Origin of the sequence: Micromonospora noduli (genome assembly GCF_003264475.1) — a bacterium.
Taxonomy (GTDB): domain Bacteria; phylum Actinomycetota; class Actinomycetes; order Mycobacteriales; family Micromonosporaceae; genus Micromonospora; species Micromonospora noduli.
Genome location: NZ_PYAC01000009.1, coordinates 114,698 through 230,040, shown reverse-complemented (window position 1 = coordinate 230,040; position 115,343 = coordinate 114,698). Strand labels below are relative to the sequence as shown.

Here is a 115,343-nt window from a genome sequence, read left to right as displayed (position 1 = left end):
GCGTCACCGGAGCGGGCGTAGCGCACGTCCGGTTGGATCCCGGAGAACAGGGTCGCGCAGGCGGCGGCGTAGTAGCGCCCGTCCGGGCCGGGGTGCCCGGCCGGCGGGCGCAGGCTGAGGAACGAGTCGGCCTCCGGGTCGGTCGCCGGGTCCAGTTCGAGGCGGAGCAGCACCGGGGCGGTGGCGCCGTGCTGCTCCGGGTTGCCGTACGCCACCGCGATGTCGTGGCCGGTGACCGTGGCCAGTACCGGCAGCTGCACGAACGCCGGCACCTCCTCGCCGGTGAGCCCGTCGGTCCAGTCCCGCAGCAGTCGGCGGGCCGCCCCGGTCATCACCGCACCCCAGGCACGGGTGAGGTGGTCGGGCACCCCCTGGGTCTGCAACTCCAGCAGACCGAAGCGGCGCAGCCCCTTGGTGGTGAACCACAGGCCCTCGGTGTCCGAGGAGTACGGCACCAGCACCCAGTCGACAAGGCGGATGCGGCCCTGCTCGTCGGGGAGGGAGCGCAGCGCGGTCGCCGGGTCGAGGAACTGGAGGCCGAAGACGTCCACCACGTCGCTGTCGACGGATTCCGCCACGGCGGCAGCGACCGCCCGGGCGGCCCACTCGTGCGCGGGTGGCCAACCGGGCCGGTACTCGGCCTGTACGACCACCAGGTGCGTCGCCGCCGCCAGCCGGTCCAGCTGCTCCTTTGTGGCACCGAACGCGGTGAGCAGGTCCGGTGGCAGCTCGGGGAACTCGGCGATCGGCCGGGTGTCGACGCTCATCAGCGGGCTGTCGAGCATCTGCCGGGCCAGCCCGTGCACCGGCTCGGCCAGCCGCCCGGTCAGGGCCGCCACCGCGGTCTTCGCGCTGACCTTCGGTAGCCCCGCCATCGGCACCAGGTAGGTCGCGCTGAGCGACTCCGGCACCGGAACGGGCAGGAAGTCGTCCGTGATGAGCATTGTGGGATCCCCCGGTGGCCGCGCCGGTGTTGTCGAGCCGAACGCTACCCGGCCCGCCGGGCCCGGTTCAGCCGGACAGCACCAGACCCAGGTAGACCAGCGTGGTGACCACCTCGACGGTCGCGCCCAGGACGTCGCCGGTGATCCCGCCGAGGCGGCGTACCACGTGGTTGAGCAGCGGTAGCGCGACGGCGATCGCGGCGACGACGGTCAGCGGCCCCTGCCACGGACGGCCCGGCACCGCGGGCACCGCCAGCAGCATGACGGCGACCGCGCCGGCGGCAACTGCCACCGGGCCGACCGTGCCGGCGACCAGCGCGCCCAGCCCGTCGGGCCGGGCCGCCGGCACTCCCCGCCGGCAGGCCACCGTGACGCCGAGCCGCCCGGCCGCGGTCGCCGCGACCACCGCCGCGAGGCACGCCGGCCAGGACCGACCGGCGAGGTCGGCGAGCGCAGCCGCCTGCACCAGGAGTACGACCACCAGGGCGACCACCCCGAACGGACCGACGTCCGGCTTCTTCATGATCTCCAGGGCGGCCGCGCCCCGCCGGTACGAGCCGAGCGCGTCCACGGTGTCGGCCAGCCCGTCCAGGTGCAGCCCCCGGGTGAGCAGCGCGGCGACGCCGACTGTCACACCGGCCGCCACCAGCGGTGGGGCGAGCGTCCCGGTCAGCAGCAGCACACCGGCCAGTAGGGCGCCGAGCAGTGCGCCGACCACCGGGGCGAGGGCCATCGCCGTGCCGGCGACCGGGCGGTCGATGCGCCCGGCCCGCACCGGCAGCGTGGTGAAGGTGGTGACCGCCAGCCGGGCCCCCGCGAGCAGGCGTGGCTCAGCCGGCACGCCAGCCCGTCGCCGGCTGCTCGTCCGCCCCGGTGCTGGCCGGGCCCGGCCCGGCCGGCTCCGGCTCAACGAAGTCGGGCCCGGTCGAGTCGGGCTCGGTGAGATCCGGGTCGGCGTAGCTCGGGTCGGTGGACTCCGGCTCGTCGACGGCCGGGTCGGTGTCGTCCGTGCCGGCCAGCGACGGGTGCACCGGCAGCGTGGCGGACAGCGCCAGCACCGAGCGCAGCAGCGGCAGCGCGACAAGCGCGTTCGCGCCCTCGCCGAGATCCATCCGCAGGTCGAGCAGCGGAGTGAGGCCCAGCACGTCGGCGGCGAGCCGCACGGCAGGGTGCCCGCCGTGGTCGGCCAGCAGGCACCAGTGCCGGGCCTGCCCGGCCAGGTCGCGGCTCACCATGCCGGCGGCCAACCCGACCGGCCCGTCGAGCAGCACCGGCACCCGGCGGGCGGTGGCGCCGAGCAGCACGCCGGTGGCCACCGCCACGTCGCCGCCGCCCAGCTCGGCCAGGATGTCCTTGGCGCCGCGCGACGAGCGTCGGGTGCGGTGCAGGGCGTCACGCACCGCCGCGCAGCGGATCATCCACGCCGCGTCGTCGATCTCGCCGGAGTCGGTGATCACCCGGCCCAGCACGGCGGGCGGCTCCGCGCCCGCGGTCGCCGCGAGCACCGCAGCGGCCGCCGCCTCGGTGCCGGCGCCGCACGCGCCGAGCACCAGCAGTTGTACGCCGGCGTCGGCGGCCTGCTCGGCCAACCGCCAGCCGTAGCGCAGCGCGGACTCCACCTGCTCCGGCGCGAGGGCCGGCTGGTCCTCGATCGGCGCGGAGGCCGGGGTGTCCACCACCTGGAGACTCGCGCCGCTCTCGGCGGCCAGCCGTGCCAACGCGCCCTGGCCGGCGCGGGCCTGTGCGGCGCGGCGCGCCGACTCACCGGCGACGGTGCCGGCCGCCGCCCCGCCGGCGTGGTCGCCGTGCAGCAGCAGCACCCGCACCGAGCCCCAGGCGGCGGGGGTCGAGGTGCCCTGGGTGGCGGCGGCGAAGCCCACCACCCGGTCCAGCACGCCCAGCCCGGCGCCCGGTACGTCCAGCGTGGCCAGCCGGTCGACCGCCTGCGGGCCGGCGTACTCGTCGGGCATCGGCAGCTCCATGCCGGGCTGGATGACCAGCCCGGTGGACACCATCGGCAGCGCCATGGTCGGCGCGGCCCACGGGTTGCCCGGCTCCGCCCTCGGGGCGGCCGGCGGCGTGGGGGTCAGCACGTCGGGCAGCTGCACCTCGGGGGTCGGCTCGGTGTCGGCGAGGCTCGCCACGACCGGTGCGGTGGCGGCAGCCGTCGGCGCGGTCACGGTGACGGGAGCGGACGGTTCGGTCGCGGTGACGGGAGCGGACGGTTCGGTCGCGGTGGCGACCGACTTGAGCCAGACCGGCTGACCGGCGACGACCAGTACGACCGCGTCGCAGGCGTCGGCGACCGCGCGGTTGGCCGCGCCCAACGCGTCGGTGAACGCCCGGCCCAGCGGGGTGGTCGGCACCAGCGACAGCCCCACCTCGGGGCTCACCAGCACCACTCGGGCGGCACACCCGCGGATCGCCTCGGCCAGCTCGGCGATGGTCGCCACGTCGTCGGCGGGCTGGTGGTCCGGGTCGAGCAGCACCGTCACCCAGCCGCCCAGGTCGTCGACGAGCAGCATCTCGTTGGGCTCGGCGGACTCGAGCACGTCGGCCAGCCGGCGCGGGTCCTCGGTGGTCTCCTCGGTGGTCCAGCTGCCCGGTCGTCGGGCGCGGTGTGCCGCCAGCCGGGTCGCCCACTCGGTGTCCTCCGGGTCGCCCTCGGGCGCGGTGGCGACGTAGCGGACCACCGGCGCGTCGGTGACCAGGGACTCGGCGAACTCGGACTTGCCGGACCGGATACCGCCGAGCACCAGGACCGTGTTCCACCCGTCTACGGACATGCCCGTACCTTAAGGCCGCCCAGGGTCGCGGTGCCTGCCGGCCCGTCGTTCAGTCGCAGTGCTCGAATCCGCTGCCGTAACTGACCCCGCCGGTGGAGCCGCCCCACTTGACGCATGTCCCGGCGGCGCTGGCCCGCACCGGCCCGGCGTAGTAGTCGAAGGACCCGCTGTCGGTGCTGCGCGCCCGCCCCTGCACCTCCAGGTACGCCGAGGCCGCCGACTTCGTGCCGACCGCGGTGTCCTTGAGGGTCACCACGCAGTTGGTGCCGGTGCCCCCGTGGTACAGCAGGAAGACCCGGCCCTTGCGCTGCCCGTCCCCGCCGGTCAGCGTCGCCGAGTCGATCACCTGGTAGCCGCTGCCGCACGCCTGTGCCGCCGTGTACGGGTTGGGTCGGCTCGACGGGGTGCGGCTGGGCGTCGGTCGGCTGCTGGCCGTACCGGTCGGCGTGCCGCCCGGTGCCCCGGTGCGGGCGGGGTCGCTGCTGGTCGTCGCGTAGGCGGGGGACCCGGTCGGTTCGGCCGTCGCGGTGCGGCTGGCGCCCGGCGTCGCGCTGGGCCGGGGTCCGGTGGTGGTCGCGTCTCCGGGCGGCAGCGGAGCGTCGGCGACCGCCGCCGACTCGCCGGCCAGCGCGGGTGGCTGGTCCGCCGTACCCGGGTTGGCTCCCGGTCGCAGCGCGACCACGGCCACCACGGCCACCGCGACGAGGCCGACCGCACCGGCCCCGACCAGCAGTGCACGGCGTCGGCTCGACGGTGCGCTTCCGAGCGCGTCCTCCCGGGTCGGCTTCGGTTCGGTCGTCGGTTCGGTCGCGGCGCTCGCCGGTGGGCGCGGCGCGGCGGGCCCTGCCGACACCGGCGTGGCGGACGGCGGCGCCGCAGCCGGGCTGGCTGGCGGCGTGGGGGGACCTGCGGGGGCCGCGAGGCCCGGGGTGGGAGCGGCCAGCGCCCACGGTGGGCGGGCCGAGACCGGAATGCTCGCCAGGGTCGCGTCGCGGGCATCGGCGGCGGCAGCGGCCAACTCGGCCGCGCTGCCAAACCGGTCCTCCGGACGCTTGGCCAGCGCGCGGGTCACCACGGCGGCAACCGCCGGTGGGGTGTTCGCCGGTAGCGCCGCCGGGTCCTCCTGGGCGTGCCGCAGCGCCACCGCGAGGGGGTTGTCACCGTGGAAGGGCGGCTGCCCGGCAAGGCAGAAGTACGCCACCGCGCCGAGCGCGTAGATGTCGGTGGCGGCCGAGACCGGCTGCCCGGTGGCCTGCTCGGGAGACATGTACGAGGCGGTGCCGAGCACCATGTTCGCGGCCGTGAGCCCGGCCATGTTGCGGGACCGGGCGATGCCGAAGTCGACGAGCACCACAGTGCCGTCGCCCTTGACCAGCAGGTTGCCCGGCTTGACGTCGCGGTGCACGATGCCGGCGAGGTGGGCGGTGTGCAGCGCGTCGGCCGCCTGGGCCAGCACCGACATGGTGGTGGCCGGATCCAGCCGCCCCACCGCGCGCACCCGGGCGGACAACGGCTCGCCCTCGACGTACTCCATCACCAGGTAGTCGACCTGGCTGCCGTCGTCGAGCGCGGCCTGCCCCACGTCGTGCACCGGCACCACGCCGGGATGCCGCAGCGCGGCCAGCATCCGCGCCTCGGCCCGGAAGCGAGCGGTGAACTCCGGATCGGCGACCAGCGACGGCAGCAGCACCTTCACGGCGACCTCGCGTTCCAGCAGCACGTCCGTGCCGCGCCAGACCGCGCCCATCCCACCCGTCGCCACCCGCTCGCCCAGCCGGTACCGGTCGCCGAGCAGCACTCCCCGTGTCAGCACCGAGCCACCGTACCGGCCGGCGTCGATCGGATTGATCCACCCCGCGGGTCCCCGCCGGGGCGAGCGAGCGGCCGTTGCGCGCCGGGCCGACTACGCTGGCGAGGGTTCGTCCCACGGGGACTTCAGCGGCGAGGGGAGACGCGGCATGGCGTGGAGCTGGCGGTACGAGGGCACGGACGGCCAGACGGTCGAGGGACCGGCGGAGTCGTTCGGCAGCCAGGCCGACGCCGAATCCTGGATCGGTCAGGCCTGGCGGGAGCTCGCGGCGTCCGGCGTCACCTCGGTCGCGCTCGTGGAGGACGACCGGGTGGAGTACCGGATGAGCCTGTTGCCCACGGCCGAGTGATGGCCTACGACCGCCCGGGCGGTGACGGGCTGGTCCTCGGCGTCCCCAAGGCGGCGTTCCGGCCCAGCCCGGTCTTCCTCGGCCTGGTCGCGCTCTTCGCGGTCAGCGGGGTGCTGACCTGGAACGGGTACGGCAGCGTCCGGTTCAACGTGTTCCTCTTCGTGGTGTCCGGCTGGCTGGTGTCGCTCTGCCTGCACGAGTACGCCCACGCGGTGGTGGCCTACCGGGCCGGCGACCGGGACATCGCCCATCGCGGTTACCTGACGCTCAACCCGTTGAAGTACACCCACCCGTTGCTGTCGATCGTGCTGCCGGTGGTGGTGGTGCTGCTCGGCGGCATCGGCCTGCCGGGTGGCGCGGTCTGGGTGGACCGGCACGCCATCCCGGGTCGCCTGCGGCACACCCTGGTCAGCCTCGCCGGCCCGGCGACCAACGTGCTGTTCACGCTGGTGTTGGTGGCGGCGGTGCGGCTCGGCACCCAGTCGGATGGTCCGGTGGAGTTCTGGGCCGGGGTGGCGCTGCTCGCCTTCCTCCAGCTCACCGCCAGTGTGCTGAACCTGCTGCCGGTGCCCGGCCTGGACGGCGGCAACATGATCCAGCCGTGGCTCAACCCGCAGTGGCGCAAGATGTACGACCTGTTCGCGCCGTACGGCTTCATCCTGCTCTTCGCGCTGCTGTGGAACCCGCGCATCGGCGGTTGGTTCTTCGACGCGGTCTTCGCGGTCGGTGACCTGCTCGGTCTGCCGTCGGGGCTCTACGCCGCCGGCCTGGAGCTGATCCGCTTCTGGCGGTGACCGGTGACCGGGCAGAGTTGACCTGACCTGACCCGGCCCGGTCGGCGCGAGGGTTTCGCGCCGACCGGGCCGGAACGGCGTCAGGGACGCTGCGCGGGGGACTCGGTCTTCGCCGCGTCCCGCTCGGTGATCGGCTCGATGATGTCGTCGATCGCCTTGAGCAGTTCGGCGTCGAGCTTCACCCCGGCCGCCTTCACGTTGTCGTGCACCTGCTCGGGGCGGGACGCGCCGATGATCGCCGACGAGACGTTCGGGTTCTGCAACACCCACGCCACGGCGAGCTGGGCCATGGTGAGCCCGGCCTGCTCGGCGAGGGGCTTGAGCTGCTGGACCCGGGTGAGCACGTCGTCGTTCATGAACCGGGAGATGAAGCCCGCGCCCGACTTCTCGTCGGTGGCCCGGGAACCGGCCGGCGGCGGCTGGCCCGGCAGGTACTTGCCGGAGAGCACACCCTGGGCCATCGGCGACCAGACGATCTGCCCGATGCCCAGCTCCTCGCTGGCCGGTACGACCTCGGTCTCGATGACCCGCCAGAGCATCGAATACTGAGGTTGGTTGGAGACCAGCGGGATGTGCAGCTCCCGGGCGAGCGGATGCGCGGCGCGCAGCTGCTCGGCGGTCCACTCGGAGACCCCGATGTAGTGCGCCTTGCCGGAGTGGACGACATCGGCGAACGCCTCCATCGTCTCTTCCAGCGGCGTGCTGTAGTCGTAGCGGTGGGCCTGGTAGAGGTCCACGTAGTCGGTACGCAGCCGGCGCAGCGAGCCGTTGATCGACTCCATGATGTGCTTGCGGGACAGGCCACGGTCGTTGCGGCCGGGCCCGGTCGGCCAGTAGACCTTGGTGAAGATCTCCAGGCCCTCGCGGCGCTCGTTCTGCAGCGCCCGGCCGAGCACGTCCTCAGCGCGCGTGCCGGCGTACACGTCGGCGGTGTCGAAGGTCGTGATCCCCGCATCGAGGGCGGCCCGGACGCAGGCGAACGCGGCGTCCTCCTCGACCTGCGAACCGTGGGTGATCCAGTTGCCGTACGAGATCTCGCTGACCATCAGGCCGGAACGGCCCAGGTGTCGGAATTCCATGTACCGACCCTAGCTCCAGTGGATCAACACTGACGACCGGTGACTCAGAGCACCGGATTGGCGTCGGTGAGTAGCCGGTCGATCTCCTCCAGCACCTCGGCGCGATCGCGGTGCACCGGATCGATGAGCGGCACGCCCCGCCGGTCCAGCGCGCCCCACCGCCCGTTGTCGCTCTCGATCAGGAACGCCACCGGGTGGATGACCAACATCGGGTGCGCCGGCGGGACCAGCACCGTGCCGGTGCGGTCCACCACGCCCCTTCGACCCGCCATGTCGACCACGGCGAGCCCTTCGTCGGTGAAACCGTCGATCTGCTGGCCGTCGGCCAACTCGGTGACGAAGCCGTGGTAGCGGGTGGGCACGATGACCCGACCGGTCCGGTCGACCGCCCCCCACCCCTCGCGCCGCACCGCGGCCAGCCCGCGCCGGAACGGTCGTACCTCGGCGAAGTTGGGCGGGACCTGCACCGCCCCGGTCGCGTCGATCGCCGTCCAACCACCCTCGCCGACCACCCAGGCCAGGCCGTCGCTGAACGGCTGCGCGGCCCGGAAGGACGGCGGGATCACCGTCGTACCGAGCAGGTTGATCAGCGACCAGCGGTCGGTGTCCGGCCGGCGGACCCAGGCCAGCCCGTCGTGGAAGGGCTGCGCCTCGGCGTACCGGGCGGGCACGACCATGTCGCCGTCCTGGCTGGTGTAACCCCACAGCTGCCCGTCGCGGTCTGGCAACGGGGGTCGGTCCCGGTCGAGCACCTCGTCCCGACTCCGGGGGTACGCCCCGAAGCCACCCGCCTCGGCCCGGACGGTGACCGCGTCGAGGGCCACCCGGACCCGGTCCAGCAGTTCGGCGTCGCCCGCGCCGCGCAGGTCGAGCGCCTTCTCGAAGTGCTCGCAGGCCTCCATGAGCCGCCCCTGGTCGTAACACGACCGCCCGGCGTGCTCGTGCAATGCGGCCCGCAACCGGTCGGGCAACTCGACCGAGTTGGCCTGGGCGAAGAGCTGGTCGGCCTCGGCGAAGTCGCCGCGCCAGCGCAGCACGTGGGCCAGCCGGGCCTGGGCCAGCGCGGTCCGGCGCAGCTCGCCGGTGGCCTCGGCGTAGGTGAGGGCGAGCCGACCGTCGGCCAGCGCGTCGTCCAGGTCGCCGAGAATCCGCGAGGCCACAGCCCGCAGGCTGAGCAGCCGGGCCCGGGCACGGTTGTCGACCGCCGAACCCAACTTCTCGGTCAGCCGCCGCCGGATGGCCCGCAGGTCGTCCGGCTCCGTCAGTTCCTCGCGCAGGGTGACCGGGTCCAACCGCCACCGGTACGCGGCCAGCACCTGCTCCGGGTCGCCCGGGTCGGCCAGCGACGGGCGGGTCACCACCGGCGGTGTGTGGTCGGGTGGCGCGGACACCGGCTCGTTCTCCCCGTCCGAGCCGATCCTCGGGCCGGGTACGGCCGAGGCGGGCGGCCCGGACGCCGGCACCACCGACGCTGGCGGCCCGGAGACGGGCGCCGTGGCGGGCGGTGGTGTCGAGGCCGGTGGCGCGGTCATGGGCGTGGCCGCCGGCGGCGCGGAGACGGGCGCTGTTGTGGGCGCTGGCGGCGCGGAGACGGGCGCTACGGAGTGCGGCTGTGTCGGTGCGGGCGGCGCCGAGACGGGCGCTACGGAGTACGGCCGCGCTGAGGCGGGTGGCGCGGACACCGGCGCTGCGGTCGGCGCTGGCGGCGCGGAGACGGGCGCGGTGGAGAGGGGCGGCGCGGAGACGGGCGCGGTGGTCGGCGCTGGCGGCGCGGAGATGGGCGCTGTCGCGGACGCTGGTGGCGCGGAGACGGGGGCTGCGGGCGGGGCCGACACCGGCGGTGCCGAGACGGGCGCCCTCGTGTCGTCCGCAGCCGTGACGTGCAGCGCCGCGTCGCCCCGCCACTCGTCGCCCCGCGAGCCATCCGTCGGGCTCGCGCTCGGATCGTCGATCGCGTCCGTCGACTCGTCCGGTGGCGCGAGTTCGTCCGTCGGGTCGTGCCCGACCGGATCGCTGTCCTCGCTGGGCGAAGCGGCGAAGGGCTGCTGGTCGGCCTCGCCCTCGGCTTCGAGGTCGGCTTCGGTCCGCTGGTGGGGCATCGCGACAGGTGCGCCGGAGACAGGCTCGTCGCCGTCCACCGGTCCCGTGTCGAAATCGGGCTGCGGGTCTTCGTCCAGGTCCTCCGGCCAGAGCCGAGGGGCACCGGAGACCGGGTGGGCGGGCGGCGCGGAGACCGGGTCGAAGGCGTCGTCTGGCGTCGACCCGCTGGCGTGCTCGTCGGCCACGTCAAGATGGGTGTCGGCCGCCGCCGCCGACGTCTGTGCGTCCGGTGCGACCGGTGTCGTGGTGAGGTCGGCGTCGCCGGACGTCGACTCGTCGTCGACCGGGTCGAACGACCGCTGGTCCGTCGCCGGCTCGGCCTGGTCGGACTCGGCGGGCTGAGCGGGGCTGAACCACGCTTCCGGCCCGCGGGTGCCCGGGACGTCGTCCGGCTCGTGAACGGCCGCCACCGGCTCTTCCGAGGGCGGCGGGGGTACGTAGCGGCGCGGCGTACCGGGAGCGGGCGGGAGCACCGGCGCGACCTCCGCCGCCGGTGGCTGCGAGGCCGCCGGAGCCGGAACCGCCCGGGTCGGGTCGGCCGGGGTCGGGTCGGGGCGGGTCGCCGGTGGCGGCGGTGCCTGCCAGGTGGGTGGCGGGGCAACCGACGGGCGTGCGTCCGCCGTCGGGGCCAGTCGCTCCGGCGCGTACGGACGCTGCGGCACCGCCGGGCGATCGGCGGGGTGCGGCCGCTCCGCCGGGGGCGGGCGGTCCGGGGCGGTCGGTCGGCGGTCGGTCGGTGGGGTGCCGGCCAGCGGGTCGCCGACCCGACGGCGGTCCGGGCCCGGCTCCTCGCCGCGCCGCTGGTCCGCCGGACGGTCCCTGGTGTCCGGGCCGGGGTAACGCGGCGGCGGGGCGGGGTGCGCCCCGGATGCCGGTGGCGGCTCGGCCAGCGGCTGGCGTCCCGATGCTGGCGGGGCATCCGAGCGCTCGTCGGCGGTGGGCGGGTCCACCGGCGCGGGCAGGTACTCCAGTCGCAGACGCGCGGCGGGTGGCCCCGAGATGGGTCGGTCGGAGGCGGGCGAGACCGGAACGGCCGACACCGGCCGGTCCCAGCCGCGGGCGGCGGGGGAGTCGGGTGCTGGCGACACCGGTCGTTCCGGTGAGGCCGGGGCGGCTGATACCGGTCGGTCCCAAGCGGGGGAGACGGGCGCTGGCGACACGGGTCGCTCCGGGGAGACCGGTGGGACCGGCATGGCACGGCCGGAGGCGGGCGGCGCCGTCGCGGCCGGGCGTGCCTGTCGCTCGTCGTACCGTGCCGGAGCGGCCGCCGGGCGCTCGTCAGGCCGGGACGGCGTGGCCGCCGGCCGGTCGGGCCGGGCGGCCGGCCGCGGCGCGATGCCCGGCTCGGCGCCGCGGTACGGGTCTGTGGGGCGGTGCGGGTCGGGGCTGCGGTGCGGGTCCGCGGTGCGGTGCGGGTCGGGACTGCGGTGCGGGTCTGTGGGGCGGTGCGGGTCCGGGCTGCGGTGTGGGTCGCTGCGGTGGCCGGGCTCCCGGGTACGGTCCGAGGTGCGGTCCTGGCGCACCGGACCCGGTGCTGGCCAGGGCAGACTGCCGTCCGACCGTTGGCCTGGCTGTGGCCGGGGCTCGCGGTACGCGTCCTCACGGGGTGCGTCCTCGCGGTAGCCGTTGTCGCGGTACCCGTCCGGGCGGGCCTGCTCGCGGGGTCGCCGGTCCGGGTACGCCTCGGTGCGGGCCGCCGCCTCACGGGGCTGCTGCCGGTGCGGGTCGGTGTCGGGCCGCCGCCGGTCGTCGTCGAGGCGGGGCTGGTCGGGCAGGTCCGCCTCGGAGCGACGCCGTCGTCCACCGTTGGGTGAGGGCGCTGCGCCGACGCCGTCGTCCGCCCGGTAGCGCGAGTCCGGGCGGCGCAGGTCGTCGGCGGCCCGGTCCGGGTACCCGTCGGCGCTGTATCGCGTGCGGCCGTCCACGGGGGCCCATGGGTCGACCCCGTCGGCGATGCGGCCGTCGTGGTCGCGGTTGGGTCGGCCGCCGTACGCGTCGCCGGTGTGCCGTTCGTAACCAGCGGCCGGTCGTTCCGGTGTGCCGCGCCGACGTGGTGTGTCGTCGGGCTCGGGCACCCAGCCGGGTTCGGGCCGGGGCGCGGGGGAGACCGGCGGAGAGCCGTGGTAACCCCGATCCCGCTCGGTGGGCTCCTGCCGGGGACGGCGGCTGTCGTACCGATCGGGGGTGGGCTGGTCCCGGTGCCAGGCGGCTTCCCGCGTGGGCCCCCGCTCGTCGGCGGGGCGTCGGTCGGACCAGGCGGTACGTCGGTCCGACTCGGGCGAGCGACGGTCGTCGCGGCGGGGTGGCTCGGGCAGCGGACGACGGTACGGCTCGTGGTCGTAGTGGCGGGAGTCGGCGCTGTCGGGCCGGCCGTAGGCGGAGGTGTCCGCCGAGCGCTCGTCGCCGCGGAGTCGGCCGTAGGCCGGTGTCTCGCCCGGCTCGTCGTCCACCCAGGAACGGCCGTGCGGTGCCTGTTCCTCCGGTGGTTCGTCTGACCAGGACCGGCCGAGGTAGGTGCCGTCCGGGCGGGTGGGCGCCAGCGGTGGCACCTCGGCGCGACCGGACACCGACGCGCGGCCACGCGGTGGCGGCTGATGCGGCCTGCCGATGTCGCCGGCGTAACGCTGGCCGGGGAACTGGGGGTGCCACTCGGTGGTCGGCTCGACCACCCAGGACGGTTCGTTCGGGTCTGACCACCGGTCGTTGTAGCGGCCGTTCATCCGTCGAGCCCGTCGCCACACCCGGCCGCTGGGCCGATTCTCGCCGGGAGTGAGGTGCCCGCAGCCGCCGTCGGGTGACCGCTGGGCGTCCGGTCGCCGCCTGCCACGCCCCGGTGGCCGGCTCGCGTCCGCTCGCTCACGCGTTGTCACCTCGTTGCAAATTGTCGCGCTGGGGCCGCACGTGCCGGTCAGATCGCTGCTCCGGCAGGCCGTGGCTGCGGATGGAGGGTAACGGCGTGGGCTCGCTCACCGCCACTGTGGTGCCGCCCACCGGCGCAAACGTTATCCCATTGGTTTCGGACATTTGGTCCTATAAGCGAATCTGGCCTCCGACCATACCGCACTTGAAGGCCACCCGGCTGCGGCGGGATCGCCGTCCTCGTTCAGGGGTGCTCCATGATGAGGACGGCGAACGTACCGGGAGCGAGCGCCTCGTAACGGTGCGGGGCGTCGCCGGGGAACGTGGCGTAGTCGCCGGGTTCGAGTTCGACCGGTGCCGCCTCGGGCCCCACCCGCAGCCGGCCGGCAGCGACCACCACGTGCTCGATACTGCGCGGGGTGTGGCCCTGCCCGGCTCGGACCGCGCCCGGTTCCAACCTGATCAGGTAGACGTCCCGGCGCAGGTGCGCCGCACCGGCGCTGAGCAGCGTTCCGCTGAAGTCGGCCTGCTCCGAGCGGACGTGCGGCCCGTCCCCGGCCCGGATGACCCGTACACCGTCGTCGACGGGCTCCACCAGCCGGCTGAACGGCACACCGAGGGCGACGCCCAGCGCCCAGAGCGTCTCCACGCTCGGGTTGCCGGTGCCCGACTCCAGTTGGGAGAGGGTGGACTTGGCCACCCCCGCCCGGCGGGCCAGCTCGGTCAGCGAGATGCCGACCCGTTCCCGCTCCCGGCGCAGGGCGGCGGCGATGGTGGCCAGCGGGGCAGCCGGTTCCGAAGGCATGCCTTCGCTCCATTGGGTCGAACGTTCGGCGTGGCGAACAACGGCAACCCGTTCAGCATGATGAACGCGCGGCAAGATCCGCGCAGTTACGGCGAAACTGCTGCCTCGGAGATGTCTGAGGCAGCAGTTTCGCTGATGTTGCGCGGATCTTGCGGGCGCAGGCGCCAGGGTGCGGGCGTGGGAGCCCGGGGGGTCAGACCTTGTCGCCCAGCTTGACCTGGGGCGCCGGAGCACGCATCCGCCGGAAGGTGATCGACCGCATGACCGCGTAGAGGAAGAGCGAGCCCATCCGCTGGTCGGTCTTCGGGAAGCGCTCCCGGACCAGCTTGCTGATCTTGCGGCAGATCAGCACCGAGTCGACGACCACACCCAGCGCCAGCGCGCCCCAGAGCACGTTGGAGATCAGCCGGACCAGCGGCGGCATGGCCGCGTTCGACCCGACCAGCACGATCAGCGCGCCGCCGAAGAACCAGGTGCCGACGGTACGACGGGAGTCGACCACGTTGCGGGCCAGCAGCCGCTCCGGGCCACGGTCGCGGGGGCCACCCTCGCGGCGGAACTCCGATGCCGCCTCGGCGCGCAGTTGACGGCGACGCTCCCGCTCCTCCTCCTTGGTGAGGGGGCGAGTGGGGCCGGCCGGGCGACGGCCGGCGGTCGGCCGCTTGGGCGTCTCCCGACCCTTGGCCGGGGTGTAACCCCGGGGACGCTCAGCGGTCTCCTCGGGGGTCACCGAGGTGACGGCCTCGTCGACGAGGTCGGTGGACTTGCGGCGAAAGAGCGACGGCACGCGGCAAGGGTAGCCAACGGTCCGCGCCAGGTGCACATCGCGGTACAACGGCCGACGGCTCCAGGTCGCAGCGCGACCTGGAGCCGTCGTAGTCGAACGATGGGGTGACCGAGGTTACGGACGCTCGGCGTGCGCGCCCAGGTCGGCGAGCTTCGCCTCGAAGTCCTCGTAGCCCCGGTTGATCAGGTCCACGCCGTACACCCGGGAGGTGCCCTCGGCCGCGAGCGCCGCGATCAGGTGGCTGAACCCGGCCCGTAGGTCCGGGATGACCAGGTCGGCGGCGTGCAGCTTGCTCGGCCCGGCGATCACCGCGGAGTGCTTGAAGTTACGCCGGCCGAAGCGGCACGGGGTGCCGCCGAGGCAGTCCCGGTAGACCTGGATGTTGGCGCCCATCGAGTTGAGGGCCTCGGTGTAGCCCAGCCGCTGCTCGTAGACCGTCTCGTGGACGATCGACAGACCGCGGGCCTGGGTCAGCGCCACGACCAGCGGCTGCTGCCAGTCGGTCATGAAGCCGGGGTGCACGTCGGTCTCCAACGCCACCGCGTTCAGCTCGCCACCCGGGTGCCAGAAGCGGATGCCGCCCTCCTGACCGGGGTCGCCCAGCTTCGGCGCGCGGGCGTCGGTGACCTCGTACTCGCCGCCGACCGAGCGGAAGATGTTCAGGAAGGTCATCATGTCGGCCTGCTGCGCGCCCAGCACCTCGACGTGACCACGGGTCGCCAGGGCGGCGGCCGCCCAGCTCGCCGCCTCGATCCGGTCCGGGATCGGCCGGTGGGTGTAGCCGTGCAGCTTGGGCACGCCCTGAATCTCGATCACCCGGTCGGTGTGGACCTTGATGATCGCGCCCATCTTCTGCAGGATGCAGATCAGGTCGATGATCTCCGGCTCCACCGCGGCGTTGCGCAGCTCGGTGACGCCCTCGGCCATCACGGCGGTCAGCAGCACCTGCTCGGTGGCGCCGACGCTCGGGTACGGCAGGGCGAACTTGGTGCCGTGCAGCCCGTTCGGCGCGGACAGGTGCAACCCCTCGGGCCGCTTGTCGACAGTGGCACCGAACTCCCGCAGCGCCTGCAGGTGGAAGTCGATCGGGCGCGGGCCGATGTGGCAGCCGCCCAGATCCGGGATGAACGCGTGCCCGAGGCGGTGCAGCAGCGGGCCGCAGAACAGGATCGGGATCCGACTGGAACCGGCGTGCACGTTGATCTGGTCGGTGCTGGCGCTCTCCACGTTCGCCGGGTCGAAGACGAGCTCGCCGTCCTCGGTGCCGTCGGTGACCTTGACGCCGTGCAGGCCGAGCAGACCTCGCACCACCTCGACATCGCGGATCTTGGGCACGTCGAACAGCCGGCTCGGGCTGTCGCCGAGCAACGCGGCGACCATCGCCTTCGATACCAGGTTCTTCGCGCCGCGCACGCGGATCCGCCCTTCGAGCGGAGTACCTCCGTGCACAACCAGGACGTCGTCGGTCAACGCAACCTCCAGCGCGTCGGTGCTGCCGTGTTGATGGTGGGGCGCCTGAACCTTGTCGCTACCCCGGATGCGGCCATGTCGAAACGGCCCGCGTGTGTCGTCGCTTGGGCAGCATAGCCCTCGGTGACGAAAAAGGACTCGGTCACATCGGCGTGTGTGGCATTAATCGGTGATCCGGCACTTTTGCGTACCAAGAGCGCTACGGATCGTGATCAGGACGCCGTCGGCGGCGGAGTGTCCGCGCCGGGCAGCGCGAGCATCTGATCAAGCGCGACCCGGGCGTGGTGCGCGGTGTCGGCGTCCACCGTGATCTGGTTGACGACCCGGCCCGCGACCAGCTCCTCCAGAGCCCAGACCAGGTGCGGCAGATCGATCCGGTTCATCGTCGAGCAGTAGCAGACGGCCTTGTCCAGGAACATGATCTGCTTGTCCGGGTGCGCCAGCGCGAGCCGGCGGACCAGGTTCAGCTCGGTGCCGAGCGCCCACGCCGAGCCGGCCGGAGCCGCCTCGATCGTCTTGATGATGTATTCGGTGGACCCGACGTAGTCGGAGGCCGTGACCACCTCGTGCCGGCACTCCGGGTGGACCAGGACGTTGACCCCGGGCACCCGCTCCCGTACGTCGTTGACGCTCTCCAGGGTGAACCGGCCGTGCACCGAGCAGTGCCCCCGCCACAGGATCATCTTGGCGTCGCGCAGCTGCTCCGGGGTGAGCCCACCACCGGGCTTGTGCGGGTCGTAGAGCACACAGTCGTCCAACGACAGGCCCATCTCCAGCACCGCGGTGTTACGGCCCAGGTGCTGATCCGGCAGGAAGAGCACCTTCGACCCCTGCTCGAAGGCCCAGTCCAGGGCGCGCTTGGCGTTGGACGAGGTGCAGACCACGCCGCCGTTGCGGCCCACGAAACCCTTGATGTCGGCCGAGGAGTTCATGTACGTCACCGGCACGGTGTCGCCGGCGATGCCCAGCTCGGTCAGCGTGTCCCACGCGGCCTCGACCTGGCCCAGCACCGCCATGTCCGCCATCGAGCAACCCGCCGCGAGGTCGGGCAGGATCACCCGCTGGCTGTCGGTGGTGAGGATGTCGGCGCTCTCGGCCATGAAGTGCACGCCGCAGAAGACGATGTACTCCGCGTCCGGGCGGGCCGCGGCCTCCCGGGCCAGCTTGAACGAGTCGCCGGTCACGTCGGCGAACTGGATCACCTCGTCGCGCTGGTAGTGGTGCCCCAGCACGAAGACCTTGCTGCCCAGCTTCGCCTTCGCGGCGGTGGCACGGGCCACCAGATCCGGATCGCTGGGCGCCGGCAGGTCGCCCGGACACTCCACGCCGCGCTCGGTGTCGGGGTCGCTGCCCCGGCCGAGCAGCAGCAGAGCTGTCGCCGTGTTGGAGGGTTCCACCCAGGTCGAAGTCACGTAGCCCATGGTCCCACAGCGCGAGCGCGACGCAGCCTCGCTCGGTGTGGGCTGCCACACTGCTCGGCATGCGCGTGCTGCTCTGCCCGGACAAGTTCGCCGGCACCCTGTCCGCACCGGAGGTGGCCGCCGCCGTCGCCGACGGTTGGCGCACCGTCACCGACGGAGACGAGCTGCTGATCCGGCCCCTCGCCGACGGCGGACCGGGCTTCGTGGAGGTGCTCGCCGAAGCCCTCGGCGGCCGGCGCGTGCCGGTGTCGACGGTCGACCCGCTGGGCCGGCCGGCGGCCGGTGAGATCCTGCTCACCGCCGACGGCTCGACCGCCTACCTGGAGAGCGCGCAGGCGTGCGGCCTGCACCTGCTCTCCGCAGCCGAGCGCGACCCGAAGACCACCAACTCGTACGGGCTGGGTCTGTTGGTGGCCGCCGCGGTGGAGAGCGGTGCCCGCACTGTGGTGATCGGGCTGGGCGGCTCCGGCACCAACGACGCCGGCGCCGGAATGCTCGCCGCGCTGGGCGTGACCCCCCTCGACCAGGGCGGTGCCGCGCTGCCGTACGGCGGGGCGGCGCTCGCCGCGGTGGACGCGCTGGACGGCGCGCCCCGGCTGCGCGGCGTCCGGCTGGTCGCGGCCACCGACGTGGACAACCCCCTGCTCGGCCTGCACGGCGCGAGCAACGTGTTCGGCCCGCAGAAGGGCGCCGACCGCGCCGACGTGCTGCTGCTCGACGCGGCCCTGGAGCGTTTCGCGGCGGTGCTGGAACGGGACCTGGCCGGTTGCCCGGCAGGGCTCGGCGCGCTGCCCGGGGGCGGGGCCGCCGGTGGCATCGGCGCGGCACTGCTCGCCCTGGGCGGCGACTGTGAGTCGGGGATCGGCCTGGTCACCCGGGCCACCCGACTCGACACCGCGCTGGACACCGCCGACCTGGTGATCACGGGTGAGGGGTCGTTCGACCACCAGTCTCTGCGCGGCAAGGTCGTCGCCGGGGTGGCCGGCGCCGCCCGCGACCGGGGAGTGCCCTGCGTGGTGGTGGCCGGGCAGGTGAGCACCGGCCGGCGGGAAGCTGCCTCGGCCGGGGTGACCGACGCGTACAGCCTGGTGGAGCACTTCGGCGGCGAGGAGGGCGGCGGGCTCGACGCGGCGCTGAGCCGGCCCGCGGAGGGGTTGCGCGAACTGGGCGCCCGGCTGGCCCGGCAGTGGAGCCGCTGAGCGTCCCGACCGCCCGTGCCCCCGCCCCGACCGAGGGCCGACCTGCGGCGGGGGTTACGCCACGCGGGTGAGCCCGGCCAAGGCGGCGTACGATCGGCTGAGGACCACAACCGGGAATCACTGGACGACGCGCGACGTTGGCCAGTGCGTCCGGACCCAAACCGCGCAGGGAGACTTCCACGTGACCACGCCAGCGCAGACCGAGTCGACCGAGGCCAAGGCCCCTACTTCCGTCGTCCTCACCGACGTCGCGGCGCAGAAGGTCAAGGCCCTGATCGAGCAGGAGGGCCGCGACGACCTGCGGCTCCGCGTCGCCGTGCAGCCGGGCGGCTGCTCCGGCCTGCGGTACCAGCTCTTCTTCGACGAGCGTTCGCTCGACGGTGACGTCGTGACCGACTTCGGTGGTGTCGAGGTCGTCGTCGACCGGATGAGCGCCCCGTACCTTTCCGGCGCGACGATCGACTTCGCCGACCGGATCGACGCCCAGGGCTTCACCATCGACAACCCCAACGCGGGCAGCTCCTGCGCCTGCGGTGACTCGTTCAACTGAGTCACACCACACACCAGCGACGATGGGGCCGTTCTTCGGGACGGCCCCATCGCCGTACCGGTGGGCGCCCGCAGCGGCCCGGGAGCGGTCCCGGAGGGGGTCGTGGCGGGCTGGTTGCCGTTGTCCGACCGAGCGGTGAGCATCGGGTTGCCGTCCCGGTAGGCTGACCGCGCCCTGCTCCCGACCCCGAGGGTTGACATGAAGATCGCCGTCACCGGCTCGATCGCCACCGATCACCTGATGAGCTTCCCCGGTCGCTTCGCCGACCAGCTCATCGCCGATCAACTGCACAAGGTGTCCCTCTCCTTCCTGGTGGACGACCTGGTGCTCCGCCGCGGCGGCGTGGCGGCGAACATCTCCTTCGGGATGGGTCAGCTCGGGCTGCGCCCGGTGCTGCTCGGCGCGGTCGGCGCCGACTTCGCCGACTACCGCTCCTGGCTGGAGCGCCACGGTGTGGACTGCGGCTCGGTGCACGTCAGCGAGGTGGCACACACCGCTCGCTTCGTCTGCACCACCGACACCGACATGTGCCAGATCGCGTCGTTCTACGCCGGAGCGATGAGCGAGGCCCGCAACATCGAGCTGGCCCCGGTCGCTGACCGGCTCGGCGGTCTGGACCTGGTGCTGGTCGGCGCCAACGACCCCGAGGCGATGCTGCGCCACTCGGCCGAGTGCCGCACCCGCGGGTACGCCTTCGCCGCCGACCCGTCCCAGCAGCTCGCCCGGATGCCCGGCGAGGACGTGGTGGCGCTGATCGAGGGCGCCGAGTACCTGATGACCAACGACTACGAGAAGTCGCTGTTGCAGAGCAAGGCGCAGCTCAGCGACGACCAACTGCTGGACCTGGTCAAGGTGCGGGTCACCACGCTGGGCAAGCACGGCGTGGAGATCGCCGGGCGCGGCATCGACCCGATCCACGTACCGATCGCGCGGGAGATCCGCGCCGTCGACCCGACTGGCGTCGGCGACGGCTTCCGGGCCGGCTTCTTCACCGCGCTCTCCTGGGGCCTCGGCCTGGAACGGGCCGCCCAGGTCGGCTCGCTGCTGGCCACGCTGGTCCTGGAGACCGTCGGCACCCAGGAGTACGACGTCCGTCGTGACCTGTTCGTCAAGCGGCTCGCCGAGTCCTACGGCGACCCCGCAGCGGAAGAGGTCCGCCCCCACCTCCTCCCGGCGTAACTCCCGTCCCACCCCGGCGATCTTGCACTTCTGTCGCCGTATCGCGGCTTCTGTACCGCTTTGTCTACGCAGAAACTGCAAGATCGCGGGGCGAGGGGACAGCGCGGGGGTCAGTGGGTGCGGCGGACGTCGTAGGCGGGGCCGTCCGGGCCGTTGACCGAGCCGAGGAACTCCTGGCCGCGCATCCGGCACCAGGCGGGGATGTCGACCGCCGCCGCCGGGTCGTCGGCCAGCACCCGGACCACAGTGCCGACCGGCACCTCGGGCATCCGTCGCGCCGCCGCGATCACCGGCAGCGGGCAGCGTTGCCCCCGGCAGTCGATCACCTCGTCCGGCATCGTCACAGCCCCACCACCCCGGCGTCGGCGCGCAGACCGGCGACGATCCCCGGCAGCTCGGTCAGGAACCGCTCCACGTCCGCCTCGGTCGTCTCCCGGTGCAGGCTGACCCGCACGTTGCCGTGCGAGAGCACACCCATCGCCTCCAGCACGTGCGACGGACGCAACGTGGACGAGGTGCAGGACGAGCCGGACGACACGGCGAAGCCCCGCCGGTCCAGGGCGTGCAGCAACGCCTCCCCGTCGACGTACAGGCACGAGAAGGTGACCAGGTGGGGGAGCCGGAGCACCGGGTCGCCGACCACCTCCACGTCGGGCACCTCCGCCGCGACCCGCTCCCGGACCCGGTCCACCAGGGCGGCCAACCGGGTCGCCTCGGCCGCCGCGTCGGCCGCCGCCGCCCGAAGGCTCGCCGCCGCCGCCACGACCGCCGGCAGGTTCACCACCCCGGGGTTACGTCCGCTCTCCCGCTCGTCGGCCGGCCAGGGTGACTCCCAGCGAGTGCCCTTCCGGACCGCCAGCACCCCCACGCCGGGTGGCCCACCCCACTTGTGGGCGCTCGCCGTGAGCACCGACCAGCCGGCCGGCAGGGGCACCCGGCCCACCGACTGCGCCGCGTCCACGTACAGCGGCACACCCACGTCGGCGCAGGCCGCCGCCGCCTCGGCGACCGGCTGCACCGTCCCCACCTCGTGACTGGCGGTGATCAACGCGGCCAGCGCCACCCCCGGGGCCCGAACGGCGGTCGACCACGCGGTCAGGTCCAGCCGGCCCAACCGGTCGACCGGCACCGCGGCGGCGGTCCCGCCCGCGCCGACGTGCCGTTCCGCCGCGTGCAGCACCGCCGAGTGCTCGATCGCCGAGTGCACCAGCGTCGACCCGACCCGGCGCCGCCCCGCCAGGCCCCCGAGCACCGCGCCGTGGGCTGCGGTCGTACCACTGGGGGTGAAGGAGACCTCATCGGCGCGGACGCCGAGCGTCAGCGCGGTGGCCTCGCGGGCGGCGTCGAGCAGTTGCCGGGCCCGTCGGGCCTGCGTGTACAGCTTGCCCGGGTCGGCCCAGCCGTCGTCGAGCGCGGCCAGCAGAGCCTGCCGCGCGACCGGATGCATCGGCGCGGCGGTCGCCGCGTCCAGGTAGACCGGGGATGCGCTCACAGACCAAGACGCTATCGCGGCGGTATGCCCAGGATCCCCCCGATGGGGGTCGGACAGTGACCCCACCACGGCCGAGTCCGTCATGGTCGAGTAATCTGCGACCGTCGGTGACGCCTTTGCCGCGGGTGCTGAGGAAAGACGCACCGCGGCGCGCTAGGGAGGCAGGACCAGGTGGTCGCAAGGAGTTCGGAGGTACGGCCGTCGGCCGTACGGCACAGCGCTTCCCCAGGGGTTGGTGGACGCCGGGGGCGTGGTGCTGGTCGCCTGGCCGGGCTCGGTCTCGGTGGCGTGGCGTTGCTGGTTCTGCTCACGGGCTGTGACGTGGGTCAGACGTTCGACGGCTTCGGCTGGCCGCAGGGCGGCATCTCGCCGGAGTCCAAGCGGATGTACGACCTGTGGATCGCCTCCTGCATCGCCGCGCTCGCGGTCGGCGTCTTCGTGTGGGGCCTGATCTTCTGGTGCGTCGTGCGCTACCGCAAGCGTGGCAACGCGTTGCCGGTGCAGACCCGCTACAACATGCCGATGGAGTTCCTCTACACCATCGCGCCGATCCTGATCGTCTCCGTGCTCTTCTACTACACGGCGATCGTGCAGACCGACGTCGACAAGTTGTCGAAGAACCCGGACGTCACGGTCGAGGTCGTCGCGTTCAAGTGGAACTGGCAGTTCAACTACCGGGACGGCCAGGGCACGGAAGCCCGCACCACCGCGTCGACGCTCGGCACCAGTGAGGTCATCCCGGTGCTGGTGCTGCCGACCAACCGGTCCATCCGGTTCGAGGAGACCAGCCGCGACGTCATCCACTCGTTCTGGGTGCCGGAGCTGCTCTTCAAGCGGGACGTCATGCCGGGCAAGATCCGCAACGTGTTCGAGGTCTCAAGCCTGGACGCCGAGGGTGCCTACGTCGGGCGCTGCGCCGAACTGTGCGGCAGCTACCACGCGTTCATGAACTTCGAGCTGCGGGTGGTCTCGCCGGAGAAGTACGACCAGTTCCTCGCGGCCAAGCAGAGCGGCAAGTCGACCCAGGATGCGCTGTCCGCGATCGGTGAGCAGCCGTACGCGACGACCACGCGGCCGTTCGACACCCGCCGGACGCAGGGCAACTTCAACCCGGACGACGTTCCGGCCCGCACGGGAAGCTGAGGCAGCCATATGAAGACCGAGTGGCGTATCTTCCTGATCATCGCCGGGTTCCTCCTCGGCGCCACCATCCTCTACGGCGCCTGGACGAACGGTGAGTCGGGCGGCATCGAGTGGGTCGGCACCGTTGCCCTGCTGCTGTCGTTCCTGCTCTGCTCGATGTGCGGTGGCTTCTTCTGGTTCGTCTCCCGCCGCATCGACCTGCGCCCGGAGGACCGCCCGGACGCCGAGATCGCCGACGGCGCCGGTGAGGTCGGCTTCTTCAGCCCGGGCAGCTACTGGCCGTTCGGTCTGGCGCTGGCCGCCGCGATCGCCGCGCTCGGCCTGGTGTTCTGGCAGTACTGGCTGATCGGTGCCGGCCTGCTGGCCGTCGTCTTCTCCGCCTGTGGGCTCCTGTTCGAGTACTACAGCGGCACCCGGCGTACCGCCGAGCACTGACCCACCCGGTCGCCGTCGCGACCGACCCGGCACGACGAAGGCCCGTTCCCCCAGTGGGGAGCGGGCCTTCGGTCATGTTCCACCCTGTCCGCGGGCGGTCGGGCGGTGCTGTGGTCAGGCGGCGCGACGTCGGGCGGGCTGACGGCGGCGGGCGGCCAGCCGGGTGACCGGGAAGGCGAACGCGCTGACCACCACGGCGGCGCCGCAGTCGGTGCAGATCAGCTCTGGACAGTCGGTGCCGTGGCCGTCGACGCAGGGCGGAGCCTCGAACAGCGCCACGCCCTCGCAGACGTCGCAGTAGAGCTCGCGGTGCGACACGGGCGTCTCCTCTCGGATACCAGGCGGACCGCCCCCGGATGCGACAGTGACGCACCGACGGCAGCAGAGAACTACTCAGCTGTAGTTTCCCAGACGGGTCCGACAAATCTCCGCGCACCATCGCCTGACGGTCGGCATCCGCGCGCGATCCACTCGACACCATTGACGTCGGGGCATCCGGGCTGCCCGGACACCGCGGATTCACGGAACCCGAGTCGATCACCGGCCGAGACGCCGCCGCCCGACGGGTCCGGCGGTGCCGAGGGTCCGACGGCACCAACAGGCCGTGGGACGCCGCCCGCCGACGGGCCGGGTGGTGGTGAGGTCAGGCGGTGGCGGTCTCGATCCAACGGTCCAGGGTCGCGGCGGCCGCGCCGGAGTCGATCGAGTCGGCCGCACGGGCCAGGCCGGCGCGGAGAGCCTCGGTCAGGTCGCCGTCCAGCGGGCCCTGGGTGGCCAGCGCCGCCGCCGCGTTGACCAGCACCGCGTCCCGCACCGGGCCCGTCTCGCCGGCCAGCAGGCGACGGGCCACGCCCGCGTTGTACGCGGCGTCACCGCCGCGCAGGTCGGCGAGGGTGGACCGGGGTACCCCCAGGTCCGTCGCGTCCAGCACAGCCTCGCGTACGGTGCCGCCCTGGGCCGCCCAGATCCGGGTCGGCGCGGCGGTGGTGAACTCGTCCAGCCCGTCCTCGCCGCGCATCACGATCGCCGAGTCGCCACGGGCCGCGAACACGCTGGCCATCACCGGGGCCATCCGCAGGTCGAAGCAGCCGACCGCGCCGGCCCGGGGGCGGGCCGGGTTGGTCAGCGGGCCGAGGAAGTTGAAGAAGGTGGGCACGCCCACCTCGCGGCGGACCGGGCCGGCGTGCCGCATCCCGGGGTGGAAGCGGGCCGCGAAGCAGAACCCGATGCCGGCCTCCTCGACACAGCGGGCAACCTGCTCCGGGCCGAGATCCAGCGGGATGCCGAGGAACTCCAGCAGGTCGGCGGTGCCGCACAGGGAGGAGGCGGCCCGGTTGCCGTGCTTCACGACACGGACGCCCGTGCCGGCGACCACCAGCGCCGTCATAGTGGAGATGTTCACCGTGTGGGCGAGGTCACCGCCGGTGCCGACCACGTCGAGGGCGGTCCGGCGCAGCTCCTCGGGCAGCTCCACCGGGACCGCGCGACCGAGCATCGCCTCCACCAGGCCGGCCAGCTCCGCAGGGGTCTCGCCCTTGGCCCGCAGCGCCACGGCGAAGGCGGCGATCTGCGCCGCGCTCGCCGAGCCGGTCATGATCTCGTCCATCGCCCAGGCGGTGTCGGCGGTGGAGAGTTCGTCACCGCGCAGCAGCGCGTTGAGCAGGTGCGGCCAGGTCCGATCGCCCATGGCGGGCCTCCCGAGCATGCGAAGTGCGGGTGGGCTGGAACCGGCGCCGAGGAGATCCGGCGCCGTGGGGGTGCCGGAGGAGCGTGGGACGTCAGGCGGGTGCGTGCGTCCGCAGCAGCTCGGCCACCGTGCCGCCGGTGGTCACAGGGTCGAGCGGGTGCACCAGCGTCGCGTCGACCTCGGCGTACGCGGCGAGCCATCGGTCGGCGGCGCGGGCGATCACCAGGCAGGTCGGGGGAGCGTCGTCCCGGTCGTCCTTGACCTGCCGGGCGATGCCGATGCCGCCGCCCGGGCTCGCCTCACCGTCGAGCAGCAGCAGGTCGATCTCGTAGTCGTCGACCAGCCGGATGGTCTCGGCATAGGTCGACGCCTCGACGAACTCGATCTGCAGACCGGGAGCTGGCCGGGTGCCAACAGCCATCCGCATCCGATCACGGACCTGCGGGTCGTCGCTGTAGAGCAACACGGTGCAAAGACGATCGGTCATGCCGGAACTCCCACCTCGTAGCTGCCCGCAGATCGTACCGGTCGGCGTGACGTAGCCGACATCCCGCCCGGCGTCGCGCGTCGGCACGTACCGTCCGGGCAGCTCAGGCGGGCGCGGCGTCGGCTGCGCGTTCGCGGGCCTCCTGGCGGTCCAGCTCGCGGTCCACCCGGCGGGCCTCCCGCTCGGACTGCTTGACCCACTGCACCACCAGTACCGCGAGCATGGTCACACTGACGAACTCGCCACCGGCCCACAGGATGCCGCCGGCCACCACCTGGTCCTCCCAGGGGTCGACCCAACCGAGGTTCAGCGACGGGTACCAGTCGCCGCCGAAGAGCGTGCTGCTCTGCATGATGGTGAGGCCGAGCACTGTGTGGAACGGCACGGAGAGCAGCATCAGCAGCGCACGCGCCGGGTACGGCCAGCGGCCGGGCAGCGGGTCGAGGCCGAGCAGCGGCCAGAAGAACACGCAGCCGGTCATGATGAAGTGCGCGTGCACCAGCTCGTGCGCCCAGGCGTGTTCGAGCGTGTAGCGGTACAGATCACTGAAGTACAGCACGAACGGGTTGACCACGAAGATGGCGAACGCCACCAGCGGGAAGCTGTAGACCCGGGCGACGCGGCTGTGCACGATCGCGAGCAGGCGCTTGCGCGGCCCGACCGGCAGGGTCCGCAGGGCCAGGGTCATCGGTGCGCCCAGCGCCAGGAAGATCGGCGCCACCATGGAGAGCACCATGTGCTGGATCATGTGCACGGACAGCAGCGCGGTGTCGTACGCGTGCAGCCCGCTGACCGTGACGAGCGCGATGCCGCCCAGGCCGGGGCCGAGGAAGAACACGGTACGGGCGATCGGCCAGCGGTCGCCGCGCAGGCGTAGCCGGTAGACCCCGTAGAGGTACAGGCCGGCGGCGAGCACCAGGCCGAGGGCCAGCCAGCTGTCCAGCCGGGTCTCGGTCAGCACCGCGCCGACGGTGAACGGCGGCGGGGCCGAGGTGGCGGCGAAGATCGGATCGACGTGCAGCACGCTTTTCAGGCTAGGCCAGGCGAACCGGACCCTGACGCTCGGGCCACGGAAGGCGCAGGTTTGCCACCCCGCTGATCGGCGGCCCCGGTCAGGGGCAATAATGACGGCGTGACTGCGGCCCCAGCCATTGACAAGAGCCGGATCCACTCTCTGACCCGACCGAACATGGTCAGCGTCGGGACGATCGTGTGGCTCTCAAGCGAACTCATGTTCTTCGCGGCGCTGTTCGCGATGTACTTCTCCATCCGCGCGGCTGCGCCGGAGCAGTGGGAGAAGCACACCGAGGCGCTGAACATCCCGTACGCGACCACCTTCACGGTGATCCTGGTGCTGTCCTCGGTGACGTGCCAGCTCGGCGTCTTCGCGGCGGAGAAGGGTGACGTGCACGCGCTGCGGCGCTGGTTCACCGTCACCTTCGTGATGGGCCTGATCTTCGTCCTCGGCCAGCTGAACGAGTACCGGCACCTGGTCGCCGACGGCATCAAGATCAACGAAGACGGGTACGGGTCGGTGTTCTACCTGACCACCGGCTTCCACGGCCTGCACGTGACCGGTGGTCTGATCGCCTTCATCATCTTCATGGTCCGTACGACCATGGGCCGGTTCACTCCGGCGCAGGCGACGTCGGCGATCGTCGTGTCGTACTACTGGCACTTCGTCGACGTCGTGTGGATCGGGCTGTACGCCATGATCTACTGGCTCCAGTGATCTTGCGCGTCACATTCCGCGCTGCTGCTCCGTCCCCTGAGACAGGTCCAACCGGTTAAGGACACCGCTCATGACTTCTGACAACGACCGCCGACGCGGTCTGCTCGCGCGGTTGCGTGAGCGGCCCGCCGCGCGCAGCAGGGGCCGCCGCCGGCTGGGCGCCGCGGTCCGGCTGATCGCCGCGCTGATGCTCGCCGGTGGCGCGTACACCGTCTTCGCCCCGGGCGCCCAGGCGCAGGACAACCCGCAGCTGACCGGCGCCGCCGCCGAGGGCAAGGCGCTGTTCGACGTGAGCTGCGTGACCTGCCACGGCCGCAACGCCCAGGGCGTCGAGGGCCGCGGGCCGAGCCTGATCGGCGTCGGCGCGGCATCTGTCGAGTTCCAGGTCAGCTCCGGGCGGATGCCGCTGGCCCGCCAGGAGGCCCAGGCGCACCGCAAGCCCCCGGTCTTCAACGACGAGCAGACCCGTCAGCTGGCCCAGTACATCCAGGAGCTTGGCGGCGGCCCGGTCGTGCCCGAGGGCGACGACCTCCGCGAGGACGGCAACATCGCCGCCGGCGGTGAGCTGTTCCGGATCAACTGCTCGCAGTGCCACGCCTTCGGTGGCGGCGGCGGTGCGCTCTCCTCGGGCAAGTTCGCCCCGAGCCTGCACCCCGCGACCGACCGCCAGATCTACGCGGCGATGTTGAGCGGCCCGCAGAACATGCCGGTGTTCGGCGACAACCAGCTCCGGCCGGAGCAGAAGGCCGACATCATCGCCTACATCCAGGAGACGCTGAAGCACGACCAGGACCCGGGCGGGTTCAACCTCGGGCGGTACGGCCCGTCCACCGAGGGCCTGGCGATCTTCCTGGTTGGCATCGTGGCGCTCGTCTTCGCTAGCCTGTGGATTGCGGGTAAGTCGTGATCGAGCAGGCCATCCGATTCAGTGCCGTGGTGCCGCTCGGCGCCACCCGTAGCGAGGTGACGGCATGAGCACCCACACCGAGCACCAGGCCTCACAGGGCCCGGAGCCGCTCGACGTGAACGACCCCAAGCTGACCCGTTTCGACATCGTTCGTGAGGGCGCGCGTCGGGACGACATCGAGATCGTGCACTACGAGCCGCAGGTGCTGCCGGGCACCAAGGCGGAGCGTCGGCTGACCCGGGTGGTCGCCGGCTTCTTCCTGATCACCGGCCTGGCCGCGACCGCCTTCCTGGCCATCTACATCTGGTGGCCGTGGCAGTACGAGGCGGGCCGGGGCGGCGACAAGTTCTACACCCCGCTGCTCGGCTTCACCCTCGGCGTGGCGCTGCTCGCCGTCGGCTTCGGCATCCTGACCTGGGGCAAGAAGTTGCTGCCCAAGGAGGTCTCGATCCAGGACCGGCACGAGGGCCAGGTGGACTCCGAAGGCCGCACCATCACCGGCCAGACCATGCTCTACATGGCTGACGAACTGGGTGTGAAGCGTCGCCCCCTGCTCGGCATCTCGCTGCTGGCCGGTCTCGCGCCGGTCGCCGCGGTCGCCGCGGCGCCGCTGGTCGGCGGCCTGATCTCGCAGCCGCACAAGAACAACCAGATGTTCACCACCGGGTTCGCAGCGGCCGAGGGCGGCCAGCGGATCCGTCTGGTCCGCGAGGACGGCCGGCCGATCCGCCCGGCGGACATCAGCAGCGGTGGGCAGCTGACCGTCTTCCCCGGCATCGACCACGGCGTGAGCAACAGGCACGCCGACTCGCCGACGCTGCTGATCCACCTCCGCGACTCCGACGCGCAGGAGTCGCGCCGGGCCAACGAGAAGGTCGGCCACGGTGACTACATGTGGGGCAACTACGCGGCGTTCTCCAAGATCTGCACGCACGCGGGATGCCCGGCCAGCCTGTACGAGCAGCAGACCAACCGGCTGCTCTGCCCGTGCCACCAGTCCCAGTTCCTGATCACCGACAACGCCCGGCCAGTCTTCGGCCCCGCCAGCCGGCGGCTGCCGCAGCTGCCGATCGAGGTGGACTCCGAGGGCTTCTTCGTGGCGAAGTCCGACTACACCGAGACCGTCGGGCCTGATTTCTGGGAGCGGCCATGAAGCGTCGAAAGTTTGACCTTGCGGCGACGCCGGGCAAGGCCGCGGTGGGAGTGGACGACCGCTTCGCGGTGGCCACCCCGCTGCGGAAGCTGCTGAACAAGGTCTTCCCGGACCACTGGTCCTTCCTGCTCGGCGAGATCGCGCTGTTCTCGTTCGTCGTGCTGCTGCTGACCGGTGTGTTCCTCACCTTCTTCTTCGAGCCGGCGATGACCGAGGTGGTCTACGACGGCAGCTACGCGCCGTTGCAGGGCACCCCGATGTCCGCCGCGTACGCCTCCAGCCTGGACATCTCGTTCGACGTCCGCGGCGGTCTGGTGATGCGGCAGATGCACCACTGGGCGGCGCTGCTGTTCATGGCCGCGATCGTCGTGCACATGCTGCGGGTGTTCTTCACCGGCGCCTTCCGCAAGCCGCGCGAGACCAACTGGATCATCGGTTCGCTGCTGTTCTGGGTCGGCTTCCTGGCCGGCTTCACCGGCTACTCGCTGCCGGACGACGGCCTGTCCGGCACCGGCCTGCGGATCGCCTCGGCGATCATGCTGTCCATCCCGGTGATCGGCTCCTGGGTCACCTCGTCGGTCTTCGGCGGCGAGTTCCCCGGCACGATCATCATCAGCCGGTTCTTCATCGCCCACGTGCTGCTCATCCCGGGTCTGCTGGTCGCGCTGATCAGCGTCCACCTGGGCCTGGTCTTCAAGCAGAAGCACACCCAGTGGCCCGGCCCCGGCCGGACCAACAACAACGTGGTCGGCGAGCGGATGTTCCCGCGGTACGCGCTGAAGCAGGGCGGCTTCTTCATGGTCGTCTTCGGCGTCATCGCGCTGATGGGCGGTCTGTTCCAGATCAACCCGATCTGGCTGTTCGGCCCGTACGAGGCGTGGGTGGTCTCGGCCGCCAGCCAGCCCGACTGGTACGTCATGTTCCTCGACGGGTCGACCCGACTCATGCCGGCCTGGGAGATCCCCATCCCGATCGGCGACGGGTACGTCATCCCGCCGCTGTTCTGGCCGACGGTCGTGCTGCCCGGCATCCTGGTGGGCCTGTCGACGATGTACCCGTTCCTGGAAGCCCGGCACCTCAAGGACCGCAAGAGCCACAACCTGCTCGAGCGTCCCCGGGATGCTCCGGCCCGGACCGCCGTCGGCGCCATGGCCGTCTCGTTCTACATCGTGTTGACGCTCTCCGGCGCCAACGACGTGATCGCGGACAAGTTCCAGATCAGCCTGAACGCGATGACCTGGGCGGGCCGCATCGGCCTGCTGGTGGTCCCGCCGCTGGCGTACTACGTCACCTACCGGCTCTGCCTGGGTCTGCAGCAGCATGACCGGGAGGTGCTCGCGCACGGCGTGGAGACCGGCATCATCCGGCGCATGCCGGACGGCCGGTTCGTCGAGGTGCACCAGCCGCTCAGCGCGTCCAACGGGCACGCGGACGGTCACGGCCAGCTCGACTACGTCGGCTGGGTCGTGCCCAAGAAGATGAACCGGCTGGGGGCCCTCGGCCCGGCCATCCGGGGCTTCTTCTACCCGATCGAGAAGCCGGTCGAGGCACCGGTCTCGCCGGGACACCCGCCGGTCGAGGCCCGACCTGAGCGCGAGGAGATCGGCAGCGGCGAAAGCCGCCGCTGACCGCCCAGTCGCACCGTTACGGGGCGCCCGCCGGATTCCGGCGGGCGCTCCGTCGTATCCACACCCCCCGACCCATCCGACCAGGAGTCGGACGGCCCTGACGGGACCGGTCGACCCCGCGCGACGGGCGATCGCAGGAATAACCCCGGTGAGCCGGGTATCCGTGCGGTCCAACGTCTCAAGGGGGGGAAGCATGTTGGGTATCAAACGCCTCGGCCTGTTGGCCGCGCTGGTACTGGTCGGTGTCGCGCCGGCTGCGGCCGCGCAGGCCGCGGCACAGCCGTCAACGCAGGACACCCAGTACCTGCAGGCGGTACACCAGGTCAACCTGTTCGAGATCACCGCTGGTGACCTGGCTCAGCAGAAGGGTCAGGACCAGGGGGTCAAGGACCTGGGCGCGATGCTGAAGACCGACCACACCCAGCTGGACCAGACGGTGCAGCAGACCGCGTCGCAGCTCGGGGTGGAACTGCCGAACGAGCCCAGCGCCGATCAGCAGGCGGTCATCGACAGGCTGAACAACGCCAGCGGTGCGGAGTTCGACCGGCTCTGGGTGACCAGTGAGCTGGCCGGCCACGTCCAGGCCATCCAGGCCACCCAGACGGAGATCTCGCAGGGCTCCGAGCAGTCGGTGGTCCAGTTGGCGCAGACGGCACTGCCGACGCTGCAGACGCACTACGACGAGTTGGTGGCGCTCGCCAACAAGCTGGGCATCCCGGTTCCGCAGACCAGCGCCAGCGGTACGCCCAGCCCGGGCGGCACCGGCACTGAGTCGCCGGCTCCGGGCGGCACTGTCACCGAGTCGCCGGCTCCGGGCGGCACCGGCACCGAGTCGCCGGCTCCGGGCGGCGGCAGCACCGAGGTACCGGCTCCCAGCGAGAGCTGACGTAGCCACAGCAGACGGCCGGTCCACCCTCGCGGTGGGCCGGCCGCCCTGTGCGCGCTACGCGCCGCCGTGCGGCCGGCACGGCCCCAGAAACGGCTAGCGGGTCAGTCGGCGCTGGCCAGACCGATCGCGAACGCCTCCTCCAGGTCGTGCTGGGAGTACGCCCGGAAGGCGATGTGCGACTCGGTGTTGAGCACGCCCGGGACCTTGGAGATGCTGCCCGCGATGACCTGGGCGATCTGGTCGAACTCGCGGACCCGGACGATGGCGATGAGGTCGACGTGCCCGGCCACCGAGTAGACCTCGCTGACACCGGGAAGGTTGGCCAGGTTCTCCGCCACCTCGGGGATCGCATCGGTGGCGCAGTCGATCAGCACGATCGCGGTGATCACGGGGCATTTCTCCGTTCGTCGGCGTCGTCGCCCATGCTAGATGTTCCGGCCCGAGACCGGAGGCGGGAGCCGTCGGGGCTCAGCCCTGGGCGCGGCAGGGCACGGTCAGGTCGCTCCCGGCCCGGATCACGTTCCGCAGCCGCTCGCCGGCCCGTACGGTCGCGCCCGGCCACACCACGGTGCGGGACACGTCGCCGTCCACCCGCGCGCCCGCGCCGACGATCGACTCCACGCAGTGGCCGGTCACCGTCGCGGTCTCCTCGACGAGAACACCGCCGGCCGCGGCGTGCAGGTTGGCCGCCAGGTAGTCGGCCGGGGTGCCGGTGTCGAAGAAGGTGCCCGGGTAGGGCACCACCGCCAGGGCGCCCGCCGCCTCGGCCGGACGCCACACGGCACGAACCAGGTCCGAGAAGACGACCGGCAGGTCCCGGACCAGCCGCCAGGGCAGCAGCGAGAAGCCGGTGAAGCAGTGCCCGGCGAAGGTGCCCGGCGCCGCCGGCTCCGCGGCGGGCTGGCCGAGCAGGCGTACGGTGTGCCCGTCCCAGCCGTCGAGCAGGGCGGCCACGTCCGGGCCGGGGGGAGCAGCCGGGTCGGCGAGGTACGCGTCGGCGTTGCCGACCAGCACCGGCCGCCCGTCGATCCAGTCCCGCAGGTTGGCGACCCCACCCGCGGTGCCCAGTGGGTCGCCCGGCTCCACTGACAGGTGTGCGCGGTCGCCGACGTGCGCCACCACCTGGTCGCCGAGGTAGCAGGCGTTCACCGCGACCCGATCGGGACCGGTCAGGCCCAGGCCGGCCAGCCGCGCCAACGCCCGATCCAGCAGCGGGACGTTGCCCACCGGGCAGAGCGCCTTGGGCACCCGTTCGGTGAGCGGGCGCAGCCGCGTGCCCTCGCCGGCGGCCAGCACCACCGCGCACAGGTTCGCCGGCACACCGGCCGCGACGGTCACGGGGTGTCGTCGGGAACCGGTGGCGGGAACTGCCCGGCCAGCGGCCCGATGTCGTAGTAGGCGAGCAGCCGGGCCGTCGGCCAGGTCAGCTTGGGCAGGTCGTCCAGGGGGTGCCAGGCGGCCTCGAAGACCTCCGCGCCGTCGACGGTCAGCTCGGTGCTGGACGCCGGCACCTCGGCCTCGAAGACCATGTCCACCCAGCCCTTGGCGTGCACGATCGCGTTCGGCACCGCCGGGCGCAGCCGGGACGGTGGGAGCCGGACGCCGGACTCCTCGAACAGCTCACGGGCCGCGCCCACCACCGGGGCCTCGCCCCGGTTGAGCAGGCCGGCGGGGAGTGACCAACCCTTGCCGGGCGGCTGGCGCAGCATGAGCAACCGACCCGCGCCCGTCGCCTCGGTGTCCCGGACCAGGGTCACGGCGCCGACGATGTACTTGGGCACGGCCAGCCGGACCAGGCGCCGACGCACCGGCAGGGGCAGCCGGTAGAAGGCCTGGTAGAAGAGAGCCCGACCGGTGGCGCGGGAGCGGGGGATCATGACTCCAGGCTAGTGGTCACGAATGTTCTTCGGACGCGCTGGGGCCGCCGGGTCACTGTCGATGGTCGACCAGGTCGATGAGCTGGCGGACCACGGTGTCCGGTTCGATCACCCGGTCGAAGACCGCGACCAACAGGGTCTCCAGGTCGGGATAGCCCAACTCCTCGGAGAGGCGGAGCAGCGGCAGGTCACTGGCGAGGCCCCGGTTGTGCTGGCGCAGGGCGAGCCCGATGGTGGCCCGACCGAGGCGCACCTTGTCGCTGATCGTGATGCCCGGCTCGGTGTGCTCGGCGAACCACCGGTTGATCTGCATCTGCGCGTGCGGCGACTTGACGAAGGTCAGCCACTCCCGCCGGGGGCCGCGCGGCGCCACACCGGCCTCGAAGCCGTTGTCGCCGTCGTTCTCGGTGAAGATCTCCACCACGTCGCCCTCGTCCAGCTCCGAACTGAGCGGGGCCAGCCGACCGTTGATGCGTGCGGCGAGGCAGTGGTCGCCCCGGTCGTTGCCCAGCTCGTACGCGAGGTCGACAGGCGTGGCGCCGGCCGGCAGCACTACCTGTCGTCCGTCGGCGAAGACCTGGATCTGCCCCTCGGCCAGGTCGCAGCGCAGCGACTCGTAGAACTGTGCCGGGTCGGCGGCGTCCGGCTCCCAGTCGAGCACCCGGCGCAGCCAGTCCAGCTGTTCGGCACGGGCCGCGGCGGTGCTGCTGCCGGAGCGGGGGAAACGGAAGTCGGCGGCGATGCCGTACTCGGCCGAGCGGTGCATCTCCTCGGTGCGGATCAGCACCTCCACGGTGCGGTCCTGCGGGCCGCAGACGCTGGTGTGCAGCGAACGGTAGAGGTTGTTCTTCGGTGAGGCGATGAAGTCCTTGAAACGGCCGGGCACCGGTCGCCAGGTGCCGTGGATCGCGCCCAGCGCGGCGTAACAGTCGGTGGCCGGGCCGTCGACCACCACCACGATGCGGGGCAGGTCGTACGGGGCGGTGTGGCCGCCGGCGATGGTGTCCTTCCAGATCGAGTAGAGGTGCCGGGGACGGGGGCTCACCTCGGCGTCGACCCGGCTGCGGCGCAACGCCACCCGGGCCCGGGTGACCACCGAGTCGAGGTACGAATCCCAGCCCGGCCGATCGTGCACGTGCCGGGCCAGCCGGGCGTGCTCGTCGGGCTCAAGGTGCAGCAGCACCACGTCGTCCAGCTCGCGTTTGAGGGTCTGGATGCCCAGCCGGTCACAGAGCGGGACCAGCACCTCCTGGGTCTTGCGGGCGATCCGTTCCCGCGACGACGCGGAGCGCACCCCGAGCGTCCGCATGTTGTGCAGCCGGTCGGCCAGCTTGATGATCAGCACCCGGACGTCCTTGGCGGCCGCGACGATCATCTTGCGGACCGTCTCCGCCTCGGCGGCCTTGCCGTAGAACGCCTTGTCGAACTTGGTCACCCCGTCGACCAGGTGGGCCACCTCGCCGCCGAAGTCCTCGGAGAGCGCCTGGAGGGTGTAGCGGGTGTCCTCCACGGTGTCGTGCAACAGCGCCGCGACCAGGGTGGTGGTGTCCATCCCCAGCTCGGCGCAGATCTGCGCCACCGCGAGGGGATGGGTGATGTACGGTTCCCCGCTCTTGCGGAACTGCCCGCGGTGCATGTTCTCCGCGATCGTGTAGGCACGCCGCAGCACCGCGGGGTCGGTGCCGGCGTGGATGCCCCGGTGGGTGCGGACCAGCTGGGTGACCGGGTCCGAGTCGGTGGTCGGCCAGCTGAGCAGCGACCGCAGCCGGCGGGCGAGCGGCAGCTCACCCGGCTGTGTCGGCAGGGCGCCCCCCAGGGCGGCGCCGTGTCCGGCGTCGACGTCCACGAGGGACACCTCCTCACCCCGGCTCCGCATCGCCGGAACCCGGCGGGGGAGCAGGCCCACGAATCGGGCAGGACTGCACTTCTCTAACAGCCTAAGCGAGTCGACGTAGTCCGATCGGTCAGTTGGTCATGAGCGTTCGGTCGAGAGTTGGTGGGACGCGCCGCCCTCGGCCTTCGCCAGCAGGTCACGGAACCGGCCCGCGCCGCTCGCCGGAGAGGACCAACCGGAGGACATCTCGACGAGTCGGGTCTCCGGTCGCTCCAACCAGGACAGGATCCGCTCGGACTCCTCGGCGGTGGCGGCCGGCACCGGACCGTGCCCGCCCGACACCGTCTCGGCGGTGGCCCGGATCGTGGTCAACGTGGGACGCGGGTGCACGCCCGGCGGGGACACCCCCGCGCCGGCCAGTCGGCCGTGCCGGACCAGCGCCAACTCCCAACCGCCCCGGGCCGCCGGCCGGGCCGCGGCCAACTCGACGATCCCGGTCAGCGCGGCCAGCCGCTGCATCCGCACTGTGGCCCGCAGCACGGCGGCCAGCCGGGACCGCACCACGGCGGCCTCCTCGTAGCGCTGATCGCGGGAGAGCACGTCGATCCGCGCGAGCAGCGCGTCCACCACCGGCTGGGGGTCGCTGGCCGTCGCGGTACGGAAGGGCGCGGCGGCGCTGTCGTCGTACTCCTCGGGGGTGATCTTGTGTTCGCAGGGCGCCGGGCAGCGACCCAGCTCGGCCAGCGCGCAGGCCGGCGTGACGGTGCGCAGCGAGAGCCGGTGCGTGCACTGGCGCAGTGGCACCGCGTCGTGGAAACCGGCGGCGGCCAGCTCGGCGGCCCGCCGGGAGGTGAACGGCCCGAGGTACGCGGTGTCGGTGGGGGAGAGGTCGCGGACGATCGACAGCCGAGGGTACGGGCCGTCGGTCAGCTTGAGCCAGACCATTCGTTCCGGGTATTTGGACCGGCGGTTGTACGGCGGGGCGTGCGCGGCGATCAACCGCAGCTCACGGACCTCCGCCTCCAACGAGTGGGCGCACTCCACCGCCTCGACCCGCTCGGCCGCGCCCAGCATCTCGGAGATCCGGGCGCGCTTCTCGCCGGCGGTGAAGTAGCTGCGCACCCGGGTGGCGATGTCGACCGAGGTGCCCACGTAGAGCGGCCGATCGTCGGCAGCCCGGAAGATGTAGACCCCCGGGACCTTGGGCAACCCCTCGGCCAGGTGCCGTTTGCGGCGCTGGGTCGGGGTGACCGCACGGGCGAACTCGATGGCGTCGCCGATCGTGTCCACCCGGTGCCCGCCGAGCCGACCGATCAGCCCGTGCAGCACGTCGACGGTGGCCTTCGCGTCGTCCAACGCCCGGTGGGTGGGCTGGGTGGCGGTGCGGAAGTAGGCGGCCAGGGTGCCCAGCTTGCGGTTGGGCACCTCGTCGCGGGTCAGCACCCGGCGGGCGAGCGCCGCCGTGTCCAGGACGCGGGGGTTGGGCCAGCGGTAGCCGTGCTTGGCGCAGGCGGCCTTGAGGAAGCCCACGTCGTACGGGGCGTTGTGGGCCACCAGCACCGCGTCGTCGATGAACTCCAGGAAGCTCGGCAGCACCTGCTCGATCGGCGGCGCCGGCACCAGCATGGCCTGGGTGATGCCGGTCAGCACTGTGATGAACGGTGGAATCGGCTGGCCCGGGTTGACCAGGGTCGCCAGCACCCCCAACTGCTCGCCACCGCGCACCTTGACCGCGCCGATCTCGGTGATGCCGCCGCCGTCCGGCGCGCCGCCGGTGGTCTCAAGGTCGACCACCACGAACGTCGTCGCGTAGAGCGGCAGCGCCGGGTCCACCCCGCCCACCGCCGGGTCGAGACCGGCCAGTGACTCCTGGACGTACTCCGCCTGTGCCATCGGCGGCACGCTAGCGCCCCGGTCCGACACTCCCGTCGCAGCCGTCCCATCCGTCACCATGGGGCTAGGATGAGAGATCGGCTCACTCACCGGGCGGTGGGCCCGGTCGCGGTGGGAGACTTGCCACATGCCCCTCACCGAGCCGTACGACGACCACCTCCCGCAGGAGGATCCGGTCGCGCTCGACGGTGCTGTGGGCAACCCGGACGACAACGTAGTCAACGACACATCGGGCGCATCGGACCCGACGACGACGGGCGACGGCCCCACTGTCGAGCCGGAGCCGACCCTGCCCGAGCCGGTCCGGCAGCGGATCGTGACGCTGACCGCCGCGGTGCTGCCCACCCTCCCCACCGACGAGGTCCCGGTGCCGCTGCGCCGGGTGGCCAAGTTCGCCCCCAACCGGCGCGCCCGGCTCGGCGCGCCGGTCATCGCCGCCCAGCTCACCGCCGACCCGCTGTTCCGGCAGCGGGTCACCGCGCGGGTCCTGACCGACGCCGGTGACCTCGGCGCGGCAGTGGTCGAGGGCACCGCACCGGCCGCCGCCGACCCGGTCGAGGTGGCCGCGCTGGCCTACCTGGCCCGGCCCCGTGGCTGGCGGGAACTGATCGACGCCAGCGGCGCGGCCGTGCGCGCCGAGGCGGACAGCGCCGTCGTCGCCGAGTTGGTCCGCGAGGCCGAGCAGCGGGCCACCCGGGCCGAGCACGACCGCGCGGTGGCCCGGGTCGAGGCCGAGAAGCTCCGCGACGAGCTGGCCCGCGTCCGCGAGGAGCTGGGTCAGCTCCGCGAGGAGTCCCGACAGGTGGCCCGCACCCTGCGGGAGACCCAGGCCCGCGAGCGGAAGGCCACCGAGCTGCTGGCCACCGAGCGCGGCCGGGCCGCCCGCGCCAGCGCCGACGTGGACGCCGAACTCCGCCGCGCCCGGGCCCGGCTGGCCGAGGCCGAGGCCGCCGCCGGGGTGGCCCGGGCCAGCGCCAAGGAGGCCCGCTCGGTCGACGACGCCCGGCTCTGGCTGCTCCTGGAGACCATCGGCCAGGCCGCCGTCGGGCTGCGCCGGGAGCTGGCGCTCGACCCGGTGGACAAACTCCCCGCCGACTTCGTCGCCGAGGCGTTCGCCGAGCAGCCGGGCACCGCCCCGGCCGGGCCCGCCGCCCGCGCCCGCGACACCGACGACCCGGCCCGGCTCGACCAGTTGCTGGCCCTGCCCCGGGCGCACCTCGTGGTGGACGGCTACAACGTCACCAAGCGTGGCTTCGGCGAGATGTCCCTGGAGCAGCAGCGCAAACGCCTGATCACCGGGCTGGGCGGGATCGCCGCGCAGACCGGCGACGAGGTCACAGTGGTCTTCGACGGCGCCGAGCGGATGCACGGGCTGCCGCCCGCGCCGCGCGGCGTACGGGTGCTCTTCTCCCGCAAGGGTGAGACCGCCGACGAGCTGATCCGGCGACTGGTCCGTGCCGAGCCGGCGGGCCGGCCGGTGGTCGTGGTCTCGTCGGACCGCGAGGTCGCCGACGGGGTACGCCGGCACGGCGCCTACCCGCTGGGCGCGGACTCGCTGCTACGGCGGCTCGCCCGCTCCTGACCGCGGCGGGCCGACACGTCGGCGGGGCCGGGTCCCGGCGAGGGTTGGCGAGCCCGGCCGGCGCGCCACACGTCGCACTGTGCCTCAACCTGTCCCACCCCGGCGCTAGCATCGCCGCGACCGCCGAGGGATGGGAGTCGCCATGGCACAGGACGACGTCACGGTCTTCGTCGACGAGAACCTGCGGGGTGCGCGGTTCAACCGCTCGACACTGGCCGGTGCGGTGATGCGCGGCGCCGACGTTGATGGCCTGGACATCGACGCGCCGTGGTTGGCCGAAGGCACGCTCGTGGTCAACGGCGTCGATGTCGTGCCGTTGGTCGAGGCCGAGCTCAACCGACGGTTCCCCGGGCGCGATCTCCGGCTGGCCAAGGACCCGGACGACCTGCGCGTGGCGTGGGCGGCGATCGAACGGGCCTGGGCGGCGGCGGTCGACCGGGCTGTGTCCATGCCCGAGGGTGCGGTCGACGTCTCGGTCGACGGGGAGTGGTCGTTCGCGCAGACGCTGCGTCATCTCGTGTTCGCCGCCGACGCGTGGTTGGGCAAGACGATCCTGCGCCTGCCCCAACCGTTCCACCCGCTCGGTCAGTCGCACGTCGAGTACGAGACCGACGGCTTCGACATGTCGGTCTTCACCACCGAGCAGCCGACCTTCGAGGCGGTCCTCCAGGTGCGGGCCGAGCGACAGGCCATGGTGCGCGACTTCCTCGCGACGGTCACGCCGGAGCTGCTCGCCGAGTCTCGGCCGAGCGCCTGGTGGCCCGAGCACATCGTGTCCGTCCTGCACTGCCTTCACGTGATCTTCGGCGAGGAGTGGCAGCACCTCCGCTTCGCCCTGCGTGACCTCGACGCGCAGGGCTGAAACCTCGCCCCAACGGTTGCTCGGCCGCTTCGGCGCTCGGCCGCTTCGGCGCTCGGCCGCTTCGGCGCTCGGCCGCTTCGGCGCTCGGCCGCTCGGCCGGTCGGGCGGCCGTCAGTCAGGTGGTCGGTAGTCGCCGGGCCAGCTCACGTCGCAGTGCGTCGGGGCCCGGCCTCCTCCAGGAGAGCCGGACGACCAGCTCGTAGGGGCCGCGTCCGGGGGTCGACCACTGTCCGGGTCGCATTTGGGGCCGGGTCTGCTGCGGGTCGAGTGGCGTGAGCACCAGCCGCGGATCCAGGCCGCCCCGGACTCGGGCGCCGGCCATGTTGACCCAGTCGATGCTGAGCCTGGTCCCGTTCGGTCCGGTCAGGTGCGGCGCCTCGTCGGTCAACCGCAGCGGCAGACGAGGTTGACGGCGTAGCTGCCAGTTGGTGGTCAGCGCGACGACGACGCCAAACGACGCCCTTCCGTGGCTTGATCGACACGAGTTCCTTGATGTCGGGGGTTCCGGCCGGGTGGGATACCCCGATATCGCTGATCTGGAGTGGATCTAGCCCTGAAAGGGGCGGTCGGACGGGGTTCCTGTCGTACCCGGTGGTTAGTGTCGATGTCACCGACGGTGTTCGGCCGGCGACGACAGGAGTCGTCCGGGCACCGCGAGCCGATCAGGAGGTGTGATGCTCATCGACTGCGACGGGTGCGCGAAGCGGGCCGACGGCTGTTCCGGCTGCCCGCTGACCGCCCTGTTCGACGAGACGTCCCCGGCGGCCGGGTTGGTCGCCGCCGAGGTCGAGGCCATCGAGGTGCTCGCCCGGGCCGGCTTCGACGTGGAGGTGCTGGCCGCGCCCGCACGCCCGGAGGCAGCTCGCCGTCGCGCCACCCGCCGCGTCGCCTGAGTGCGACACCGCGCCCGGAAGCGGGCTTCTCGCGGCCCATAGGATGAGCGGTCACGGCGGGAGGAGCGCGATGAGCGGGGAACAACGGGCGGTGACGCGGTGACCCCGCGCGGCTGGGCGCTGCTGACCCTGGCCGGGCTGACCATCGCGCTGGTGGTGCTGGCCGCGCTGCTCATCCCGTGGCACCGCCCGCCGGCCCCCCGGGCCGACCAGCTCGCCGCTCTGGGCGACCTGCCGGCCGAGCAGGTGGCAAAGGGGCGGGAGTTCCGGGCCGCGCTGCGTCCCGGCGGCTATACCGCGCTCGCCGTTGGGCTGCTGATCGCCCTCGCGCTCGGGTTGACCCCGCTGGGCAGTCGCCTGGTCGAGCTGGTGGGCCGGCCGTTCGGTGGGCACTGGGCAGCGCAGGCTGTGCTCGGCGGGCTGGCGGTGGTGCTCGTCGCCGACCTGGTGACGCTCCCGTTCGCCGCCTGGCGGCAGAGCGTGCTCACCCGCTACGGCTTGAGCACCAACGGCTGGAGCGGCTGGGCGGTCGACCTGCTCAAGTCGTACGCCGTCAGCGCGGTGATCGGCGCCGTGGCGCTGTTCGGCTTCTACGCGGTCATCCGGCTCGCGCCACGCTGGTGGTGGGCGTTCGGTGCGGCCGGTGCCGCGGTGCTGGTGGTGCTGCTGTCGTTCGTGCTGCCGGTGCTGGTGGAGCCGGTGTTCAACCGGTTCACCCCGATGGAGCAGGGCCCGTTGCGCACCGAGCTGATGAGCATGGCCGCCCGCGACGGGGTGCCGGTGCGTGACGTGCTGGTCGCCGACGCCTCCCGGCGCACCAGGGCGGTCAACGCCTACGTCTCCGGTCTCGGGCCGACCCGACGGGTGGTCGTCTACGACACGCTGCTGCGCGAGGCGACCCCGGCCGAGGTGACCGCCGTCGTGGCGCACGAGTTGGGGCACGCGAAGGACTCCGACGTGGCGGCCGGCACGCTGACCGGGGCGCTGGGTGCCGCGGCCGCCGTGGTGGCGCTCTACCTGCTCGGCTCGTGGGGGCCACTGCTGCGGCTCGCCGGTGTCGACTCGGTGGCTCAACCGCGAGCGTTCCCGCTGCTGGTCGCCCTGGTCACGGTGGCCGGGTTGGTTGCCGCTCCGGTGCAGGCGCTGATGTCCCGACGGGTGGAGGCGCGGGCCGACGCGCACGCGCTCGCCCTCACCAACGACCCGGAGTCCTTCGAGTCGATGCAGCGCCGGCTCGGCTCGGTCAACCTCGGCGACCCCGACCCGCCCCGCTGGGAATACCTCTATTCGGCCTCACATCCGTCCACCGTGGAGCGGATGGCCGCCGCCCGCGCGTACGCCCGGGAGGTCGGCCGATGAGCCGCACCCTGCTGATCACCAATGACTTTCCGCCCCGCCCGGGTGGGATCCAGTCGTTCGTGCACAACCTCGCGGTCCGTCAACCGGCCGGCTCGGTGGTCGTCTACGCGTCGAGCTGGCGCGGGGCCGCGAAGTTCGACGCCGACCAGCCGTTCGAGGTGATCCGGGAACGTACCCGGGTGTTGCTGCCCACCCCGTTGATCGCCCGCAGGGCGGCCCGGTTGGCTCGCGCGTACGACTGCGACACCGTGTGGTTCGGCGCGGCGGCCCCGTTGGGCCTGCTCGCGGCCGGCCTGCGGCGGCGCGCCGGCATCCGCCGGGTCGTGGCGCAGACCCATGGCCACGAGATCGGTTGGGCGGCGGTGCCGGCGGCCCGGCCGGCGCTGCGGCGCATCGGTCGGGGTGTGGACGTGACCACCTATCTCGGCGAGTACACCCGCAGCCGGTTGGCCCGGGTGCTGGACGGGGTGACCGACCTGCGCCGTCTCGCGCCCGGGGTCGACGTGGACACCTACCACCCGAGCGTGGACGGTGAACAGGTCCGGGCCCGGCTCGGGTTGACCGACCGGCCGGTGGTGGTCTGTGTGTCCCGGCTGGTGCCGCGCAAGGGTCAGGACACCCTGATCCGGGCCCTGCCGGAGATCCGTCGCCGGGTGCCCGACGCGGCGCTGCTGATCGTCGGTGGCGGGCCGTACCGGGCGACTCTGGAGAAGCTGGCCCGCCAGACCGGTGTGGAACGGGATGTGGTGTTCACCGGCACGGTGCCGTCGGTCGAGCTGCCGGCGCACTACGCGGCCGGCGACGTCTACGCGATGCCGTGCCGCACCCGCAACCGTGGCCTCGACGTCGAAGGGCTGGGCATCGTCTACCTGGAGGCGTCCGCGGCCGGCCTGCCGGTGGTGGCCGGTGACTCCGGAGGCGCACCGGACGCGGTCCGGGAAGGGGAGACCGGCTACGTCGTGCGCGGTCGGGACGTCGCCCAGCTCGCCGACCGGGTCGCCCGGCTGCTCGCCGACCGGGACCTGGCCCGGCAACTGGGCGCGGCTGGCCGAGCGTGGGTGGAACGGGAGTGGCGCTGGGAGGCGCAGGCGGAACGCATGGCGGCACTGCTCGCCGGCTGATCGCCACCCGCGTTCAGCTCTCCCGGGTGGGCGCGTAGCGCGGCACGTACTCCTGGCCGGTGAGCTGCTGGATCGCCGCCATCACCTCGTCGGTGACCGTTCGGATGTCACGCGGCCCGTTGATCCGCTCGGCGACCGGGATCGGCGGGCCGAACCGCAGGGTGATCGGGTGTCGACGGGGCAGCCGCGCGTCGACCGGCAGCACCTCGGCGGTGCCGAGCACGCCGACCGGGATGATCGGCACCCCGGCGTCGCGGGCCAGCCGGGTCATCCCGACCCGGCCCCGGTAGAGCCGCCCGTCCGGGGAGCGGGTGCCCTCCGGGTAGACGGCGACCAGGCCGCCGGCGCGCAGCACCGGGACGGCGGCGTCGAGGGCGCGCAGGGCGGCCCGGCCGTCTGAGCGGTCGACCGGGATGGCGCCCATGCCGGCGACGATCCGTCGGTTGAGCCAGCCGCCCGGACCCCGGCCGTTGAAGTACTCGACCTTCGCCCAGAAGGTGACGTGTCGGGGCGTCGAGGTGACGAGAAACAACTCGTCGGCGACGGACAGGTGGTTGCCGGCGAGGATGGCGCCGCCGTGTCGGGGCAGGTGCTCCAGCCCTTCCACCCGGGGCTGCCAGCCAAACCGCAGCACGGTGCCGACGGTCAGCTTGGTGACGTCGTACAGCAGGGGCACGTGTCCTCCGGGGTCGGGTTCAGGCGGGCGCCGGGCCGAGGTGGGCGTCTAACGTGGCGCGCAGAAGGGCATCGTCGTCGGTGGCGCCGGTGGCCAGCGGCAGGCTGCCCCAGGCCCAGAGTTGGGCGATGCCGTGCAGGTTCGCCCACAGCGCGCCGGCGAGCACCGCCGCGGGCGCGTCGGTGGGCCGGCGCGCCTGCGCCACCAGGTCGGCGAGCACGGCGAACAGCGGCAGGCTCGTCTCGCGCAGCCGAAGCCGGCCGCTGTCCAGCAGGTCGTGGCGGAACATCAGCTCGAACATGCCGCGGTGGGCCGCCGCGAAGTCCAGGTACGTCCGGGCCAACGCGGTCAATCGGGTACGGGGGTCCGGATCCACGTCGCGCAACGTTCGCTCGACCCGGGCGGTGAGGTCGGCGAAGCCCTCCCGGGCGATGGCGGAGAGCAGGTCGACGTGGGTGGGGAAGTAGCGGCGCGGTGCGCCGTGCGAGACCCCGGCACGCCGGGCGATCTCCCGCAGCGACACCGCCGACTGGCCCTCGCGCAGCACCAGGTCCACCCCGGCGGCCACCAACCGAGCCCGCAGCCCCGTCTCGTCCGCGTCCATAGACACTGTCTATCAGCCGCCGTAGACGGTGTCTACCTTCCCGTTGCCGCCGGCGCTGCCCGTGGTGCCGGATGTCTCGGTGAGCGGTATACCTCTGAGTCATATAAATACCTCTGAGGTATATCGCCTTTCATCGACCTGGCCGCGACACCCTGGTCCGATCAGCCGAGGTGGTTGGGGCGGGGTGGTTCAGCGGATGCGGGCCAGGATGCGATCGGCGGGGGCCGGGCGGCCGAAGTGCCAGCCCTGGGCTGCGTCGCAGCCGATCGCCCGCAGCCGCTCGGCCTGCCCGGCGGTCTCCACCCCTTCGGCGGTGACGGTCAGGTCCAGCGCGTGCGCCAGCGAGACCAGGGAGGCGAGGATCCGCTCGTCGGTGCGGCCGACGGACGGCGAGCGCAGGCCGGCCACGAACTCCCCGGCCACCTTCAGTTCGGTCACCGGCAGGTCCCGCAGGTACGCCAGGTTGCTGTAGCCGGTGCCGAAGTCGTCGATGGCGATGCGCACCCCGAGGTCGGCAAGGACCCGCAGGGCGCGGACCGGCTCCTCTGCGGTGCTCATCATCGTGCTCTCGGTGATCTCCAGTTGGAGCCGCTCCGGTGGCAGGCCGGTCTGCCGCAGCAGCGCACGGACCTCCTGCACCAACCCGGGCCGGTGCACCTGCCGTACCGCGAGGTTGACGCTGACGAAGGGCGCGGCGGCACCCCCGGCCGACCACGCCTCGGCCTCGCGGCACGCCTCGGCCAACACCCAACCGCCCAGCTGGACGATCAGGCCGGTCTCCTCGGCCAACCCGATGAAGCTGTCCGGGCGCAGCACCCCCAACTCGGGGTGCCGCCAGCGGACCAGCGCCTCCACGCCGACCAGGCTGCCGTCGCGCAGTGAGGTCAGCGGCTGGTAGTCGAGGTAGAACTCGCCCCGCTCCAACGCCGCCGGAATGGCCGCGGAGAGCGCGTAGCGGGCCAGTTCACGTTGGTTGCGTTCGGCGTCGTAGAGCGACCAGCGCGCCCCACCGGCGGACTTCGCCCAGTGCAGGGTGCTGTCGGCGGCCCGCATCAGGTCCGTGGGGTTGGCCCCGGCCACCTGGCGCTCGACGATGCCGATGCTCGCCGAGATCTGCAGCTCGTGCCCGTCGACCAGGGCCGGTGTGCCTACCGCGGCGAGCGCGGTCTCGGCCACCGCCACCATGTCGTCGGTGCCGGCGGTGTGTTCCACCAGGATGACGAACTCGTCGCCGCCGAGCCGGGCCACCAGGTGCTCACCCATGGCCTTGCGCAGCCGCTCGGCCACCGTGGCCAGCAACAGGTCACCGATCTGGTGCCCCAGCGTGTCGTTGACCACCTTGAAGCGGTCCAGGTCCAGGAAGCACACCCCGACCCGCTGCGCGCCCCGGCCCGGCTCGTTGAGCGCCGCGGCGAGCCGCTCGGTGAACAGCGTCCGGTTGGGCAGACCGGTGAGCGGGTCGTGGGTGGCCTGATGCCGGAACCGGGCCTCGCTGGCCCGCAGCGCCCGCTCGGCCTGGGTGCGGGCCCGCATGGCGGCGCGGCGGATCGACTCCTGCTCGTCGAGCGTCCGGTCGCGCAGCGCGCGGGCGTAGCCGGTCGCCACCGCCGCCAGCAGTCGGGCCATCCGGTCCTCGACGTCCTCGGCCACCAACCCCAGGTCGCGCACCAGGCGGAGCTGGATGACCTCGACGGTACGACCCAGCCCCTCGGCGGAAGCAATGTGCGCGGCGACCAGCTCGGCGCCGACCCGGTGCCCGGCACGCAGGTCGAACGGCTCGGTGAGCAACGCCCCGGCCAGTTGCCCGGTGAGCCGGTCCAGCAGGGACTCCAACTGGGCCTGGGTCATCGGTAGGTAGCTGGTGCCGGAGACCGCCTTCGCCCAGGCCCGGGCGAACGTCCCCGGGCAGGGGGTCGCCCCGGGCGACTCAGTCACCGAGGCGCCCGACGCCGCCCATGAAGACCGCGCGCTCGGCGTCCTCCGCGCTCTCCGGAGTGTCCGGTCGCCACTCGGGTACCCACACCACGCCGGGGTCGAGCAGCTCGAAGCCGTCGAAGAGCGCGGTCAGCTCGGCACGGCTGCGCACCCACAGCGGGTTGTCGGTGCGCCGGTAGACCCGCTCCGCCTCGGCGCGTTCGTCCTCGCTGCGCCCGTCGTCGCTGGCCTGTGACAGCACCAGGTAGCTGCCGGGCGCCAACGCGTCCCGCAGCGTTCGCAGCAGCTCCGCCGGCCGGTCGTCGTCGGAGACGAAGTGCAGGACGGCCACCACCATCACGGCCACCGGTTGGCTCAGGTCGAGCAGCTTGCGGACGTCCGGATGGGCCAGGATCGCCTCCGGGTTACGCAGGTCCTCCTGCACGACCGCGGCCCGCTCGTTGCCGGCGAGGATCTCGCGGCTGTGCGCCACAGCCACCGGGTCGACGTCCACATAGACCACTCGCGACTGCGGATCGAGCTGCTGGGCGATCTCGTGCACGTTGCCGACGGTCGGGATGCCCGAACCGATGTCCAGGAACTGTCGGATCCCGGCGTCGGCGAGGTGGTGCACGGCCCGGCGCAGGAACGCCCGGTTGGCCTGGGCCATCAACGGCGCCTCGGGCACCGCGGCGACCATCGCCTGCGCCGCGGCCCGGTCGGCGGCGAAGTTGTGTGAGCCGCCGAGGTAGTAGTCGTACATCCGCGCGACGCTCGGGCGCTCGATGTCGATGGTGTCGGGTGCCCAGTCCGGCCGCTGCATGCGTTTCACCCCTCGAATCCGCGACGCGAGCATCGTCGCCCGCGCGGGTATTGTGCACCCGCCACGCACGCCAGACCATAGCGCGCCGAAGGTTGCCCGCCGACGTCGGTCGCGTCGTCCCGCTCGACGAGCGGGGGCAGGTCAGAACTTCGGTGCGTCCGGTGCCTCGAGCAGGCCCAGCCGGAGCGCGGTCATCAGGGCCTGAGCCCGGTTGGCCGCGCCGAGCTTCTCGTAGAGCTTCGAGATGTGCGTCTTCGCCGTGGACTCGCTGACGAACAGCTGCTTGGCGATGCCCGCCACGCTCATCCCGTCGGCGAGCAGCCGCAGCACCTGCCCCTCCCGGGGAGACAACTGCGGGCCGGACGGGGCGAGCCGGCGCTTCATCGCCTCGGCCAGGTCGGCCGCGGTGAACGCGCTGGGGGAGGAGGCGGCGTGCCGTGCGGCGGCCACCACCTCGTCGGCCGGAGCGGTCTTCGGCACGAAGGCGCTCGCGCCGGCCTCCAGGGCGCCGAAGAGCTGGTCGTCGCCGGCGTACATGGTCAGCACCACGATGCCCATCGACGCGCTGGACTTACGCAGTGCGCGGGTGGCCTCCAGGCCGCTGCCGTCGGGCAGCCGCAGATCCATGATCACCACGTCCGGCTGCAAGGCGCCGGCCTGGCGTACCCCCTCCGCCGCCGTGGCCGCCTCACCGACGACCTCGAACTGGCGGTCGCGCTCGAAGGCGTGCCGCAAACCCTTGCGAATCAGGTCATGATCGTCGACAAGGAGGACCTTGGTACGGGTGGCCGGTATCGGACTTGTGGTCATCCTCGGGTTACTCCCCTTCTGGTGCTGCGCTGCCGCGCACGTTATCGCGCCGGGCCGAGGTGCCGAGAACCACCGCCACGGTCGTGCCGCTGGGTTGCCGCGGCCTGATCTCCAACCGGCCCCGGATACGTTCCGCCCTCTCGGCCATGATCGCAAGACCGTACCGCCCGTCCGGGCGCTGGTCAGCCATCCCCTGACCGTCATCCGACACTTCTATTTGCGCGTACGGGGGGTCGACCTCACACGTGACCCACAAATTCGACGCCCCGGCGTGCTTGCGCGCGTTGGTCACCGCCTCCTGCGCGATGCGCAGCAACTCGGCCTCGGTGGCGGCCGGCAGTCGGGCGGTGGACTCGTCCAGCGAGAGGTGCACCCGCAGCCCGCCGGACGCGCCAACGGTGCGCGCGTACTCGGCGATCGCCGCGGCCAACCCACCCTGCCGGTCCACCTCGCTGCGCAGCTCGAAGAGGCTCAGCCGCAGCTCCTGGATCACCCGGGTCACCTCGCCGCGCAGCGTACGCAGGGCCTCGGCGGTCTCGTCGGCGTCGTCGAAGACGGTGGCCAGGGCGTTGTCGATGCCGTAGCCGACCATCACCAGCTCCTGGGCCACCCCGTCGTGGATCTCCCGGGCCAGCCGCTGCCGCTCCTCGTTGGTGGCCAGCGAGCGGACCTCGTCGAAGAGCAGCGCCGCCTCCAGCCGCAGCGCGGCCGGGCGGGTCAGCGCGGTCACCCGGGACACCACCGGCGGCGGGTACGCGTGCGCGGCGTCCGCCTCCAGCACCACCAGCCCCACTGTGCGCACCCCGGCGACCAGCGGAATGATCAGCGCGGACACGTCGCCGCCGCGGTGCGAGCGGGACTGCGACCGGGCGGCCGTGGTGGCCTGCTGGGTGGCCCAGGCGTCGGCGATCGCGGAGTCCGCGTCCAGCGTCGTCTCCCAGTCCACCCGGTCGACGCCGGCCTGGGCGAGCACCACGAGGCGACCTCCGCCGCTGGCCGACAGCACCGCGCCCCGGTCCGCGCGGGCCACCGTGCGCAGCTCCTCCAGCAGGTGCTCGGAGATGCCGCCCGGGTCCAGGGTCGCCCCGGGCAGCTGCCGGGCCACCGTCCGCAGCTGGGTCAGCAGCCGGGTGGCCTCGGCGTACGGCTGCGGTTTGCCCTCACCGCGGACCGCCATCACCCGGTGCAGCGTGCCGGCGGCGTAGAGCCCCAGCGCCGCCAGGATCAGCCACTGCGCGCAGACGGCGAGGTAACCCAGCTGGCCGAGCTGGAGACCACCGTCGACCCGGGTCAACGCGCCGCTGAGCAGCAGGGTGGCGGCGGTGACCACGAGCAGCGCGGCGCCCTCCGGGAAGCGGCGGCGCAGCGCGGTGACTGTCACCGGGACCGCCAGGTAGGGCAGCACCGCCGACGCGCCCAGGCCGTCGACAGTGCCGCCGATGGACGCCACCGCGGCGACGTGGCTCGCTGCCAGCCCCAGCACCACCACCTCGGCCACCCGGCTCAGCGGGCCGACCAGCCGGTGCTGCGGTGCCAGCAGCGACGGCAGCCCGGCCACCGCCAGCAGCGCGATCCACCACAGCTGGGTGACGTCGCGGGTGGCGAACAGGGTCAGGATGGCGATCAGCGCCAGCATCACCACGCGGGCGGCCGCGGCGAGGGGATGCGGGTGCGGGGCGGTGGCTGTGGATGCGGGCACGTGACGGATGGTAGTCAGCCTCGGTAGATATCGGCGATCTCCGCCGCGTACGTCTTGTGGACAACCTGGCGCTTGACCTTGAGCGACGGGGTCAGCTCGCCGGTCGCCTCGGTGAAGTCGTGGGGCAGGACCCGGAACACCTTGATCGCCTCCGCCTTCGACACGGCCTGGTTCGCGGCGTCGACCGCGGCCTGGATCTCCTTGCGGAGGCCCTCGTGCTCGCGCAACTGCTCGACAGGGGTGTCGAGGGGCATCCCGGCGTTCTCCAGCCAGGTCGGCAGCGCCTCCTCGTCGACGGTGACCAGCGCCGCGATGAACGGCTTCCGGTCACCGACCACGACACACTGGCTGATCAACGGGTGCGCCCGGACCAGGTCCTCGAGCACCGCCGGGGCGACGTTCTTGCCGCCGGCGGTGACGATCAGCTCCTTCTTGCGGCCGGTGATGCTCAGGTAGCCGTCGGCGTCGAGCTGGCCCAGGTCGCCGGTGCGGAACCAGCCGTCGGCGCTGATCGTCTCAGCCGTCGCGGTCTCGTTGCGCCAGTAACCCTGGAAGACCAGCTCGCCGGAGATCAGGATCTCGCCGTCGTCCTCGATCCGCACTGTCACGCCGGGCAGCGGACGGCCGACGGTGCCCATCCGGGTGCCGCTGGGCAGGTTCGCCGCGGCGGCGGGCGAGGTCTCGGTGAGGCCGTAGCCCTCCAGGACCGTCACGCCGATGCCCCGGAAGAAGTGGCCGAGCCGGGCGCCGAGTGGCGCGCCGCCGGAGATCGCGTCCCGGCACCGTCCGCCGAGCGCGGCGCGCAGCTTGCGGTAGACCAGCCGGTCGAAGACCACGTGCTGGGCGCGAAGCGCCAGGCCCGGGCCGCCCGGGGTCTCCAGCGCCTCGCTGTACGCGATGGCGACCTGCTCGGCCCGGGCGAAGATGCCGCCCTTGCCGTCCGCCTCGGCCTTCTGCTTGGCGGCGTTGTAGACCTTCTCGAACACCCGGGGTACGGAGAGCACGAAGGTCGGCCGGAACGCCTGTAGCTCGGCGACCAGGTTCTTGGTGTCGGCGCAGTGCGCCATGGTGGCTCGCGCCTGCACGACGCCGATCTGGATGAGTCGGGCGAAGGCGTGCGCCAGCGGGAGGAAGAGCAGGGTGCTCGCGCCGGCGTTGAACAGGTTCGGCAGCACCGGCACCGCGTTGGCGATGTCGGCGTACATGTTGCGGTGGGTGAGCACGCAGCCCTTGGGGCGACCGGTGGTGCCGCTGGTGTAGATGATCGTGGCCAGGTCGCCGGCGCGGACGGCCTTGCGTCGTCGCTCGACCTCGGCCAGCTCGATCGTGGCGCCGGTGGTGACCAGCTCGTCGACCCCGCCGCTGTCGATCTGCCAGACCTGGCCCAGCTCGGGCAGCCGGTGCCGGACGCCGTCGATCAGGGCGGCGTGCGCCTCGCTCTCCACCACGACGGCGACCGCGTTGGAGTCCTCGAGGATCCACGCGGCCTGCTCGGCGCTCGACGTCTCGTAGATCGGCACGGTCACCGCGCCGACGGCCCAGATGGCGTAGTCGAGCAGCGTCCACTCGTAGCGGGTGCGGCTCATCAGCCCGACCCGGGCACCGGGCTCGATGCCGGCGGCGATCAGCCCGCGGGCCACGGCGGCCACCTCGTCGCGGAACTGGAGGCAGGTCACCTCGGTCCATTCGGTGACGGTGCCGTCGGCGCGTGGGGTGGGTCGGGCGAACTGGACGGTGTCGGGCGCGACTTCGGCGTTGTCCCAGACCGGATCGGTGAGGTTGGCCGCGTCGCCAACGGTGACGATCGGCGGGACGGAGAACTCGCGCACCTGCACTCCTTCGTGCTCGCACTGGTTGGGCCGGCCGCCGCCGTGGCGTCGGCATGTGTCGAAACCTACCCGGCGGGCGGTCGGGGTGAGACAACCAGGAGGCAGGTAGCCTCCCCCCATGGCGGACTCCTCCACCCAGTCGATCATTATCGGCGCCGCACCGGATCGGGTGACGGCGGTCATCTGCGACTTCGCGCGCTACCCGGAGTGGACCGACGCGGTGCGTCGCGCCGAGGTCGTCGAGGAGTACGAGGACGGCTACGCCAGTCAGGTGCATTTCACCATCGACGCCGGGGTGATGGCCGACGAGTACGTGCTCGCCTACGAGTACGCCGAGGATCTGTCCCGGATCGAGTGGCACCTGGTCGCCCCCTCGAAGATGCAGAAGGCCCAGCGTGGTTCGTACGACCTGGTGGGTAACCCGGACGGCAGCACGACGGTGACCTACACGCTGGAGGTCGACCTGTCGGTCGGCATGCTCGGGATGTTTCGGCGCAAAGCCGAAAAGATGATCATGGACACCGCGTTGAAGCAGCTCAAGCGCCGGGTAGAAGCAACCGGTGCGGCGCAGTGACGTGTCCGGTGGCACGGTAGAGGAGCCGACGGTGGGCGGAACGGATCCGGGTTCGGCCCGGGAAGAGGCGGAGCGGCTGGTCGCCACCCTGCTGGCAGGGGCGCGACTGGCCTCCGCCGGCTCGGCGGGCGGTGCGTTCGGCTCGTTGGGCGGGATGCTGTCCGGTGTCCTCGGTCACAGCGCGGGCCCGGACGCCCGCTCCGGCACCGGTGGTGCTTTCGCCACCGGTTCGGCCGAATGCTGCGTCTGCCCGGTCTGTCGGGGCATCGCCGCGTTGCGGGATCCGAGTCCGGAATTCGCCGAACGGCTCGCGACCGGCGCCGGTGACCTCGCTGCGGGCGTCGCCAGCCTGCTCCGCGCGTTCTCCCCGCCGGAACCGTCCGCGCCGAGCCCCACCGCGCCGGCCGCCGAGCCGACCACCCCGCCCGCGCCGGCACCCGCCGCGAGCACCGACGACGTGCTCCCCGAGCCACCCCCGAGCGCCCCGCCCACCGCGACCGTCGACGACCACGTGTGGCGCGATGCCACCCGTACCGGGCATGATTCTCAGCCGGCGCCGGAGCGGGATGTCTGGTCGGTCGCCACCCGGACGGCGGACCCACTCGCCCCGGCCGCCGTACCACCCGTCGACGAGGCCGGGACGGCGACCGTACCGGCACCGACCACCCGTTCCGTGGTGCCCGCCTCGCGGGTGCCCGATGACGCCGACGCGGAAGCATCGGGCGACGGCGCCTGAGCGCGGGACCTTCCGACCCGGACCGGCACTGGGCCGGAACCTGGGCCGGACAGCACAGCAGAGGGGGGCGGTAGCGGTGACGCTGACCATCGGAGTCGACGTCGGTGGCACGAAGGTGGCCGGCGGTGTCGTGGACGACACCGGCGCGGTCCTCGTGCAGACCCGACGGGACACTCCCGCCGATGACGTGGCCAAGACCCGCGACGTCATCATCGAGTTGGTCGGCGAGCTGGCTGCCGGGCGGACCATCGAGGCCGTCGGCATCGGCGCGGCCGGGTGGATCGACGCCGGCCGTTCGACTGTGCTCTTCGCTCCCAACCTGGCCTGGCGTGACGAACCGCTGCGCGAGTACGTCAGCGAGGCAGTCGGGCTGCCGGTGATCGTGGAGAACGACGGGAACGTCGCCGCGTGGGCCGAGTTCCGCTACGGCGCGGCCCGCGACGCCGACGACTCGATGATCATGTTCACCATCGGCACCGGTGTGGGTGGCGGCATCGTCCTCGGTGGCGACCTGATGCGCGGCGCGCACGGCATCGCCGCGGAGCTGGGCCACATGCTGGCCGTGCCGGACGGGCACCAGTGCGGCTGCGGCCGGCTGGGCTGCATCGAGCAGTACGCCAGTGGCAGCGCCCTGGTCCGGTTCGCCCGGGCCGGCGCCCGGCAGGAGCCCAACCGGGCCACCGCCCTGCTGAAGCTGGCCGGCGGTGAGGCCGAGGCGATCACCGGCCCGATGGTGACCGCCGCCGCGCAGGGTGGCGACCCGGTCTCCGCCGAGGCGTTCGCCCAGATCGGTCGGTGGCTGGGCACCAGCCTCGCCGACATGGCGCAGATCCTCGACCCGCAGACCCTGGTGGTCGGCGGCGGCGTGATCGACGCCGGTGACCTGCTGCTCGGTCCCACCCGCCGCTCGTACCTCGACGCGCTCGCCCAGCGCGGTCGCCTGCCGGTGGCCGAGGTGCTCCCTGCGGAGCTGGGCAACAGCGCCGGGGTGATCGGCGCCGCTGACCTGGCCCGGCGGATCTGAGGCGGTCCGGGATGGGTGTGCCGCTGCGCGTGGTGTCGTACAACATCCACAGCCAGCGCGACGACACCGCCGCGTTGGCGGCGGTGGTTCGTGCCGCGACGCCGGACGTGGTGATCGTGCAGGAGGGGCCGCGCCGGTTCCGGTGGCGGCAGAAGTCCGCCACGTTGGCCGAGTCGTTCGGTCTGGTGGTGGCCGCCGGTGGGCTGCCCGCCCTGGGCAACCTGCTCCTGACCAGCCTGCGGGTCCAGGTGCTCGGCACCCGCTGCCAGCGCTTTCCGCTGACCCCCGGCCGGCACCTGCGCGGCGCCGCGTACGCCGACTGCCGGGTCGGTGACGCCCGGTTCACACTCGCCGGCTCGCACCTGTCCACCGACCCGGCCGAGCGGCCCTCCCAGGCCACCGAGTTCAAGCGTGGCCTGGACGCGGCGACCAGCCCGGTGCTGGCCGGGGCGGACCTCAACGAGGGTCCGGACGGCCCCGCCTGGGCCACAGTGTCGCGCGGGTTGACCGACGCTGCGGTGGCGGCCGACCGGGCCGAGCGGCTCACCTACTCCTGCGCCGACCCGCGCCGACGCATCGACGCGCTCTTCGTCGACCCGCGGATCACAGTGGTCGACTACGACGTGGTGGACACCCCGCAGACCCGCCGGGCCAGCGACCACTTCCCGGTCCTGGTCGACCTGCTGCTGCCCGCCACCGACTGACCCCCGACCCCGGCTCGACCGTCGGCGCATCCGGCTCAGGACTGGACATCCGGCCCGGTTGTGGAGAGGATTTCGCGGCGACCGGCACGCCTGCCGTACCAAAAGGAGATGCCCCCGGTGTCCACCTCCACCGACCACGGCCGGCCCGACCCGGAGGCGACCTCGCCCGCGGCGAACAGCGACGGCCGCCCGGTCTCCGACCGGGGCGACACCGTCTGCGTCATCGGGGCCGGGGCCAGCGGCCTGACGGCCATCAAGAACCTGCGTGAGCACGGGTTCGGCGTTGACTGCTACGAGCGGGAGACGGGCGTCGGCGGCGCCTGGAACTGGCGGCACGACCGCAGCCCGGTGTACGCCAGCACCCACCTGATCTCGTCGAAGCCGTTCACCCAGTTCCCCGACTTCCCGATGCCGGACTCCTGGCCGGACTACCCGCACCACGGTCAGCTGCTGTCCTACTTCGAGCGGTACGCCGACCACTTCGACCTGCGTTCGCACATCTGGTTCGGCACCGAGGTGATCCGGGTCGAGCCCGTCGAGGGGGACCGGTGGGACGTGACCACCCGCTCCACCGGCGGGTACGGCCCCGAACGCACTGCCCGGTACGCCGCCGTGGTGATCGCCAACGGCCACAACTGGTCGCCGAAGCTGCCCCGCTACGAGGGCCTTGAGCAGTTCCGCGGCGAGATCATGCACGCCTCGTCCTACAAGGACCCGGCGCAGCTGCGTGGCAAGCGGGTGCTGGTGGTCGGCGCCGGCAACACCGGCTGCGACATCGCCGTCGAGGCCGCCCAGCAGGCGTCGCGCTGTTGGCACTCCACCCGCCGGGGCTACTGGTACGCGCCGAAGTACGTGCTCGGTCGCCCCGCCGACCAGGTCAACGACAGCCTGTTGGCGCTGCGGGTGCCGTTACGGGTGCGGCAGTGGCTCTACCACTGGACGCTGCGGCTGACCGTCGGCGACCTGACCCGCTTCGGCCTGCCCAAGCCCGACCACCGGGTGTACGAGACGCACCCGATCGCGAACAGTCAGCTCGTCTACTACGTGGGCCACGGGGCGATCGGCCCGGTGCCGGACGTCGCCCGGTTCCACCCGTACGCCGTGGAGTTGGCCGACGGCCGCGAGATCGACCCCGAGGTGGTCGTCTTCGCCACCGGTTACCTGCCGCGCTTCGAGTTCCTCGACGCGTCGGTGTTCGGCGACAGCGCGGGCGCCGGCCGGCCCACCCTGTGGCTCAACGCGTTCACCCCGGGGCATCCGACCCTGGCCGTCGCCGGCCTGCTGCAACCGGACTCCGGGCTGTTCACCCTGTCGCACTGGCAGACGGTGCTCTTCGCCCGGCTGCTACAGGCCCGTCGGGACCGGCCGGAACGGGCCACGGCGTTCGCGCAGCGGGTGCGGGACCGGGCGGGGGAGCGGTACTCCGGGCCGGTCAAGGACAGCAGCCGGCACTGGTTCGAGGTCGGGCACGCCGACTATCTGCGCGCCATCCAACGCGCCTTGGTCGAGCTGGAGGGCAAATGAGCGCGAGCGAGCTGCGGGTCATGCGGGGCCGGGAGTGGTCCCGGCCGGTCCGGCCGGCCCGGCGGGAGGTGCTCAGCGCGGTCCCCGAGCTGGAGGAGGGGCGTCCGCCGCTGCTGTTCGTACCCGGGTTCGGGCACGGCGCGTGGGCGTTCGCCGAGCACTGGTTGGGCCACGTGGCGTCGCGGGGGTTCCCGGCGTACGCGGTGAGCCTGCGCGGGCACGGTGGCAGCGAGCCGGCGCCGGAGGCGACGCTGCGGGCGTACGCCCACGACGTGGTCCAGGTGGCAGCGAGCCTGCCGCGGCAGGCGGTGCTGGTGGGGCACGGCGCCGGGGCCCTGGTGGTGGCACACGCGTTGGCCCGCTACCCGGCGCGGGGCGCGGTGCTGGTGGCGCCGGTCTTCGGCGGCTGGGGAGTGCTGGGCGCGGCGTTGCGCCGCAACCCGGCGGGCACGTTGCCGGCGGTGTTCGGCGGGCCGTTGCGGCTCAACCGGGGGCAGTTGTTCAGCCGCGAGTTGCCCGACGAGGAGGCCCGGCGGTATGTCGGACGCCTAGGTCGGGCGGGTCGGCGGGCGCAGTGGGCGCTGCTGGGTGAGCCGGAGGCCGAGCCGGCCGTGGGCGCGCCCCCGGTGTTGGTGCTGGGCAGCCCGGACGACCGGGTGGTGCCGGCGTCGACGTTGACCCGGGTCGCCCGCCGGTACGGGTCGGCCCCGCTGCTCTTTCCCGGGATGGGCCACGACCTGATGCTGGACGCGCGGTGGGCGGAGCCGATCGACGCGATCCTGGACTGGCTGGAGAAGGAGCCGGTGGCGCACTGAGCGGCCAGGCCGCCGGCGGTCAGCCACCGGCCTGGTGGACGGCCGGGCTGCCAGCCGGGGTGGCCGGCCGGGGCACCCGAGCGGCGCCGTCGGAGACGGTGTCGGTGCTGGTCAGGCGGCTGATCAGGCCGCCGCCGTCGTCCAGGGCGCGCAGGTAGGAGCGGGCCCAGGCCCGGATGTCGTGCTGGTGCAGGTGGGCGCGCATGGCCCGCATCCGCTGGGTGGCGTCCGCCGGGTCGGCCCGCAGCGCCTCACGCAGGCCCTGCTTGAGCCCTTCCAGGTCGTGCGGGTTGACCAGGTACGCCTGGGACAGCTCGGCGGCGGTGCCGGCGAACTCGCTGAGCAGCAGTGCGCCCGTGTCGTCGACCCGCGCGGCCACGTACTCCTTGGCGACCAGGTTCATTCCGTCGCGCAACGGGGTCACCGCCATCACGTCGGCGACCCGGTAGAGCGCGGCCAGTTCGGCCCGGTCGAAGGGCTGGGTGAGGTAGTGGATCGCCGGCTCACCGACCCGGCCGAACTCGCCGTTGATCCGGCCGACTTCGCGTTCGATGCGCTCGCGCAGGATCTGGTACTGGCCGACGCGTTCCCGGCTCGGCATGGCTACCTGCACCAGCACCGTGTCGCGGACCTTGACGTCGCCGCTGGCGAGCAACTCGCTGTACGCCTTGAGGCGCTGCTCGATGCCCTTGGTGTAGTCCATCCGGTCCACGCTGAGGACGACCTGCCGGGGATCGCCGAGGTCCTGACGGAGCCGGTGGGCCCGGGCGGCCACGTCCGGACGGTCGGCGAGAGCGGCCATCTCGGCGGTGTCGATGGAGACCGGGAAGGCGCCGATGCGGACGACCCGGTCGTCGATGCCGATCCGCCGGTCGGTGGCCGGCAGCTCCAGCACCCGGGTCACCAACTGGGCGAAGTTGTGCGCCGCCTGCACCCGCTGGAAGCCGACCAGGTCGGCGCCGAGCATGCCGCGCAACAACTCGGCCCGGCGGGGGAGTTGCATGAACAGCTCCGGCGGTGGGAACGGCACATGCAGGAAGAACCCGATGCGCAGGTCCGGGCGGAGCGCGCGCAGCAGGCCGGGGACCAGTTGCAGGTGGTAATCCTGCACCCAGACCACCCCGCCCGGCTCGGCCACCTCCGCGGTCGCCTCGGCGAAGCGCTGGTTGACCCGCTGGTACGCCTCCCACCAGCGGCGGTGGTGTTGCGGCTGCTCCACGGAGTCGTGGTAGAGCGGCCAGAGGGTGGCGTTGGCGAACCCCTCGTAGTGGTCGCGCAGGTCTTCCGGGCTGAGCGCGACGGTGTGCATCCGCACGCCGTCCACGTCCGGCAGGGCGGGGGCCGGACCGGTGCCACCGGCCCAGCCGACCCAGGTCGCCGGTGTGTGCCGCAGGAGCGGGTGCAGTGCGCTGACCAACCCGCCCGGGCTGCGCCGCCACTCGCAGGCCCCGTCGGGGGCCTGATTGTCGTCGATGGGAAGGCGGTTGGCCACCACCACGAGAGAACTCTGTCGCATCTCGGGCATTCCGATCAGCAGAGGACTGACCGCCGCGAGCAAGGAAAAACCGGTCAGTCAGCGGGGGAAGTGACGTACAGCGGTATTCCTACTGACAGTAAGTTACACCACTGTTACGCCCACGGCGGGGCGCTGCTGTCCCGGGATGCGGGCCGACCTTCAGACGACGGCGCCGTTGTCCGGGTCGTCCTCGTCCTCGTCGCCGGGGCGCAGCCGCCAGATCAGCGTGACGAAACCGGCCAGGATGCCGGTGAACCCGAACAGCGTCACCGCGGAGCGGTCGATCGGGAGCAGCCACGGGAAGAGGAACAGCACGAACCCGACGACCACCCCGAGCACGCCGATCACCGCGTACTTGCTGACCCGCGGCAGCGGTGGCGGTGGCGGTGGGTGGTAACCCTCGTCGTCCTCGTCGTCGGGCAGGTCGGCGCCGAAGGTGTCCAACCCGTCCAGCAGCGACGGCTCGTCCGGTCGGGTGCCGCGCCCCACTGAGATCCCGGAGATGTCCGTCGCGGACGGCAGCCGGCGAACGTCGGTGGCGGTCGGACCGGGCTCGTCGGTGCCGGAGCGGGTCAGCGGCCCGGAGGTCGACTCGTCCCGGTTGTCCCGCTCGTCCACGTCCTCCGAGGCCGGCCACGGGTGGTCACCGGGCGTGGAGGTGGTGTGGAAGCCCGCCACGATCCGCGCCCACTCGGCGTCGATGTCCGGCTCGTCACGAGCCGGTGGCTGCTCCGGAGCGGTCTCGTCGGCGAGCTGGGTCAGGTAGTCCCGGGCGGTGGTCAGGTGCGAGCGGTCGACGTAGAGCCGGTCGACCGGCCGGGCCGGCACGGTGGTGGTGCGGGTGACCGGGTTGAGGTCGGCGGAGGGCTGGAGGTAGGCGGCAATCCCGCCGGCGGCCAGCACGTCGAGCAGGTGTTCACCGACGCGCGGATCGACGTCGCCGACGACGGCGTACTCGTTCGCGTCGAGCCCGTTGTCCCGCCGTCCCCGGCGGGCCCCACCCGCTGACACCCGGACATCCCCCTTAACGCGCCTTCCGGCGCGGCCACCGCTGCCCTTCGGCGCCCGTCCGCACGCCGTGCTCTGAATCGTGACACGTCAGGGCATGGTTCCGGGAGTGCGTTGTGTCGCGTCTTCCAAAGTCACGGCTGCTCCCGCAGGTCGCGGCGCGGCTCCTTTGTCCGTTCTTGCGCGACAAGTGCGATCTCGGTGATCGCGGCCGGCGATACCTCGGCCCCCGAACGTCGTCCGTTGTGGTGAGAGCGCTCGCTTCGTAGGCTCGTCGGCGACGACGGCTGGCGCTGTCGCGGGCACACCACGGGAAAGGACGCCGGTGCTCTACTGGCTGCTGAAGTACGTCATCCTCGGTCCGCTGCTCAAACTGATCTTCCGCCCGCAGGTGGAGGGCCTGCGCAACGTGCCGGCGACCGGCCCGGTGATCCTGGCGAGCAACCACCTTTCCTTCTCCGACTCGATCTTCACACCGTTGATCACCGCCCGGAAGGTCACCTTCGTCGCCAAGGCCGAGTACTTCACCGGCAAGGGGATCAAGGGCTGGCTGACCAAGATGTTCTTCGTCGGCACCGGCACGATTCCGGTGGACCGCTCCGGTGGCCGGGCCGCGCGCGCCGCCCTGGACACCCAGTTGCAGGTGCTGCGGGCCGGGGGAGTGGCCGGCATCTACCCCGAGGGCACCCGCTCCCCGGACGGGCGGCTCTACCGGGGCAAGACCGGGGTGGCCCGGCTCGCCCTGGAGAGCGGCGCGGTGGTGGTGCCCGTGGCCATGCTCAACGCCGACGAGATCCAGCCGCCGGGCAAGCTCATCCCCAAGATCGACCGGGTGAAGATCCGGTTCGGGGCGCCGCTGGACTTCTCCCGCTACGCCGGGCTGGCCGGCGACCGGTTCGTCGAGCGCGCGGTCACCGACGAGATCATGTACGAGTTGATGGAGCTCTCCGGTCGGGAGTACGTGGACGTCTACGCCCAGAAGCTCAAGCAGCCCGTCCCGACGCCGCTGGCCGCCTGAGCCACCGCCGGCCCGGCCCGGTCGGCGGTCAGGGCAGGTGGAGCAGGGCGGGCGCGCGGTGACGGGTGGCGAAGTCGTGCAGGCGGGCGCGGGTCGCCGCGGCGGCGGGTGGGTCGGTCTCGGCCAGCGGGCCGATGGCCAGCGCCAGCGTGATGATCTCGTCGGTCACGTCGGTCATCCGGGCGTAGCTCGCCGCCGCCGAGCGCAGCAGGTTCGCCGCGGTCGAGGCGTCCCCGGCGTGCCGGGCCAACGTGGCGTCGGCTACCTGACCGGCCGCGTGAGCCCACGGGGTCATCCGGGGCGCCCGGTCGAGCAGTTGCCGGACCAGCCGGGCCGCGTCCGCGCCGAGCACTCCGGCGACGTGCCCGACGGCCGGCACCCACTCCGCGAACGGAATCATCCGGGTCCGTTGCCAGTCGTCGTCCAGCTCGGTGAGCAGCGCCATCGCCTCGTCGCGGCGGCCCTGCACCGCCCGGCAGAGGGCGGCGTGCGCCAGGGTGGAGCGCAGCACCCGGTGGAAACCGGTGCGCCGCGCCGCGACCAGCGCCTGCTCGACCAGATCCCCACCCGTTGCGGCCGGCCCCGCAGTTTCGTCGGGCCCGTCGGGTCCGACCAGCTCGGCTCCGGCCAGCCCGCGCATCCAACCCGAGACCGCCACGATGTGCAGGTCCCACTCGGCGGTCGGCCGTCGGGTCGACTCCGCCGCCATCGCCAGCGCCGCCGTCCAGTCACCCGCGTAGTACGACCGCGCCCACTGGTCGGCGAAGCTGGTGGCCAGGCTGTGCTCGCCGCCCAGGTCGAGGGTGAGCTGTTCGTCGACCAACCGGGCCGAGCCGGCCAGGTCGCCCTCCTCCTGCAACGCCCAGGCGAGGTTCTGCACCGCCCGGCGCCGACTGGTGAGTCGCTCCACCCGGCAGTGCTCGGTCACCTCCGCCAGCTCCGGGAACGCCTCGGCGGAGCCGGACAGGTAGCGCGCCACGGCCAGGGTGATCCGCGCGTTGGCCTGGACCTCGCGCAGCTGGAGCCGCTCGGCGAGGGACTCCGCCGCCCGCGCCGCGGTGCACGCCGGTTCGGTCTCCGCGTTCAGCATGTGCACCCGGGCCAGCTCCAGCAGGGCGCTCGCCTTCTCCTGACTGTCCGGTAGGTCGCTGTAGATGCCGATCGCCTGGTCCAGGAAGCGCAGGGTCGTCGAGCGGTCGGCGCGACTCCACGCGGCGGTGGCGAGCAGCGTCCAGGCGCGGGCCGCCCCCGTCCGGTCGCCGCTGGTGGTGAGCCGCTCGGCCAGCCGGGTCAGGGTGTCCGTGCCCCCCGCCACCAGGAAGGCGTCCCCGTCCCGATAGAACGCCAGCTCGGCGTCGAACAGCTCCAGCGCCGGGTCCGGCCCGACGTCCAGGGCCAGCGCCCGGCCGACCAGCGCGGCGGCGGTGTCCAGCGCGTGCAGCTCGTACGCCCGGCGGGCCGCCCGGTGCAGCGCGGCCCGCGCCGGCGGGGCGTAGGGGGCGGTGTCCAACCCGACGGTCCTGGCGATCTCGTGTGCCGCCCAGCGATGGTTGGCCAGCACCTCGGCCAGGTCGTACTGCCGGCCGTCGGTGAGCTGCGCCATCCAGTCGGCGGTGCGTTGGTGGCGCAGCACCCGCTCGGCCCTGGGCAGCCGCTGATAGCAGACGTCGCGCACCAGGATGTGCCGGAACCGGTACTCGGGCTGGCCGGGCATCGTCGACGTGCTCTGCTCGTACACCAGGTCGCGACGTTGCAGGCGGTCCAGCGCGCGCTCCACCCACTCCACCGGCCGCCCCAGCGCCATCGCCACCGGCGCAGCCCAGAACACCACGCCGACCACGGCGGCGGCCTGGAGCACCGCCCGGTCGGCCGGGTCCAGCAGGTCGAGCCGGTTGGCGATGACCGCCTGCACGGTGCGGGGCATCTCCGCGCCGCCGTCGAGGTCGAGGCGGGGGGTCGGACCGACCGCGTCGAGCAGGCCGCCGTCCAGCAGCATCCGGGCGTACTCCTGGGCGTAGAGCGGGTTGCCGTCGGCGAACTCGATCAGCGGGGTACGCGAGCTGGACGGCAGCGTCGCCTGGCCAAGGAGCAGCGAGTACAGCGTGTCGATGTCGGTGTCGTGCATCGGCGGCACCGAGATGGACATCGCGCCGCTGATCGTGCCGGTCCAGGCCGGGTTCCGTTCCCGCAGCTCCGGCCGGGCGGTCGCGACGACCAGCAGCGGTACGCCGCGTGCTGACGCGCCCAACTGCTCGACGAAGGCGAGCATCGCCTGGTCCGCCCAGTGCATGTCCTCGAAGACCAGCACGGTCGGGCCGGTGGCCGCCAGGGCGAGCAGGAACCGCCGCCAGGCGGCCTCGGTCTCGCCGGGGGTGAGCCGTTCACCGGGTACGCCGATCAGCGGCCCGAGCGCCTCGGCCAACCGGGTCGCGTGCGGGTCGGCGAGCTGCCCCAGCCGGGCCCGTAGCCGTTCGCGCAGCGCGGCCGGGTCGTCGACCTCCGGCACGCCCACCCAGGTCTTCACGATGTCCGACAGCGCGGCCCAGGTGACGTTCTCACCGAACGGCGGGCACTGCCCGACGAGCCAGGTGATCGGCGGGCCGGGCATGCTGCCGGCGTGCCTGGCCAGTTCGCGCAGCAGCCGGCTCTTGCCCACACCGGCCGGGCCGAACACCGTCACCAACTGGGAGGTCCGCTCGGTCACCATCCGGTGCAGCGCGTTGACCAGCAGGCCGCGCTCGTGTTCCCGGTCCACCATCGGGGTCAGCTCGGCGCCGCGCGGGTCCCGGTGTGGCCGCACCTGGACGGCCAGCCAGATCCGGCTCACCGCGGACCGGCCGCGCAGGGTGACCGGTGGCTGGTCGGCGTACTCCATCTCGTGTCGGGTGGCCGACCAGGTGCTCTCGTCGACGACGACACCGCCCGGAGGGGCGAACCCCTGTAGGCGGGAGGCCGTGTTGACCACATCTCCGGTCACGAAGGCCTGCCCACCGTCGCGGGTGGCGGAGAGGTCGACCAGGGCCTCGCCGGTCGCGATGCCGACCCGGAAGCTCAGCGGCGGCTGCGGACCGGCGGGCTGGCGGGCCAGGTTCCGTTGCAGCTCCAGGCCGGCGCGGACACACCGCAACGCGTCGTTGTCGGTGGCCACCGGCGCGCCGAACAGCGCCATCGCCGCGTCGCCGATGTACTTCTCGACCACCCCGCCGTACTGGTGCACGATCCGACGCACCGTGGCGAAGTAGGTCTGCTGCAGACCACGGGCCTGCTCCGGGTCGGCCCGCTCCGCGTAGCTGGTGAAGTCCACGATGTCGACGAAGAGCACGCTGACCTGACGCCGGTCCTCCTGCACCGCGACGGCGTGGTCCCGCAGCGGTTGACCGCAGCTGGTGCAGAAGTTGACCTCGGTGCTGTTGGCATGCCCGCAGTGCGCACAGTTGACCCCGAGCGGCTGGCCACACCCGCCGCAGAAGCGGTCGTCCGGCCCGGCCGCGCGTGCGCAGTGTCCACACTTGAGGTCGATGTTCAGCTCCGTGGGCAAGAGAGGTCAGTATCGCGGCCGGTCGGCCAGTCGGCTACCCGACGTGCGGACGGGCAACGGCATCGATCGGTCGGGGTTAGTGTTCCGTACCAGGAAGTTTCATGTCAGGGAGAGTGCCGTGCAGGTACGACTGTCCGCCTCGTGGACCGATCCGGGTGGCACGCTGTGGGCGCCGGGCGACACGATCGACGTCGATGCGGTCACTCTCGCCGAACTGGAGGAGCAGGGCATGGTGGAAGAGCCTGAGGGTCAGTCGGGCGGGTCGGGGGAGACCACGACCACCTCGTCGAGCACGTCCACGGCTGGTAAGCCGACCGATCCGAAGAAGATCGGGCCGGGGCCGGGTGCGCCGCCGGCCGACAGCACGGAGAACTGATCGCCAGGGTGCGGTCGGCGGGCCATCGGTCCACCGACCGCACCTGTCTGTCCGGTCTCACCCGTTGGCCGCTGCGAACCTGCCCGGCGTCGGCAGACGTAGCCCCAGGGCCCGGGTGAGCAGGGGAGCGATCAGCCCCAGGGTGGCCAGCACACCCAACCCCGAGACGACCAGCACCCATCGTGGCCCGACCACCGCCAACAACGGTGCGCCGACGGCGTAGGCCAGTGCCTCCGCCGCGTACGGGAACATGTAGACGGTGCCGAACACCACGCCGAGCCGTTCGGCCGGCACGTTCTGCTGGATGAGGGTGTCGGCGGCGACGTTGTGCCAGCCCGCGCCGACACCGGCCACCGCCTGACCGGCTATGGCGAGCGCGATCACCGGGCTGAGGCCGGTGACCAGCGTTCCGGCGCCGAGCGCGAGCAACGCGCCGTAGAGGACCAGGTCCATCCGGATGCGTACGCCGGTTCTCGCCAGGCACATGGGACCGAGCACCATGCCGACGCCGTAGGCGGTGCCCAGCAAACCGATAGTGACCTCGGTGGCGCCCAGTTCGGCGCGTCCGAGAGGGACGATGGCGAGGTTGTCCAGCGCGGCGAACATCACCATCACCAGGAACCCGACCGAGACCGCACGGACGACGCTGTGCCCTCGGACCACCCGCAACCCTTCGCGCAGCACTGTGTGCAGTGGCTCGGACCGGCGGGTCGCGCCGGTCGTCGAGAGCGTCCGGACTCCGCCGATCAGCAACGCGGAGAGAACGAAGGTCGCCGCGTCCACGAGCAGCGTGACGGTCAGCCCGAGGGTCGCCAGCAGGAGGCCGCCGACGGCCGGCCCGGCAGCGAGCCCGATGTTGACGCCCGTCGCGAGTTGCGCGTTCGCCGCCGGCAGTTGCTCGCGATCGACCAGGCGGGGGAGCAGGCTGCGTCCGGCGGGAGTGAACGCGGTGGCGGCCGTGGTAGCCGCGGTGATCAGCGCCAACAGGACGGGCAGGGGCGGCGCGAGCAGCGCGACGGCGAGGTACGTCAACGCCTGGGCGGTGTCGCAACCGATCATCAGCCGGCGCTGGTCGGACCGGTCGGCCAGGGCACCGAGCAACGGTCCGAGCAGCCGGGGCACCGTCGATGCCAGCAGCAGCAGGGCGACCGCGCCGCCGCCGTGCCGGTCGTAGACGGCGATCAGCAGCGCCGTCCGGGCCAGCTGATCACCGGTGTACGACACCAGGCGCGCCGACCAGTACCGACGAAATGCGACATTGCCGCGGAGTAATGACATGACCGGTGGCTCCTCACTGCTGCGGGTATGTCGGCACGGGCCCTGGGACAGGGGCGGGCGCGGCAACCTTGTCAGCGTGGTGTGGAGGCCAACAACCGCTCTTCAGCCAGTGATTCATGTCGATTTGTCCTATTTCGTCCCACCGCTCTACGCCGTAGCGTCCTCGGCAAGACAGGCACGACAGGAACCACACAATCGACCAGGGGGACGACATGGCGACCACGACGACGACCACCACCACCACCGCGAGCGGCTGGGCCGGACCGGGCATCTGGGCCGGACCTGGTTTCTGGGCCGGACCGGGTTTCTGGGCCGGACCGGGCTACCAGTCGACCGCGGCCCGTTGGCCGGGCGCGACCCGCTGGGTCGGCCCGACCCGCTGAGCCCCGCGCGCTGAACCGCGTGCACGGTGACGCCGGCTGCCACTGGCAGCCGGCGCAGCCGTGCGTACGGGTGGGGGAGTTGGTCGGCGACGGGTGACGGCCGTCCAGATCGAACGCTCGGCCGCCGACGAAACCGGGGCGGGCCGGTCGGTCAGCGGTCGGCCATGCCGGCGCGGCGGCGCAGCGCGGCCACGTCGGTCACCACGATGCGGCGGCCCTCGGTGCGCAGCCAGCCACGGCTGGCGAACGAGCCGATCGCCTGGTTGACGCTCTGCCGGGAACCACCGGCCATCTCGGCCAGTTGGCTCTGGTTGAGCTCGATCGTGATCATCGGTGCCTGGCTCTCGCCGGCCAACCGCACCAGCGTCTTGGCCACCCGACCGGGCAGGTCGAGGAAGACGTGGTCGGCGTTCTGCTCGGTGAGTCGGCGGATCAGCCCGCCCAGTGAGCGCATCACCGCGTCCAGGATGCGGGGGTTGGAGTGCACCAACTCCATGAACGCGCCCCGGGAGAGCGCGAGCGCCGCGCAGTCCTCGATGGCCTCCGCCGAGGCGGACCTGGTGGACGCGTCGAGCAGGGAGACCTCACCGAGCACGTCCGGTGGACGGATAACCGACAGCACGGCCCGCTCGCCGGTGGGTGCGGTGCGAAAGACCGCCACCGCGCCGCGGCGCAGCACGATCAGGGACTCGCCGGGGTCGTTCTCCACGAAGAGCAGTTGGCCCTTGCGATAGGTGCGCGGAACGGCGGCGGCGATGACACGCTGCCGCACCTCGGGCTCCAGCCCGGCGAACATCTCGACACCCGTGAGCGCGTCACCCGGCTCCGGCAGGCGAACCTCCACGGCCCAACCCCTCCCCCGGTCATGGACCACAACTCGCTCACCGGGCGAACCTGATGGGCCCCGACAAGGTGAACTGACACCGATTCGGCGTCCGGTAGCGGTACACATCAGATCATGACGGTCCGGTCGCTTGCTGTACACCCCTCGAAGCACTTCCGTGACCGTCACGAGCTGCGACGCGTCGTTCACGAAGTGTCGCCGTGGCTCGACGGGCCTCCGGACGGGCCCCGCCGGGTGCGGCCGTACGGCGGTGGGCGAGGATGCCCGGAATGGTCTACCGCTACTTCTACGACTGCGAGTTCATCGAGGACGGCACGACCGTCGACCTCGTCTCGATCGGTGTCGTCGACGAGTACGGCCGCGAGTTCTACGCGGTCTCCACCGAGTTCGACGACTCCCGCGCCGTGCCCTGGGTCCGACGCAACGTGCTGGACAAGCTCCCCTCCCCGGCGGACCGGGCCTGGCGCTCGCGTGAGCGCATCCGCGACGACCTGTACGACTTCCTGGTGGAGCCGATCCGGGACCGGCCGGGGGAGCAGTTGGAGTTGTGGGCCTGGTTCGCCGCGTACGACCACGTGGTGCTCGCCCAGCTCTGGGGTGCGATGCCGGCGCTGCCCCGGGAGATTCCCCGCTACACCAAGGAGCTGCGGCAGCTCTGGGACGACCGGGGCCGGCCGCCCCTGCCCGACGCGGACGCGGCCCGGCACGACGCTCTGGTCGACGCCCGGCACAACCTGGCCCGCTGGCGGGCGATGACCGCCCGCTGAGTGGTGCCCCCGCCGCCGGAGGTTTGACCGGTTCTGTCCCGGGCAACGGTTCGACCAGCCGAGCCGAGGGAGATTGCCATGAGCGACCAGCCGAGCAGCGCCGCGGAGGCACGCGCCCGGGTCACCGGCCTGGCCCGGGCCGCGCGGATCTGCATGCTCACCACGACTGCCCTGGACGGTCGGCAGGTGAGTCGACCGATGGGGCTCCAGGAGGCCGAGTTCGACGGCGAGCTGTGGTTCTTCGCCTACGCCGACTCGGCCAAGGTCCGCCAGATCCGGGTGAACCCGGAGGTCAATGTCGCCTTCTCCGATCAGAAGCACAACGCGTGGGTGTCGATCTCCGGCACCGCCACCGAGGGGTTCGACCGGGCCCGGGCCGAGCAGCTGTGGAACCCGCTGCTCAAGGCGTGGTTCCCCGACGGGCTGGACACCTCCGGTCTCACGCTGATCAAGGTGCACGCCAGCTCGGCCGAGTACTGGGACTCGCCGAACAGCACTGTGGTGAACCTGCTCGACTACGCGAGGGCCGCGGTCACCGGCCGGCCACCGACGGCCGGCGAGAACCACGAGGTGACCTACTGACCGGGGGTGGGTGCCCGGGGCGCGCTGTCGTCGTACCGGCGGGCCGACTACAGTTCGCAGTGACGGCCCGCCCCGGGCCGGCAACGGCGCCGATGGTCTGACCTGACACATACCCTGGGGCATATCGGGCTTTACCTGATGCTCCAGGAGGATGAGCGGATCATGCGTATCGGCGTGCTCACCGGCGGCGGCGACTGCCCCGGTCTCAACGCGGTCATCCGGGCGGTGGTCCGCAAGGGCGTCGCCACTTACGGTCACGAGTTCGTGGGCTTCCGGGACGGCTGGAAGGGCCCGCTTGAGGGTCTGTCCCGCCCGCTGGACATCGCCGACGTTCGCGGCATCCTGCCCCGCGGCGGCACCATCCTCGGCTCGTCCCGTACCAACCCGTTCAAGATCGAGAACGGCGTCGAGCGGATCAAGGACAACCTTGCCGCCCAGGGCGTGGACGCGCTGATCGCGATCGGCGGCGAGGACACCCTCGGCGTGGCCACCAAGCTCTACGAGCTGGGCGTGCACGTCGTCGGCGTGCCGAAGACGATCGACAACGACCTCGGCGCCACCGACTACACCTTCGGCTTCGACACCGCGGTCAACATCGCGATGGAGGCCATCGACCGGCTGCACACCACCGCGGAGAGCCACCACCGCACCCTGGTCGTCGAGGTGATGGGCCGGCACGCCGGCTGGATCGCCCTGCACGCCGGTCTGGCCGGCGGCGCCAACGTGATCCTGCTGCCCGAGCGTCAGTTCGACGTCGACCAGGTGGCCGGCTACGTCGAGAAGCGCTTCCAGCACCAGTACGCCCCGATCGTCGTGGTCGCCGAGGGCGCCCAGCCGCTCGACGGCCAGATGGTCCTCGCCAACCAGGAGCTCGACTCGTTCGGCCACGTCCGCCTCGGCGGCATCGGCCAGTGGCTCGCCGAGCAGCTGGAGGCCAAGACCGGCAAGGAGGCCCGCACCGTGGTGCTGGGCCACATCCAGCGCGGTGGCACCCCGACCGCCTTCGACCGGGTGCTCGCCACCCGCCTGGGCCTGCAGGCCATCGACGCCGTCAACGACGGCGACTGGGGCAAGATGGTCGCGATGCAGAGCACCGACATTGTCCGGGTGCCCCTGGCTGAGGCCACCCGCGAGCTGAAGACCGTGCCGCTGGAGCGGTACGCCGAGGCCGAGGTCTTCTTCGGCAGCTGATCGATCGTCGGCGGCGCGGCGGGCCTGCGGGTCCGCCGCGCCGCGACCAATTCGAGGGGGTACGGGCCGACATGTCCGCCGGAGTGCACACGGTCGCGGTGATCGGCGCGGGCAAGATCGGTGAGCTGATGCTCTCCGGGCTGCTGCGCTCGGGGTGGCCGGTGGACCGGCTGCTGGCCACCGCCCGCCGACCCGCTCGCGCCGAGGAGTTGACCGCCCGGTACGGCGTACGGATGGTCGACAACCTGACCGCGGTGGACGAGGCCGCGGTGCTCGCGGTCTCGGTCAAGCCGCAGGACGCCGCCGCGCTCCTCGACGAGATCGGCCCCAAGGTGCCGGCCGACAAGCTCGTCATCTCGCTCTGCGCCGGTCTGCCCACCAGCTTCTTCAGCCGCCGGTTGCCCGAGGGCACCCCGGTGGTGCGGGTGATGACCAACACCCCGGCGCTGGTCGACGAGGCGATGACCGCGATCTCCGCGGGCGAGCACGCCACCGGGGCGCACCTCACGCTGGCCGAGGAGATGTTCAAGCCGCTCGGCCAGACGATCCGTGTGCCCGAGTCGCAGCAGGACGCGGTAACCGCGCTCTCCGGCTCCGGCCCGGCCTACTTCTACCTTCTCGTCGAAGCCATGATCGACGCCGGGATCCTGCTCGGGCTGCCCCGTCAGGTGGCGCACGAGTTGATCGTGCAGACCGCGATCGGGTCGGCGGTGATGCTGCGCGACTCCGGCGAGCACCCGGTCAAGCTGCGCGAGGCGGTCACCTCGCCGGCCGGCACCACCATCTCCGCGATTCGTGAGCTGGAGAAGCACGGCGTACGCGCGGCGCTGCTCGCCGCGCTGGAGGCCGCCCGGGATCGTGCCCGCGAGCTGGCGGCGCAGGCCGACTGAGCGGTCGGGGCGCGTCGCGGGGCCGTGCGTGCCGCATACTGGCCCGGTGTTCACACTTGCCCAGGCCCGGCACCTGGTGGCCACCCTGCAACCGCGCGTCGACGAGTTGATCCGGGTCCGGGCCGACCTGGCCGAGTTGCGCGCCGACCTGGCCGACCACGGCGTGAGCGCGCTCGGCGGGCTGGCCGAGGTCAAGGCGCTCGAGGCCCGGCTGCACGCCGTCGTCGACGAGCTGCACCAGCACGACATCCAGGTCAAGGGCATCGCCCCGGTGCTGCTCGACTTCCCCGGCGAGCGGGCCGGCCGCGCCGTGCTCTGGTGCTGGCTGGAGGGCGACTCCGACGTGCGCTGGTACCACCGGGCAGAGTGCGGCTTCGCCGGCCGCCGCCCCCTCTGACGCCCCGCGTTCCGCGCCTCGCGCTCCGCGGCCGCCCCGCGCCTCTCCGCGCATCTCCGCCCGTGCAGCCCGGGCCCCGCGCCTTCTTGCGCCCCCACCCGCTTGATCCACTCGGGTTCATGGAAATCGCGGTATCCGAGCGCGGCGGATGCCCCGACTTCCGGGAACCCGAGTGGATCAAGAGCGCGCGACTCAGCCTGCCGCGGACGTCGGCAGGACCGGGCCAGGGACCTCGGTCACCGCGAACACCACCACGTTGTCGACGTAGTGCCCCCGCCGCCGGTCGAAGTCGCCCCCGCAGGTGACCAGGCGCAGCTCCGCCCCGGGCGTCGGGCCGTAGACCACGGCGGTCGGAAACTGGTCCTTGCGGGTACGCATCGACCCGGTCACCCGGAACGGCAGCCGCTGCCCGCCGCGCCACACCTCCACCAGGTCGCCGGGCCGTAGCTCGCCGAGCCGGGCGAAGACCGCCGGGCCGCGTCGTGAGTCCAGGTGCCCGGCGAGTACGGCCGGGCCGGTGTCGCCCGGGGCCGGGCCGCCGCCGTACCAGCCAGCGGTGTGGAAGTCGGTCGGCGGGATCAGCACGCCGGCGCGGTCCAGACCCAGCACGGTGAGCGGTGAGTCGACGTCGATGCGCGGTACGCGTACCCGCGTGGGTGGACCGTGTGGCGTGGGCGCGGCGGCCACCGACGGGCAGTCGTCACCGCAGCCGGGGTGCCAGCTCGCCGCTGGCGGTGGCGGGCCGGTGGTGGCCAGGCCGACCCCGGTGCCGGCGGCCAGGCAGACCGCCGCGCCGGCCGCGACCAGCGCGGCCAGCGGTATCCGGCGGTCACGGTGCCGCCGGATCGACGGGTCCGGCCCGGCGCTCACCAGGTGGTGCGCCGCCGCCGACGCCAGAGCAGCAGGGCCGCCGCGCCGGCCGCCGCGGCCAGACCGCCGGCCACCAGTGGGTACGCGTCGAGATTGGCCCCGGCGGTGCCACCGGCGCCGGTGTCCACCCCGCCGGCCGGGACGACGGTGCCACCCTCGGCGTCGCGGCGCAGCTCGGCGGTGAGACCGCCCTGCTTCGCGTCGAGCACCAGCAGCGAGTAGACCGCGCCACCGGTGAGCCGCACCTCGGCGTCGGTGCTGGGCCCGCCGGCACCCGTCAGCTTCAGCCGCCAACTGCCCGGCTCGACCTGCTGGTAGTCGGTCGTGGTGGCGAACTGCACCCCGTCGGCGATCATCGGGCCGTCGGCGGCGGCCACGTCGAGCACCGGGGTCCGCACCGACGCCTGGATGACCCGCACCTTGGCGCGGCCGTCGGTGGGGGCGCTGAGATCGTCGTTGAGCACCCGCAGGCCGAGGTCGGCGTGCCGGCCGACACCGGCCACCGTGAAGGCGTCGCCGCTGGTCACCGCGACCTCGGTGGTGAGCACCGGGGGGTCGCTGGCGGGGGCGCCGGCCTCGCGCATGGCCACCGCGTACCGGCCCGGCGCGAGTTCGAGGTAGTCGGAGATCACGCCGTAACCGACCCCGGGGAAGACCTGCGGCTTCGCCGCGCCCGGCGCGGCAAGGTAGACGTCCACCGCCGGGGTGTCCGGGGAGAGGTGCGCGAGCCGGACGTAACCGACGGTGTCCGCGCCGGTCGCGGCGTTCGCCGGAACAGGAATGGCGGCGGTGGCGAGGGCGGTGCCGAGCAGGAGCGCGCCGGAGCCGGCCAACAGCCGGCGGGGCACGGTACGGAGCGTGTGCATGTCGCCTCCGGAGGCACGTTCGGTGAGCGGGCGGCAACCCAGAGAAACAGGGTCCCGTGAACAGGACTGCGGCGCAAGTTGCCACAGCGATGTTTTTGTCGGCTGTCGTTACCGGTCGCCTATTCTCGGGCGATGCGGGATCGCCGGGTGGCGCTGGCGTGGGCGGCCTTCGTCGTCGTCGCGCTGGTGTCCTGTGTGCTCGTTCTGCGCCGCCCGGATCGCCTCTCCGACCTGCACATCTACTACGGTGCGCTGTCCGATCTGCGCGCCGGCAAGCCGCTGTACGGATATGTCGCGGAGAACGGCGGTCCGTTCACCTATCCACCGTTCGCCGCTCTCGCGTTGTGGCCGATCACCGCCGTCAGCGAGGGCGTACTCCAGGGGATCTGGCTGGTCGCGACATGCGCGGCGGTCGTCGCCATCGCCGGGTCGGTGGGTGTCGCGCTGACCACCCGACAGTCCCGGCGCCCGCTCGTCGTGGCGCTGGCGGCCACCGTGCTGATGCTCTCCGCGCCGGTGCAGAGCAACCTACGCTTCGGGCAGGTCAGCATCTTCATCGTGCTGATGGCCCTGCTCGACGGGCTGGGCGTCGTCCCGCCCCGAGTGCGCGGGACGTTGGTCGGGGTGGCCGCGGCCATCAAGCTCACCCCGCTGCTGTTCGTTGTCTACTTCCTCGCCGTCGGGCGCTACCGGGACGCCGGCCGGTCGGCGGCCACCTTCGTGGCCTGCGCTGGCCTCGCCGCGGTCGTGCTGCCCCGGGAGAGCTGGGCCTACTGGACCGAGACCGTGCGGCAGACCTCCCGCATCGGCAATCTGTCCTCGTTGGGCAACCAGTCAGTGCACGGAATGTTGCTGCGCGTCGGCGTCGACGAGACGGCGCTGCCAGTGCTCTGGGCCGGCATGGTGGCACTGATCTGCGCGGCGGCACTGCTCCGGGCCCGACAGCTGACGCGGCAGGGCCGCCCCGGGCACGCCGCCGTGCTCGTCGGCTGCGCCACAGTGGCCGCGTCCCCGGTGTCCTGGACCCACCACCAGGTGTGGCCGGTGCTCGCCGCGATGCTGCTGATCGGCGCGTCCGGCGTCACCCAGCGGGCCGCCGGCGCGGCGCTGCTCGCCGCCATGGTCGTCTCGCTGGGCGCGGTGCTCAGCCCGGTCTCGACGCGGCCGGGGGTGCAGTTCCTCTTCGAGAACGCCCGTGCCGTCGGGGTGTGCCTCCTGTGCCTCGTCGGCTTCGGCGGTGTCGCCGTCGCCGCCCAGCGCACGAGCAGACGACCGGCCGCCGGCCGTGCCTGGCTGCGGGTGGGCGTCACGGCCTCGGTGGCGCTCGCGTTCTTCGCCGTGCAGCCGCTGCCGGCCGGAGCCGACCCCACCTTCAAGGCGTACACGCTCGACGACGTGGTCAACCCGCGATACTTCTTCGTCTGCCGTGGCCCGGCCGAATGCGCCGAATACGCCACCGACGCGCCGGTCACCTTCGGCACCCGCGCCGAGAAGACCAAGGTCCGGGTCAACGGCGTGGTCTCCCCGCAGGTGACCCGCCTGGAGTACTACTCCGCCCCGGGTGGGGCACCCCGGGCCATTCCGCTGCTCGCCCCGTACCCGGGTTCGCGTACCTTCTCGTTCCGGTCGGCGACGATGGCCCACGGTCGGCTCGTCGCGTACGCCGCGGACGGGCAGCCGATCGCCAGCTACGACGACGAACTCGCCGCCGCCCTCCGCACGACGACCCGGTAGGCGGTCGCGGGGAGGGCGGCGGGCTGGCGTTGCTCAGCGGGTGGCGGCGGCCAGGGCGGCGCGCAGCTTCGCGGCGTCGCCCGGGGCCGGGTGCTCCCAGTCCGTCGGGCTGGCGGAGTAGAGCGTGCCGTACGCCGGGGTGTCCGGCTGGTAGCGCCACCCCTCGGCCAGCGGGCCGACGTCCACCGCGTCGTAGCCAATCCGGTCCAGGAAGGCGGTCACCTCGGCCTTCGCGGCGGCATCGTCACCGGCGATCGCGAGGGCGCTGCGGTCGGCCGCGCCGGACGGCCGGGGGAGCGCGGCCAAGCCCTTGAAGTAGATGTTGTTGAAGACCTTGACCACGCGCGAGTCCGGCAGGTGTCGCTGGAGCAACTCGCTGCTGGTGGTCTCGCCGGAGTCCAGCTCCGGGAAGGTGCCGTCGCGCTGGGGGTAGTAGTTGTTGGTGTCGATGACGACCTTGCCGGCCAGCGGTTCCACGGGCACCGCGCGGTACGCCTTCAGCGGCACACTGACCACCACCAGGTCCCCGACCTGCGCCGCGTCCTGCGTGGTGCCGGCGCTGGCGTGCTCGCCCAGGGTCTCCACCAGGTCGGTGAGGGTCTCCGGGCCCCGCGAGTTGCTCAGCACCACGTCGTAGCCGGCGTCAACGGCCAGCCGGGCCACGGTGCCGCCGATGTTGCCACTGCCGATCAGTCCCACAGTTGTCATGCTCGTTCCCAACTCCGTCCACCCGCGACACATTCCCGACCAGGCTGGTGGGTTATTCGGTTGTCCGTCGCCGGGCGGCTGATCCGGCTGCTCGCGACCTTCGCCGTCCCGGCGGGTGCCTGGCTGGCGCCGCGAGCCCGTCCTGCACAACGTACTGCCCACGCTGGTCGCCGACCGGCTCTCCGGGGACGTGCCACTCTCCGGGGTGGACGCGTGGACCGCCCGGCTGCCCCGCAGTGCCGGCCCGGCAAGATCGCGCTCGATCCGGGATGTGGTGGCATGCGAAACCCGGGAGGCCACTACATCCACGCTCGAGCGCGATCAAGGCGGTGACGTGGAGTGCCGCCGGGGTGTCAGGGGGTGGGGAGGGTCTTTTCGATGGCTGCGCGCAGGTCGTCGGAGCCGGGCTCGACAGTGGGGGCGAAGCGGGCGGCGACCGAGCCGTCCGGGGCCACCAGGAACTTCTCGAAGTTCCAACGCACGTCACCAGTGTGCCCGTCGGCGTCCGGGGTGTTCACGAGCGCGGCGTAGAGCGGGTGCCGGTCGGGGCCGTTGACGTCGACCTTCTCGGTCAGCGGGAAGGTGACCCCGTAGTTGACCTGGCAGAAGTCGCTGATCTCGGCGGCGCTGCCCGGCTCCTGCCCGGCGAACTGGTTGCACGGCACGCCGAGCACCACGAGGCCCTGGTCGGCGTAGGAGTCGGCGAGCGTCTGGAGGCCCGCGTACTGCGGGGTGAGGCCGCAGCGGGAGGCCACGTTGACGATCAGCAACGCCCTGCCGCGGTAGCGGGCCAGGTCGGCGGGGCCGCCGTTGAGGGCGTCGATCGGGATGTCGAAGACGGTCATGGGCCGAGGCTACGCGCCGGTCGGGTGTCGACCCGGGGTGGGCGCAGCGTACGCACTCCGTGCACCAGGAGAAATCGAAACATGCGCATCTTGACGAACTGATGACGCCGTGAGTACCGTCTCACCATCTCTTTTGGAAAGTTTCCTAACAGTTCGGGAGACGCCTCATGAAAAGATCGCTCCGCCGGGCCCTCTGGGCCGGTGCCGTGGTCGCCGTGACCGTCGCAGCGGTGCCGGTCACCACCGCGTTCGGCGCCGGCACGGTCACCACCACCTTCACCAAGGCGCAGGACTGGGGGACCGGTCACGAGACGAGGGTGACCGTCACCAACGGCTCCAGCGCCACTGTCACCACCTGGCGCATCGAGTTCGACCTGCCGTCGGGCACCACCATCAGCAGCGCGTGGGACGCCGACGTCACCAGCAGCGGCAACCACTACCTCGCGGTCAAGAAGAGCTGGGCCGGCGGCATCGCCCCCGGCGCCTCGTTCAGCTGGGGCTACAACGGCAGCGGCGCCTACAAGGCACCGCTGAACTGCACCATCAACGGTGCCGCGTGCGGCGGCGGGACGACCCCGCCGACCACCACTCCGCCGACCACCACCCCACCGACGACGACGCCGCCCACCACGCCTCCGCCCACCACGCCGCCGCCGACCACCAACCCGCCGAACCCCGGTGGCAAGAAGGTTGTCGGCTACTTCGCCGAGTGGGGCGTCTACGGGCGCAACTACCACGTCAAGAACATCCAGACGAGCGGCTCGGCCGCCAAGCTGACCCACATCCTGTACGCCTTCGGCAACACCACCGGTGGCCGCTGTTCCATCGGCGACAGCTACGCCGACTACGAGAAGGCGTACACCGCGGCGGACAGCGTGGACGGCGTCGCCGACACCTGGGACCAGCCGCTGCGCGGCAGCTTCAACCAGCTGCGCAAGCTCAAGCAGATGAACCCCCACCTCAAGGTGATCTGGTCGTTCGGCGGCTGGACCTGGTCCGGCGGCTTCACCCAGGCCGCACAGAACCCGGCCGCGTTCGCCGAGAGCTGCTACAACCTGGTCGAGGACCCGCGCTGGGCGGACGTCTTCGACGGCATCGACGTCGACTGGGAGTACCCCAACGCCTGCGGTCTGACCTGTGACACCAGCGGCCCGAACGCGTTCAAGAACGTGATCAGCGCGCTGCGGTCGAAGTTCGGGTCCAGCGCCCTGGTCACCGCCGCCATCACCGCGGACGGCAGCAACGGCGGCAAGATCGACGCCACCGACTACGCCGGCGCCATCGGAAACCTCAACTGGCTGATGCCGATGACCTATGACTACTTCGGGGCGTTCGCCGCCCAGGGTCCGACGGCACCGCACTCCCCGCTCACCTCGTACACTGGCATCCCGCAGCAGGGCTTCAACTCCGACGCGGCGATCCAGAAGCTCAAGAGCAAGGGCGTCCCGGCCAACAAGCTGCTGCTCGGCATCGGCTTCTACGGTCGGGGCTGGACCGGTGTCACCCAGGCCGCTCCGGGTGGCAGCGCCACCGGCGCGGCGCCGGGCACCTACGAGGCCGGCATCGAGGACTACAAGGTCCTCAAGAACACCTGCCCGGCCACCGGCACGATCGCCGGTACCGCGTACGCCAAGTGCGGCAGCAACTGGTGGAGCTACGACACCCCGTCGACCATCAACGGCAAGATGACGTACGCGAACAACCAGGGCCTCGGTGGCGCGTTCTTCTGGGAGCTCTCCGGTGACACGAGCAACGGCGAGCTCATCGGCGCCATCAAGGGCGGTCTCGGCTGAGCCGAGGGCCGACGCACCACCCACACGGCGGGAAGGGGCCCGCACCGTCCCTTCCCGCCCGTGACACACCGGCCCGGTCGACGCCCAGCGTCGGCCGGGCCGCCGCCGTTGGGTTCGGTCGGCCGAATGTGGCAGACTCGCGGCTCGGCACGTCTCGATCTCACCGCCGACGGAGGTGATCATGCGCCCGACCCACCGCAGGCTGGCGGCGGCCGCTGCCGGGCTGATGCTGCTGCCGGTTGCCCTGGTCGGTTGCGGGATCGGCGGCGAGGACGAGGAGAAGTCCGCCGCCAAGCCGGCCCGAGCCCCCGCCGAGGAGGCCGCCACCCGCTCCCGGGAGCGCGTGCAGGCGTACCTCGACGCGATGGCGGCCAAGGACGTCGCCGCCGGCCGCAGCCAGCTCTGCGCTCTGCTGCACGACGGCTTCGACCTGGGCGCCACCGGCCCCAACGGTGACTTCGCCGACCACTTCCAGGTGCCGGAGGCCGCCATCACGGACATCCGGCCCGGTCCGCGCGGGCAGGAGGTCAGCGTCTCGGTCTCGGTCACCGCGGGCAAGCGCACCGTCGTCCGGCCGTTGGTCTTCACCGTCACCCGGGACGGAAGCGACTGGTGCATCGCCGGCGAGGCGCCGGGTGGGCCGGCCGCCCCGACGCCGACCGGCGTCGCCCCCACCCCCGCGTCCTGACCAGCGCCCGGCAGATTGATCTCCCATCTGCCGGAACCGTCCCCCTCGCCGCCCGGCCACCCCGACCGTCGCCGTACGCTTTCTGTCATGCGCCATGAGTGGCATCAGCTGAGCCATCCCGCGGTGGGCAGCCCGGGCCTGCAGACCAGCCGACCGACCATCGACTCCGCCGAGGACGCCGCGCTCGGTCTGGACCGATGGCGGGAGCTGCCCCGTGAGCAGGTCCCGCCGTGGTCCGACCCGGCTGCCGTGGCCGCGGTCTGCAAGGTCCTCGACACCGTGCCGTCGGTCGTCGCGCCCTACGAGGTGGACCAGCTCCGGCAGAAGCTCGCCCTGGTCTGCGAGGGCAAGGCGTTCCTGCTGCAGGGTGGTGACTGCGCCGAGACGTTCGTGGACAACACCGAGAGCCACCTGCTGGCCAACGCACGCACCCTGCTCCAGATGGCGATCGTGCTCACCTACGGCGCGTCGCTGCCGGTGGTCAAGGTCGCCCGGGTCGCCGGGCAGTACACGAAGCCCCGCTCGCTGCCGACCGACGCCCGCGGCCTGCCCGCGTACCGCGGCGACATGATCAACTCGCTGGAGGCCGACCCGGCCGCCCGGGTCGCCGACCCACAGCGCATGATCCGCGCGTACGCGAACTCGGCGGCGGCGATGAACATGCTCCGGGCGTACCTCGCCGGCGGGCTCGCCGACCTGCACGCCGTCCACGACTGGAACAAGGGCTTCGTGAAGAACTCCCCGGCGGGGGAGCGTTACGAGGCGATCGCCCGGGAGATCGACCGGGCGCTGGCTTTCATCCGGGCCTGCGGCATGACCGACGACGAGGCGCTGCGTACCGTCACGCTCTACTGCTCCCACGAGGCCCTGGCGCTGGAGTACGACCGGGCGCTCACCCGGGTCTCCGACCGTCGGGCGTACGGGCTCTCCGGGCACTTCCTCTGGATCGGCGAGCGCACCCGGCAGATCAGCGGGGCGCACATCGACTTCATCTCCCGGATCGCCAACCCGATCGGGGTCAAGCTCGGCCCGACCACCTCCCCGGACGAGGCGATCGAGTTGTGCGAGAAGCTCAACCCGGACAACATCCCCGGTCGGCTCACCCTGATCAGCCGGATGGGCAACCACCGGGTACGCGACGCGCTGCCGCCGATCGTCGCCAAGGTCACCGCCGCCGGGGCCAAGGTGGTCTGGCAGTGCGACCCGATGCACGGCAACACGCACGAGTCGTCCAACGGCTACAAGACCCGGCACTTCGACCGCATCGTCGACGAGGTGCTCGGCTACTTCGAGGTGCACCGGGGGCTGGACACCCACCCCGGCGGCCTGCACGTCGAGTTGACCGGCGAGGACGTCACCGAGTGCCTCGGCGGCGCCCAGGGGATCGAGGATCTCGACCTGCCCGACCGGTACGAGACCGCCTGTGACCCGCGACTGAACACTCAGCAGTCGTTGGAGTTGGCCTTCCTCGTAGCGGAAATGCTGCGTGGCTGAGCTTGCGAGCCCGCAGTCGGCAAGTCAGAGGATGACCATGGCTGACGCGAGGGTGAGCTTGCGAGCCCGCAGTCGGCAGTTGAAAGGATGACAGTGCCTGATCTGTTCGTGGACCTGCGGTCCGACACGGTGACCCGACCCACCGCCGGGATGCGGGAGGCGATGGCCGCCGCTGAGGTCGGTGACGACGTCTACGGCGAGGACCCGAGCGTCAACGCGCTGGAGGCCGAGGTCGCCGCGTTGTTCGGGCACGAGGCGGCGCTGTTCGCCCCGAGTGGTTCGATGGCGAACCAGATCGCCCTGCAACTGCTGGTGTCGCCCGCCGAGGAGTTGCTCTGCGACGCCGACGCGCACGTGGTCACGTACGAGATCGGCGCCGCGGCCGCGTACGGCGGGATCTCCTCGCGGACCTGGCCCGCGGTGGGCGCGGACATCGACCCGGAGGTGGTGGCCGGGATGATCCGGCCGGACGGTTACTTCGCCGTCCCCACCCGCGCGATCGCCGTCGAGCAGACCCACAATCGCGGCGGCGGCGGGGTGATTCCGCTGGCGACCCTGCGGGACCTGCGCGGGGTCGCTGACGAGGCGGGCGTCGCGCTGCACTGTGACGGCGCCCGGATCTGGCACGCGCACGTCGCCGACCAGGTGCCGCTGATCGAGTACGGCCGGCTCTTCGACACGCTGTCGGTGTGCCTCTCCAAGGGCCTTGGCGCGCCGGTCGGTTCGCTGGTGGTGGGCAGCGCGGAGAAGATCGAACGTGCCCGGTTGATCCGCAAGCGGATGGGCGGGGGCATGCGCCAGGCCGGCATTCTCGCCGCCGCCGGCCGGTACGCGCTCGCTCAGCACATCGACCGGTTGGCCGACGACCACGCGAAGGCGGCCCGGCTCGCCGAGGCGGTCGCGCCGTTCGGTGTGCTGGCCACCACGGTCCGTACCAACCTGGTCGCGCTGGACCTCACCAAGCACACCCTGGACGCGCGGGCCCTGGCTGCCGCGGCGCGGGCCGAGGGCGTACTGATCTCGGTGCTCGGCCCCCGTACCGCCCGCCTCGTCACCCACCTGGGCCTCAGCGACGCGGACATCGACCGCGCCCTGGCAGCCCTACCCCGCATCCTCGCCGCAGCCTAAAGACCCCCACCCCGCCCGCCTCACCCTCCGCTTCACCTCGGTGATCAAGAGGTTCGCGTCAGATTCCGGTCGCCGGGTGACGCAAACCTCTTGATCAACGAGGTTGGGTCAGGGGTGGGACAGGCGGGTGAGGGTGGCGATGTCGGCGGCATGGCCCACGTGCTTCTCGGTGGGCGTTTCCACGACGATCGGGACGCCGGCGGTCGCCGGGTGCGCCATCAGCTCGGCAAAGGCGGGCTCGCCGATGCTGCCCTTGCCGATGTTCTCGTGCCGATCCCGGGTGGAGCCGCACAGATCCTTCGAGTCGTTGGCGTGAACCAGCCGCAGCCGGTCCGCGCCGACAGTGGCCACCAGGGTGTCCAGGGTCGCCGTCATGCCGCCCTCGGCCGCCAGGTCGTGGCCGGCCGCCCAGGCGTGGCAGGTGTCGAAGCAGACCCCGAGCATGGGGTGCCCGTCCACCGCGTCCAGGTAGGGCCCGAGCTGCTCCACCCGGGAGGCCAGTGAGCGGCCACCGCCGGCGCTCGGCTCGACCAGCAACATCGGCCCGCCAGCGGCGGCAGCCCAGTCGAGCAGCGGCAGCAACACCTCGCGGACCTGTCGCATCGCCGCCTCGGCGTGCCCCTCGTCCACCGAACTGCCCGCGTGGAACACCACCCCTCGCGCGCCGATCGCCACGCCCCGACGCAGCGCGTGCGCCAGCGTCTCGCCCGACTTCTCGACAGTGGCCGGGGTGGGCGACCCGAGGTTGACCAGCAGCGCGGCGTGGATGAACGCGGGAATGCCCCGCTCGGCGCAACCGTCGCGGAACAGGGCGTCCTGCACCGGGTCGCCGTTGGGCAGTGCCCAGCCTCGCGAGTTGGAGACGTAGACCTGTACCACCTGCGCACCGGTCACGTCCGCGTACGGCAGGGCAGCCTTCGCCAGCCCACCCGAGGTCGGAGTGTGCGTGCCCACCGGCCGCGCGGAGATCGTCGGCATCAGAAGCACGTCAGTGTGACCGGTGTGCCGGGCGCCACCTGCGAATTTTCGCCCGGGAGCTGGATCCGGACCACGGCGTTCGGGTTGATCGCCATCGTCACCGGGAAGCCCTGACCCTCCAACGCCTGCTTGGCCTGCTGGCACGGCAGGTCGATCACCCGCGGCATGGCGACCAGCGGTGGCCCCTTGCTCACGTCCAGCTTGACCTCGGTGCCCTTCTCCACGCCGGCGCCATCGGCCGGGCTCTGGCCGAGGATCTCGTCCCTCGGCTTGTCGGAGTCCTTGTAGGTCTCCTTCAGCACCAGGTTGAGCTGGGCCAGGGTCGTCCGGGCGTCGGTCAGGCTCTTGCCGACCAGGTTCGGCACCGTCACCGGCGCCCTGCCCCGGCTCAGAATGAGGGTGACCTTCGCACCGGGTTTGACCTCGGTGCCCACCTTGGGAGAGCTGTCCACCACGACCCCGGCCGGCAGGCTGTCGTCGTAACGGGCGGTGCCCCTGGCCACCACCAGCTTCACATTGACCAGGTCCGCCTCGGCGAGCTCGAACTCCTTGCCGATCACGTCCGGTACGGGGAAGCGCTCCGGGCCGAGGGAGAGGGTCAGGGTGATCGTGCCACCCTTGACGATCTTGGCAGCGGACGCCGGGCTCTGCTCCAGCACGCTGTCCTTCGGGGCCTTCTCGTCGAAGCGCGGCTCAGCGTACTTGACGAGAAGTCCGGTGCGGTCGGCCCGCGCCTGCGCCTCAGCCTTGCTCAGGCTCACCAGTTGCGGAGCGTCCGTGTAGCGGCCGACGCCGAACCACCAACCCCCGAGCGCGGCCACCAGGCCCAGCGTCACGACCACGGCCGCGACGGCCAGCCGGCCACGGGGGTTGCTCAGCACCGTGCTGCGCAGCGCGGCGAGCCGGGCGCCCAGGCCCTCCGCCGGCTCCGGGGCGGCCCGCCGCCGCCCCGGCCCCTGGCTGCTGGCGCCCTCGGGCAGTCGTGCCCACGACGGGCGGTTGGGCGGCTGGACCGTCGCGACCATCATTGTCGGCTGGGAGAGCGACGGTTCGTCACTGACCGGGCGGAGTACGGCGGTGTGGCTGTTGGCGTCGCCCAGACGATCCCGGGCCACCTGCACCTCGGCCAACAACGCGCCGGCGTCTGCGGGCCGCGCTTCCGGATCACGCCGGGTGGCACGCTGCACCAGGTCGTCGAGGACCGACGGCAGGCCCGGCACCAGCGTCGAGGGCGTCGGCACGTCCCGGTCGACGTGCTGCCAGGCGACGTCCACCGGGCGGTCCCCGTCGTACGGCACCCGGCCGGTGAGCATCTCGAACAGCACGATGCCGGCCGAGTAGACGTCGGTGCGCGGATCGGCGCGGCCCTCGGTGACCAGCTCCGGGGCGACGTACGCCACGGTGGCCATCAGTTGGTTGCCCTGCTCCTCGTCGGCGCTCGCCTCGACCGCCCGGGCCAGCCCGAAGTCGGCCACCTTCACGACGCTGTCGACCAGGTTGGCGACGCCACCGGTCGGCGCCTCCGCGACCAGCACGTTCTCCGGTTTGACGTCGCGGTGCACGAGACCGGCCCGGTGCGCGGCGGCGATCGCCGCGAGCATCTGCTCGGCGATGGCCAGCGCCTCGTCCGGGTTGAGCCGGCGTCGCTCGGCCAGCACGTCACGCAGCGTGCGGCCACGGACGTACTCCATCACCAGGTACGGCAGGCCGGCGTGCGTGCCCTGGTCGTAGACCGCCACCACGTTCGGGTGGGTCAGCCGGGCGATGGTCTTCGCCTCGTCGGTGAACCGGGCCACGAAGTTGGTGATCCGGGCCCGTGCCTCGCTCGCCTGGGTCGGGTGAATGATCTTGACAGCGACGGTGCGCTCAAGGCGCTCGTCGGTGGCGGTGTACACGGTCGCCATGCCACCACGGGCCACGCGACCGCGAATGCGGTAGCGCCCGTCGATCAGCGAGCCCAGCAACGTGTCGGCGACCTGAGTGTCCATCGGCAGGCAGTCTATGTGTCCAGGGGGTGAAGGATGAACAGGATGCTACAGCCGTACGCCGAACCGGTCCGTCCCGCCGCGTTCCCGGCCCCTTATTCGCTGGTCAGCGGCGATCAAGGAAGAGGACGCAGATGGGCCGCCCGGGGTGCCGGTGGCTCGTCGCGGCGGCGGCGTGGCAGGGTGGTCGGGTGACCGAACCCGTACCCGACCAGGCCGCGCCCGGCCTGGAGCTCGCCGGCCCCACCGACCCGGCCGACTGGTTGACCCTGCCCGACGTCGCCGAACGCCTCGACGTGTCGATCAGCAAGGTGCACCAGATGATCCGTGACCGGGAGTTGCTGGCGGTCCGCCGCGACGGCGTCCGCCGGATCCCAGCGGACCTGGTTGCCAACCAGACCGTGCTCAAGCACCTGCCCGGCGTGCTCAATCTGCTCGCCGACAACGGCTATGACGACGAGGCTGTCCTGCGCTGGCTCTACGAGCCGGACGACACCCTCCCCGGCGCCACCCCAGCCGCCGCACTCTCCGGCGACCAGGCCCGCGAGGTGAAACGCCGAGCCCAAGCCCAAGGCTTCTAACCCCCGCCCCCGGCCCCCCACCCCCCACCCCCCGGCCCCCGGCCCCCGGCCCCCGGCCCCCGGCCCGGTTGATCATGAAGTTATTGCCAGCCCGCTCGGCGTGTCGTGGCAATAACTTCATGATCAACGCCGGCGGGCGGGGGCGGGAGGGGTGGGGTGAGGGCGAGGCAGGGTGGGTTAGTCGGATCGGCGGGTTGCGGCTATGGCCAGGTCTACCAGGGCTTGGCGGGCCTCGGTGTCGAGGTCGACGGCGGTCAGGGCGGCCAGGGCGGCGTCGGTGAGTGTGACGATTCGCTGTTCGGTACGGGCCAGCGCCCCGCTCCTCGAGATCACCTCGCGGAGCCGGGCCACACCGTGCTCGTCCAGCTCCGGGTCGCCGAGCCGGCCGAGCAGCAGCTCGCGGCCCGCGTCGTCGGTGGCCTCCACGGCCGCCGCCACCAGGTAGGTGCGCTTGCCCTCGCGTAGATCGTCCCCGGCCGGTTTGCCGGTCAGCGCCGGGTCGCCGAAGACCCCCAGCACGTCGTCGCGGAGCTGGAACGCCTCGCCCAGCGGCAGCCCGTACGCCGAGTAGGCCGTCCGTACGTCCTCCGGCGCGTCGGCCAGCGCGGCGCCGAGCAGCATCGGACGCTCGACGGTGTACTTCGCGGACTTGTACCGGGCGACCTTGCTGGCCCGTTCCACCGAGGTGTCCCCGGTGACCTGCGTGAGCACGTCGAGGTACTGCCCGACGGTGACCTCGGTGCGCATCTCGTCGAAGACCGGCCGGGCCCGGGCCAACGACCACAGGTCCAGGCCGGCGGAGTGCAGCAGCTCGTCGGACCAGACCAGGCACAGGTCGCCGAGCAGGATGGCCGCGGCGTCGCCGAAACCGTCCGGGTCGCCACCCCAGCCGGCCTCCCGATGCCGGGTGGCGAACCGTCGGTGTACCGCGGGCTCGCCGCGACGGGTGTCGGAACGGTCCATCAGGTCGTCGTGGATCAGGGCGCTGGCCTGGACGAACTCCAGTGAGGCCAGGGCGGTCAGCACCTGGTCGCCGTCCAGCCCGCCGGCCCCCCGGAACCCCCAGTACGCGAATGCGGGACGCAGCCGCTTGCCGCCGCCGAGCACGAACGCCTCGATCGCCTCGGCCACCGGACCCAGCGCGTCGTCCACGGCGGCGAGCCGGACCCGTTGGCCGGCCAGGAACTCGGTGAGGGCCTTGTCGATCCGCTGCCGCAGGCCGGCGCGGTCGACGGGGGACACGGGAGCAGCGTGGGTCACGCCCCGACGCTAGCCGGTCGTCCGTGCTCGTGCTCCACCGCCACGCGTAGTGCCGCCGGTGCGGCCGGGACCCGTCCGCCCGGCCGGTCGCGCGCCGGCCGCCGCGGCACGGCCCGGCCCGGTGGCCCGCGTCGAGCCGGCCCGGCGGGTGGCCGCGGCGGCCTCGGCGAGCACCACCAGCGGCACGTCCAGGACGACGGCGAGCCAGCCGAGCCAGAACCCGCCCGGCACGCGACGCTGTCGTTCCCACCGGGAAACCTCGTGCCGACTCAGCGTCGGCACCCCGGCGGCGGCACACAACTCGGCGGCGGCTCGCTGCTGGCTCCAGCCCCGGTCGAGTCGGCAGCGAGCCAGCAACGGCCCGAGCTGCGCGGGACGCGGCGGTGCGGGCGGGATCATCTGTCCTCCTGGCGGGCGTCGGCGCGGCGCCGACCGGCCCGCCCTGAACGGGCGGGACCAGCGGCACCGCTCGGTTGCTGACCCCCGCGCGTGCCCCCGGGCCGCCCCCGCCGCCCCTCCCGCGCCACCCCTTCCTACCCCGGAGGTACGACGCCTTTCCGCCCGTCGGATCGGGACGCGGGGGGCCGGCCCGGCCGTCGGGGTGGGAAGGGCCTGGGTCCTGGTGCCATCGACCGCTAGAGTCGGGTCGTGGCGCTCGGTCTTCCCTCGACACTCCCCAATCCGCAGCCGGCGATCGGGGAGCTCATCCGTGAGCACCAGCCGACCTTCTCGTTCGAGTTCTTCCCGCCCAAGACCGAGGCGGGGGAGCAGCTGCTCTGGCAGGCTATCCGCGAGTTGGAGTCGCTGCGCCCGTCGTTCGTGTCGATCACGTACGGCGCCGGCGGCTCGACCCGGGACACCACGGTGGCGGTGACCGAGCGGATCGCCACCGAGACCACCCTGCTGCCGATGGCCCACCTCACCGCGGTCAACCACTCCGTCGCCGAGCTGCGGCACGTGGTCGGCCGGCTCGCCGGGGTGGGGGTGCGCAACGTGCTGGCCGTTCGTGGTGACCCCCCGGGCAACCCGGGCGGTGAGTGGATCCGTCACCCCGAGGGCGTGGACTACGCCGAGGACCTGGTCCGGCTGGTGCGCGACGCCGGTGACTTCAGCGTCGGCGTGGCGGCCTTCCCGTACAAGCACCCCCGCTCGCCCGACGTGGCCAGCGACACCGCCCAGTTCGTCCGCAAGTGTCGGGCCGGGGCGGAGTTCGCGGTCACCCAGATGTTCTTCGACGCCGACGACTACCTGCGGCTACGTGACCGGGTGGCCGCTGCCGGCTGTGACACCCCGATCCTGGCCGGCGTGATGCCGGTGACCCAGTTCAGCACCATCGAGCGGTCCGTGCAGCTGTCCGGTGCGCCGTTCCCACCGGCGTTGGCGGCCCGCTTCGAACGCGTCGCCGACGACCCGGACGCCGTCCGCCGGCTCGGCATCGAGCAGGCCAGCGAGATGTGCCGCCGACTGCTGGACGAGGGTGTGCCGGGAATCCACTTCATCACCCTCAACCGGTCCACCGCGACCCGCGAGGTCTGGCAGAACCTGAAGGCCGGCGCCCGCGTGTGAACGCCGCGCCTGCGACACCTGTTGCCCGGCACGACGGTTGATCCGTGGTGGGCACACAGCTGAACTGGGATCAGTACGCCACGGCGTGGGCGCGGTTGCACGGCGGGTTCGACCCTCGGGTCGCGGCGCCGGTGGTGCGCGCCTGGCTGCGATTCGCATACCACGTCGGATATGTGCTGGGTCGACTGCGGGTCAGCCCCACCGCGGTCACCGTGGCCGGGGTGCTGCTCTGCTTCTGCGTACCGTTGCTGGTGGGCCGGCCGGGGGACGGGCCGTTCCTCGGCGCGCTGTTCGTGCTGCTCGCCGCCGTGGCGGACAGCGTGGACGGTGCGGTGGCGGTCGCCACCGGCCGCACCACCCGGCTCGGCTACGTCTACGACTCGGTCGCCGACCGGCTCGGTGAGGTGGCGTGGCTGCTGGCGTTCTGGCTGGTGGGCGCGCCGGGTGGGCTGGTCGTCGCGGGCGGCGCGCTGTCCTGGTTGCACGAGTACGTCCGGGCGCGGGCGGTCGCCGCCGGCATGCGGGAGATCGGCGCGGTGACAGTGGGCGAACGCCCCACCCGGGTCTCGGTGGCGCTGGCCGGCTTGCTGGTCGCCGGGCTGGCCGGGCTGATCGAGCCGGACCTGGCCGCCGGCACCATCACCATGGCGACCGCGGTCTGGGTACTGCTGGCCGGTTTCGGCCTGGGGCAACTGCTCTCCAGCATCCGCCGCGCCCTGCTCGACGCCGACTGAGCCGGCCAGCCCGACGCCGACCGAACAGGCGCCGACTGAAGGCGCCGACCGAAACAGGCGCCGGCTGAAAGGTGCCGACCGAGACAGACACCGGCTGGAGCAGGCCGGGTCTACCAGGCGGGGCCGATCTCGTCGGCGACGATCTGCGCGGAGAGGGTCACCATCGGCAACCCGCCACCCGGATGGGTGGAGCCGCCCACCAGCCACAGCCCGTTCGCCGGGCCCCGGTTGGCCGGGCGGAGCAGCCCACCGGCGGTGCCGTAGATCGAGCCACCTGGCGCGCCGGTCGCCACGTCCAGGTCGGCCGGGGTGCGGATCTCGCGGAACAGCAGCCGGTCGCGCACGTCCACGCCGCGCTGCGCCAGCACGTCCAGGATCCGGTCGGCGTACGCGTCGGCCAGCCCCGGGCGTCGCCAGTCGACAGCGCCCGCCGCGGTGCCCTGCCGGGCGGCGTTGACCAGCACGAACCACGCCTCGTGTCCGGCTGGGCGGACCATCGGGTCGTCGGCCACTGTGACGAACACGGCCGGGTCGACCGCCGGCCGGGCCCTTACGCCGCGCCCGGGGTCACCGAAGACCGCGTCGAACTCGGCGTCGTAGTCGTCCGGGAAGAAGACGTTGTGGTGGGCCAGCCCGGTGCTGCCGGAGACGCCGAGCAGCAGCACGAAGCCGGCGAGACTGCGGTCGGTCAGCCCGGCCAGCCGACGCGGGTGCGGCAGCAGGTCACGGTAGACGGTGAGCGCGTCCACGTTGGCCACCACCACGTCGGCGGGCACCGGGGCGGCGACGCCGGCGAGGCGTACCCCGTGCACCCGGCCGCCGGTGGCGTCGATCCGGGTGACAGTGGCGTCGGTCTGCACGACCACGCCGAGGTCCAGGCAGCGGGTCAGCAGCGCGTCGGCGAGAGTACCCAGCCCGCCGCGCAGGTACCAGCCGCCGAAGGCCAGCTCGGCGTAGGGGACCGCGACCAGCGCCGCCGGTGCCCGACGTGGATCGGCGCCGGTGTAGGTGGCGTACCGGTCCAGCATCATCCGCAGCCGCGGGTCGGACAGGTGCCGGCGGCCCAGGCCGCGCAGACTGCGGCCCGGGGCGATGGCGGCCAAATCGCCGACGCGCCAGGCCAGCGACGCGAGGTCGCGGGGAGAGTCGACGGTACGACGCAGGATGTCCCGTGAGGAGGCCTGCCACACCCGCGCCGCCCGGCGCCACAGTCGCTGCCAGTCGGCTGCCGCCCGGTCACCGAACGCGGCCCCGATCCGGGCGGTGAACTCAGCCGGGTCGGCGCACGAGTCCAGGGTCGGGCCGCCGTCGGGAAAGACGTGCCGGACGATCGGGTCCAGCGGGACCAGGTCCAGGTATTCGTCGAGCTTCGCCCCGGTCGCCTCGAACAGGTCGTGGAAGACCTCGGGCAGGGTGAGCAGGCTCGGCCCGGTGTCGAAGTGGAACGACCCGGCCGGGGTGTCGTGCGCGTACCGGCCGAGCTTGCCGCCGACCGTGTCGGCCCGCTCGAAGACGGTCACCTGGTGCCCGGTAGCGGCCAGCCGGGCGGCGGTGGCGAGGCCACCCACCCCGGCGCCGACGACCACGATCCGCGCCATGCCGCGTCCTCCCTAGCTGACCGGACGGCCCCGCCAGGTCAGGCGGCGTCGCTTTCGCAGATGGTACGACCGCAGGGTCAACCAACCGAGGACCACGACCGACACGGGGTGTGCGAGCGCGTCGGGCCACCACCGGCCACCGGTCGCGCGGGCGGTGAGCACCCGTCCGGCCACACCCAGCAGGTATGCGATGAGCGCAACCATTGACACCAGGGGAGCTGTCGAGGCGAACCTCAGCGCGATCAGCGGTGGTGCGGTGTAGAGCAGCAGCAGCGCCGCCACCACGGCCGCCGCCGCGCCCGGGTGCCCGAACGACGCCCAGAGCGACTTCGAGTACCCGTCGCGCAGTTGCGGCCAGTCGTCGTACATCCGGCAGATGGCCAGCCGGGAGCCGTCGGCCAGGGCGATCCGCCCACCGGCCCGCTTGACCGCCCGGGCCAGCTCGACGTCCTCCAGGATCTTGTCGGCGACCGCGGCGTGCCCGCCGGCGGCGGTGTAGCCGGCCCGGTCCACCACCAGGAACTGCCCGCCCGCCGCGGCCAGCGACGGCCGCGACGAGCGCTCCATCGCGCGCAGCGGCAGGAAGGTCAGCCAGAGCCACTGCAACAGCGGCTGCACCAACCGGTCGCCGGCCGTCGCCACCACGATCCGGGGGTACGGCGACAGCAGCGTCACCCGGGCGGCGCGCAACTCGGTGACGGCAGCGGCCACGGCGTGCGGGGCGAGCACCACGTCGGCGTCGACGAAGACCAGCGCTGTGGCGTCCGGGTCGGCCCGGGTGGCCAGCTGCCAGCAGGCGTGCGGCTTGCCCAGCCAGCCCGGCGGTGGGGCGACCCCGGTGAGCAGCGTGACCCGGGGGTCGTCGCCGGCCACCGCGCGGACCACCTCGGCGGTGCCGTCGGTGGACCCGTCGTCGAGGACCACGACGCGCATCCCGGGTACGCCGCGCTGGGCCAGCAGGGCGCGCAGGCAGGGCGTGACCCGGGTGGCCTCGTCGCGCAGCGGCAGCAGCACGGTGACCGGCTCGTCGACGTCGTCGGGCCGGTCGGTGGGTCGGCGCAGCCACCGGGTGGCGTTGAGCCAGGTGTGCCCGGTCAACGCGGCGACGGCGATGAGCAGGGCGAGCAGGACGGTCATCGGGTCGCGTCGACGCCGGGCCGGTGTGGCTGGTGGGCCTCCCGACCGGGGTCACCGCCCCGGCGGGCACGCAGGAGGGTCACTGCCAGGGGTACGGCGGTCACCGACATGCCGGCGGCGCCCCAGAGCGCCGAGGCGGGCAGGTCGAGGAAGACGGCGTGGGCCAGGATGCTGGAGAAGTACGTCCACAGGTAGAGCGCGACCATCGGGTGGTCCCGCTGATCGGTGTGCTCGGCGGCCGGCCCGGCCAGCGGGCGCAGCGCGCTCATCATCAGCACCGCGAAGAGCAGCCAGCCCAGGTAGTTGCTGACCGGGATGCCGGCCAGGCCGGGCAGGGCCGGGGTGGCGTCGCGCCAGACCCAGTAGCCCTCGGCCACCATCTGCGGGTCGAGGAAGAGGTCCCAGGCGGCCAGCCCCACGGTGGCCAGCGCGATCCGCCCCACCCATCGACCCACCGTCGATCCGCTGCCGCCGGCCGTCGGCCCGCCGCCGTTGGCCGTTGCGGCAGTGCCGCCGGTCAGTCGGACCGCTGCGAGCCAGGCCGGCCAGGCCATCCAGGTCCAGGCCAGCGGAATGATCAGCGGCACGCCGGCCAGCTTGGGGCCCAGCTCTCCGGAGTAGTCGTAGCTGCCGAACGGCACGCCGGTGGCCACCCCGATCGCCTCGATCGCGAACCCGCCGCCGGTGGCCACCGCGACCAGCGCTGCCGCCACCCGTGGGCCCCGGCTGAGCAGCGCGTGGCCGACCGAGAGCAGCCAACCGAGGACGACGGTGGCCACGGTGAGCCCGGCCCGGGTGGCGCCGGTGGTGAGCGGGTAGCAGATCTGGGCGAGCACCAGGACGACGAGCAGCGTCCAGGAGATCCGCCGGGTCATGACGCCGGTGGCTCGAGCGGCAGATCCCGACCGAGTACGCCGAACGGTCGCTCGTCGCCGGGGAAGTGGAAGTCGCGCAGCACGTCGACGAAGCCGAACCGTCGGTACAACCGCCAGGCCCGCGAGGTCTGCTCGTCGGCCTCCGGGGTGGACAGCAGCACTGTGTCGCCCTCCGCCATGCCGAGCAGCGCGCGCAGCTGACCGGCGCCCAGGCCGTGCCCCTGCGCCGGTGGCCTGACGTGCAGCTCGACCACCTCGAAGCAGTGGGTGAGCCAGCGCGTACGAGTCGGGGCGTCCAGCGCGCGGTGCACCTGGTCGTGCCACCACTGACCGGAGGCGCCCAGGTAGCCGTAGCCGAAGCCGGCGAGGTGACCCTCGCTGGTCAGGCTGGCGACCGCCCGGAAACCCGGCCGGCGGACGTGGGTGGCGATGTAACCGCGCCGGGCCTCCAGCAGGTCGGTGCGGTATCCCATCGCCTCGCCGTAGACGGCCACCACGTCGTCCAGCCGCCGGACGAGATCGTCCGGCGTCCAGCGCACCAACCTCATGCCCGTCCACCCTTCACCGTTTCCGGGCCGCCGTCGACGACCCATCCGAGCACCGACCGGTCGCCGACCACGTCGCGCACCTCGAACCGGGCGAACAGCTCCTCGGCGTACCAGCCCGCGGTGGGGGTTCGCATGATCGCCGCCCGATGCTCCGGGTGACGGTACGCGAACGCCACCAGGTCCGTCGGGTCGCGCCACACGCTCACCGTGCCCTGCCAACCCAACGGGGCCTCTCCGACCCCGAACCGGGCCAGCAGTCCGGGCGCGTCGCGCAGGGCGGCGGCCACCGGCGGGATCGCCCGCCAGAAGGTGGCCGCCCGGCGGGCTCGCAGCCGGGCCCGGGTCAGTGCCAGCACCGGGCCGGTGACCCGGCCGCCCGACGGGTCGCCGAACGGCCGCTGGCCGGACCACTCGCCCCGGCTGGTCAGCGGGCGTAGGTCGATTCGCGCCTGGGCGTGGGCGATGCGCGCCCAGGCCCGCCCTACCGGCGAGTCGTCGAAGCCTTCCGCCGCGGCGGGAGAGTCCCAGACGGTCAGCGCCGCCCACCGGGTCAGGTCGGCGTCCCGTGGCCCGAAGTCGGTGCCGGTCCCGGTGCCCAGCAGCTTGCCGAACCGAACGCCGGGGAGGGCCCGCAACCGGCGGGGGTCCACAGCCATCCGGGTCAGCGCCCGGGGCAGCGCGCCGTGGGAGGTCCGCCACACGTGCAGCGTGACCAGCTCCGGAGCCGCGCCGGCGTCGCTGCTGGGACTGCTGGTGCGCTCGCCTGGCTCGCTCACGCCACCTCGGCCGGGGTGCCGGCGGTGACCCGCAACAGCTCGGGGTAGGTGGTCGGGAAGACCGCCTGGGGTACGCCACCCGCGGCCCAGATCTCCGGGTACGCCGCCAGCGCCGTGTCCACCAGGGTGCGCAGCGGGTGCGGGTGCCCGAGTGGGGCGACCCCGCCGATCGGCTGCCCGGTGTGGGCCCGGACGAACTCCGGGGTGGCCCGACGCAGTCGGGTGACGCCGATCGATGCCGCCAGGCCGGCGGTGTCGACCCGGTGCGCGCCGGAGGTGAGGACGAGCAGCGGTGTGTCGTCCGCGTCGAAGATCAGTGAGTTGGCGATCTGGCCGACCTCGACGTCGAGCGCCGCAGCGGCCGCCGCGGCGGTGTGCACCGCGTCGGGCAGCAGACGGACCATGCTGGGCTCACCGGCGCCGTCGAGCGTGCCGGCGGCGGTGAGCGCGTCCTGCACCGCCCGTACGTTCGGGTGTGGCTGCATCCCGCCATTCTTCCCGGTTCGCTGGTGGCCGGTTCAGCCGGCCGGCACGCTCGGCGCGTCACACGTTGCATTTTCGTCGGAGGGGAGGTGTACTGTCAGCAGCAGTTAGAACGAGTGTTCGATTGCCTCGAACGCCCGTTCCAACCAGCCGGAGCGCGGCGTTTCGCGGCGCCACCTCCGGGCGGTGCGGCTCCGCGGGCCGCACCTGGGTTTCCGGGCAGTCGCGAGCCTGGTCCCAACAGGCAGGAGCGTCGCCCGCCGCCCACGACCCCCGGGCGGCGGGCGACGCACCCGCCGGTCCGCCGGCCGGGTGTGGTGTGGGGAAGCATCCACACCCGGCCGGCCACACCCGGTGCGTCTTCCTCCGCACCACCCCGACCTCGGCGTCTCGTCGGTGGCATCAGCCGCCGCAGTGACGTCTCGGCCACGTGGAGGAGAGACACCCATGCCGACCAACCCGGCTCAGGCACCGACGGTGCCGGCGCACGTGCTGCCGCACCGCACCCCCGCCCAGCTCCTCACGTTGGCCCGCCGTGGGCTGGTCGAGGCCGGCCAGACCCGACCTGACGGTCTGCGCTACGCGGCTGCCCACCTGGCCGCCCTGCGCGCGGCGGCGGCCCTGCTCGCCGCCCGGGCCCGACCCGCGCCGAGTCGACGCAACCGGATCACCAGCGTCTGGGTCCTCCTCTGCGCCGTCGCTCCGGAGCTCGACGAGTGGTCCCGGTTCTTCGCCGCAGGGGCCAGCAAGCGCGCCGCCGCCGAGGCCGGCATCCCCCGGGTGGTCAGCGCCCGGGAGGCCGACGACCTGCTCCGCGCTGCCGAACAGTTCGTCACGGTGGTGGAAACCGCGCTCGGTGTGGCCCACCAACCGGCCCTGGACGGCCTCGCCGCCTGATCCCGCCGTGCCACCGGCCGCCCCGCGGGGGGAGCCGGGCGGCCGGTGGCACGGCGTGCCGGTCCTGATCTGATCCACAGCAACGACGGGGGAGTTGGTCCAATGGCGGGCCGCATGGTGGTCGGTTCCGCCGCACTGGCCGATCTGGTGCGCCCGGCGAGCGCACCCGACCCGGTCGGTGGCCACCGGGTGCTGCCGGTGGTGCCCGAGCTGACCGGTCTGCTGCCCAACAGGGGCCTGCGCCGGGGCAGCACCATCGCGGTCGCCGCCGGCCAGCCCCGCCGCAGCGGTGGCACCTCGCTGATGCTGGCCCTGCTCGCCGAGGCGTCCCGGGCCGGCTCGTGGTGCGCCGTGGTCGGGGTGCCGACGTTCGGCGCGGGCGCGGCGGCTGAGCTGGGCATCGCCCTGGACCGGCTGGCCCTGGTGCCGAACCCCGGCCCCGAGTGGGCCACAGTGGTCGCCGCGCTGATCGACGGGGTGGACGTCGTGGTCACCACCGTGCCGGCCTCGGTCTCCGCCTCGGTCGCCACCCGGTTGGCCGCCCGGGCCCGGCAGCGCGGCAGCGTGCTCGTCCCGTACGGCCGGTGGGACGGCGCGGACGTGACGCTGCAGGTGGTCCGGGGAGTCTGGGAGGGGCTCGGGCTGGGCCGGGGGCGGTTGCGCCGCCGGGAGATCACCGTCTCGGCGCGCGGGCGCGGGGCGGCCGCCCGGCCCAAGGAGATCAAGGTCTGGCTCCCGGGTGACGAACTGACCCGGGTGATCCCTCGTACGCTGCCGTCGCCAGTAGGTCGACCGGCCGTGCCACTCGCCCTGGTCGGTCGGGGGTGACCGGCGCGCCGGCGCGCACGCTGCTGCTGTGGTGCCCGGACTGGCCGGTGCTCGCCGCCGAGATCGTCGACGGGGTGCCGGCGACCGGTCCGGTCGCCGTGCTGCACGCCAACCGGGTGGTCGCCTGCTCCGAGCGGGCCCGCGCCGAGGGGGTGCGTCGGGGGCTGCGCAAGCGGGAGGCCCAGGGGCGCTGTCCGCAGCTCACTGTCGTGGAGTACGACCCCGGCCGGGACGCCCGAGCGTTCGAGCCGGTGGTCGCCGCGGTGGAGGAGTTGGTCGCCGGCGTGGAGGTGGTCCGTCCGGGAGCCTGCGCGGTGGCCGCCCGGGGGCCGGGCCGCTACCTCGGCGGTGAGGAGGCGGCCGCCGAGCGGATCATCGAGCACGTGGCGCAGTCGTGCCTGGTGGAGAGCCAGGTCGGCATCGCCGACGGGGTGTTCGCGGCCGGGTTGGCCGCTCGCGCTGGCCGGGTGGTGGCACCGGGCGGGACACCGGAGTTCCTGGCCGGGTTGCCGGTCGAGGCGCTCGGCCGGTCGGCGCTGGCCGACCTGCTGCGCCGGCTGGGGGTACGCACCCTCGGCGACTTCGCCGCACTGCCGGCCGGCGACGTGCTGGCCCGGTTCGGGTTCGACGGTGCGCTGGCCCACCGGCTGGCCGCCGGGCGGGATCACCGCCCACTCGCCGTCCGGCAGCCGCCGGCCGACCTGACGGTGACCGCGGAGCACGACGAGCCGATCGACCGGGTCGACGCGGCGGCGTTCGTGGCCCGGGCGCTGGCCGAGCGGCTGCACGAACGGCTGGCCGGGCATGGGCTGGCCTGCACCCGGCTCGGCATCGAGGCGGTCACCGAGCACGGGCAGGAGCTGCACCGGGTGTGGCGGCACGATGGCCTGCTCACCGCCGCGGCCATCGCCGACCGGGTGCGCTGGCAGCTCGACGGGTGGCTCTCCGGCAGCAACGGCCGCGCCGGTGCCCGACCGGCCCGACCGACGGCCGGCATCATCCGGCTGCGACTGATCCCGGACGGGGTGATCGCCCAGGCCGGTCTGCAGGCCGGTCTCTGGGGGGAGACCGGCGAGGAGCGGGAACGCGCGCACCGGGCGTTGAGCCGGGTGCAGGGCATCCTCGGCCCGGAAGCGGTGGTCACCGCGGTGCTCGGTGGTGGGCGCTCCCCGGCCGACCAGGTGCGACTGGTGCCGTGGGGCGACGAACGCGTCCCCGCCCGTCCTGGCCCGCCGGCCGATGCCGGCGCCGACCCGGCCACCGGCCGGGGTGGAGGCGGGGCTCCGCCGTGGCCGGGCCGGCTGCCGGCGCCCGCGCCGGCGGTGGTGCTGCCCAGTCCGCTCGCGGCGACGGTGCACGACGCCGCCGGTGAGCCGGTGGTGATCAGCGCGCGGTTGGCGGTGAGCGCCCCACCGGCTCGGCTGGTGGTCGGCACCGGCCAGCCGGCGGAGATCGTGGGCTGGGCCGGCCCGTGGCCGGTGGACGAGCGGTGGTGGGCGCCGGTCGAGGCCCGCCGCCGGGCCCGGTTCCAGGTCAGCCTGGCCGACGGTGCCGCCCTGCTGCTGGCCGTGGAGGCCGGGCAGTGGTTGGTGGAGGCGATCTATGACTGAGCCGGTGCTCACCAGGTCGGAGGTGGCTGCTCGATGAGCTTCCACAACCCGAAGATGCCCTGGTCGGAGCTGGAGCGGGTGCTCTCCGGGCGGGCCAGTGGCGGCTCCGGCCGGTCGGGCGGTGGGCGTTCGCGCGAGGAGCGGCACCTGCACGTGGTGGACCCGCTCGCCGTGGACGCCGATGGCGGCGACTCCCCGGCCTGGAGCCGCCGTCGCGAGCAGTACCAGCCACCGGAGCTGACCCGCCCCGACGGCGTGGTGCCCTACGCGGAGCTGCACGCGCACACCAACTTCAGCTTCCTCGACGGCGCCAGCCACCCGGAGGAGCTGGCCGAGGAGGCGGCCCGGCTGGGGCTCACCGCGCTCGCCGTCACCGACCACGACGGCTTCTACGGGGTGGTCCGCTTCGCCGAGGCGGCTCGTACGCTGGGCCTGCCGACCATCTTCGGCGCGGAGCTGTCCCTCGGCCTGCCCGGCCCGCAGAACGGCGAGCCCGACCCGCACGGCGCGCACCTGCTGGTGCTCGCGCACGGACACGAGGGGTACGCCCGGCTGGCCACCACCATCGCCCGCGCCCAGCTACGCGGCGGGGAGAAGGGCCGCCCGGATTACGGGGACCTGGAGGAGGTCGCCGCCGAGCTGCGTGACCATGTGCTGGTGCTGACCGGCTGCCGCAAGGGGCACGTGCCGGGGGCGCTGCTCACCGAGGGGGTGGACGCGGCGGCCCGCGAGTTGGACCGGCTGACCGCGCTCTTCGGCGCGGAGACGGTGGCCGTGGAGCTGACCGACCACGGCCATCCCATCGACGCCGACCGTAACGACGCGCTCGCCGAGTTGGCCGCCGCGGCCGGGTTGCCGACGGTGGCCAGCAACAATGTGCACTACGCCAGCCCCGGCCGGCGTCGGCTGGCCACCACCGTCGCCGCGGTCCGGGCCCGACGCAGCCTGGACGAGATCGACGGCTGGTTGCCCGCGGCGGCCACCGCCCACCTGCGCAGCGGCGCGGAGATGGCGGCCCGGTTCGCCGCGTACCCGGGTGCGGTGGCGCGGGCCGCCGAGTTCGGCGCCGAGTTGGCCTTCGACCTCCAGCTCGTCGCGCCGCAGCTACCGGCGTACCCGGTGCCGCCGGGGCACACCGAGATGAGCTGGCTGCGGAAGCTGACAGCTGACGGGGCGCACGAGCGCTACGGCCCCCCGCAGGCGCACCCGACGGCGTACGCGCAACTCGAGCACGAACTGAACATGATCGAGGAGCTGGGTTTCCCCGGCTACTTCCTGGTGGTCTACGACATCGTCACGTTCTGCCGTGACCAGGACATCTACTGCCAGGGTCGGGGTTCGGCGGCCAACTCGGCGGTCTGCTACGCGTTGCGGATCACCAATGTGGACGCGGTCCGGCATCAACTGCTCTTCGAGCGGTTCCTCGCCCCGGAACGGGACGGCCCACCCGACATCGACGTGGACATCGAGTCCGACCGCCGGGAGGAGGTGATCCAGCACGTCTACACCCGCTACGGCCGGGAGCACGCCGCCCAGGTCGCCAACGTCATCTCCTACCGGCCCCGGTCGGCAGTGCGGGACGTGGCCAAGGCCTTCGGCTACTCGCCGGGGCAGCAGGATGCCTGGAGCAAGCAGATCGACAGGTGGGGCTCGGTCGCCACTGTCGATGTCGAGAACATCCCCGAGCAGGTGGTGGAGTACGCCAACGAGCTGCAGACGTTCCCGCGGCACCTGGGCATCCACTCCGGCGGCATGGTGATCTGCGACCGGCCGGTGATCGAGGTCTGCCCGGTGGAGTGGGGGCGGATGCCCGGGCGCAGCGTCCTGCAATGGGACAAGGACGACTGCGCCGCGGTGGGCCTGGTCAAGTTCGACCTGCTCGGCCTGGGCATGCTCTCCGCCCTGCACTACGGCTACGACATGATCGGGTCCCGGCTCGACCTGGGCGACATGACCCTGGACGACCCGGAGGTCTACGACATGCTCTGCCGGGCCGACTCGGTCGGGGTGTTCCAGGTGGAGAGTCGGGCCCAGATGGCCACCCTGCCCCGACTCAAGCCCCGCGAGTTCTACGACCTCGTGGTCGAGGTGGCGCTGATCCGCCCCGGCCCGATCCAGGGCGGTTCGGTGCACCCGTTCATCCGCCGCAAGAACGGCCAGGAGCCGGTGACCTTCGCGCACCCGCTGATGCGCAACGCCCTGGAGAAGACCCTTGGTGTGCCGTTGTTCCAGGAACAGCTGATGCAGCTCGCCATCGACCTGGCCGGCTTCGACGCGGCCGAGGCCGACCAGTTGCGCCGGGCGATGGGCGCCAAACGGTCGGTCGAACGGATGACCCGGATCGCCGACCGGCTCTACGCCGGGATGGCCGAGCGGGGCATCACCGGTGAGCTGGCCGACGACGTCTACCGCAAACTCACCGCGTTCGCCAGCTACGGCTTCCCGGAGAGCCACGCGATGAGCTTCGCCTACCTGGTCTACGCCAGCTCCTGGCTCAAGCGTTACCACCCCGCGCCGTTCCTGGCCGCGCTGCTCAACGCCCAGCCGATGGGTTTCTACTCGCCGCAGACCCTTGTCGACGACGCCCGCCGGCACGGGGTGGAGGTCCGTCGTCCGGACATCAACGCCAGCGGTGCGCTGGCGGTGCTGGAGTCGACCCCGGAGACCCGGTGGGGCAGCGGGCCGGGGGAGCCGCCGCACGCCTGGGGGCTGGGCGGCCCCGCCGTCCGGCTCGGCCTGTCCAGTGTGCGGACCCTCGGTGCCGACGTGGCCGAACGGATCGAGGCCGAACGGGTAGCCGGTGGGCCGTACCGGGACATGCCGGATGTGGCCCGGCGGCTCGGTCTCACCGCCGCGCAGCTGGAGGCGTTGGCCACCGCGGACGCCTTCGCCTGTTTCGGGCTGACCCGGCGGCAGGCGCTGTGGGCCGCCGGTGCGGCGGCCCAGGACCGGCCGGGTCGGCTGCCCGGCACGGTGACCGGCGCGGCGGCGCCCACGCTGCCCGGGATGGAGGCGGTGGACCGGCTGGTCGCCGACGTGTGGGCCACCGGGTTGTCGCCGGAGAGCCACCCCGCCCGGTTCATCCGGGGTCAGCTCGACGTGCTCGGCGCGGTGCCGATCGCCCGGCTCGGCCGGGTGGAGCCGGGGCAACGGATCCGGGTCGGTGGCATCGTCACCCACCGACAACGCCCGGCGACCGCGGGCGGGGTCACCTTCCTCAACCTGGAGGACGAGACGGGGATGCTCAACGTCACCTGTTCGCCAGGGTTGTGGCAGCGCTACCGGCGGGTGGCGCGGACCAGCGCCGCGCTGGTGGTCCGAGGGCGGTTGCAGCGGCACGAGGGGGTGACCAACCTGGTCGCCGACCGGTTGGACGCCATCGAGCCACCGGTCAGCCCCGCCTCCCGTGACTTCCGGTGACCTTTCGGCTACCGAAACCTCACGTTTGAGATTCGCGCAATGAGGAGAAGTGCAGGTCACGCGGGCGGTGTGGCCGGCGTGAACTCGGGAGGGACACATGTCACGGATACTGCGGGCGACGGTGTTCGCCGGGGCGCTCACTCTGGCGATCAGCGGCTGCGGGGGAGTCGGCGGCGGCAGTGACGAGGGCGGGGGCACCGCCACCAAGGGCGCGCTCAGCACCATGGGTTTCGGCTTCTCCGACGAGATCGCCACCACCCGCATCGAGGCGTTCAAGCGGGACAACCCGGACGTCGAGCTGAAGGTCACCGAGGGCGCGTTCGACGAGCAGCAGTTCCTCTCCGCGGTCGCCTCCGGAAACCCGCCGGACCTGGTCTACATGGACCGCAAGCTGATCGGCACGTACGCCAAGCGGGGCGCCATCCAGCCGCTGACCCAGTGCGTCGACAAGCAGGACATCGACCTGGGGCAGTACCGGCCCGCCGCCCGTGAGCAGGTCACCCTGGATGGCACCGTCTACGGCATCCCGGAGTTCTCCACCGTCCGGGTGGTCTACCTCAACGAGGGGCTGCTCAAGAAGGCCGGAGTCACCGCCGACCAGGTCAACCTGGCCGACTGGGCCGCGCTGCCCGCGCTCAACGCCAAGCTGGCCTCGGTCTCCGGTGGTCGGCTCGACCGGATCGGCATCGACCCGAAGATCCCCGAGTTCCTGCCGATGTGGGCCAAGGCCAACGGCGTCGACATGCTCTCCGCCGACGGTCGCGCCGCCAAGCTGGACGATCCCAAGGTGATCGAGGCGTTGACCACCGGGGTCAACCTGATCCAGCAGCAGGGTGGCTGGGGCGCCTTCAAGTCGTTCCGGGACACCTTCGACTTCTTCGGCGCCCAGAACCCGCTGTCGAAGAACCAGATTGTGGCGTGGCCCATGGAGGAGTGGTTCCTCAACCAGGCCGCCAAGAACTCCCCGAACGCCGAGTTGGTGGTCAAGCCGTTCGTGGACCGGCAGGGCAAGCCGCTGACCCAGTCCGCCGGGCAGGCCTGGGTGATCACCAAGGGCGCGAAGAACCCGGACGCCGCGTGCGCGTTCGTCAAGAAGATGACCGCCACCGACACCTGGCTGGCCGCCGCGAAGGCCCGGGTGGATGCGCGCAAGGCCGCCGGCCAGCCGTTCACCGGCGTCTACACCGCCAACGCCGAGGCCGACAAGAAGATCTTCGACGAGCTGTACCAGCCGACCGGCAACAAGCGTTTCGACGACGCGGTGGCGACCATCCGTTCGGTGCAGGACGCCGCGTTCGCGCTGCCCGCCTCGCCGGCCGGCGCCGAGTTCGACAAGGCGTACTACGACGCGGTGAACCGGGTCCTGGCCGGCCAGGAACAGCCGGCGCAGGCGTTGCAGCGAGCGCAGCGGGAGGCTACCGCGGCGCTCGACAAGGCCGCGAAGTAACCCACGATGGCCACCGTCACCCCTCCCGTCCCGGGCCGGCGGCACCGTACGCCGCTGGCCCGGCGGGAGGCCCGCTGGGCGTACCTCTTCCTGGCGCCCTGGATCATCGGGTTTCTGATCTTCTACGCCGGGCCGATGCTCGCCAGCCTCTGGTTGAGCTTCACCGAGTACGACGTGATCAACCCACCGGAGTACACCGGGCTGGACAACTACCGGCAGTTGATGAGCGATCCGGCGGTGGCCCGTAGTCTCGGCAACACTGTCTACTACACGGCGCTGCACGTCCCGCTGGTGATGCTCATCTCGCTGGGGCTGGCGCTGCTGCTCAAGCGGGTCGGCCGGTTGCAGGGCTTCTTCCGGACCGTCTTCTACCTGCCGGTGATGACCCCGGCGGTGGCGGTCGGGATCCTGTTCCTGCTGCTGCTCAACACCCAGGACGGCCTGATCAACCGCGCGCTGGGCCTGGTCGGGATCGCGGGTCCGAGTTGGACCACCGACCCGCACTGGGTGATGCCCGGCATCATCCTGATGAGCCTGTGGAGCCTCGGCTCCACTGTGATCATCTACCTGGCCGCGTTGCAGAACGTGCCCCGTGACCTGTACGAGGCGGCGGCCATCGACGGCGCCGGCTCCTGGGCCCGGTTCCGTTCGGTCACCCTGCCGATGATCTCGGGCGCGCTGTTCTTCACGTTGATCGTCAACACGATCGCGTCGCTGCAGATGTTCACCGAGGTCTACACCATGTACTTCGGCAACAGGGAGACCCAGAACACGTTCAACAGCGACGCGGCCAGTTTCTACGTCATCCACCTGTTCCAGGAGGCGTTCCAGTTCCTGCACATGGGCTTCGCCTCGGCGATGGCGTGGCTACTTTTCGTGATCATCTTGATCATCACTCTGATACAGGTGAAACTCAGCAACCGGTTCGTGTACTACGAGGGAGAAGACAAGTGACGGGCATGATGGGCCACAACGGCGTGGCCAACGCGCGACGGACCCGACTGACCAACGGTTGGGTACCCGAGCAGCACCTTGAGCCGCGCGAGTACCAGATCACCGATGGTCCGGTGGCCAACGCCCGACGGTCTCGGGCGGAGGAGGATCCAGCAGCCGGGGACCAGTCGTGACGACCGCCGTCGAACGGGGCGCCGCCGCACCGGTACCCGGCCTCCAGCCGGGCCGGTCGGCGGCGCGCCGCCCGCCCGCCGAGCCGGCCCGCCGGCCGATCTGGCATCGGGTGTTGTTCGTGGCGGCGCTGGTCGGCGCCGCTGTGCTCTTCATGCTGCCGTTCGTCTGGCTGGTCAGCGCCTCGTTACGCCCCCGCGAGTACGTCTTCGCCCCCGGCTTCCTGCCCGTTCCGTTCGCCCCGGAGAACTACGCCGAGGCGTGGCAGGCCGTGCCGCTGCTGACCTGGTTCGGCAACAGTGTGCTGGTCGGGGTGGCCGCCGCCGCCGCGGTGACCCTCTCCAGCGCCTGGGTGGCGTTCGGCTTCGCCTACTTCCGGTTCCCCGGCCGCAACCTGCTCTTCGGGCTGGTGCTGGCGACAATGATGTTGCCGTTCGCGGTCACCATGATCCCCACGTACCTGATCTGGTCGAACCTGGGGTTGACCGACACCCAGGTGCCGCTCTGGGCCGGCAACCTGTTCGGCTCGGCCTTCTACATCTTCCTGCTGCGACAGTTCCTGCTCTCGCTGCCCCGGGAATACTTCGAGGCCGCCCGGATGGACGGGGCGAGCTACCCGCAGCTGTTCTGGAAGCTGGCCTTTCCGCTGATCCGGCCGGCGCTGCTGGTCGCCTTCGTCTTCGAGTTCAAGGCCAGCTGGACGGATCTGCTCAAGCCGCTCATCTACCTGCGCAACGAGCAGCTGTACACCCTGCCGCGCGGTCTCAAGGTGGTGCTGGACCGGTTCGGTTACGGCGGTGAGCAACAGTGGGAGGTTGTGCTCGCCGGAAGCGTGCTGGCCACCCTCCCGATGATCATTCTGTTCTTCCTGGCACAGCGGCACTTCGTCGAGGGCATCGCCACCACCGGCCGCAAGGGCTGACCGGGTGACTAGGCTCGACCGGGTGGAGCAGACCCGAGGCCGGTTCGCCGAGCCGCCGCTGACACCCCGTACCGCCGTGATCTGGTCGGTGCTCCGCGCCGAGCTGGACCGGCGCGGCGATGCCGAGCTCACAGTGCTGGACGTGGGCGGTGGCACCGGCGGTTTCGCCGTTCCGCTGGCCCGCGCCGGGCATCGGGTCACCGTCGTCGACGCCAGCCCCGACGCGCTCGCCGCGCTCACCCGCCGCGCCGCCGAGGCCGGGGTGGCCGACCGGATCGCCGCCGTACAGGGCGACGGTGACGCCCTCGCCGGGCTGGTCGAGCCGGCCGGCGTCGACCTGGTGCTCTGCCACGCCGTCCTGGAGGTGGTCGACGACCCGACGCCGGTGGTGACCGCGCTGGCCACCGCGCTGCGCCCCGGTGGCGCGGCCAGTGTGCTGGTGGCCGGCCGGGCCGCCGCCGTGCTGGGTCGCGCGATGAACGGTCACCTGGACGTCGCGACCACCCTGGCCGCCGATCCGGCCGGCACCGCGGGCCCCCGCGACACGCTGCGCCGACGCTACGACGCCCCCGGCGCCGCCGCGCTGCTCGGTGCCGCCGGGCTGGTGGTCGAGGAGATCCACGGGGTACGCGTGCTGGCCGACCTGCTGCCGGCCGCGGTCGCCGACGGGCAGTCCGCCGCTGTGGTCGAGCTGGAACGTGCGCTGGCCGCCCAACCGCCGTACCGGGACCTGGCCGCCCAACTGCACCTGTTCGCCCGCCGGCCGGCATGACCGCCGAGCCCGGTGGCCGGCCGGCGCCGCTGGAGATCCTCGGGCCGGGCCATGGCGGCGGCCGCCTCGCCGACGTGCTGCCCAGCGCGCTGGCCGTGCTCGGGGTGCCCGGCGCGACCGACCCGCTCGGGCTCCGGCCCGCCCTGGCCGGGGTACGCCGGATCGCCGTGCTGCTCGTCGACGGGCTCGGGTGGTACCAGCTGCCGACCGCGGCGCCGTACGCGCCGACTATCGCCGGGCTCGCCGCGACGGTGGCCCGGCCGCTCATCGCCGGTTTCCCGTCCACCACCCCGACCAGCCTGGTGTCACTGGGCACCGGTGTCGCTCCGGGCGCGCACGGCGTGCTCGGCTTCACCGTGCGGGTGCCCGGCACCGATCGGGTGCTCACCCACACCGACTGGGCCGCCGATCCGTCGCCGCTGCGCTGGCAGCCGGTGCCCACTCAGTTGGAGCGGGCCCGCGCCGCCGGGGTGACGACGAGCGTGGTGAGTCGGCCGGAGTTCGGCGGCAGCGGGTTGACAGTGGCCGCCAACCGGGGTGGCGACTTCCGGGGCGCCGCCGGCGGGGACGCGGTGGCCACCGCCATGCTGGCCGCGCTGGCCTCCGGGGCCGGGCCCACAGTGGTCTCCGGCTACCACGCCGACCTGGACCGGCACGGCCACGTCAGCGGCGTCGACTCGGCACCCTGGCGGGAGGCCGCCACCGAGGTGGACGCCCTGGTCGCCCGACTGGTCGACGGGCTGCCGCCGGACGCGGCGCTGCTGGTGACCGCCGACCACGGGCAGCTCGACATCCCTGCCGCGCACCGATTCGACCTGGACACCGATCCGCGACTGCGCGCCGGCGTGCGGCTGGTGGCCGGCGAGGCCCGGGTGCGTTACCTGCACGTCGAGCCGGGCGCTGTCGACGACGTGCGGGCCGCCTGGTCGGAGGTGCTGGGCACCACGGCCCGGGTACGCACCCGCGACGAGGTGGTGGCCACCGGCTGGTTCGGGCCGGTGCCCGAGGAGCACCTGGGCCGGATCGGCGACGTGGTGGTGATCTGCAACGACACGTACGCGGTCATGGCCAGTCGCACCGAACGGCCGATGGCGTCGAAGTTGGTGGCCTACCACGGGTCGGACACCGCGGCGGAGCTGACCGTGCCGCTGCTGGTCGTCCGGGGGTGACCCGGGGGTGGTTCGGCCCGCTGGCCGATGGTGGTGTCGTACCTCCGGGTTAACCTGCCGGGATGGGCCGCAGTCAGTCGTTGCCCCGGGGCGACGATCCGCGCTTCGGGCCGGACGCCGACGACTCCGCCAGCCCGATCCTGCACGTCGACATGGACGCCTTCTTCGCCGCCGTCGAGGTGCGTCGCCGCCCCGAGCTGCGCGGCCGGCCGGTGATCGTCGGCGGCATCGGCCCGCGCGGGGTGGTCAGCTCGGCCAGCTACGAGGCCCGCCGGTACGGCGTCCGCAGCGCGATGCCGACCAGTCAGGCCAGGGCCCGCTGCCCCCACGCGGTCTATCTGCCGCCGGATTTCTCCGCCTACACGGCCGCCTCCCGGGCCGTCATGCAGATCTTCCGGGACGTCACGCCGCTGGTCGAGCCGCTCTCCCTCGACGAGGCGTTCCTCGACGTGACCGGCGCCCGTCGGCTCTTCGGCTCCCCGGCCACCATCGCCCGGCTGATCCGTCGCCGGGTCGCCGACGAGCAGGCGCTGACCTGCTCGGTCGGGGTGGCGCCGACCAAGTTCGTGGCCAAGCTGGGCTCCACCCGGGCCAAGCCGGACGGCCTGCTGGTCGTGCCCCCGGGGCAGGTGCTCGACTTCCTTCACCCGCTGCCGGTGGACGCCCTGTGGGGGGTGGGGGAGCGCGCCGCCGAGGCGCTACGCCGGCTCGGCCTGACCACCGTCGGCGACCTCGCCGAGGCGCCGGTGGGCATGCTCCGCCGAGCCGTCGGTGCCGCCTCGGCGTCGCACCTGCACGAGTTGGCCTGGGGGCGCGACCCGCGTGGGGTCAGCCCCGAGCACGTCGACAAGTCGATCGGCGCCGAGGTGACCTTCGACGTCGACGTGGCAGACCCGTTGGAGATCCGCCGTGCGTTGCTCGCGCTCAGCGCGAAGGTCGGCGTCCGGTTGCGCGGCTCCGAGCAGGTCGGGCGCACCGTCTCACTCAAGGTCCGGCTGGCCGACTTCCGCACCGTCAGCCGATCTCGCACCCTCGACGTTCCCACCGACACCGCTCGCGAGATGTTCGACACGGTCTGGGCGCTCTACACCGCGTTGGACCCGGGCGAGCGGATCCGACTCGTCGGTGTCCGGGTGGAAGGACTCGCCCCGGCGCAGGGCGCTCCCCGGCAACTCACCCTCGGCGCGCCCGAGCGTGGCTGGCGCGAGGCGGAAGCCGCCGCGGACGCCGCGGCTGCCCGTTTCGGGCGGTCCGTCATAGGTCCGGCCAGTCTGATGGGCGACCGTGATCCCCGTCGAAACGAAAATCCACCCCGCCCATAGGTCGTCCCGCTTTCCGACGCGCGACCCCCCTCGTAGACTTGCGGGTAAGCAGCCGGTTGGCTGCCACGGTCTGTCGGCCCGAGTGGGCCCGACCAACGTGACCGGGGAGGAGTGCCGTGCCGCTCTCGGAGCACGAGCAGCGGCTGTTCGAGCAGATCGAGCGGTCGCTTGCCGAGGACCCCAAATTCGCCTCGGCCGTGCGCGCCAGCGATCCGCGCTTCCATGCGCGGCGTCGCCTGCTCGTCGCCGCCGGCGTCATCATCGCTGGCTTGGCTCTACTGGTCTATGGCGCGGTGATCAAGACTCCACCACTGGCGGTGGCGGGCTTCGTCGTCATGCTGGCGTCAGCCGCGTTCGCGGTGCAGTCGCACCGGCGGGCGCAGTCACCCGACCTGCACGTGGTGGGCGGCACGACGAGTCGTCGTCGTCCCCGCGGTGGCCGATCCGGTCGCCGGTCGTCACTCCTGGACCGCATGGAGGACAGGTGGCGGCAGCGCCCGGAGGGGCACCGCTGAGCCGGTCCCGCCGCTGAGGCGGGCCGTACGCCGCGACGAGCGGTCGCCGGGCACAGCCCCGGCGACCTCCGGCGTATCCGCGCGCCCTTCCACGGCTGCCAGCTCTCCGCAGGGCCACTCTCCGCATGATCGTGCTCGGTCCTGGATGTAGTGGCATCGTGCGCCAGGTTCCTGGATCAAGCACGATCTTGGGTGGTCGTTGAGCCGCCGCTCCATGCCCGGCCCGGCGTCGCCACCCCCACGCCACCCATGATCACTTGATGGTGTGCAGTCGCGAGAACCTATCGGCAACTACCGGTCATCAAGTGATCATGAGTGGCGGAGTGGGCGGGTCGGGTTTTGGTCAGCGGGCGGCCCGGTCGGCCAGCAGCCGTCGAGGGTTCCACCGCAGCAGTCGGTACCGGGCCTGCCCGGTGAGCGCCACCATCCGGCTGGACCTGTCGGCCATGGTGGTGCGCCAGCGCAGCAGCACCGAGGGCGGCAGCACGGCGGCGAGCAGGCGGGTCCGTCGGTCCGCCCGTGTGGCGAGCGCCGCACGGACCGCGCGTAGCGCCGGCAGCAACCGCTCACCGGTCAGCGGATCCCGCGCGTAGCGGGCCCGCTCCTCCGCCCGGCCGAGCAGCCGCGCCGACCCGATCGCGTCGTCATCGTCGAGGGCGTCCCGGACAAGCCGGTCTGCGGTCGCCCTGGGCGTCTCGGTCGGATCGACCGGGACCCGGAAGTCCACAAGCGTGTCAAGCAGCTCCGCCCAGGCGGCGTGCGCGTCCGCGCGGGCCCGGTTGGCGTCCGCGTTGACCACCACCGGACGTGCCCCCGGCTCGCTGTCGCCGCCAACAGTGGCGGAGGCCATCACCCCGCTCGCCGCGCGGCCACTGCGTCGGCGGCGTAGGGCCATCCGGCGCAGCGCGGGCACCGCGAGCAGCACCAGCAGGGCCACCAGGCCCGCTGCCCACCAGGGCCAGACCGGTGGCTGCTCGTTCGGCGTCGTCCCGCCGAGAGAGAGCCCGCTGTCGGTGTCCCGGTCGGCGTTGTCCGGGCCGGTCGGCTCCGCCGAGGCGCCCGGGTCCGTCGGGGCGCTCGTGGCGCCGGAGCTCGGGCTGGTCTCCTCCGGCGCGTCAGTGTCCGGTGCCCAGGCCGACCGGGTGGAGCCGGGCACCCCGTACGCCGGGGTGGCGTCGAACGGCACCCAACCAGCCCCGTCGAAGTAGACCTCGGTCCAGGCGTGCAGGTTGAGGTTGGTCAGCGTGAAGGTGTCACCGTCGCGCTTGCTGCCGTTGGTGAACCCGAACGCCACCCGGGCCGGGATGCCGGCCGAGCGGACCAGCCAGGCCATCGCGGCGGCGTACTGCTGGCAGTAGCCGACCTTGTTGGTCAGGAAGTTGACGATGTCCTGACCGCTGCTGCCGCTCTCGGTGCTCAACCGGTAGCTGAACCCGTTGTCCGCCGAGAAGTGCCGGTAGATCGACAGCACCCGGTCGTAGTCAGTGCGCTTGCCCTGGATCAGCCCCTTGACCAGCTCCTCCACCTCGGGCACCGGCCCGGGGGTGGCGGTCATCTGTCGGCGTACGGGGTGCTCGGTCGGCAGCGGCTTCGCGGTCCGCAACGCATCGGGCGTGAAGGTCGAGCGGACGTAGTCGAAGGAGTACTTCCGACCGCGGGAGTTCTCCCGGTTGGAGAAGACGACCTGCTGGTTGGCGTCGTAGAGCCAGTTGTCGCTGAGGTCGTCGGCGCGGGTCGGTTCGGCGTACACCGGCATCAGCGACATGCTCAGGCTCTTGGTGACCTCAACGGTCGCCTGGTAGGTGGTCTGCTGCACACCTGGACCGGCCCGGTCGGCCGGGTTCGGCAGGTCCCGGTTGACCGACCGGCCGCTGGGGTTGCGCGCCTGGAAACCAGCGGGGCGCAGCTCGTCGGCGACCGCGTAGCGCAGGTAGAACGGGCTCTGCTCGGACGTCTTCACCTTTACCAGGTCGGCCACCTGGGACTGGTTGAGCTGGCCGGCGAGCGAGGCGAACAGGTCGATCCGACCCGACGTGCCGCCCGAGCCGGACCCGTTGCCGGTGCCGTTGCCCGGCCCTCGGCTGAGCGAGTCGAGCAGCCCGCCGGTCATGCCCGGCACCGCCAGCGGCAGCACCACCGCCAGGGCCACCCCGACCGCCGCGAGCCGACGGCCGGCGGACGCCAACGGAGAGGCCTCCCACACGTCGACGTCGCGGCCATCACCGGTGAACCGGCGCCCGAAGCGGCGCACCCGGTCGACGTTGTCGGTGACCAGCAGCCAGAGGTAACCGGCGGCGCCCACCACGAACGGCACCGCGGGGACGCTGTCCACGTAGACGGCGACCGGCACCGAGTAGATGGCGAGCATCGGCAGCCCCGCCAGCGCGGGCCGGCGCAGCCCCACGGCCAGTACGTCCACCAGCACGGCGACCCCGCCGACGCCGAGCACGGCGATGAACAGCAGGGGGTCAGTGTCCGGGACCTCGACCCCGTACGAGCGCATGTCCTGCATGGAGCCGGCGAGCAGGTCGCCGAAGTACGCGAGCGTGCCCGGGGTGGGCAGGATCGCGAGCAACTCCTGGCCGCTGGGGAACAACCAGGTCAGGGCGAGCATCAGGCCGGCCAGCATGCCCAGCACCTGACCCCACAGAGGTGCCCGGGCGAGGCGGGTCAGCGCGGCCACCCCGGCCACCACGGCGACCGCGATGATGGACTCGATCAACCATGTCCAGCCCTGGAAGATGGCCGAGAGCGGCGCGGCGGCCAGCAGCGTGGCAGCGGCCGCCACCATGCCGATGTTCCGACTGCTGATCATGAGGGGAGCCTTCCGTTCATCGCACACCGCCAGCGACCGTCTCGGCCAGCGCGGCCCGCAGGGCGAACCCCTGGGCGCCCCGACCGACCTGCGGCCACAGCGCCGGCAGCCGGCCGCCGTGGTCGACGCCGACCACCCGCCAGCCACTCTGCAACATGGCGAGGACGGCGGCGGCGTGGGCGTGCTCCGCCTCGGCCCGCGCCTTCTCCGGCAGGCTGAGCCAGGTGGAGCTGTTCAGCAGGAAGCCGACGCAGGTGGCGCCGTTGCCCCGCAGCCCGGCCAGCAGCTCCGCCTCGGCGACGCTCACAGTGCCGAACAGGCCGATGATCAGACCGCCGTCGGCGCGTTGGCGGACCCGCTGCACGAGGCCGGTGACCTCGGCGCGCTGATCCAGTCGAACCTCCGCGAGGTGGTCGAGCAGCGCGCCGTCCCCGCCGGCCTCCGAGGCGTCCACATCTGCCCCCGAGCCGGTGACCAGGCGCAACTTGTAACCGGCCTGCCGCAGGTGGACGGCGATGCTCGCGGCGGCCGAGACCGACCACTCAAAACTGGCCGTCGGGCCCTCGCCCCGGTGGCCGTACGCCCGGGTGTCCAGGACGACGGTGGCACGGCTCTCCCAGGGTTGCTCCTCGCGGCGCACCATCAGCTCACCGGTGCGGGCCGTGGACTTCCAGTGCACCCGGCGCAGGTCGTCGCCGCGCCGGTACTCCCGGGTCGCCGCGTCGTCCTCGCCGTGCACCGCCACCGAGCGGGCCCGGCTGTCGCCGCTACCCGCGTACTCCCCGGGGAGCCGGACCGACGGCAACGGGGTGACCTGCGGGATGACCGTCAGGTGGTCGGTGCTGGGGAAGGAGCGGGTGAGTTCACAGAGGCCGAACGGGTCGGTCATCCGGACGACCAGCGGGCCCACGTCGTAGCGGCCCCGCACGTCGGCCCGCACCGTGTACGCCACGGAGCTGGCCTGGTGCGCGCCGAGCCGCTCCAACACCACCCGGGGCCGGCTGCCCAGCGCGTAGGGCAGCCGGTCCTCCAGAAGCAGAGTGCCGGTCGGCAGCCGGGAGAGGTTCTGCAGTCGCAGCACCACCCGGGAGTTGGCGCCGACCGGAACCCGGTGCGGATCCAGGGAACGGTTGCAGGCCAGCTTGTAGCGGCTCCGCCCGACGTAGGCGGCGGCCAGCAACGGCAGGATGGCCAACAGCACAGCCACCCGGAGCAGGTCCTTCTCGCCGAGGATGCCGGCCGAGATCGCCGCCGCGGCCGCAGCCGCGAGGAAGGACCGCCCGCGGGTGGTCAGCCCGCGTAGCCCGGCACGCACGTCATGGCCTCCGCGGCTCGTAGGGTGCGCGACCGTTGCCGGTGGCGGGGGGCCGGGTGTCGTACGGGTTGCGCTGCCGGTCGTGTGGCAGCGGCAGGCGGTGCACCAGCTCGGAGACGATCGCGTCGGTGGTGCGCCGGGCGAGCTGGGCGTCGGCGGTCGGGATGATCCGGTGGGCGAGCACCGGCACCGCCAGGGCCTGCAGATCGTCGGGCAGGACGTAGTCGCGGCCCTCCAGGGCGGCGACCGCCCGGGCGGTGCGCAACAGTTGCAGGGTCGCCCGGGGGGACGCGCCGAGCCGCAGGTCGGGGGCCTCGCGGGTGGCGGTGACCAGGTCGATCGCGTACTGCTTGACCGCGTCCGCCACGTGCACCTGCCGGACGGTGGCGATCAACTGCCGGACGATGGCCGCGTCGGAGACCGCGCGCAGCTCGTGCAGCGGGTCGGTGGCGCCGTGCCCGTCGAGCATGGCCAGCTCGGCGTTGGAGTCCGGGTAACCCATCGCGATGCGGGCGGTGAACCGGTCGCGCTGCGCCTCCGGCAGCGGGTAGGTCCCCTCCATCTCGATCGGGTTCTGGGTGGCGATCACCATGAACGGGGTCTGGAGCTGGTACGTCACCCCGTCGACGGTGACCTGCCGCTCCTCCATGCACTCCAGCAACGCCGACTGGGTCTTCGGCGAGGCGCGGTTGATCTCGTCGCCGACCACCAGGTTGGCGAACACGGCGCCGGGGCGGAACTCGAAGTCGTGCGTCTCCTGGTTGTAGACGCTGACCCCGGTGACGTCGCTGGGCAGCAGGTCGGGGGTGAACTGGATCCGTCGCACGGTGCAGTCGATGGACCGCGCGAGGGCCTTGGCAAGCTTGGTCTTGCCGACACCCGGGACGTCTTCGATCAGGAGGTGACCCTCGGCGAGCAGGACGGCCAGGGCGAGCCGCACGGTGGCGGTCTTACCCTCGATGACCTGCTCGATGTTGGCCACGATGGCCTCGCTGGCGGCGCGGAACTCGTCGTGCGGCAATAGGCCGCCCACCTCGTCCCAGGTCTGTTGTGTCACGGGCCTCCTCCTCGTCGCCGTCACGGCAGCTCTCTAGAGAGCACCTGGACCCGCCGTTGGGTTCGCGACGTCGAGCCTCGTTTGCCGCAGGAATCTCACTGGTCTCTCAGGCTAACCATGTTTGTCGTTATCGCCGACCCCCGCAGGTAGTCCGCCGCTTACGCACCGGAATATCCGCCCTTCGGGAGATGCGTGACCAGTCCGCACGCGGGTATCCGGTGGCCCGCCCGCATGGCCCACCGGTCGGCGGCAACGTAACCGGGGGAGAACAGCGTGTGGCGGGAGCGGGACATCTACGGGCAGGCCGACGACGGCGGCGTCCGTCTCGGAGGTGGCGTGGCGCAGTGGCGGCTGCACGCCGACCACGTCGACGTGGCCACCGGCGCCGGCGAGCGACGAGCCCGTATCGAGGCCGAGTTGCTGCCTGTCGTGGTGGACCTGGACGCGACCGCCCTGATCCTGCTCGACCTGCAGAACGACTTCTGTTCTCCGGGCGGCTGGACCGACCGCTCCGGGCTGGACCACACGGCCTGCCGGGCGGCGATCCCCGGCGCCGTACGGGCGGTGGAGGCGGCCCGCCAGCTCGGCGTACCGGTGATCTGGGTGTACTGGTACAACCGACCTGACCTGCGCAACCTCGGCGCGCCCACACTCTGGTCGTTCAAGCACCGCCTCGACCAGGCCGGCATCGGGGAGCAGTTGGACCACGGCCCGGTGCTGACCGAGGGATCGTGGGGCGCCACGCTGGTCGACGAGTTGCGGGAGCTGGTGCGTCCCGAGGACGTGCAGGTGGAGAAGTACCGGATGAACGGCTTCCATGCCACCCACCTCGATCAGGTGCTGCGCGCCCAGGGCATCCGCACCCTCCTGTTCGGCGGGGTCAACACCGACCAGTGCGTCAGCACCACTGTCGAGGACGCGTACTTTCGGGACTACGCCACAGTGCTACTGACCGACGCGACAGCCACCTCCAGCCCCGCCTACTGCAAGGACGCCGTGGTATTCAACTCCCAGCAGTGCTGGGGCTTCACCTCCGACACCGCCCGGTTCGCCGCGGCCGCGTGACCGCCTCGCGTCCTGCCTGGCGGCGGTACGTCGTCGCACCGCACGGCGAGGTACACTGCGGGGCATGGCCGGAGTCTTCCTGCTTCTTACCGGGCCGTGCTGATGCGCTGAACCCAGCGACAGCACGGCGGCCCCTCCTGCGCGAGGGGCTTTTTTGTGCCCGCCGCCGGCCCGGCCCGGTGGTGCCGAGACGAAGCGAAGCGAAGCGAGGAGAGACGATGAGTGAGGCAGCCGCACCGGCGGGCGACATTCCCCCGTTCCGGTACACCGCGGCCCTGGCCGACGAGATCGAGATTCGTTGGCAGGACACCTGGGCGCGCGAGGGCACCTTCCACGCACCGAACCCGACCGGCCCGCTGGCCGACCCGACCCACCCACGCGCGGGCGCGGAGAAGCTGTACGTGCTGGACATGTTCCCGTACCCCTCCGGAGCGGGCCTGCACGTCGGCCATCCGCTGGGCTACATCGGCACCGACTGCTACGCCCGCTACCAGCGGATGGCCGGCCGCAACGTGCTGCACGCGATGGGCTTCGACGCGTTCGGCCTGCCCGCCGAGCAGTACGCGGTGCAGACCGGCACCCACCCCCGGACCACCACCGTCGCGAACATCGAGCGGTACAAGGCGCAGCTGCGCCGGCTGGGGCTGGCGCACGACGAGCGTCGCTCGGTGGCCACCATCGACACCGACTTCTACCGCTGGACCCAGTGGATCTTCCTGCAGATCTTCAACTCCTGGTACGACCGCGACGCCGGCCGGGCCCGTCCGATCGCCGAGCTGATCGCCGAGTTCGAGGGCGGTAACCGGCCCACCCCGGACGGCCGCGCCTGGGCCGAGCTGAGCGTCGCCGAGCGCCGCCAGGTCGTCGACGACCACCGCCTGGCGTACGTCTCGCAGGCGCCGGTGAACTGGTGCCCGGGGCTGGGCACCGTGCTGGCCAACGAGGAGGTCACCGCCGACGGCCGTTCCGAGCGGGGCAACTTCCCGGTCTTCAAGCGCAACCTGAAGCAGTGGATGATGCGGATCACCGCGTACGGTGACCGGCTGCTGGACGACCTGGACAGCCTGGACTGGCCCGAGCCGATCAAGCTGATGCAGCGCAACTGGATCGGCCGCTCCACCGGCGCCCACATCGACTTCCCGACCAACGCGGCGCCGGTGCGGGTGTTCACGACCCGCCCGGACACCGTCTTCGGCGCCACCTACATGGTGCTGGCACCCGAGCACGAGCTGGTCGACACGCTGGCCCCGGCCAGCTGGCCGGACGGGACCAGGGACGCCTGGACCGGCGGGCACGCCAGCCCCCGGGAGGCTGTCGAGGCGTACCGCAAGGCGGCGGCCGCCAAGACCGACGTCGAGCGGCAGTCCGACACCAAGGAGAAGACCGGCGTCTTCATCGGCGCGTACGCCACCAACCCGGTCACCGGTGGGCAGATCCCGATCTTCATCGCCGACTACGTGCTGGCCGGCTACGGCACCGGCGCGATCATGGCGGTGCCGGCGCAGGACGAGCGGGACTGGGCGTTCGCCGAGGTCTTCGAGCTGCCCATCGTCCGTACCGTGCAGCCGGCGGAGGGCTTCGACGGCAAGGCGTACACCGGGGACGGCCCGGCGATCAACAGCGCCGCGCCCGAGCGCGGCCTGGACCTGAACGGCCTGGGGGTCGCCGACGCCAAGGCGGCGATCATCGCCTGGCTGGAGGCGAACGGGCACGGCATGGGCGCGGTGACCTACCGGCTGCGCGACTGGCTGTTCTCCCGGCAGCGTTACTGGGGCGAACCGTTCCCGATCG

The 115,343-nt window shown here is 72.6% G+C and carries 103 protein-coding genes (2 of these 103 running past the window's edge); 53 read left to right on the top strand and 50 right to left on the bottom strand.

Annotated features, from left to right (window positions below):
• From MED15_RS13565 to MED15_RS13550, 4 genes are all read right to left on the bottom strand, one after another.
• On the bottom strand, positions 1-944 hold the 5' portion of the coding sequence (locus MED15_RS13565; protein WP_112605085.1) for a DUF2314 domain-containing protein. 352 nt of this gene lie to the left of the window's left edge; only the first 944 of its 1,296 coding nucleotides appear in the window; its start codon is at positions 942-944; the stop codon falls past the left edge of the window.
• A gap of 67 nt (positions 945-1,011) precedes the next feature.
• The gene (locus tag MED15_RS13560; RefSeq protein WP_112725179.1) at positions 1,012-1,785 is read right to left on the bottom strand and encodes an adenosylcobinamide-GDP ribazoletransferase; all 774 of its coding nucleotides are present in this window, start codon (positions 1,783-1,785) and stop codon (positions 1,012-1,014) included.
• A complete protein-coding gene (locus MED15_RS13555) occupies positions 1,775-3,730 on the bottom strand; it encodes a bifunctional adenosylcobinamide kinase/adenosylcobinamide-phosphate guanylyltransferase (RefSeq protein ID WP_112735767.1) in 1,956 nt (651 codons plus the stop codon). The genes MED15_RS13560 and MED15_RS13555 overlap by 11 nt, the downstream gene beginning before the upstream one ends.
• Before the next feature lie 49 nt (positions 3,731-3,779).
• Positions 3,780-5,543 carry a serine/threonine-protein kinase gene (locus MED15_RS13550; protein WP_112735765.1) on the bottom strand — a complete coding sequence of 588 codons (1,764 nt, stop codon included), beginning with the start codon at positions 5,541-5,543 and terminating at the stop codon, positions 3,780-3,782.
• 145 nt (positions 5,544-5,688) lie between these two features.
• On the opposite strand from MED15_RS13550, the gene MED15_RS13545 reads away from it, so the two are divergent.
• Together MED15_RS13545 and MED15_RS13540 are read left to right on the top strand one after the other, a co-directional pair.
• Positions 5,689-5,889, top strand: a complete 201-nt coding sequence (locus MED15_RS13545) for a hypothetical protein (protein ID WP_091407482.1) — start codon at positions 5,689-5,691, stop codon at positions 5,887-5,889.
• Positions 5,889-6,683, top strand: a complete 795-nt coding sequence (locus tag MED15_RS13540) for a site-2 protease family protein (RefSeq protein ID WP_112589152.1) — start codon at positions 5,889-5,891, stop codon at positions 6,681-6,683. The genes MED15_RS13545 and MED15_RS13540 overlap by 1 nt, the downstream gene beginning before the upstream one ends.
• Before the next feature lie 80 nt (positions 6,684-6,763).
• On the opposite strand, the gene MED15_RS13535 is transcribed toward MED15_RS13540, so the two are convergent.
• The 6 genes from MED15_RS13535 to nadA all read right to left on the bottom strand — a co-directional run bounded on the left by MED15_RS13535 (position 6,764) and on the right by nadA (position 17,195).
• Entirely contained in the window at positions 6,764-7,762 is a 999-nt protein-coding gene (locus MED15_RS13535) for an aldo/keto reductase family protein (protein WP_112589150.1), read from the bottom strand.
• 44 nt (positions 7,763-7,806) lie between these two features.
• Positions 7,807-12,582 (bottom strand): WG repeat-containing protein, encoded by a 4,776-nt coding sequence (locus MED15_RS34205; protein WP_244220452.1) that lies wholly within the window; start codon positions 12,580-12,582, stop codon positions 7,807-7,809.
• A gap of 383 nt (positions 12,583-12,965) precedes the next feature.
• On the bottom strand, positions 12,966-13,526 hold the full coding sequence (locus tag MED15_RS13525) for a helix-turn-helix domain-containing protein (protein ID WP_112589148.1): 561 nt from the start codon (positions 13,524-13,526) through the stop codon (positions 12,966-12,968).
• Positions 13,527-13,719: 193 nt separating this feature from the next.
• Complete coding sequence (locus MED15_RS13520) at positions 13,720-14,313, bottom strand: DUF3043 domain-containing protein (RefSeq protein ID WP_112582817.1); 594 nt, start codon at positions 14,311-14,313, stop codon at positions 13,720-13,722.
• A gap of 114 nt (positions 14,314-14,427) precedes the next feature.
• Positions 14,428-15,783 (bottom strand): UDP-N-acetylglucosamine 1-carboxyvinyltransferase, encoded by a 1,356-nt coding sequence (gene murA / locus MED15_RS13515; RefSeq protein ID WP_030337972.1) that lies wholly within the window; start codon positions 15,781-15,783, stop codon positions 14,428-14,430.
• Between the two features lie 212 nt (positions 15,784-15,995).
• Entirely contained in the window at positions 15,996-17,195 is a 1,200-nt protein-coding gene (nadA, locus tag MED15_RS13510; RefSeq protein WP_112582836.1) for a quinolinate synthase NadA, read from the bottom strand.
• A gap of 68 nt (positions 17,196-17,263) precedes the next feature.
• Here nadA and MED15_RS13505 point away from each other — a divergent pair, with 68 nt between their 5' ends.
• The 3 genes from MED15_RS13505 to MED15_RS13495 all read left to right on the top strand — a co-directional run bounded on the left by MED15_RS13505 (position 17,264) and on the right by MED15_RS13495 (position 20,132).
• The gene (locus tag MED15_RS13505) at positions 17,264-18,403 is read left to right on the top strand and encodes a glycerate kinase family protein (RefSeq protein WP_112735790.1); all 1,140 of its coding nucleotides are present in this window, start codon (positions 17,264-17,266) and stop codon (positions 18,401-18,403) included.
• A gap of 181 nt (positions 18,404-18,584) precedes the next feature.
• Positions 18,585-18,953, top strand: a complete 369-nt coding sequence (gene erpA, locus MED15_RS13500; RefSeq protein WP_091407494.1) for an iron-sulfur cluster insertion protein ErpA — start codon at positions 18,585-18,587, stop codon at positions 18,951-18,953.
• A gap of 198 nt (positions 18,954-19,151) precedes the next feature.
• Positions 19,152-20,132, top strand: coding sequence for a carbohydrate kinase family protein (locus MED15_RS13495; protein ID WP_112735763.1), 981 nt, complete (start codon positions 19,152-19,154; stop codon positions 20,130-20,132).
• Between the two features lie 110 nt (positions 20,133-20,242).
• On the opposite strand, the gene MED15_RS13490 is transcribed toward MED15_RS13495, so the two are convergent.
• Both MED15_RS13490 and MED15_RS13485 read right to left on the bottom strand, forming a co-directional pair.
• Positions 20,243-20,476: a sulfurtransferase TusA family protein gene (locus tag MED15_RS13490; RefSeq protein WP_091407500.1), complete on the bottom strand. Its 234-nt coding sequence runs from the start codon at positions 20,474-20,476 to the stop codon at positions 20,243-20,245.
• Positions 20,473-21,624, bottom strand: a complete 1,152-nt coding sequence (locus tag MED15_RS13485; protein WP_112582815.1) for a cysteine desulfurase family protein — start codon at positions 21,622-21,624, stop codon at positions 20,473-20,475. Before MED15_RS13485 ends, MED15_RS13490 begins: the two co-directional genes overlap by 4 nt.
• A 171-nt stretch (positions 21,625-21,795) precedes the next feature.
• Between MED15_RS13485 and ctaC the strand changes: the two genes are divergently transcribed.
• Both ctaC and MED15_RS13475 read left to right on the top strand, forming a co-directional pair.
• Complete coding sequence (ctaC, locus tag MED15_RS13480; RefSeq protein WP_112582814.1) at positions 21,796-22,767, top strand: aa3-type cytochrome oxidase subunit II; 972 nt, start codon at positions 21,796-21,798, stop codon at positions 22,765-22,767.
• Positions 22,768-22,776: 9 nt separating this feature from the next.
• Positions 22,777-23,202 (top strand): cytochrome c oxidase subunit 4, encoded by a 426-nt coding sequence (locus tag MED15_RS13475; protein WP_112582813.1) that lies wholly within the window; start codon positions 22,777-22,779, stop codon positions 23,200-23,202.
• A gap of 114 nt (positions 23,203-23,316) precedes the next feature.
• Here the strand turns inward: MED15_RS13475 and MED15_RS13470 are convergent, their stop codons facing one another.
• From MED15_RS13470 to MED15_RS13455, 4 genes are all read right to left on the bottom strand, one after another.
• Positions 23,317-23,520: a hypothetical protein gene (locus MED15_RS13470; RefSeq protein ID WP_112582812.1), complete on the bottom strand. Its 204-nt coding sequence runs from the start codon at positions 23,518-23,520 to the stop codon at positions 23,317-23,319.
• A 325-nt stretch (positions 23,521-23,845) separates the two neighbouring features.
• Positions 23,846-24,889 (bottom strand): anthranilate phosphoribosyltransferase, encoded by a 1,044-nt coding sequence (trpD, locus tag MED15_RS13465; protein ID WP_112582811.1) that lies wholly within the window; start codon positions 24,887-24,889, stop codon positions 23,846-23,848.
• Between the two features lie 91 nt (positions 24,890-24,980).
• Positions 24,981-25,376 carry a helix-turn-helix domain-containing protein gene (locus MED15_RS13460; RefSeq protein ID WP_091407513.1) on the bottom strand — a complete coding sequence of 132 codons (396 nt, stop codon included), beginning with the start codon at positions 25,374-25,376 and terminating at the stop codon, positions 24,981-24,983.
• A gap of 103 nt (positions 25,377-25,479) precedes the next feature.
• Positions 25,480-26,400, bottom strand: coding sequence for a cytochrome c oxidase assembly protein (locus MED15_RS13455; RefSeq protein ID WP_373861036.1), 921 nt, complete (start codon positions 26,398-26,400; stop codon positions 25,480-25,482).
• A 108-nt stretch (positions 26,401-26,508) separates the two neighbouring features.
• Between MED15_RS13455 and ctaE the strand changes: the two genes are divergently transcribed.
• The 5 genes from ctaE (at position 26,509) to MED15_RS13430 (ending at position 31,682) form a co-directional block, all read left to right on the top strand.
• Entirely contained in the window at positions 26,509-27,108 is a 600-nt protein-coding gene (gene ctaE, locus MED15_RS13450) for an aa3-type cytochrome oxidase subunit III (protein ID WP_112582810.1), read from the top strand.
• Between the two features lie 70 nt (positions 27,109-27,178).
• On the top strand, positions 27,179-28,015 hold the full coding sequence (gene qcrC, locus MED15_RS13445; RefSeq protein WP_112582809.1) for a cytochrome bc1 complex diheme cytochrome c subunit: 837 nt from the start codon (positions 27,179-27,181) through the stop codon (positions 28,013-28,015).
• A gap of 64 nt (positions 28,016-28,079) precedes the next feature.
• Positions 28,080-29,168, top strand: coding sequence for a cytochrome bc1 complex Rieske iron-sulfur subunit (gene qcrA / locus MED15_RS13440; RefSeq protein WP_112582808.1), 1,089 nt, complete (start codon positions 28,080-28,082; stop codon positions 29,166-29,168).
• Positions 29,165-30,796 (top strand): cytochrome bc1 complex cytochrome b subunit, encoded by a 1,632-nt coding sequence (gene qcrB / locus MED15_RS13435; protein ID WP_112582807.1) that lies wholly within the window; start codon positions 29,165-29,167, stop codon positions 30,794-30,796. Before qcrA ends, qcrB begins: the two co-directional genes overlap by 4 nt.
• A 193-nt stretch (positions 30,797-30,989) precedes the next feature.
• Positions 30,990-31,682, top strand: coding sequence for a DUF4142 domain-containing protein (locus tag MED15_RS13430; RefSeq protein ID WP_112601744.1), 693 nt, complete (start codon positions 30,990-30,992; stop codon positions 31,680-31,682).
• Between the two features lie 104 nt (positions 31,683-31,786).
• Here the strand turns inward: MED15_RS13430 and MED15_RS13425 are convergent, their stop codons facing one another.
• The 5 genes from MED15_RS13425 to MED15_RS13405 all read right to left on the bottom strand — a co-directional run bounded on the left by MED15_RS13425 (position 31,787) and on the right by MED15_RS13405 (position 37,289).
• The gene (locus MED15_RS13425) at positions 31,787-32,074 is read right to left on the bottom strand and encodes an Lrp/AsnC family transcriptional regulator (protein WP_074313163.1); all 288 of its coding nucleotides are present in this window, start codon (positions 32,072-32,074) and stop codon (positions 31,787-31,789) included.
• 79 nt (positions 32,075-32,153) lie between these two features.
• Positions 32,154-33,023, bottom strand: coding sequence for a nucleotidyltransferase family protein (locus MED15_RS13420; protein WP_112735761.1), 870 nt, complete (start codon positions 33,021-33,023; stop codon positions 32,154-32,156).
• Entirely contained in the window at positions 33,020-33,562 is a 543-nt protein-coding gene (locus tag MED15_RS13415; RefSeq protein ID WP_112582804.1) for an NUDIX hydrolase, read from the bottom strand. The genes MED15_RS13420 and MED15_RS13415 overlap by 4 nt, the downstream gene beginning before the upstream one ends.
• 52 nt (positions 33,563-33,614) lie before the next feature.
• Entirely contained in the window at positions 33,615-35,408 is a 1,794-nt protein-coding gene (locus MED15_RS13410) for a RelA/SpoT family protein (RefSeq protein WP_112582834.1), read from the bottom strand.
• Positions 35,409-35,534: 126 nt separating this feature from the next.
• On the bottom strand, positions 35,535-37,289 hold the full coding sequence (locus tag MED15_RS13405; RefSeq protein ID WP_112582803.1) for a DEDD exonuclease domain-containing protein: 1,755 nt from the start codon (positions 37,287-37,289) through the stop codon (positions 35,535-35,537).
• 127 nt (positions 37,290-37,416) lie between these two features.
• Between MED15_RS13405 and MED15_RS13400 the strand changes: the two genes are divergently transcribed.
• The 5 genes from MED15_RS13400 to MED15_RS13375 all read left to right on the top strand — a co-directional run bounded on the left by MED15_RS13400 (position 37,417) and on the right by MED15_RS13375 (position 43,106).
• Positions 37,417-38,871 (top strand): NYN domain-containing protein, encoded by a 1,455-nt coding sequence (locus MED15_RS13400; protein WP_112582802.1) that lies wholly within the window; start codon positions 37,417-37,419, stop codon positions 38,869-38,871.
• A gap of 142 nt (positions 38,872-39,013) precedes the next feature.
• The gene (locus tag MED15_RS13395; protein ID WP_208646646.1) at positions 39,014-39,733 is read left to right on the top strand and encodes a DinB family protein; all 720 of its coding nucleotides are present in this window, start codon (positions 39,014-39,016) and stop codon (positions 39,731-39,733) included.
• 674 nt (positions 39,734-40,407) lie between these two features.
• Positions 40,408-40,626, top strand: coding sequence for a hypothetical protein (locus tag MED15_RS13385; protein WP_091407537.1), 219 nt, complete (start codon positions 40,408-40,410; stop codon positions 40,624-40,626).
• Between the two features lie 99 nt (positions 40,627-40,725).
• A complete protein-coding gene (locus MED15_RS13380; RefSeq protein ID WP_112582833.1) occupies positions 40,726-41,985 on the top strand; it encodes a M48 family metalloprotease in 1,260 nt (419 codons plus the stop codon).
• Complete coding sequence (locus MED15_RS13375) at positions 41,982-43,106, top strand: glycosyltransferase family 4 protein (RefSeq protein ID WP_112601748.1); 1,125 nt, start codon at positions 41,982-41,984, stop codon at positions 43,104-43,106. Before MED15_RS13380 ends, MED15_RS13375 begins: the two co-directional genes overlap by 4 nt.
• A 13-nt stretch (positions 43,107-43,119) precedes the next feature.
• Here the strand turns inward: MED15_RS13375 and MED15_RS13370 are convergent, their stop codons facing one another.
• The 7 genes from MED15_RS13370 to MED15_RS13340 all read right to left on the bottom strand — a co-directional run bounded on the left by MED15_RS13370 (position 43,120) and on the right by MED15_RS13340 (position 51,461).
• Positions 43,120-43,782: a lysophospholipid acyltransferase family protein gene (locus MED15_RS13370; protein ID WP_091407544.1), complete on the bottom strand. Its 663-nt coding sequence runs from the start codon at positions 43,780-43,782 to the stop codon at positions 43,120-43,122.
• 19 nt (positions 43,783-43,801) lie between these two features.
• Positions 43,802-44,386, bottom strand: a complete 585-nt coding sequence (locus tag MED15_RS13365) for a TetR/AcrR family transcriptional regulator (RefSeq protein ID WP_112582798.1) — start codon at positions 44,384-44,386, stop codon at positions 43,802-43,804.
• Between the two features lie 189 nt (positions 44,387-44,575).
• Complete coding sequence (locus MED15_RS13360; RefSeq protein ID WP_225855314.1) at positions 44,576-46,234, bottom strand: putative bifunctional diguanylate cyclase/phosphodiesterase; 1,659 nt, start codon at positions 46,232-46,234, stop codon at positions 44,576-44,578.
• A 79-nt stretch (positions 46,235-46,313) separates the two neighbouring features.
• The gene (locus MED15_RS13355) at positions 46,314-47,123 is read right to left on the bottom strand and encodes an SAM-dependent methyltransferase (RefSeq protein WP_112582796.1); all 810 of its coding nucleotides are present in this window, start codon (positions 47,121-47,123) and stop codon (positions 46,314-46,316) included.
• 141 nt (positions 47,124-47,264) lie between these two features.
• Positions 47,265-47,933: a response regulator transcription factor gene (locus MED15_RS13350; protein ID WP_030337723.1), complete on the bottom strand. Its 669-nt coding sequence runs from the start codon at positions 47,931-47,933 to the stop codon at positions 47,265-47,267.
• Between the two features lie 7 nt (positions 47,934-47,940).
• On the bottom strand, positions 47,941-49,632 hold the full coding sequence (locus tag MED15_RS13345; RefSeq protein WP_112582795.1) for a sensor histidine kinase: 1,692 nt from the start codon (positions 49,630-49,632) through the stop codon (positions 47,941-47,943).
• A 14-nt stretch (positions 49,633-49,646) separates the two neighbouring features.
• Positions 49,647-51,461, bottom strand: a complete 1,815-nt coding sequence (locus MED15_RS13340) for an AMP-dependent synthetase/ligase (RefSeq protein ID WP_112735759.1) — start codon at positions 51,459-51,461, stop codon at positions 49,647-49,649.
• A 118-nt stretch (positions 51,462-51,579) separates the two neighbouring features.
• On the opposite strand from MED15_RS13340, the gene MED15_RS13335 reads away from it, so the two are divergent.
• From MED15_RS13335 to MED15_RS13310, 6 genes are all read left to right on the top strand, one after another.
• The gene (locus MED15_RS13335; protein ID WP_091407559.1) at positions 51,580-52,035 is read left to right on the top strand and encodes an SRPBCC family protein; all 456 of its coding nucleotides are present in this window, start codon (positions 51,580-51,582) and stop codon (positions 52,033-52,035) included.
• Positions 52,036-52,066: 31 nt separating this feature from the next.
• Complete coding sequence (locus tag MED15_RS13330) at positions 52,067-52,771, top strand: hypothetical protein (protein ID WP_112601753.1); 705 nt, start codon at positions 52,067-52,069, stop codon at positions 52,769-52,771.
• Between the two features lie 76 nt (positions 52,772-52,847).
• A complete protein-coding gene (locus MED15_RS13325; protein ID WP_112582794.1) occupies positions 52,848-53,795 on the top strand; it encodes an ROK family glucokinase in 948 nt (315 codons plus the stop codon).
• Between the two features lie 11 nt (positions 53,796-53,806).
• Positions 53,807-54,499, top strand: a complete 693-nt coding sequence (locus tag MED15_RS13320; RefSeq protein WP_112582793.1) for an endonuclease/exonuclease/phosphatase family protein — start codon at positions 53,807-53,809, stop codon at positions 54,497-54,499.
• Positions 54,500-54,616: 117 nt separating this feature from the next.
• Entirely contained in the window at positions 54,617-56,023 is a 1,407-nt protein-coding gene (locus MED15_RS13315; protein ID WP_112582792.1) for a flavin-containing monooxygenase, read from the top strand.
• Positions 56,020-56,838 (top strand): alpha/beta hydrolase, encoded by an 819-nt coding sequence (locus tag MED15_RS13310; protein WP_112582791.1) that lies wholly within the window; start codon positions 56,020-56,022, stop codon positions 56,836-56,838. The genes MED15_RS13315 and MED15_RS13310 overlap by 4 nt, the downstream gene beginning before the upstream one ends.
• A gap of 19 nt (positions 56,839-56,857) precedes the next feature.
• On the opposite strand, the gene MED15_RS13305 is transcribed toward MED15_RS13310, so the two are convergent.
• Positions 56,858-58,354: an alpha,alpha-trehalose-phosphate synthase (UDP-forming) gene (locus MED15_RS13305; protein ID WP_225855403.1), complete on the bottom strand. Its 1,497-nt coding sequence runs from the start codon at positions 58,352-58,354 to the stop codon at positions 56,858-56,860.
• 159 nt (positions 58,355-58,513) lie between these two features.
• Positions 58,514-59,365, bottom strand: a complete 852-nt coding sequence (locus tag MED15_RS13300) for a DUF308 domain-containing protein (RefSeq protein ID WP_112582789.1) — start codon at positions 59,363-59,365, stop codon at positions 58,514-58,516.
• Between the two features lie 322 nt (positions 59,366-59,687).
• Between MED15_RS13300 and MED15_RS13295 the strand changes: the two genes are divergently transcribed.
• A complete protein-coding gene (locus tag MED15_RS13295; RefSeq protein ID WP_112582788.1) occupies positions 59,688-60,380 on the top strand; it encodes a lysophospholipid acyltransferase family protein in 693 nt (230 codons plus the stop codon).
• Between the two features lie 28 nt (positions 60,381-60,408).
• Here the strand turns inward: MED15_RS13295 and MED15_RS13290 are convergent, their stop codons facing one another.
• Positions 60,409-63,918, bottom strand: a complete 3,510-nt coding sequence (locus MED15_RS13290) for an AAA family ATPase (protein WP_225855402.1) — start codon at positions 63,916-63,918, stop codon at positions 60,409-60,411.
• Between the two features lie 118 nt (positions 63,919-64,036).
• On the opposite strand from MED15_RS13290, the gene MED15_RS13285 reads away from it, so the two are divergent.
• A complete protein-coding gene (locus MED15_RS13285) occupies positions 64,037-64,294 on the top strand; it encodes a hypothetical protein (protein WP_084597913.1) in 258 nt (85 codons plus the stop codon).
• A gap of 57 nt (positions 64,295-64,351) precedes the next feature.
• Here MED15_RS13285 and MED15_RS13280 read toward each other — a convergent pair whose 3' ends face one another.
• Positions 64,352-65,572, bottom strand: coding sequence for an MFS transporter (locus MED15_RS13280; RefSeq protein WP_112735757.1), 1,221 nt, complete (start codon positions 65,570-65,572; stop codon positions 64,352-64,354).
• A gap of 212 nt (positions 65,573-65,784) precedes the next feature.
• On the opposite strand from MED15_RS13280, the gene MED15_RS33460 reads away from it, so the two are divergent.
• Complete coding sequence (locus tag MED15_RS33460; RefSeq protein ID WP_167457650.1) at positions 65,785-65,955, top strand: hypothetical protein; 171 nt, start codon at positions 65,785-65,787, stop codon at positions 65,953-65,955.
• A 151-nt stretch (positions 65,956-66,106) separates the two neighbouring features.
• On the opposite strand, the gene MED15_RS13275 is transcribed toward MED15_RS33460, so the two are convergent.
• A complete protein-coding gene (locus tag MED15_RS13275) occupies positions 66,107-66,799 on the bottom strand; it encodes a Crp/Fnr family transcriptional regulator (protein ID WP_091407574.1) in 693 nt (230 codons plus the stop codon).
• A 269-nt stretch (positions 66,800-67,068) separates the two neighbouring features.
• On the opposite strand from MED15_RS13275, the gene MED15_RS13270 reads away from it, so the two are divergent.
• The 5 genes from MED15_RS13270 (at position 67,069) to MED15_RS13250 (ending at position 70,626) form a co-directional block, all read left to right on the top strand.
• Positions 67,069-67,566 (top strand): polyadenylate-specific 3'-exoribonuclease AS, encoded by a 498-nt coding sequence (locus MED15_RS13270; RefSeq protein ID WP_112582786.1) that lies wholly within the window; start codon positions 67,069-67,071, stop codon positions 67,564-67,566.
• Between the two features lie 78 nt (positions 67,567-67,644).
• Positions 67,645-68,148, top strand: coding sequence for a pyridoxamine 5'-phosphate oxidase family protein (locus MED15_RS13265; protein ID WP_091407580.1), 504 nt, complete (start codon positions 67,645-67,647; stop codon positions 68,146-68,148).
• Positions 68,149-68,310: 162 nt separating this feature from the next.
• Positions 68,311-69,339, top strand: coding sequence for a 6-phosphofructokinase (locus MED15_RS13260; protein ID WP_091408060.1), 1,029 nt, complete (start codon positions 68,311-68,313; stop codon positions 69,337-69,339).
• A 71-nt stretch (positions 69,340-69,410) separates the two neighbouring features.
• A complete protein-coding gene (proC, locus tag MED15_RS13255) occupies positions 69,411-70,229 on the top strand; it encodes a pyrroline-5-carboxylate reductase (RefSeq protein WP_112582784.1) in 819 nt (272 codons plus the stop codon).
• Between the two features lie 46 nt (positions 70,230-70,275).
• Positions 70,276-70,626 (top strand): DUF2203 domain-containing protein, encoded by a 351-nt coding sequence (locus MED15_RS13250; protein WP_036412622.1) that lies wholly within the window; start codon positions 70,276-70,278, stop codon positions 70,624-70,626.
• A gap of 192 nt (positions 70,627-70,818) precedes the next feature.
• On the opposite strand, the gene MED15_RS13245 is transcribed toward MED15_RS13250, so the two are convergent.
• Together MED15_RS13245 and MED15_RS13240 are read right to left on the bottom strand one after the other, a co-directional pair.
• On the bottom strand, positions 70,819-71,496 hold the full coding sequence (locus MED15_RS13245) for a class F sortase (protein WP_244220451.1): 678 nt from the start codon (positions 71,494-71,496) through the stop codon (positions 70,819-70,821).
• Positions 71,493-72,362, bottom strand: a complete 870-nt coding sequence (locus MED15_RS13240; protein WP_112735755.1) for a DUF4397 domain-containing protein — start codon at positions 72,360-72,362, stop codon at positions 71,493-71,495. The genes MED15_RS13245 and MED15_RS13240 overlap by 4 nt, the downstream gene beginning before the upstream one ends.
• Before the next feature lie 132 nt (positions 72,363-72,494).
• Between MED15_RS13240 and MED15_RS13235 the strand changes: the two genes are divergently transcribed.
• Complete coding sequence (locus tag MED15_RS13235; protein ID WP_112735753.1) at positions 72,495-74,096, top strand: glycosyltransferase 87 family protein; 1,602 nt, start codon at positions 72,495-72,497, stop codon at positions 74,094-74,096.
• 33 nt (positions 74,097-74,129) lie between these two features.
• Here the strand turns inward: MED15_RS13235 and MED15_RS13230 are convergent, their stop codons facing one another.
• Positions 74,130-74,804: an NADPH-dependent F420 reductase gene (locus tag MED15_RS13230; RefSeq protein ID WP_112582781.1), complete on the bottom strand. Its 675-nt coding sequence runs from the start codon at positions 74,802-74,804 to the stop codon at positions 74,130-74,132.
• Between the two features lie 353 nt (positions 74,805-75,157).
• Positions 75,158-75,649, bottom strand: a complete 492-nt coding sequence (locus tag MED15_RS13225) for a glutathione peroxidase (RefSeq protein WP_112699723.1) — start codon at positions 75,647-75,649, stop codon at positions 75,158-75,160.
• A 167-nt stretch (positions 75,650-75,816) separates the two neighbouring features.
• Between MED15_RS13225 and MED15_RS13220 the strand changes: the two genes are divergently transcribed.
• The 4 genes from MED15_RS13220 to MED15_RS13205 all read left to right on the top strand — a co-directional run bounded on the left by MED15_RS13220 (position 75,817) and on the right by MED15_RS13205 (position 80,752).
• Entirely contained in the window at positions 75,817-77,442 is a 1,626-nt protein-coding gene (locus tag MED15_RS13220; protein ID WP_112735750.1) for a glycosyl hydrolase family 18 protein, read from the top strand.
• 181 nt (positions 77,443-77,623) lie between these two features.
• Positions 77,624-78,130, top strand: coding sequence for a nuclear transport factor 2 family protein (locus MED15_RS13215; protein ID WP_112601187.1), 507 nt, complete (start codon positions 77,624-77,626; stop codon positions 78,128-78,130).
• A gap of 87 nt (positions 78,131-78,217) precedes the next feature.
• On the top strand, positions 78,218-79,624 hold the full coding sequence (locus MED15_RS13210; RefSeq protein WP_091407607.1) for a class II 3-deoxy-7-phosphoheptulonate synthase: 1,407 nt from the start codon (positions 78,218-78,220) through the stop codon (positions 79,622-79,624).
• Between the two features lie 87 nt (positions 79,625-79,711).
• A complete protein-coding gene (locus tag MED15_RS13205) occupies positions 79,712-80,752 on the top strand; it encodes a threonine aldolase family protein (RefSeq protein WP_373861035.1) in 1,041 nt (346 codons plus the stop codon).
• 108 nt (positions 80,753-80,860) lie between these two features.
• On the opposite strand, the gene MED15_RS13200 is transcribed toward MED15_RS13205, so the two are convergent.
• Both MED15_RS13200 and pknB read right to left on the bottom strand, forming a co-directional pair.
• Positions 80,861-81,730 (bottom strand): deoxyribonuclease IV, encoded by an 870-nt coding sequence (locus tag MED15_RS13200; RefSeq protein ID WP_112582777.1) that lies wholly within the window; start codon positions 81,728-81,730, stop codon positions 80,861-80,863.
• Positions 81,730-83,718, bottom strand: coding sequence for a Stk1 family PASTA domain-containing Ser/Thr kinase (gene pknB, locus MED15_RS13195; RefSeq protein ID WP_112582776.1), 1,989 nt, complete (start codon positions 83,716-83,718; stop codon positions 81,730-81,732). Before pknB ends, MED15_RS13200 begins: the two co-directional genes overlap by 1 nt.
• A gap of 188 nt (positions 83,719-83,906) precedes the next feature.
• On the opposite strand from pknB, the gene MED15_RS13190 reads away from it, so the two are divergent.
• Positions 83,907-84,296, top strand: a complete 390-nt coding sequence (locus MED15_RS13190) for an Rv2175c family DNA-binding protein (protein ID WP_091408069.1) — start codon at positions 83,907-83,909, stop codon at positions 84,294-84,296.
• Between the two features lie 177 nt (positions 84,297-84,473).
• On the opposite strand, the gene MED15_RS13185 is transcribed toward MED15_RS13190, so the two are convergent.
• Both MED15_RS13185 and MED15_RS13180 read right to left on the bottom strand, forming a co-directional pair.
• Positions 84,474-85,556: a polyprenyl synthetase family protein gene (locus MED15_RS13185; protein WP_112725194.1), complete on the bottom strand. Its 1,083-nt coding sequence runs from the start codon at positions 85,554-85,556 to the stop codon at positions 84,474-84,476.
• 9 nt (positions 85,557-85,565) lie between these two features.
• Positions 85,566-85,955: a helix-turn-helix domain-containing protein gene (locus MED15_RS13180; RefSeq protein ID WP_151497828.1), complete on the bottom strand. Its 390-nt coding sequence runs from the start codon at positions 85,953-85,955 to the stop codon at positions 85,566-85,568.
• Between the two features lie 249 nt (positions 85,956-86,204).
• On the opposite strand from MED15_RS13180, the gene metF reads away from it, so the two are divergent.
• Both metF and MED15_RS13170 read left to right on the top strand, forming a co-directional pair.
• Positions 86,205-87,122: a methylenetetrahydrofolate reductase [NAD(P)H] gene (gene metF / locus MED15_RS13175; protein WP_112623915.1), complete on the top strand. Its 918-nt coding sequence runs from the start codon at positions 86,205-86,207 to the stop codon at positions 87,120-87,122.
• A 44-nt stretch (positions 87,123-87,166) separates the two neighbouring features.
• Positions 87,167-87,856 carry a CDP-alcohol phosphatidyltransferase family protein gene (locus tag MED15_RS13170; RefSeq protein WP_112582773.1) on the top strand — a complete coding sequence of 230 codons (690 nt, stop codon included), beginning with the start codon at positions 87,167-87,169 and terminating at the stop codon, positions 87,854-87,856.
• A 110-nt stretch (positions 87,857-87,966) separates the two neighbouring features.
• On the opposite strand, the gene MED15_RS13165 is transcribed toward MED15_RS13170, so the two are convergent.
• The 6 genes from MED15_RS13165 to MED15_RS13140 are packed head-to-tail and all read right to left on the bottom strand — an operon-like array spanning position 87,967 to position 93,275.
• The gene (locus MED15_RS13165) at positions 87,967-89,454 is read right to left on the bottom strand and encodes a phytoene desaturase family protein (protein ID WP_112700587.1); all 1,488 of its coding nucleotides are present in this window, start codon (positions 89,452-89,454) and stop codon (positions 87,967-87,969) included.
• A gap of 12 nt (positions 89,455-89,466) precedes the next feature.
• Positions 89,467-90,591, bottom strand: coding sequence for a glycosyltransferase family 2 protein (locus tag MED15_RS13160; protein ID WP_112725195.1), 1,125 nt, complete (start codon positions 90,589-90,591; stop codon positions 89,467-89,469).
• Positions 90,588-91,466, bottom strand: coding sequence for a carotenoid biosynthesis protein (locus MED15_RS13155; RefSeq protein ID WP_112725196.1), 879 nt, complete (start codon positions 91,464-91,466; stop codon positions 90,588-90,590). Before MED15_RS13155 ends, MED15_RS13160 begins: the two co-directional genes overlap by 4 nt.
• A complete protein-coding gene (locus MED15_RS13150; protein WP_091407634.1) occupies positions 91,463-92,014 on the bottom strand; it encodes a GNAT family N-acetyltransferase in 552 nt (183 codons plus the stop codon). Before MED15_RS13150 ends, MED15_RS13155 begins: the two co-directional genes overlap by 4 nt.
• Entirely contained in the window at positions 92,011-92,790 is a 780-nt protein-coding gene (locus tag MED15_RS13145; protein WP_112725197.1) for a monooxygenase, read from the bottom strand. The genes MED15_RS13150 and MED15_RS13145 overlap by 4 nt, the downstream gene beginning before the upstream one ends.
• Complete coding sequence (locus tag MED15_RS13140; protein ID WP_112582768.1) at positions 92,787-93,275, bottom strand: YbaK/EbsC family protein; 489 nt, start codon at positions 93,273-93,275, stop codon at positions 92,787-92,789. Before MED15_RS13140 ends, MED15_RS13145 begins: the two co-directional genes overlap by 4 nt.
• A gap of 445 nt (positions 93,276-93,720) precedes the next feature.
• Here MED15_RS13140 and MED15_RS13135 point away from each other — a divergent pair, with 445 nt between their 5' ends.
• The 12 genes from MED15_RS13135 (at position 93,721) to MED15_RS13085 (ending at position 107,300) form a co-directional block, all read left to right on the top strand.
• Positions 93,721-94,170, top strand: coding sequence for an SAV_6107 family HEPN domain-containing protein (locus MED15_RS13135; protein ID WP_007463070.1), 450 nt, complete (start codon positions 93,721-93,723; stop codon positions 94,168-94,170).
• 102 nt (positions 94,171-94,272) lie between these two features.
• Positions 94,273-94,998: a hypothetical protein gene (locus MED15_RS13130; RefSeq protein ID WP_112582767.1), complete on the top strand. Its 726-nt coding sequence runs from the start codon at positions 94,273-94,275 to the stop codon at positions 94,996-94,998.
• Positions 94,995-96,608: a DNA polymerase Y family protein gene (locus tag MED15_RS13125; RefSeq protein WP_112605061.1), complete on the top strand. Its 1,614-nt coding sequence runs from the start codon at positions 94,995-94,997 to the stop codon at positions 96,606-96,608. Before MED15_RS13130 ends, MED15_RS13125 begins: the two co-directional genes overlap by 4 nt.
• Positions 96,609-96,641: 33 nt before the next feature.
• Entirely contained in the window at positions 96,642-100,028 is a 3,387-nt protein-coding gene (locus MED15_RS13120; RefSeq protein WP_112605064.1) for an error-prone DNA polymerase, read from the top strand.
• Between the two features lie 97 nt (positions 100,029-100,125).
• Complete coding sequence (locus MED15_RS13115) at positions 100,126-101,475, top strand: extracellular solute-binding protein (RefSeq protein ID WP_112605067.1); 1,350 nt, start codon at positions 100,126-100,128, stop codon at positions 101,473-101,475.
• Positions 101,476-101,481: 6 nt separating this feature from the next.
• Positions 101,482-102,429, top strand: a complete 948-nt coding sequence (locus MED15_RS13110) for a carbohydrate ABC transporter permease (protein ID WP_112605070.1) — start codon at positions 101,482-101,484, stop codon at positions 102,427-102,429.
• Positions 102,426-102,602, top strand: a complete 177-nt coding sequence (locus MED15_RS33455) for a hypothetical protein (protein WP_167362520.1) — start codon at positions 102,426-102,428, stop codon at positions 102,600-102,602. The genes MED15_RS13110 and MED15_RS33455 overlap by 4 nt, the downstream gene beginning before the upstream one ends.
• Positions 102,599-103,522 (top strand): carbohydrate ABC transporter permease, encoded by a 924-nt coding sequence (locus MED15_RS13105; RefSeq protein ID WP_112735748.1) that lies wholly within the window; start codon positions 102,599-102,601, stop codon positions 103,520-103,522. Before MED15_RS33455 ends, MED15_RS13105 begins: the two co-directional genes overlap by 4 nt.
• Before the next feature lie 4 nt (positions 103,523-103,526).
• On the top strand, positions 103,527-104,294 hold the full coding sequence (locus tag MED15_RS13100) for a methyltransferase domain-containing protein (RefSeq protein ID WP_091407658.1): 768 nt from the start codon (positions 103,527-103,529) through the stop codon (positions 104,292-104,294).
• Entirely contained in the window at positions 104,291-105,463 is a 1,173-nt protein-coding gene (locus MED15_RS13095) for an alkaline phosphatase family protein (RefSeq protein WP_112582761.1), read from the top strand. Before MED15_RS13100 ends, MED15_RS13095 begins: the two co-directional genes overlap by 4 nt.
• Positions 105,464-105,525: 62 nt before the next feature.
• The gene (locus MED15_RS13090) at positions 105,526-106,785 is read left to right on the top strand and encodes a DNA polymerase IV (RefSeq protein WP_112605076.1); all 1,260 of its coding nucleotides are present in this window, start codon (positions 105,526-105,528) and stop codon (positions 106,783-106,785) included.
• Positions 106,786-106,901: 116 nt separating this feature from the next.
• Entirely contained in the window at positions 106,902-107,300 is a 399-nt protein-coding gene (locus MED15_RS13085) for a DUF3040 domain-containing protein (protein ID WP_088988398.1), read from the top strand.
• A gap of 343 nt (positions 107,301-107,643) precedes the next feature.
• On the opposite strand, the gene MED15_RS13080 is transcribed toward MED15_RS13085, so the two are convergent.
• From MED15_RS13080 to MED15_RS13070, 3 genes are read right to left on the bottom strand one after another with little or no spacing between them, the layout of a single operon-like run.
• Positions 107,644-110,115 carry a transglutaminase TgpA family protein gene (locus tag MED15_RS13080; protein WP_112582759.1) on the bottom strand — a complete coding sequence of 824 codons (2,472 nt, stop codon included), beginning with the start codon at positions 110,113-110,115 and terminating at the stop codon, positions 107,644-107,646.
• 16 nt (positions 110,116-110,131) lie between these two features.
• On the bottom strand, positions 110,132-111,430 hold the full coding sequence (locus MED15_RS13075; protein ID WP_112582758.1) for a DUF58 domain-containing protein: 1,299 nt from the start codon (positions 111,428-111,430) through the stop codon (positions 110,132-110,134).
• A 1-nt stretch (position 111,431) separates the two neighbouring features.
• Complete coding sequence (locus MED15_RS13070) at positions 111,432-112,487, bottom strand: AAA family ATPase (RefSeq protein ID WP_091407670.1); 1,056 nt, start codon at positions 112,485-112,487, stop codon at positions 111,432-111,434.
• Between the two features lie 273 nt (positions 112,488-112,760).
• On the opposite strand from MED15_RS13070, the gene MED15_RS13065 reads away from it, so the two are divergent.
• Complete coding sequence (locus MED15_RS13065) at positions 112,761-113,552, top strand: cysteine hydrolase family protein (protein WP_112582757.1); 792 nt, start codon at positions 112,761-112,763, stop codon at positions 113,550-113,552.
• Positions 113,553-113,770: 218 nt separating this feature from the next.
• Positions 113,771-115,343: the 5' portion of a leucine--tRNA ligase gene (gene leuS, locus MED15_RS13060; protein ID WP_112735746.1), read on the top strand. The gene runs 1,268 nt beyond the window's last position; 1,573 of the gene's 2,841 nt are visible here — the first part of the coding sequence; its start codon is at positions 113,771-113,773; its stop codon lies beyond the right edge, outside the window.

Excerpts from the sequence above, each read along its gene's own strand:
- MED15_RS13555 (WP_112735767.1), bottom strand. The coding sequence starts at position 3,730 with ATGTCCGTAGACGGGTGGAACACGGTCCTGGTGCTCGGCGGTATCCGG.
- MED15_RS13545 (WP_091407482.1), top strand. The coding sequence starts at position 5,689 with ATGGCGTGGAGCTGGCGGTACGAGGGCACGGACGGCCAGACGGTCGAG.
- MED15_RS13540 (WP_112589152.1), top strand. The coding sequence starts at position 5,889 with ATGGCCTACGACCGCCCGGGCGGTGACGGGCTGGTCCTCGGCGTCCCC.
- MED15_RS13535 (WP_112589150.1), bottom strand. The coding sequence starts at position 7,762 with ATGGAATTCCGACACCTGGGCCGTTCCGGCCTGATGGTCAGCGAGATC.
- MED15_RS34205 (WP_244220452.1), bottom strand. The coding sequence starts at position 12,582 with ATGAACGGCCGCTACAACGACCGGTGGTCAGACCCGAACGAACCGTCC.
- MED15_RS13525 (WP_112589148.1), bottom strand. The coding sequence starts at position 13,526 with ATGCCTTCGGAACCGGCTGCCCCGCTGGCCACCATCGCCGCCGCCCTG.
- MED15_RS13505 (WP_112735790.1), top strand. The coding sequence starts at position 17,264 with ATGCGCGTGCTGCTCTGCCCGGACAAGTTCGCCGGCACCCTGTCCGCA.
- MED15_RS13495 (WP_112735763.1), top strand. The coding sequence starts at position 19,152 with ATGAAGATCGCCGTCACCGGCTCGATCGCCACCGATCACCTGATGAGC.
- MED15_RS13475 (WP_112582813.1), top strand. The coding sequence starts at position 22,777 with ATGAAGACCGAGTGGCGTATCTTCCTGATCATCGCCGGGTTCCTCCTC.
- trpD (WP_112582811.1), bottom strand. The coding sequence starts at position 24,889 with ATGGGCGATCGGACCTGGCCGCACCTGCTCAACGCGCTGCTGCGCGGT.
- MED15_RS13460 (WP_091407513.1), bottom strand. The coding sequence starts at position 25,376 with ATGACCGATCGTCTTTGCACCGTGTTGCTCTACAGCGACGACCCGCAG.
- qcrC (WP_112582809.1), top strand. The coding sequence starts at position 27,179 with ATGACTTCTGACAACGACCGCCGACGCGGTCTGCTCGCGCGGTTGCGT.
- qcrA (WP_112582808.1), top strand. The coding sequence starts at position 28,080 with ATGAGCACCCACACCGAGCACCAGGCCTCACAGGGCCCGGAGCCGCTC.
- qcrB (WP_112582807.1), top strand. The coding sequence starts at position 29,165 with ATGAAGCGTCGAAAGTTTGACCTTGCGGCGACGCCGGGCAAGGCCGCG.
- MED15_RS13430 (WP_112601744.1), top strand. The coding sequence starts at position 30,990 with ATGTTGGGTATCAAACGCCTCGGCCTGTTGGCCGCGCTGGTACTGGTC.
- MED15_RS13415 (WP_112582804.1), bottom strand. The coding sequence starts at position 33,562 with ATGATCCCCCGCTCCCGCGCCACCGGTCGGGCTCTCTTCTACCAGGCC.
- MED15_RS13405 (WP_112582803.1), bottom strand. The coding sequence starts at position 37,289 with ATGGCACAGGCGGAGTACGTCCAGGAGTCACTGGCCGGTCTCGACCCG.
- MED15_RS13400 (WP_112582802.1), top strand. The coding sequence starts at position 37,417 with ATGCCCCTCACCGAGCCGTACGACGACCACCTCCCGCAGGAGGATCCG.
- MED15_RS13395 (WP_208646646.1), top strand. The coding sequence starts at position 39,014 with ATGGCACAGGACGACGTCACGGTCTTCGTCGACGAGAACCTGCGGGGT.
- MED15_RS13385 (WP_091407537.1), top strand. The coding sequence starts at position 40,408 with ATGCTCATCGACTGCGACGGGTGCGCGAAGCGGGCCGACGGCTGTTCC.
- MED15_RS13375 (WP_112601748.1), top strand. The coding sequence starts at position 41,982 with ATGAGCCGCACCCTGCTGATCACCAATGACTTTCCGCCCCGCCCGGGT.
- MED15_RS13365 (WP_112582798.1), bottom strand. The coding sequence starts at position 44,386 with ATGGACGCGGACGAGACGGGGCTGCGGGCTCGGTTGGTGGCCGCCGGG.
- MED15_RS13360 (WP_225855314.1), bottom strand. The coding sequence starts at position 46,234 with ATGACCCAGGCCCAGTTGGAGTCCCTGCTGGACCGGCTCACCGGGCAA.
- MED15_RS13355 (WP_112582796.1), bottom strand. The coding sequence starts at position 47,123 with ATGCAGCGGCCGGACTGGGCACCCGACACCATCGACATCGAGCGCCCG.
- MED15_RS13350 (WP_030337723.1), bottom strand. The coding sequence starts at position 47,933 with ATGACCACAAGTCCGATACCGGCCACCCGTACCAAGGTCCTCCTTGTC.
- MED15_RS13335 (WP_091407559.1), top strand. The coding sequence starts at position 51,580 with ATGGCGGACTCCTCCACCCAGTCGATCATTATCGGCGCCGCACCGGAT.
- MED15_RS13320 (WP_112582793.1), top strand. The coding sequence starts at position 53,807 with ATGGGTGTGCCGCTGCGCGTGGTGTCGTACAACATCCACAGCCAGCGC.
- MED15_RS13310 (WP_112582791.1), top strand. The coding sequence starts at position 56,020 with ATGAGCGCGAGCGAGCTGCGGGTCATGCGGGGCCGGGAGTGGTCCCGG.
- MED15_RS13305 (WP_225855403.1), bottom strand. The coding sequence starts at position 58,354 with ATGCGACAGAGTTCTCTCGTGGTGGTGGCCAACCGCCTTCCCATCGAC.
- MED15_RS13280 (WP_112735757.1), bottom strand. The coding sequence starts at position 65,572 with ATGTCATTACTCCGCGGCAATGTCGCATTTCGTCGGTACTGGTCGGCG.
- MED15_RS33460 (WP_167457650.1), top strand. The coding sequence starts at position 65,785 with ATGGCGACCACGACGACGACCACCACCACCACCGCGAGCGGCTGGGCC.
- MED15_RS13270 (WP_112582786.1), top strand. The coding sequence starts at position 67,069 with ATGGTCTACCGCTACTTCTACGACTGCGAGTTCATCGAGGACGGCACG.
- MED15_RS13265 (WP_091407580.1), top strand. The coding sequence starts at position 67,645 with ATGAGCGACCAGCCGAGCAGCGCCGCGGAGGCACGCGCCCGGGTCACC.
- MED15_RS13260 (WP_091408060.1), top strand. The coding sequence starts at position 68,311 with ATGCGTATCGGCGTGCTCACCGGCGGCGGCGACTGCCCCGGTCTCAAC.
- proC (WP_112582784.1), top strand. The coding sequence starts at position 69,411 with ATGTCCGCCGGAGTGCACACGGTCGCGGTGATCGGCGCGGGCAAGATC.
- MED15_RS13240 (WP_112735755.1), bottom strand. The coding sequence starts at position 72,362 with ATGCACACGCTCCGTACCGTGCCCCGCCGGCTGTTGGCCGGCTCCGGC.
- MED15_RS13235 (WP_112735753.1), top strand. The coding sequence starts at position 72,495 with ATGCGGGATCGCCGGGTGGCGCTGGCGTGGGCGGCCTTCGTCGTCGTC.
- MED15_RS13230 (WP_112582781.1), bottom strand. The coding sequence starts at position 74,804 with ATGACAACTGTGGGACTGATCGGCAGTGGCAACATCGGCGGCACCGTG.
- MED15_RS13225 (WP_112699723.1), bottom strand. The coding sequence starts at position 75,649 with ATGACCGTCTTCGACATCCCGATCGACGCCCTCAACGGCGGCCCCGCC.
- MED15_RS13220 (WP_112735750.1), top strand. The coding sequence starts at position 75,817 with ATGAAAAGATCGCTCCGCCGGGCCCTCTGGGCCGGTGCCGTGGTCGCC.
- MED15_RS13215 (WP_112601187.1), top strand. The coding sequence starts at position 77,624 with ATGCGCCCGACCCACCGCAGGCTGGCGGCGGCCGCTGCCGGGCTGATG.
- MED15_RS13210 (WP_091407607.1), top strand. The coding sequence starts at position 78,218 with ATGCGCCATGAGTGGCATCAGCTGAGCCATCCCGCGGTGGGCAGCCCG.
- MED15_RS13205 (WP_373861035.1), top strand. The coding sequence starts at position 79,712 with ATGACAGTGCCTGATCTGTTCGTGGACCTGCGGTCCGACACGGTGACC.
- MED15_RS13200 (WP_112582777.1), bottom strand. The coding sequence starts at position 81,730 with ATGCCGACGATCTCCGCGCGGCCGGTGGGCACGCACACTCCGACCTCG.
- pknB (WP_112582776.1), bottom strand. The coding sequence starts at position 83,718 with ATGGACACTCAGGTCGCCGACACGTTGCTGGGCTCGCTGATCGACGGG.
- MED15_RS13180 (WP_151497828.1), bottom strand. The coding sequence starts at position 85,955 with ATGATCCCGCCCGCACCGCCGCGTCCCGCGCAGCTCGGGCCGTTGCTG.
- MED15_RS13165 (WP_112700587.1), bottom strand. The coding sequence starts at position 89,454 with ATGGCGCGGATCGTGGTCGTCGGCGCCGGGGTGGGTGGCCTCGCCACC.
- MED15_RS13160 (WP_112725195.1), bottom strand. The coding sequence starts at position 90,591 with ATGACCGTCCTGCTCGCCCTGCTCATCGCCGTCGCCGCGTTGACCGGG.
- MED15_RS13155 (WP_112725196.1), bottom strand. The coding sequence starts at position 91,466 with ATGACCCGGCGGATCTCCTGGACGCTGCTCGTCGTCCTGGTGCTCGCC.
- MED15_RS13150 (WP_091407634.1), bottom strand. The coding sequence starts at position 92,014 with ATGAGGTTGGTGCGCTGGACGCCGGACGATCTCGTCCGGCGGCTGGAC.
- MED15_RS13140 (WP_112582768.1), bottom strand. The coding sequence starts at position 93,275 with ATGCAGCCACACCCGAACGTACGGGCGGTGCAGGACGCGCTCACCGCC.
- MED15_RS13135 (WP_007463070.1), top strand. The coding sequence starts at position 93,721 with ATGCCGACCAACCCGGCTCAGGCACCGACGGTGCCGGCGCACGTGCTG.
- MED15_RS13130 (WP_112582767.1), top strand. The coding sequence starts at position 94,273 with ATGGCGGGCCGCATGGTGGTCGGTTCCGCCGCACTGGCCGATCTGGTG.
- MED15_RS13120 (WP_112605064.1), top strand. The coding sequence starts at position 96,642 with ATGAGCTTCCACAACCCGAAGATGCCCTGGTCGGAGCTGGAGCGGGTG.
- MED15_RS13115 (WP_112605067.1), top strand. The coding sequence starts at position 100,126 with ATGTCACGGATACTGCGGGCGACGGTGTTCGCCGGGGCGCTCACTCTG.
- MED15_RS13110 (WP_112605070.1), top strand. The coding sequence starts at position 101,482 with ATGGCCACCGTCACCCCTCCCGTCCCGGGCCGGCGGCACCGTACGCCG.
- MED15_RS13095 (WP_112582761.1), top strand. The coding sequence starts at position 104,291 with ATGACCGCCGAGCCCGGTGGCCGGCCGGCGCCGCTGGAGATCCTCGGG.
- MED15_RS13090 (WP_112605076.1), top strand. The coding sequence starts at position 105,526 with ATGGGCCGCAGTCAGTCGTTGCCCCGGGGCGACGATCCGCGCTTCGGG.
- MED15_RS13080 (WP_112582759.1), bottom strand. The coding sequence starts at position 110,115 with ATGATCAGCAGTCGGAACATCGGCATGGTGGCGGCCGCTGCCACGCTG.